Annotated in this window: 99 protein-coding genes, 1 pseudogene and 1 riboswitch (2 of these 101 cut by a window edge); of the genes and pseudogenes, 46 read left to right on the top strand and 54 right to left on the bottom strand. The window is 70.2% G+C overall.

The window, feature by feature from the left end:
* From ACFRKB_RS02185 to ACFRKB_RS02160, 6 genes are all read left to right on the top strand, one after another.
* Positions 1–49, top strand: the final stretch of a protein-coding gene (locus ACFRKB_RS02185; RefSeq protein WP_383102508.1) for a transketolase. 653 nt of this gene lie to the left of the window's left edge; 49 of the gene's 702 nt are visible here — the last part of the coding sequence; its start codon lies beyond the left edge, outside the window; the stop codon is at positions 47–49.
* A 55-nt stretch (positions 50–104) separates the two neighbouring features.
* Positions 105–1,007, top strand: a complete 903-nt coding sequence (locus ACFRKB_RS02180) for a transketolase family protein (protein WP_383102507.1) — start codon at positions 105–107, stop codon at positions 1,005–1,007.
* A gap of 169 nt (positions 1,008–1,176) precedes the next feature.
* Complete coding sequence (locus ACFRKB_RS02175) at positions 1,177–1,689, top strand: mycothiol transferase (protein WP_383102505.1); 513 nt, start codon at positions 1,177–1,179, stop codon at positions 1,687–1,689.
* A 188-nt stretch (positions 1,690–1,877) separates the two neighbouring features.
* Positions 1,878–2,735 carry an aldo/keto reductase gene (locus tag ACFRKB_RS02170; protein ID WP_383102504.1) on the top strand — a complete coding sequence of 286 codons (858 nt, stop codon included), beginning with the start codon at positions 1,878–1,880 and terminating at the stop codon, positions 2,733–2,735.
* Positions 2,736–3,239: 504 nt separating this feature from the next.
* Positions 3,240–6,815, top strand: a complete 3,576-nt coding sequence (locus ACFRKB_RS02165) for a ThuA domain-containing protein (protein WP_383102503.1) — start codon at positions 3,240–3,242, stop codon at positions 6,813–6,815.
* Positions 6,816–6,834: 19 nt separating this feature from the next.
* Complete coding sequence (locus ACFRKB_RS02160; RefSeq protein ID WP_383102501.1) at positions 6,835–7,707, top strand: sugar phosphate isomerase/epimerase family protein; 873 nt, start codon at positions 6,835–6,837, stop codon at positions 7,705–7,707.
* A 103-nt stretch (positions 7,708–7,810) separates the two neighbouring features.
* Here the strand turns inward: ACFRKB_RS02160 and ACFRKB_RS02155 are convergent, their stop codons facing one another.
* The 3 genes from ACFRKB_RS02155 to ACFRKB_RS02145 all read right to left on the bottom strand — a co-directional run bounded on the left by ACFRKB_RS02155 (position 7,811) and on the right by ACFRKB_RS02145 (position 10,608).
* Complete coding sequence (locus ACFRKB_RS02155; protein WP_383102500.1) at positions 7,811–8,677, bottom strand: ABC transporter ATP-binding protein; 867 nt, start codon at positions 8,675–8,677, stop codon at positions 7,811–7,813.
* Entirely contained in the window at positions 8,674–9,693 is a 1,020-nt protein-coding gene (locus ACFRKB_RS02150) for an ABC transporter substrate-binding protein (RefSeq protein WP_383102498.1), read from the bottom strand. Before ACFRKB_RS02150 ends, ACFRKB_RS02155 begins: the two co-directional genes overlap by 4 nt.
* Positions 9,694–9,780: 87 nt before the next feature.
* A complete protein-coding gene (locus ACFRKB_RS02145) occupies positions 9,781–10,608 on the bottom strand; it encodes an ABC transporter permease (RefSeq protein WP_383102574.1) in 828 nt (275 codons plus the stop codon).
* A 282-nt stretch (positions 10,609–10,890) separates the two neighbouring features.
* Here ACFRKB_RS02145 and ACFRKB_RS02140 point away from each other — a divergent pair, with 282 nt between their 5' ends.
* Positions 10,891–11,940, top strand: coding sequence for a LacI family DNA-binding transcriptional regulator (locus ACFRKB_RS02140; protein ID WP_383102573.1), 1,050 nt, complete (start codon positions 10,891–10,893; stop codon positions 11,938–11,940).
* Positions 11,941–11,961: 21 nt separating this feature from the next.
* Here ACFRKB_RS02140 and ACFRKB_RS02135 read toward each other — a convergent pair whose 3' ends face one another.
* The 6 genes from ACFRKB_RS02135 to ACFRKB_RS02110 all read right to left on the bottom strand — a co-directional run bounded on the left by ACFRKB_RS02135 (position 11,962) and on the right by ACFRKB_RS02110 (position 17,139).
* Positions 11,962–12,492, bottom strand: a complete 531-nt coding sequence (locus ACFRKB_RS02135) for a GAF domain-containing protein (RefSeq protein ID WP_376585597.1) — start codon at positions 12,490–12,492, stop codon at positions 11,962–11,964.
* A 13-nt stretch (positions 12,493–12,505) separates the two neighbouring features.
* Entirely contained in the window at positions 12,506–13,138 is a 633-nt protein-coding gene (locus tag ACFRKB_RS02130; protein ID WP_383102496.1) for a GTP-binding protein, read from the bottom strand.
* Positions 13,116–13,487 (bottom strand): DUF742 domain-containing protein, encoded by a 372-nt coding sequence (locus ACFRKB_RS02125; protein WP_383102495.1) that lies wholly within the window; start codon positions 13,485–13,487, stop codon positions 13,116–13,118. The genes ACFRKB_RS02130 and ACFRKB_RS02125 overlap by 23 nt, the downstream gene beginning before the upstream one ends.
* Positions 13,488–13,489: 2 nt before the next feature.
* Entirely contained in the window at positions 13,490–13,927 is a 438-nt protein-coding gene (locus tag ACFRKB_RS02120; RefSeq protein WP_383102493.1) for a roadblock/LC7 domain-containing protein, read from the bottom strand.
* A 7-nt stretch (positions 13,928–13,934) separates the two neighbouring features.
* On the bottom strand, positions 13,935–15,905 hold the full coding sequence (locus tag ACFRKB_RS02115; RefSeq protein WP_383102492.1) for a sensor histidine kinase: 1,971 nt from the start codon (positions 15,903–15,905) through the stop codon (positions 13,935–13,937).
* A gap of 346 nt (positions 15,906–16,251) precedes the next feature.
* Entirely contained in the window at positions 16,252–17,139 is an 888-nt protein-coding gene (locus ACFRKB_RS02110; RefSeq protein ID WP_383102490.1) for an SIS domain-containing protein, read from the bottom strand.
* Positions 17,140–17,310: 171 nt separating this feature from the next.
* Here ACFRKB_RS02110 and ACFRKB_RS02105 point away from each other — a divergent pair, with 171 nt between their 5' ends.
* A complete protein-coding gene (locus ACFRKB_RS02105; RefSeq protein ID WP_383102488.1) occupies positions 17,311–18,108 on the top strand; it encodes a DeoR/GlpR family DNA-binding transcription regulator in 798 nt (265 codons plus the stop codon).
* Positions 18,109–18,195: 87 nt separating this feature from the next.
* On the opposite strand, the gene ACFRKB_RS02100 is transcribed toward ACFRKB_RS02105, so the two are convergent.
* A complete protein-coding gene (locus ACFRKB_RS02100; protein ID WP_383102486.1) occupies positions 18,196–19,458 on the bottom strand; it encodes an MBL fold metallo-hydrolase in 1,263 nt (420 codons plus the stop codon).
* 221 nt (positions 19,459–19,679) lie between these two features.
* On the opposite strand from ACFRKB_RS02100, the gene ACFRKB_RS02095 reads away from it, so the two are divergent.
* Positions 19,680–20,360: a TetR/AcrR family transcriptional regulator gene (locus tag ACFRKB_RS02095; RefSeq protein ID WP_383102484.1), complete on the top strand. Its 681-nt coding sequence runs from the start codon at positions 19,680–19,682 to the stop codon at positions 20,358–20,360.
* A complete protein-coding gene (locus tag ACFRKB_RS02090; protein WP_383102483.1) occupies positions 20,326–21,237 on the top strand; it encodes a carbohydrate kinase family protein in 912 nt (303 codons plus the stop codon). Before ACFRKB_RS02095 ends, ACFRKB_RS02090 begins: the two co-directional genes overlap by 35 nt.
* A 98-nt stretch (positions 21,238–21,335) precedes the next feature.
* Here the strand turns inward: ACFRKB_RS02090 and ACFRKB_RS02085 are convergent, their stop codons facing one another.
* Both ACFRKB_RS02085 and ACFRKB_RS02080 read right to left on the bottom strand, forming a co-directional pair.
* Positions 21,336–22,355, bottom strand: a complete 1,020-nt coding sequence (locus tag ACFRKB_RS02085) for a DUF6745 domain-containing protein (protein WP_383102481.1) — start codon at positions 22,353–22,355, stop codon at positions 21,336–21,338.
* A gap of 123 nt (positions 22,356–22,478) precedes the next feature.
* Entirely contained in the window at positions 22,479–22,817 is a 339-nt protein-coding gene (locus tag ACFRKB_RS02080) for a hypothetical protein (RefSeq protein ID WP_383102479.1), read from the bottom strand.
* Between the two features lie 158 nt (positions 22,818–22,975).
* On the opposite strand from ACFRKB_RS02080, the gene ACFRKB_RS02075 reads away from it, so the two are divergent.
* The 5 genes from ACFRKB_RS02075 to ACFRKB_RS02055 are packed head-to-tail and all read left to right on the top strand — an operon-like array spanning position 22,976 to position 28,187.
* On the top strand, positions 22,976–23,929 hold the full coding sequence (locus tag ACFRKB_RS02075) for an STM4015 family protein (RefSeq protein ID WP_383102477.1): 954 nt from the start codon (positions 22,976–22,978) through the stop codon (positions 23,927–23,929).
* Between the two features lie 3 nt (positions 23,930–23,932).
* Positions 23,933–25,126: an STM4014 family protein gene (locus tag ACFRKB_RS02070; protein WP_383102475.1), complete on the top strand. Its 1,194-nt coding sequence runs from the start codon at positions 23,933–23,935 to the stop codon at positions 25,124–25,126.
* Positions 25,123–25,935, top strand: a complete 813-nt coding sequence (locus ACFRKB_RS02065; RefSeq protein WP_383102571.1) for an STM4013/SEN3800 family hydrolase — start codon at positions 25,123–25,125, stop codon at positions 25,933–25,935. Before ACFRKB_RS02070 ends, ACFRKB_RS02065 begins: the two co-directional genes overlap by 4 nt.
* Complete coding sequence (locus tag ACFRKB_RS02060; RefSeq protein WP_383102473.1) at positions 25,932–27,302, top strand: STM4012 family radical SAM protein; 1,371 nt, start codon at positions 25,932–25,934, stop codon at positions 27,300–27,302. The genes ACFRKB_RS02065 and ACFRKB_RS02060 overlap by 4 nt, the downstream gene beginning before the upstream one ends.
* A 6-nt stretch (positions 27,303–27,308) precedes the next feature.
* Positions 27,309–28,187: an STM4011 family radical SAM protein gene (locus ACFRKB_RS02055; RefSeq protein WP_383102471.1), complete on the top strand. Its 879-nt coding sequence runs from the start codon at positions 27,309–27,311 to the stop codon at positions 28,185–28,187.
* Here ACFRKB_RS02055 and ACFRKB_RS02050 read toward each other — a convergent pair.
* Together ACFRKB_RS02050 and ACFRKB_RS02045 are read right to left on the bottom strand one after the other, a co-directional pair.
* Entirely contained in the window at positions 28,177–29,010 is an 834-nt protein-coding gene (locus ACFRKB_RS02050) for an SGNH/GDSL hydrolase family protein (RefSeq protein ID WP_383102469.1), read from the bottom strand. The genes ACFRKB_RS02055 and ACFRKB_RS02050 overlap by 11 nt on opposite strands.
* A 171-nt stretch (positions 29,011–29,181) precedes the next feature.
* Positions 29,182–30,141 carry a M23 family metallopeptidase gene (locus tag ACFRKB_RS02045; RefSeq protein WP_383102467.1) on the bottom strand — a complete coding sequence of 320 codons (960 nt, stop codon included), beginning with the start codon at positions 30,139–30,141 and terminating at the stop codon, positions 29,182–29,184.
* A 4-nt stretch (positions 30,142–30,145) separates the two neighbouring features.
* Positions 30,146–30,306: riboswitch (cyclic di-AMP (ydaO/yuaA leader) on the bottom strand.
* Positions 30,307–30,756: 450 nt separating this feature from the next.
* Between ACFRKB_RS02045 and ACFRKB_RS02040 the strand changes: the two genes are divergently transcribed.
* Entirely contained in the window at positions 30,757–31,569 is an 813-nt protein-coding gene (locus tag ACFRKB_RS02040; RefSeq protein ID WP_383102466.1) for a tyrosine-protein phosphatase, read from the top strand.
* Between the two features lie 9 nt (positions 31,570–31,578).
* On the opposite strand, the gene ACFRKB_RS02035 is transcribed toward ACFRKB_RS02040, so the two are convergent.
* The 19 genes from ACFRKB_RS02035 to ACFRKB_RS01945 form a co-directional block, all read right to left on the bottom strand.
* Positions 31,579–31,698: a DUF6126 family protein gene (locus ACFRKB_RS02035; RefSeq protein ID WP_383102465.1), complete on the bottom strand. Its 120-nt coding sequence runs from the start codon at positions 31,696–31,698 to the stop codon at positions 31,579–31,581.
* A 134-nt stretch (positions 31,699–31,832) separates the two neighbouring features.
* On the bottom strand, positions 31,833–32,456 hold the full coding sequence (locus tag ACFRKB_RS02030) for a helix-turn-helix domain-containing protein (protein ID WP_383102464.1): 624 nt from the start codon (positions 32,454–32,456) through the stop codon (positions 31,833–31,835).
* Positions 32,457–32,568: 112 nt separating this feature from the next.
* On the bottom strand, positions 32,569–33,960 hold the full coding sequence (locus ACFRKB_RS02025) for an aspartate aminotransferase family protein (protein WP_383102463.1): 1,392 nt from the start codon (positions 33,958–33,960) through the stop codon (positions 32,569–32,571).
* Positions 33,957–35,909: a 1-deoxy-D-xylulose-5-phosphate synthase gene (gene dxs, locus ACFRKB_RS02020; RefSeq protein WP_383102462.1), complete on the bottom strand. Its 1,953-nt coding sequence runs from the start codon at positions 35,907–35,909 to the stop codon at positions 33,957–33,959. Before dxs ends, ACFRKB_RS02025 begins: the two co-directional genes overlap by 4 nt.
* A 27-nt stretch (positions 35,910–35,936) precedes the next feature.
* On the bottom strand, positions 35,937–37,103 hold the full coding sequence (gene ispG, locus ACFRKB_RS02015; RefSeq protein WP_383102461.1) for a flavodoxin-dependent (E)-4-hydroxy-3-methylbut-2-enyl-diphosphate synthase: 1,167 nt from the start codon (positions 37,101–37,103) through the stop codon (positions 35,937–35,939).
* Between the two features lie 4 nt (positions 37,104–37,107).
* The gene (gene hpnH / locus ACFRKB_RS02010) at positions 37,108–38,127 is read right to left on the bottom strand and encodes an adenosyl-hopene transferase HpnH (RefSeq protein ID WP_383102459.1); all 1,020 of its coding nucleotides are present in this window, start codon (positions 38,125–38,127) and stop codon (positions 37,108–37,110) included.
* A 5-nt stretch (positions 38,128–38,132) separates the two neighbouring features.
* Complete coding sequence (locus ACFRKB_RS02005) at positions 38,133–38,822, bottom strand: phosphorylase family protein (protein ID WP_383102458.1); 690 nt, start codon at positions 38,820–38,822, stop codon at positions 38,133–38,135.
* A complete protein-coding gene (gene shc, locus ACFRKB_RS02000; protein WP_383102456.1) occupies positions 38,822–40,834 on the bottom strand; it encodes a squalene--hopene cyclase in 2,013 nt (670 codons plus the stop codon). The genes ACFRKB_RS02005 and shc overlap by 1 nt, the downstream gene beginning before the upstream one ends.
* A 133-nt stretch (positions 40,835–40,967) precedes the next feature.
* Positions 40,968–42,026: a polyprenyl synthetase family protein gene (locus tag ACFRKB_RS01995; RefSeq protein ID WP_383102569.1), complete on the bottom strand. Its 1,059-nt coding sequence runs from the start codon at positions 42,024–42,026 to the stop codon at positions 40,968–40,970.
* A 53-nt stretch (positions 42,027–42,079) separates the two neighbouring features.
* Positions 42,080–43,465: a hydroxysqualene dehydroxylase HpnE gene (gene hpnE / locus ACFRKB_RS01990; RefSeq protein ID WP_383102454.1), complete on the bottom strand. Its 1,386-nt coding sequence runs from the start codon at positions 43,463–43,465 to the stop codon at positions 42,080–42,082.
* 181 nt (positions 43,466–43,646) lie between these two features.
* Complete coding sequence (gene hpnD / locus ACFRKB_RS01985; protein WP_383102452.1) at positions 43,647–44,585, bottom strand: presqualene diphosphate synthase HpnD; 939 nt, start codon at positions 44,583–44,585, stop codon at positions 43,647–43,649.
* A gap of 8 nt (positions 44,586–44,593) precedes the next feature.
* On the bottom strand, positions 44,594–45,514 hold the full coding sequence (gene hpnC / locus ACFRKB_RS01980; protein ID WP_383102451.1) for a squalene synthase HpnC: 921 nt from the start codon (positions 45,512–45,514) through the stop codon (positions 44,594–44,596).
* A gap of 380 nt (positions 45,515–45,894) precedes the next feature.
* Positions 45,895–46,680, bottom strand: a complete 786-nt coding sequence (locus tag ACFRKB_RS01975) for an ABC transporter ATP-binding protein (RefSeq protein WP_383102449.1) — start codon at positions 46,678–46,680, stop codon at positions 45,895–45,897.
* The gene (locus ACFRKB_RS01970; RefSeq protein WP_383102447.1) at positions 46,673–47,602 is read right to left on the bottom strand and encodes an ABC transporter permease; all 930 of its coding nucleotides are present in this window, start codon (positions 47,600–47,602) and stop codon (positions 46,673–46,675) included. The genes ACFRKB_RS01975 and ACFRKB_RS01970 overlap by 8 nt, the downstream gene beginning before the upstream one ends.
* A 116-nt stretch (positions 47,603–47,718) precedes the next feature.
* Positions 47,719–48,591 (bottom strand): glycosyltransferase family 2 protein, encoded by an 873-nt coding sequence (locus ACFRKB_RS01965; RefSeq protein WP_383102568.1) that lies wholly within the window; start codon positions 48,589–48,591, stop codon positions 47,719–47,721.
* 5 nt (positions 48,592–48,596) lie between these two features.
* The gene (locus ACFRKB_RS01960) at positions 48,597–49,376 is read right to left on the bottom strand and encodes a CDP-alcohol phosphatidyltransferase family protein (RefSeq protein ID WP_383102445.1); all 780 of its coding nucleotides are present in this window, start codon (positions 49,374–49,376) and stop codon (positions 48,597–48,599) included.
* The gene (locus ACFRKB_RS01955; RefSeq protein ID WP_365971868.1) at positions 49,354–50,415 is read right to left on the bottom strand and encodes an iron-containing alcohol dehydrogenase family protein; all 1,062 of its coding nucleotides are present in this window, start codon (positions 50,413–50,415) and stop codon (positions 49,354–49,356) included. Before ACFRKB_RS01955 ends, ACFRKB_RS01960 begins: the two co-directional genes overlap by 23 nt.
* On the bottom strand, positions 50,403–51,152 hold the full coding sequence (locus ACFRKB_RS01950) for a phosphocholine cytidylyltransferase family protein (protein ID WP_365971869.1): 750 nt from the start codon (positions 51,150–51,152) through the stop codon (positions 50,403–50,405). Before ACFRKB_RS01950 ends, ACFRKB_RS01955 begins: the two co-directional genes overlap by 13 nt.
* Positions 51,149–53,032, bottom strand: coding sequence for a DUF5941 domain-containing protein (locus ACFRKB_RS01945; protein ID WP_383102566.1), 1,884 nt, complete (start codon positions 53,030–53,032; stop codon positions 51,149–51,151). Before ACFRKB_RS01945 ends, ACFRKB_RS01950 begins: the two co-directional genes overlap by 4 nt.
* 275 nt (positions 53,033–53,307) lie before the next feature.
* Here ACFRKB_RS01945 and galE point away from each other — a divergent pair, with 275 nt between their 5' ends.
* From galE to idi, 3 genes are all read left to right on the top strand, one after another.
* Complete coding sequence (gene galE, locus ACFRKB_RS01940; protein WP_383102443.1) at positions 53,308–54,291, top strand: UDP-glucose 4-epimerase GalE; 984 nt, start codon at positions 53,308–53,310, stop codon at positions 54,289–54,291.
* A 142-nt stretch (positions 54,292–54,433) separates the two neighbouring features.
* Complete coding sequence (locus ACFRKB_RS01935) at positions 54,434–55,372, top strand: cation diffusion facilitator family transporter (protein WP_383102441.1); 939 nt, start codon at positions 54,434–54,436, stop codon at positions 55,370–55,372.
* A 100-nt stretch (positions 55,373–55,472) separates the two neighbouring features.
* Complete coding sequence (idi, locus tag ACFRKB_RS01930; RefSeq protein WP_383102439.1) at positions 55,473–56,066, top strand: isopentenyl-diphosphate Delta-isomerase; 594 nt, start codon at positions 55,473–55,475, stop codon at positions 56,064–56,066.
* Here the strand turns inward: idi and ACFRKB_RS01925 are convergent.
* The gene (locus ACFRKB_RS01925; protein WP_383102438.1) at positions 56,041–56,547 is read right to left on the bottom strand and encodes an ATP-binding protein; all 507 of its coding nucleotides are present in this window, start codon (positions 56,545–56,547) and stop codon (positions 56,041–56,043) included. The genes idi and ACFRKB_RS01925 overlap by 26 nt on opposite strands.
* Positions 56,548–56,766: 219 nt before the next feature.
* Between ACFRKB_RS01925 and ACFRKB_RS01920 the strand changes: the two genes are divergently transcribed.
* On the top strand, positions 56,767–57,546 hold the full coding sequence (locus ACFRKB_RS01920; protein WP_383102436.1) for an enoyl-CoA hydratase/isomerase family protein: 780 nt from the start codon (positions 56,767–56,769) through the stop codon (positions 57,544–57,546).
* A 9-nt stretch (positions 57,547–57,555) separates the two neighbouring features.
* Here the strand turns inward: ACFRKB_RS01920 and ACFRKB_RS01915 are convergent, their stop codons facing one another.
* Both ACFRKB_RS01915 and ACFRKB_RS01910 read right to left on the bottom strand, forming a co-directional pair.
* The gene (locus tag ACFRKB_RS01915; RefSeq protein ID WP_383102435.1) at positions 57,556–58,191 is read right to left on the bottom strand and encodes a DJ-1/PfpI family protein; all 636 of its coding nucleotides are present in this window, start codon (positions 58,189–58,191) and stop codon (positions 57,556–57,558) included.
* 49 nt (positions 58,192–58,240) lie between these two features.
* Positions 58,241–59,221, bottom strand: coding sequence for a GlxA family transcriptional regulator (locus ACFRKB_RS01910; protein ID WP_383102433.1), 981 nt, complete (start codon positions 59,219–59,221; stop codon positions 58,241–58,243).
* Positions 59,222–59,343: 122 nt separating this feature from the next.
* Here ACFRKB_RS01910 and ACFRKB_RS01905 point away from each other — a divergent pair, with 122 nt between their 5' ends.
* From ACFRKB_RS01905 to ACFRKB_RS01895, 3 genes are all read left to right on the top strand, one after another.
* Positions 59,344–60,207, top strand: coding sequence for an SCO6745 family protein (locus tag ACFRKB_RS01905; protein ID WP_383102431.1), 864 nt, complete (start codon positions 59,344–59,346; stop codon positions 60,205–60,207).
* Between the two features lie 202 nt (positions 60,208–60,409).
* Positions 60,410–60,523 (top strand): LPFR motif small protein, encoded by a 114-nt coding sequence (locus tag ACFRKB_RS01900; RefSeq protein ID WP_383102429.1) that lies wholly within the window; start codon positions 60,410–60,412, stop codon positions 60,521–60,523.
* Positions 60,524–60,712: 189 nt separating this feature from the next.
* The gene (locus tag ACFRKB_RS01895) at positions 60,713–63,085 is read left to right on the top strand and encodes a Tex family protein (RefSeq protein ID WP_383102427.1); all 2,373 of its coding nucleotides are present in this window, start codon (positions 60,713–60,715) and stop codon (positions 63,083–63,085) included.
* Positions 63,086–63,163: 78 nt separating this feature from the next.
* On the opposite strand, the gene ACFRKB_RS01890 is transcribed toward ACFRKB_RS01895, so the two are convergent.
* Positions 63,164–64,801: an ABC-F family ATP-binding cassette domain-containing protein gene (locus tag ACFRKB_RS01890; protein WP_383102425.1), complete on the bottom strand. Its 1,638-nt coding sequence runs from the start codon at positions 64,799–64,801 to the stop codon at positions 63,164–63,166.
* A 44-nt stretch (positions 64,802–64,845) separates the two neighbouring features.
* On the opposite strand from ACFRKB_RS01890, the gene ACFRKB_RS01885 reads away from it, so the two are divergent.
* Positions 64,846–65,814: an FAD-dependent oxidoreductase gene (locus ACFRKB_RS01885; RefSeq protein WP_383102424.1), complete on the top strand. Its 969-nt coding sequence runs from the start codon at positions 64,846–64,848 to the stop codon at positions 65,812–65,814.
* Between the two features lie 9 nt (positions 65,815–65,823).
* Here the strand turns inward: ACFRKB_RS01885 and ACFRKB_RS01880 are convergent, their stop codons facing one another.
* Positions 65,824–67,116, bottom strand: a complete 1,293-nt coding sequence (locus ACFRKB_RS01880) for a M14 family metallopeptidase (RefSeq protein ID WP_383102422.1) — start codon at positions 67,114–67,116, stop codon at positions 65,824–65,826.
* On the bottom strand, positions 67,116–69,143 hold the full coding sequence (locus ACFRKB_RS01875; RefSeq protein ID WP_383102421.1) for a Xaa-Pro dipeptidyl-peptidase: 2,028 nt from the start codon (positions 69,141–69,143) through the stop codon (positions 67,116–67,118). The genes ACFRKB_RS01880 and ACFRKB_RS01875 overlap by 1 nt, the downstream gene beginning before the upstream one ends.
* A 162-nt stretch (positions 69,144–69,305) precedes the next feature.
* Between ACFRKB_RS01875 and ACFRKB_RS01870 the strand changes: the two genes are divergently transcribed.
* Positions 69,306–70,346 (top strand): LacI family DNA-binding transcriptional regulator, encoded by a 1,041-nt coding sequence (locus tag ACFRKB_RS01870; protein ID WP_383102419.1) that lies wholly within the window; start codon positions 69,306–69,308, stop codon positions 70,344–70,346.
* A gap of 117 nt (positions 70,347–70,463) precedes the next feature.
* Here the strand turns inward: ACFRKB_RS01870 and ACFRKB_RS01865 are convergent, their stop codons facing one another.
* The gene (locus tag ACFRKB_RS01865) at positions 70,464–72,719 is read right to left on the bottom strand and encodes a glycosyl hydrolase (RefSeq protein ID WP_383102417.1); all 2,256 of its coding nucleotides are present in this window, start codon (positions 72,717–72,719) and stop codon (positions 70,464–70,466) included.
* Between the two features lie 266 nt (positions 72,720–72,985).
* Between ACFRKB_RS01865 and ACFRKB_RS01860 the strand changes: the two genes are divergently transcribed.
* From ACFRKB_RS01860 to ACFRKB_RS01840, 5 genes are all read left to right on the top strand, one after another.
* Positions 72,986–74,290 (top strand): ABC transporter substrate-binding protein, encoded by a 1,305-nt coding sequence (locus tag ACFRKB_RS01860; protein ID WP_365971886.1) that lies wholly within the window; start codon positions 72,986–72,988, stop codon positions 74,288–74,290.
* A gap of 151 nt (positions 74,291–74,441) precedes the next feature.
* Complete coding sequence (locus ACFRKB_RS01855) at positions 74,442–75,410, top strand: carbohydrate ABC transporter permease (protein ID WP_365971887.1); 969 nt, start codon at positions 74,442–74,444, stop codon at positions 75,408–75,410.
* Positions 75,407–76,312 carry a carbohydrate ABC transporter permease gene (locus ACFRKB_RS01850; RefSeq protein ID WP_383102415.1) on the top strand — a complete coding sequence of 302 codons (906 nt, stop codon included), beginning with the start codon at positions 75,407–75,409 and terminating at the stop codon, positions 76,310–76,312. Before ACFRKB_RS01855 ends, ACFRKB_RS01850 begins: the two co-directional genes overlap by 4 nt.
* A 94-nt stretch (positions 76,313–76,406) precedes the next feature.
* Positions 76,407–77,804, top strand: a complete 1,398-nt coding sequence (locus ACFRKB_RS01845; protein WP_383102413.1) for a GH1 family beta-glucosidase — start codon at positions 76,407–76,409, stop codon at positions 77,802–77,804.
* Between the two features lie 185 nt (positions 77,805–77,989).
* Positions 77,990–78,721, top strand: a complete 732-nt coding sequence (locus ACFRKB_RS01840) for a MerR family transcriptional regulator (RefSeq protein ID WP_383102411.1) — start codon at positions 77,990–77,992, stop codon at positions 78,719–78,721.
* 82 nt (positions 78,722–78,803) lie between these two features.
* On the opposite strand, the gene ACFRKB_RS01835 is transcribed toward ACFRKB_RS01840, so the two are convergent.
* The 4 genes from ACFRKB_RS01835 to ACFRKB_RS01820 form a co-directional block, all read right to left on the bottom strand.
* Entirely contained in the window at positions 78,804–81,005 is a 2,202-nt protein-coding gene (locus ACFRKB_RS01835) for a 3-hydroxyacyl-CoA dehydrogenase NAD-binding domain-containing protein (RefSeq protein WP_383102409.1), read from the bottom strand.
* 71 nt (positions 81,006–81,076) lie between these two features.
* Complete coding sequence (locus tag ACFRKB_RS01830) at positions 81,077–82,291, bottom strand: acetyl-CoA C-acetyltransferase (RefSeq protein WP_383102407.1); 1,215 nt, start codon at positions 82,289–82,291, stop codon at positions 81,077–81,079.
* Positions 82,292–82,337: 46 nt separating this feature from the next.
* Complete coding sequence (locus ACFRKB_RS01825) at positions 82,338–83,495, bottom strand: acyl-CoA dehydrogenase family protein (RefSeq protein ID WP_383102406.1); 1,158 nt, start codon at positions 83,493–83,495, stop codon at positions 82,338–82,340.
* Between the two features lies 1 nt (position 83,496).
* The gene (locus tag ACFRKB_RS01820) at positions 83,497–84,687 is read right to left on the bottom strand and encodes a CaiB/BaiF CoA transferase family protein (RefSeq protein ID WP_383102405.1); all 1,191 of its coding nucleotides are present in this window, start codon (positions 84,685–84,687) and stop codon (positions 83,497–83,499) included.
* 250 nt (positions 84,688–84,937) lie between these two features.
* On the opposite strand from ACFRKB_RS01820, the gene ACFRKB_RS01815 reads away from it, so the two are divergent.
* Positions 84,938–86,146 (top strand): saccharopine dehydrogenase family protein, encoded by a 1,209-nt coding sequence (locus ACFRKB_RS01815; RefSeq protein WP_383102403.1) that lies wholly within the window; start codon positions 84,938–84,940, stop codon positions 86,144–86,146.
* Between the two features lie 93 nt (positions 86,147–86,239).
* Here ACFRKB_RS01815 and ACFRKB_RS01810 read toward each other — a convergent pair whose 3' ends face one another.
* Both ACFRKB_RS01810 and ACFRKB_RS01805 read right to left on the bottom strand, forming a co-directional pair.
* Positions 86,240–86,920, bottom strand: coding sequence for an endonuclease V (locus ACFRKB_RS01810; protein ID WP_383102401.1), 681 nt, complete (start codon positions 86,918–86,920; stop codon positions 86,240–86,242).
* A gap of 46 nt (positions 86,921–86,966) precedes the next feature.
* The gene (locus ACFRKB_RS01805) at positions 86,967–87,332 is read right to left on the bottom strand and encodes a DUF1801 domain-containing protein (RefSeq protein ID WP_383102399.1); all 366 of its coding nucleotides are present in this window, start codon (positions 87,330–87,332) and stop codon (positions 86,967–86,969) included.
* A 164-nt stretch (positions 87,333–87,496) separates the two neighbouring features.
* Here ACFRKB_RS01805 and ssgD point away from each other — a divergent pair, with 164 nt between their 5' ends.
* The 5 genes from ssgD (at position 87,497) to ACFRKB_RS01780 (ending at position 94,176) form a co-directional block, all read left to right on the top strand.
* Entirely contained in the window at positions 87,497–87,913 is a 417-nt protein-coding gene (ssgD, locus tag ACFRKB_RS01800) for a spore wall synthesis regulator SsgD (protein WP_383102397.1), read from the top strand.
* 306 nt (positions 87,914–88,219) lie between these two features.
* Positions 88,220–89,863, top strand: coding sequence for an ABC-F family ATP-binding cassette domain-containing protein (locus ACFRKB_RS01795; RefSeq protein WP_383102395.1), 1,644 nt, complete (start codon positions 88,220–88,222; stop codon positions 89,861–89,863).
* A 66-nt stretch (positions 89,864–89,929) separates the two neighbouring features.
* On the top strand, positions 89,930–92,206 hold the full coding sequence (locus ACFRKB_RS01790; protein WP_383102393.1) for an ATP-binding cassette domain-containing protein: 2,277 nt from the start codon (positions 89,930–89,932) through the stop codon (positions 92,204–92,206).
* Positions 92,207–92,298: 92 nt separating this feature from the next.
* Positions 92,299–93,084, top strand: coding sequence for a dimethylargininase (gene ddaH, locus ACFRKB_RS01785; RefSeq protein ID WP_383102391.1), 786 nt, complete (start codon positions 92,299–92,301; stop codon positions 93,082–93,084).
* 117 nt (positions 93,085–93,201) lie between these two features.
* A complete protein-coding gene (locus ACFRKB_RS01780; protein WP_383102390.1) occupies positions 93,202–94,176 on the top strand; it encodes an acyl-ACP desaturase in 975 nt (324 codons plus the stop codon).
* 88 nt (positions 94,177–94,264) lie between these two features.
* Here ACFRKB_RS01780 and ACFRKB_RS01775 read toward each other — a convergent pair whose 3' ends face one another.
* Together ACFRKB_RS01775 and ACFRKB_RS01770 are read right to left on the bottom strand one after the other, a co-directional pair.
* Complete coding sequence (locus tag ACFRKB_RS01775) at positions 94,265–94,561, bottom strand: WhiB family transcriptional regulator (protein ID WP_383102389.1); 297 nt, start codon at positions 94,559–94,561, stop codon at positions 94,265–94,267.
* Between the two features lie 170 nt (positions 94,562–94,731).
* The gene (locus ACFRKB_RS01770; RefSeq protein WP_383102387.1) at positions 94,732–95,529 is read right to left on the bottom strand and encodes a VOC family protein; all 798 of its coding nucleotides are present in this window, start codon (positions 95,527–95,529) and stop codon (positions 94,732–94,734) included.
* Between the two features lie 192 nt (positions 95,530–95,721).
* On the opposite strand from ACFRKB_RS01770, the pseudogene ACFRKB_RS01765 reads away from it, so the two are divergent.
* Positions 95,722–96,384: pseudogene (locus ACFRKB_RS01765) on the top strand (TetR/AcrR family transcriptional regulator); the annotation flags it as partial.
* A 123-nt stretch (positions 96,385–96,507) separates the two neighbouring features.
* Here the strand turns inward: ACFRKB_RS01765 and ACFRKB_RS01760 are convergent.
* Positions 96,508–97,461: an alpha/beta fold hydrolase gene (locus ACFRKB_RS01760; RefSeq protein WP_383102385.1), complete on the bottom strand. Its 954-nt coding sequence runs from the start codon at positions 97,459–97,461 to the stop codon at positions 96,508–96,510.
* Between the two features lie 346 nt (positions 97,462–97,807).
* On the opposite strand from ACFRKB_RS01760, the gene ACFRKB_RS01755 reads away from it, so the two are divergent.
* Positions 97,808–97,987: a hypothetical protein gene (locus tag ACFRKB_RS01755; RefSeq protein ID WP_383102384.1), complete on the top strand. Its 180-nt coding sequence runs from the start codon at positions 97,808–97,810 to the stop codon at positions 97,985–97,987.
* Between the two features lie 3 nt (positions 97,988–97,990).
* Here the strand turns inward: ACFRKB_RS01755 and ACFRKB_RS01750 are convergent, their stop codons facing one another.
* The 3 genes from ACFRKB_RS01750 to ACFRKB_RS01740 all read right to left on the bottom strand — a co-directional run bounded on the left by ACFRKB_RS01750 (position 97,991) and on the right by ACFRKB_RS01740 (position 100,182).
* Entirely contained in the window at positions 97,991–98,572 is a 582-nt protein-coding gene (locus ACFRKB_RS01750; RefSeq protein WP_383102382.1) for a hypothetical protein, read from the bottom strand.
* A 307-nt stretch (positions 98,573–98,879) separates the two neighbouring features.
* Positions 98,880–99,368 (bottom strand): DUF6082 family protein, encoded by a 489-nt coding sequence (locus tag ACFRKB_RS01745; protein ID WP_383102564.1) that lies wholly within the window; start codon positions 99,366–99,368, stop codon positions 98,880–98,882.
* 610 nt (positions 99,369–99,978) lie between these two features.
* The gene (locus ACFRKB_RS01740; protein WP_383102380.1) at positions 99,979–100,182 is read right to left on the bottom strand and encodes a hypothetical protein; all 204 of its coding nucleotides are present in this window, start codon (positions 100,180–100,182) and stop codon (positions 99,979–99,981) included.
* 434 nt (positions 100,183–100,616) lie between these two features.
* Here ACFRKB_RS01740 and ACFRKB_RS01735 point away from each other — a divergent pair, with 434 nt between their 5' ends.
* On the top strand, positions 100,617–101,951 hold the full coding sequence (locus ACFRKB_RS01735; RefSeq protein ID WP_383102379.1) for a tetratricopeptide repeat protein: 1,335 nt from the start codon (positions 100,617–100,619) through the stop codon (positions 101,949–101,951).
* Positions 101,952–102,222: 271 nt separating this feature from the next.
* Here ACFRKB_RS01735 and ACFRKB_RS01730 read toward each other — a convergent pair whose 3' ends face one another.
* Positions 102,223–103,242, bottom strand: a complete 1,020-nt coding sequence (locus ACFRKB_RS01730; RefSeq protein WP_383102562.1) for a multicopper oxidase domain-containing protein — start codon at positions 103,240–103,242, stop codon at positions 102,223–102,225.
* Positions 103,243–103,445: 203 nt separating this feature from the next.
* Between ACFRKB_RS01730 and ACFRKB_RS01725 the strand changes: the two genes are divergently transcribed.
* Complete coding sequence (locus tag ACFRKB_RS01725) at positions 103,446–105,926, top strand: ThuA domain-containing protein (protein WP_383102377.1); 2,481 nt, start codon at positions 103,446–103,448, stop codon at positions 105,924–105,926.
* The gene (locus tag ACFRKB_RS01720; protein ID WP_383102376.1) at positions 105,923–108,154 is read left to right on the top strand and encodes an OmpL47-type beta-barrel domain-containing protein; all 2,232 of its coding nucleotides are present in this window, start codon (positions 105,923–105,925) and stop codon (positions 108,152–108,154) included. Before ACFRKB_RS01725 ends, ACFRKB_RS01720 begins: the two co-directional genes overlap by 4 nt.
* A 73-nt stretch (positions 108,155–108,227) precedes the next feature.
* On the opposite strand, the gene ligD is transcribed toward ACFRKB_RS01720, so the two are convergent.
* A complete protein-coding gene (gene ligD / locus ACFRKB_RS01715) occupies positions 108,228–109,241 on the bottom strand; it encodes a non-homologous end-joining DNA ligase (protein ID WP_383102375.1) in 1,014 nt (337 codons plus the stop codon).
* Between the two features lie 74 nt (positions 109,242–109,315).
* On the opposite strand from ligD, the gene ACFRKB_RS01710 reads away from it, so the two are divergent.
* From ACFRKB_RS01710 to ACFRKB_RS01690, 5 genes are all read left to right on the top strand, one after another.
* Complete coding sequence (locus ACFRKB_RS01710; RefSeq protein WP_383102373.1) at positions 109,316–110,380, top strand: ATP-dependent DNA ligase; 1,065 nt, start codon at positions 109,316–109,318, stop codon at positions 110,378–110,380.
* 111 nt (positions 110,381–110,491) lie between these two features.
* A complete protein-coding gene (locus ACFRKB_RS01705) occupies positions 110,492–111,553 on the top strand; it encodes an NAD-dependent epimerase/dehydratase family protein (RefSeq protein WP_383102372.1) in 1,062 nt (353 codons plus the stop codon).
* Positions 111,554–111,726: 173 nt separating this feature from the next.
* The gene (locus tag ACFRKB_RS01700; RefSeq protein ID WP_383102371.1) at positions 111,727–112,470 is read left to right on the top strand and encodes a glycosyltransferase family 2 protein; all 744 of its coding nucleotides are present in this window, start codon (positions 111,727–111,729) and stop codon (positions 112,468–112,470) included.
* The gene (locus tag ACFRKB_RS01695) at positions 112,467–113,099 is read left to right on the top strand and encodes a TIGR04282 family arsenosugar biosynthesis glycosyltransferase (RefSeq protein ID WP_383102369.1); all 633 of its coding nucleotides are present in this window, start codon (positions 112,467–112,469) and stop codon (positions 113,097–113,099) included. Before ACFRKB_RS01700 ends, ACFRKB_RS01695 begins: the two co-directional genes overlap by 4 nt.
* Positions 113,096–113,148: the start of a class I SAM-dependent methyltransferase gene (locus ACFRKB_RS01690; protein WP_383102367.1), read on the top strand. The gene runs 718 nt beyond the window's last position; 53 of the gene's 771 nt are visible here — the first part of the coding sequence; the start codon lies at positions 113,096–113,098; the stop codon falls past the right edge of the window. Before ACFRKB_RS01695 ends, ACFRKB_RS01690 begins: the two co-directional genes overlap by 4 nt.

Here is a 113,148-nt window from a genome sequence, read left to right as displayed (position 1 = left end):
CGCGGGCCGGCCCCGGGCGGTCGTGGCCCGCGTCGAGCCCAAGTCCTGACCGCCGCGCCACATTCGACCGCCGACAGGCACCCAGGCAAAGAGGGGTATCTCCCATGGACACCATGCGCGACCGCTTCATCTCCACCACTGCCCAGCTGCTGGACGACGACCCACGGCTCGCGGTCGTCCTCGCCGAGATCAGCCGGGACGGCTTCGACGCGGCGGAGCGGCGCCATCCGGACCGCGTGATCAATGTCGGGATCCGTGAACAGCTGCTGGTCGGCGTGGGCGGCGGGCTCGCCCTCACCGGGCTGCGGCCGATCGTGCACACCTTCGCCAGCTTCCTGGTCGAGCGGCCCTTCGAGCAGGTCAAGCTGGACTTCGGACACCAGGGCGTGGGCGGCGTACTGGTCAGCGCGGGGGCTTCGTACGACTGGCCCGCGGGCGGTTTCACCCATATGGCGCCCGGCGATGTCGCGCTGATGGACACACTCGACGGCTGGGCGGTGCACGTACCCGGACATCCAGACGAGGCCGAGGCCCTGCTGCGGCGTGCCGCCGCCGGGGACGGACGGGATTACGTACGGCTGTCGATGCAGAGCAACGAGCGGGCACGGTCCGTGACCGGCGCCGGGTTCAGCACCGTACGCGAGGGGCGCGCCGGGGTCGTGGTCGCCGTCGGGCCGATGCTGGACAACGTGCTGACGGCGACGGAGGGGCTGGATACGACGGTGCTGTACGCGACGACCGTGCGGCCCTTCGACGGGGCGGCGCTGCGCCGGGCCGTCGCGGGCGGTGACGCGGCGGATGTCGTGCTCGTCGAGCCGTATCTCGCCGGCACCTCCACGGCAGCGGCCAACGACGCGCTGGCCGGTACCCCGCACCGGGTGCTGGGGCTCGGTGTGGCCCGCCGCGAGCTGCGCCGGTACGGACAGCTCGAAGAGCACCTGGCCGGGCAGGGCCTCGACGCACGGTCGCTGCGGGAGCGGATCTCGGGGTTCCTGACGCGTGCGTGAGGCGCTGCCGGGGCCATCCCCTGTCTCCCTTTGTCTCACCAGTCCGGACCGGCTCCTCGGAGCGCACCGGCGGGCGACACGAGGCAACCTGGTATGGGACCGGGACCCTCGACCCACAAACGGCTGGCATCGAAGGTCCCGCGGAAGCCGCACAGAAGTGGAGCCTGCCATGACCGCGAGCGGTGATCTGCTCATCGACGCCTTCGGCCGTATCCGCGACGCCGTCCATGAGGCGGTGGACGGCCTCTCCCCCGATGAGCTGGCCGTACGGCTGGATGACGGGGCGAATTCGATCGCCTGGCTGGTCTGGCATCTCACCCGGATCCAGGACGATCACATCGCGGACGTGGCCGGTACGGAAGAGGTGTGGATCGCGCAGGAGTGGTCGGAGAGGTACGAGCTGCCGTTCTCGCGCCGCTCCACCGGGTACGGCCACTCCCCCAAGGACGTGGCCTCGCTCGGCGGAATCTCCGGCGAGTTGCTGGTCGAGTACCACGACGCCGTTCACGAGCGGACGGTGAAGTACCTCGGCACGCTCAAGGACGCGGACCTCGGCCGGGTCGTCGACAACACCTGGGCCCCGGCCGTCACTCTCGGCGTACGGCTCGTCAGCGTCATCACCGATGATCTCCAGCATGTCGGGCAGGCCGCGTTCATCCGGGGCTGGCTGGAGCGGCCCTGAGTCCGGCCGACCAGGACCTGAGGAAGGTCGGGTACGGAGTTCCGCGCCCCAGCACGCTCAGCGGCCCCGGTGAAGTGGCGCTCTTCCGCGACGGCGGCGAAGTATGGACGTCCCACGGGACGAGCCGGGAAGCTGGAAGACGTCCGCCGGATCCGGCGGACGACGCAGCAGGAAGGGTGCGCCACACCATGAAGACTCGCCGCATCGGAACCGTCGAGGTCAGCGCGATCGGCCTGGGCGGTATGCCGATGTCGATCGAGGGACGGCCCGACGAGGCACGGTCCATCGCCACCATCCACGCGGCGCTGGACGCCGGGGTGACACTGATCGACACGGCGGACGCCTACCACCGGGACGCCCACGACATCGGCCACAACGAGTCCCTGATCGCCAAGGCGCTGGCCTCGCACGGCCGGGGCTCCGAGGTGCTGGTGGCCACCAAGGGCGGCCATCTGCGTCCCGGCGACGGCTCCTGGACGCTGGACGGCTCCCCCGAGCACCTCAGGCTCGCCTGTGAGGCGTCGCTCGGGCGGCTCGGCGTGGAGGCGATCGGGCTCTACCAGTTCCACCGTCCCGACCCCGAGGTTCCCTACGAGGAGTCCATCGGCGCGCTGCGTGATCTGCTCGACGAGGGCAAGATCCTCCAGGCCGGTATCTCCAACGCCGACCCGGAGCAGATCCGGTCGGCCAATGAGATCCTCGGCGGCCGGCTGGTCTCGGTGCAGAACCAGTTCTCTCCGGCCTTCCGCTCCAGCGAACCGGAGCTCGAACTCTGTGCCGAGCTGGGTATCGCGTTCCTGCCGTGGAGCCCGTTCGGCGGCATCAAGCACGCGGGTGAACTCGGTTCCTCGTACGCGCCGTTCGCCCGGATCGCGGAGGCTCATGGCGTGAGCCCGCAGCGGGTGTGCCTGGCGTGGATGCTGGCCAAGTCGCCCACCGTTCTGCCGATTCCGGGCTCCAGCCGTCCGGAGACCATCATCGACTCGGTCGCCGCGGCCGACCTCGTGCTGACCCCCGCCGAGGTGGCGGAGCTGGACGCGGCCTGACGACACCCGCCCGGACAGGCACACGCCGCACCACCGACCCGCCCCGCGCGATGGCCCGGGGCGGGTCAGCCGTATGTCCCGACGGCCTACGTCCCGACGACGTATGACCAGACCCCGTATGCCCGGACGACGTGTGTCCCGACAACACATGACCGGACGACGCATGCCCGGACGACGCATGCCCGGACGACGTATGCCCGGACACCGCATGCCCGGACGACGCATGCCCGGACGACGTATGCCCGGACACCGCATGCCCGGACGCCGCATGCCCGGACGACGTATGCCCGGACGACGTATGCCCGCCCGGCGGGCCGAATCCGCACCGCCGGGCGCCCGTTCGCCTGCCCTCGGCGCCTGTTCATGCGCCCCGACGCCAACTCCCTTATCACAGAGAGCCCTTCCGACCCATTGACCCCCTGTAACAGCTGAACCTACGCTGTGCGACGTACTCCAGAAAGCGCTTTCTAACCCGCAGCTCGGCTCACCAGCACCGGGAGCGCCATGAGAACACCTGTGAGAACGCCCACGAGAACGTCGTCCGTCAGAGCTCTGTCCCTGTCCCCATCATCCCCGTCCTCCTCCCCCCTCCTCATCCTCATCGCCTTACTGGCGCTCGTCCTCGGTCTCGGGATGGCCGCGCCACCCCGTGCCGACGCGGCTCCGTTCCGCGTCCTGGTCTTCTCCAAAACCACCAACTCCGTGCATGACTCGATTTCCACCGGAATCAAGACAATTGAGCAGCTCGGCAGCGAGAACGGGTTCGAGGTGGAGGCCACCGACGACGCCGCGGCCTTCACCGCGGACAATCTCGCCCGCTTCCAGGCGATCGTCTTCAACAACACCAACTCCACCCCGGAGAGCGGCGATCTGCTCGACGCCGACCAGCGCTCCGCCCTCCAGGGCTTCGTACGAGCGGGCGGCGGCTGGGTCGGTCTGCACTCCGCGTCCGCCAGTGAGCGCGACTGGGGCTGGTACGAGGGGCTGGTCGGCGCGATCTTCGACAAGCACCCCGCCATCCAGACCGGCCGGGTGAAGATACTCGACCAGACCCACCCCTCCACCCAGGGCCTTCCTCAGCTCTGGGAGCACACGGAGGAGTGGTACAACTGGCGCACCAACCCCACCGGCAAGGTGCACACGCTCGCGCAGGTCAAGGTGAACGACGGCGTCGACGGGCTGGACGAGGGCGTCGACCAACCGTGGTCGTGGTGCCAGAACTACGACGGCGGACGCTCCTGGTACACCGCCGGCGGGCACAGTTCGTCCACCTTCCAGGAGGACGCGTTCCGTAAGCATCTGCTGGGCGGGATCCAGTGGGCCGCGGGCAACAAGCCCGGCGACTGCACCGCCACCAAGACGGGCGCCTTCCAGCGCACCGCGCTCGCCACCAGCGATCTCGCCGACCCCTTCGAACTGGCCGTCGCCCCGGACCGCAGGGTCTTCTTCATCCAGCGCACCGGCAAGCTCAAGGTGATCGACCAGACGACGCTCCAGGTCTCGACCGCGCTGGACTTCGCGTACACCCCGGAGATGACGAGCCAGTCCGACGGGCTTCTCGGGCTGGCGCTCGATCCGGATTTCGCGGCGAACAACTGGCTCTATCTGCTGCACTCCGACAAGACCGAGAAACGGCTCAATCTCTCGCGCTTCACGGTCACCGGCAACACCGTCGATCCGGCCTCGGAAAAGCGGCTGCTGACCGTCCCGACGCTGCGCGGTGAGGGCCGGGCCAATTCCCATATGGCCGGTTCGATCGCCTTCGACAAGAACGGCGATCTGTATGTCGCGACCGGCGACAACACCGATCCGTTCGCCTCGGACGGCTTCGCCCCGATCGATGAACGCGACGGGCGTCGCGCCTGGGACGCCCAGATGACCGCCGGGAATACGAACGATCTGCGCGGCAAGATTCTGCGGATCACCCCGGAGGACGACGGCACGTATTCCATTCCGGACGGGAATCTCTTCGCGCCGGGCACGGAGAAGACGCGTCCCGAGGTCTACGCGATGGGTCTGCGCAATCCGTTCCGTATCACCACCGATCCGCTGAGCGGCGCCGTGCTCATGGGCGACTACGGGCCGGACGCGCGGGAGGCCGTGGCCGACCGGGGGCCCGAGGGGACCGTCGAGTACAACAGGATCACCGAGCCGGGGAATTACGGCTGGCCGTACTGCACCGGCAACAACACCCCGTTCAATGACTACGATTTCGCGACCGGCACTTCGGGGGCGAAATTCGACTGCGCCAAGCTGGTCAATGACTCGCCGAACAACACCGGTCTGCGGGATCTGCCCGCCGCCAAGCCGGCGACGGTCTGGTACGCGTACTCCGCGTCGGCCGAATTCCCCGAGCTCGGCACGGGCGGCGGCGGGCCGATGAGCGGTCCCGTCTACGACTACGACCCGGCGAACACGTACCCGTCGAAGTTCCCGGAGTACTTCGAGGGCAAATGGCTCACGTATGAGCTGACCAGGACCTGGTTCAAGGCATTCTCGTTCCAGCGGGAGGACCAGACGTTCACGGATCCGCGCTTCGATCCGGTGAAGGCGGGCGATCTCCACTCCATCAACGGTGTCTTCGGCGATCTGAAGTGGAACCAGCCCTTCGACGCCGACTTCGGGCCCGACGGAGCGCTGTACGTCATCGACTTCGGGCTCGGCAGCGGTACGGGCCGGGGCGGCAGCAACGAGGGCTCGGGCATCTACCGCATCGATTACGTCGCGGACGGCCGGCTGCCCGACGCCAAGGCCACGGCGACGCCGGACAGCGGTCCCGCGCCGCTGACGGTGACCTTCTCCAGCGAGGGATCGGGGCTGCCCGCCGGCAAGCCGGTGACCTACGCGTGGGACTTCGACGGCGACGGGACCACCGACTCCACCGAGCCGAATCCCTCCCATGTCTACCGCGACAAGGGCCGGTTCACGGCCCGGCTGACCGTCACCGGGCCCGACGGGCTCACCGCGCTCTCCGTCCAGGAGATCACCGTCGGCAACACCAGACCGGTCGTCACCATCCAACAGCCCCCGAACGGCGGGATGTTCAGTTTCGGAGACACCATCCCGTTCACCGTGAAGGTGACGGACCGGGAGGACGGGAAGACCGGACCGGGCGGCCGCATCGACTGCTCGCGGGTGGTCGTGCAGTCCCAGCTCGGCCATGACAGCCATCTGCATCCGCTGGACAACTACTCCGGCTGTACGGGGGAGATCGTCACCGATGCCGGGGACAGCCACGGCCCCGGGCAGAACCTGTACTACGGCATCACCGCGCAGTACGAGGACAAGGGCGCCGAGGGCGTGCCCGCGCTGACGGGCTCGGCGTCGCTGACACTGCGTACCACCTTCCGGGAGGCGGAGCACCGTACCGCGACCGGCGGCGCGCACGACGGAACCGTGATCGCCGACCGCGCCGACGCTTCGGGCGGCAAGCGGGTGACCGAGATCGAGGACGGCGACTGGATCTCCTTCGACCCGGTGAATCTCAAGGGCATCACTTCGGTGACGGTGGGCGCCGCCTCCGGCGGTCTCGGCGGGGACATCGAGTTCCGTAGCGGCTCACCGACCGGACCACTGCTGGGGAAGGCGACCATCCCCAACACCGGCGGCTTCGGGAATCTGATCTCCCCCACGGTCACGCTGAAGGCCCCCGTCGGCCCGAACGCGGGCGCGGACGCGGACTCCGGCTCCGGCTCCGGCTCCGGCTCGGTGAAGCTGTACGCGGTCTTCACCAACCCGGACTGGTCGGCGGAGAAGCCGGATCTGTTCGCGGTCGACTGGCTGCACTTCAACGGTCCCGGGGTGGAGAAGAAACCGGCCACGAAGGTGTCGGTCAGGGCGACACCCGCCGACGGAAGCGCGCCGCTGGCCGTACAGCTCACCAGCACCGTGAAACCGGTGGCCGGGCGCACCATCGCCTCGTACCACTGGGACTTCGGTGACAACACCAGGGCCACGGGTACGGAAGGGCCGAGCGCGGCCCACACCTACGCACGGCCGGGCGCGTACACGGCGCATCTGACCGTCACCGACGACAAGGGCGACACGACGACCGGCGCGGTCCCGGTCAACGTGCGCTGAGAGGAGACCGAGAGTGACGATGAACGGCACCCGAAGAGCGTTCCTGAGCACGGCGGGCGCGGCGGTCGGGCTGGCGGCGCTGGGCGTGAGCACTCCCACGGCGGTGGCGGCCCACCGGACCGACACCGGCCGTCGGCGGCGGCGCATCCCGCCGTCCGGGATCGGAATGCACCTCTATACGATGCGCACCCCGCTCGCGACGGATTTCCGGGGGACGCTGGAGCGCCTGGCGGAGATCGGTTACGCGACGGTCGGTGTCAGCGGCCGGCACGGCCACAGCGCCGCCGAGATCCGGCGGATGCTGGACGCCACCCGGCTCAAGGCGGTCCTGGAACATGTCGCCTACACCACGGTCACCGGCAGCGGTCTGCCGCAGGCCATCGAGGACGTCCGTACGCTGGGCGGCTCATGGGTGGTCGTGCCGAGCCTGCCGGCGGGGATGCACTCACCGGCCGGATACCGGGAAGCGGCACGGCAGTTCAACGCGGCGGGACGTATCGCCCGGGAGTCCGGGCTCAAGGTGCTCTTCCACAATCACGACGGTGACCACGACGTGGTCGACGGCGAGAGCCTGTACGGCATCCTGCTCAAGGAGACCGATCCGGAGCTGGTGGGCTTCGAGCTGGATGTGTACTGGGCGGCGAAGGGCGGGGACGACCCGCGCCGGCTGTTCGTGACGGACCCCCGGCGGTTCCCCGCGCTGCATGTGAAGGACATGGCCCCGAACGGCGGCTTCGAGGACGTCGGTTCGGGTGTCCTGGACTTCCCGGCGATGTTCGACACGGCGCGCAGCGGCGGAGTACGGCAGTGGCTGGTGGAGCACGACGCACCGGCCGATCCGTTCGCGAGCGCGCTGAACAGCTACCGCTATCTGTCGGCGCTGCGGTACTGAGCGCGGGCGTTCGACCGTAGACGGGTAAGCCCGAAGGCTCCCGGCCGCTGTCACCAGCGGCCGGGAGCCATGGGAACCACGGCCCGGGGATCAGCCGGCCCGGTCAGTCCTGCGCCGAGGCCGCCCCGAGCAGCCCCCGGATATGCCCGGCCGCCTCCCGGAACTCGGGCCGACCGAGCGTCTCCGTGTAGTCCCGCTCGGCCTCCAGGCCCACGTCGATGATCTCGGTGATGGTGCCGGGGCGCGGGCTCATCACCACCACGCGGTCGGCCAGATAGACCGCTTCCGAGATCGAGTGGGTGACCAGCAGCACGGTCGTACCGGTCTCCCGCCAGATGCGGTTCAGCTCCATGTTCATCTGCTCGCGGGTGAGGGCGTCGAGCGCGCCGAACGGTTCGTCCATCAGCAGCACGGGCGGCTCGTGGAGCAATGCCCTGCACAGCGCGACCCGTTGCTGCATCCCACCGGACAGCTCATGCGGATACGCGTCCTCGAATCCGCTGAGACCCGTCATCTCGATCAGCTCGTCCACGCGCCGGCGCGCCGGTTCGGCGGGCATCCGGCGCATCTCCGCCTGGAGGAGGATATTGCGCCGGGCGGTACGCCACTCCAGCAGCGCCGCCCGCTGGAAGACGTATCCGATGTCGTGGCGCGGCCCGTCGACCCGTTCGCCCTGGAGCCGTACGGCGCCCGAGGACGCCTTGAGGAGGCCCGCGACCAGCTTGAGGAGGGTCGACTTGCCGCACCCCGAGGGGCCGACGATGGCGACGAACTCCCCCATCGCGACATCGAGCGAGACCTCGTGGAGGGCCGTGACATCGCGCTTCTTCGTACGGAAGCGGACGGCCACGTCCTCAAGGCCGACCGCCGCCGTCCGCCCTTCCGTCCGCTCCTCCGTCTGCCCTTCCGCCGGGGCGCCGCCCTTCGTGGCGGCCGGCTTCCGGAGCGTGGTGTCCCTGGCCATCGTCATCCCTTCAGCGCCGTGGCGCTGTCCCAGTACTCCGCGACGGCCTTCGGGCTCTTCACCAGACCTGCCTCGGCGAAGACGTCGATGGTCTGCTGCCAGTCGCCCTCGGTGTTGACGCCCGGGGCCTTGCCACGCGTCGCGTCGGTGTGCAGCAGTGTGACGGTCGTCTTGAACTGCTCCAACAGGACGTTCGTGGGCGGAAGTTGCTCCGAGGCGCCGTCCATCTGCGCGACGGCCGCCTCCGGGGCCTTCTCCGCCGCCGCCCATGCCTCGCTGACGGCCCGCACCATGCGCCCGGCCAGCTCGCTCCTGCCGGAGAGGACCTGCTGCCCCGCGATCAGGCCGTTGGAGTAGAAGTTGAGTCCGTGCTCCGAGAAGCGCAGATACGACACGTCCTTCTTGGCCTTGTCCTGCATGGTCGGGCCCTGGTCACTGGCGTAGCCGAGGAGTGCGTCCGTCTTGCCGGAGATCACGGCGGCGATCTTGCCCGCCGGGTCGGTGTTCTGGATCCTGACGTCCGACTCCTTGAGGTCGTTCTTCTTGAGGAAGATCGGGAACGTCTTGGTGAGCGCGTCACCGGCCGTGCCCGCGATGGTCTTTCCCTTGAGATCGGCGGGGGTGGAGACATTCTCGCTCGCGAAGAACTGCACCGAGGAGGGCGTGGTCTGGAGGAAGACACCGAGGCTCTTCACGTTGACGCCCTGGTCCACACCGCTGAGCACGGCGGGTGTGTCGGCCCAGCCGAAGTCGGTCTGGCCCGCGGCGGTCGCCTGCACGGTCTTCTGCGAGCCCTGGCCCGCCCGGATCGTCAGATCGATGCCGTGCTTCTCGAAGATCTTCTGCTGCTTGCCGTAGTAGAACGGCGCGTGTTCGCCGTACGGATACCAGTTGAGGGTCAGCGTCACCTTGTCGAGCTTCTTGCCGGAGTCGCTGGTGGTGGTCCCCGAGCCGTCCTCGCCACAGGCCGTGGCGACCAGGAGCAGCGGTACGAGGCCGATCAGGAGTCTGCGCGCGTGCATGGCTGGCCCTTCCCTGTACGGGATCGAGTCGAGTCGAGTTGATCGAGTCGATCAACTCGGCAGACTCGGTCGAGTCTGTCGAGTCGGTCAGTACGAGGTGGTGACGTTGGTGTCCCGGCGGCTGGCGTGCCAGGGCAGCAGCAGCTTCTCGGCGATCTCGACCAGGACGAAGAGGACGACGCCGATCAGCGACATGACGAGCAGCCCCGCGAAGAGCATCGGGGTGTCGAGGTTGCCGTTCGCCTGGAGGATCACATAACCGAGCCCCTCATTAGCGCCGACGAACTCACCGACGACCGCGCCGGTCACCGCGAGGGTCACGGCGACCTTCAGCCCGGAGAAGAGATGCGGCAGTGACGCCGGGAAGCGGATCTTGGTGAAGGTCTGCCAGGGCTTCGCGCCCATGGTCGCGGAGAGTTGGAGCATCTCCGGATCGACCGCCTTCAGGCCGGTGACCATGGAGATCACCACCGGGAAGAAGGCGATGAGCACGGCGATCAGGATCTTCGGTGTGATGCCGAAGCCGAGCCAGACCACGAACAGCGGCGCGATGGCGATCTTGGGCACGACCTGGGCGAAGAGCAGGATGGGGTAGAGCGTCTTCTCGACGGTCGAGGAGTAGACCATGACGACCGCCGCGAGCACCCCGACCACCACCGCGATCACAAAGCCGAGCAGCGTCTCATACGTCGTCACCCATGTGTGCTGCCAGAGGTAGTCGGCCTTGCCGGTGAGCACATCGAGGGTCGCGCCGGGCGAGGGGACGAGATACGGCTCCACCAGTTCGGCCGCCGCGATGATCCACCAGATGACGAAACAGCCCGCCAGCAGGGCGACGGGCCGCCAGCCGGCCTCGACGGCACGGGCCAGCCGCTCCCCCGTCCCGGGACCCTTCCGTTCGGCGACCCCGGACACTTCCCTGTCCTGTGCGGGCGCGGGTGCGGATTCCGGCGGCGGCGCTGATGCCGGTGCGACGCTCTGGCTCACTGTGAACTCCTCGGGAAAACCGGGCAGTTATAAGTGCGCTGTTCGTCTACAAGCGCTTTCAGAAAGCGCTTTCTGATAAGGTGATCGCCACGCTAATGACTGCCCGTCCGTACGGTCAATAGGTCGTCCCGAAGTTTCGGGGTCCGCCACGGGCTCCGCCGCCACCGCGACCCGGGGGTCGAGTTGAGTGAACGGGAAGCACAGGCCCATGTGACGCTGGACGCCGTCGCCCGCCGCGCGGGTGTCTCCCTGGCGACGGCCTCCAGAGCGCTGAACGGCACGACGAGAGTCCGTGAGGAGCTGCGCCAGCGGGTGCACGCGGCGGCCGATCTGCTCGGCTATATCCCCAACGCCCATGCCCAGGCGCTCGCCAGCGCCTCCAGCAATACGGTGGGGCTCATCTGCCACGATGTGGGCGACCCGTATTTCGCCGCGATCGCGGGCGGGGTGATGCGGGCGGCGGCCGAACAGGACGTCCTGGTCATGCTGGCCAGTACGTTCCGCGAGCCGGCCAGGGAGATCGCGTATGTCTCGATGCTCCGCGCCCAGCGCGCCCGCGCCATTCTGCTGATCGGCTCGGGCTTCCAGGACCCCTCCTGGGAGCGGAAGCTGGCCGCCGAGGTGACCCCGTACATCCGCGCGGGCGGGCGGGTTGCCGTGGTGAGCCGGCACCGAAGTCTGCGCGCCGACGCCGTACTTCCCGAGAATCGCGCCGGGGCCGCGGCGCTCGCCCGTGCCCTGCTGGCCCTGGGACACCGGGAGTTCGGGGTGCTCAGCGGGCCGCGCGAACTCACCACGGTCTCCGACCGGCTGGCCGGGTTCCGGGAAGGGCTCGGCGAGGCCGGGGTCACCCTCCGGCCCGGGTCCGTCGTACACGGCGCGTTCACCCGCGACGGCGGCTACGCGGCGGCCCGCGAACTGCTCGACGGGCCCGCTCGTCCCCGTCCCACCTGCGTCTTCGCGGTGACGGACGTGATGGCCGTGGGCGCGCTCGCCGCCTTCCGCGAGGCGGGCGTACGGGTCCCGGAGGATCTGTCGCTGGCCGGCTTCGACGACATCCCGCTCGTACGGGAGCTGACTCCCCCGCTCACGACCGTCGCCCTGCCGCTGACCGCCATGGGGGAGAGCGTGATCTCGCTCGCGCTGCGTGAGCCGCGTGGAGCGCGCTCGCGGGTGCTGCGGGTCGGCGGCGAGGTCGTGCTGCGCGCGAGCACCGGACGGCCGTCTCCCGCCAGCACTCCTCTCTGGGACTCATGCTGACGCACAGTCAGATGTGAGCGGTCAGATCAGACCGTCCTCCCTGCGGTGGATCTGTGCCATCAGCTCGGCGGCGAAGGACTTGATGGTGTCGAGACCGGTCCGCCCCCAACGCCTCGGCTCGGTGTCGGCCACACAGACGGTGCCGAGCGCCATCCCCGTACGGTCGATGAGCGGCGCCCCGAGATAGGAGCGGATACCGGTCTCGTCGACCAGCGCGTTCCCGGCGAACCGGGGAAAGTCCCGTACGTCCTCCAGGACCAGCGCCTTGTGGCGTACCACCACATGGGGGCAGTAGCCATGGTCACGGGCCATGAACCGTTCCCTGCCCACGCCCGGCGGAGTGTGCAGTCCGGCGAAGAACTGCCGCTCCTCGTCGATGAAGTTGACCATCGCGTACGGCGCGCCCGTCAGCTGGGCCAACTGCTGGGCGACGGCGTCGAAGGCGGGTTCGGCGCGCTCCCCCAGCCCGAGCCCGCGCAGCCGGACCACACGGTCGGGCGCCTCCCGGTCGACGGGGGTGAGCAGCAGACGGCCGATCGGGTCGTACCTCATGCGCGTAGCTCCGTCACTCCGAGAGGGCCGTGGGCGCGGCCGGGGCCGCGGTGAGCAGATGCTGTACGAGCGTGACCAGCGTCTGGATACCGGAACTGGCGATGCGGGCGTCGCAGAGCACGATCGGCACCTCCGGCCTGAGATCGATCGCGGCCCGCACCTCCTCCGGGTCATAGCGGTACGAGCCGTCGAACTCATTGACGGCGACGACGAATCCGATCCCGCGCTGCTCGAAGAAGTCCACCGCGGAGAACGAGTAGTCCAGCCGCCGGGTGTCGGCCAGCACGATCGCGCCGAGTGCGCCGCGGGACAGCTCGTCCCACATGAACCAGAAGCGCTCCTGCCCCGGGGTCCCGAACAGATACAGCACATGGCGATCGTCGAGCGTCAGTCTGCCGAAGTCCATGGCGACCGTCGTCGATGTCTTGGCCTCGACGCCCGTCAGATCGTCGGTCGTGGCGCTGACCTGGGTGAGCAGCTCCTCCGTACTCAGCGGCGCGATCTCGCTGACGGCGCCCACGAACGTCGTCTTGCCGACCCCGAAACCACCCGCGACCAGCACCTTCAGCGCGGTGGGAAAGGGCTCGGGCACGACGGGGGCGGCAAGGGCGGCGGCGGGGACGTCAGAGCTGTCGTCGTAGACCATCGAGGACTGCCTCCAGCAGGAATCGATCGGTGGGGTGGTCGAAGCTGAGGGGCGGGCGCGCGGTGATCGCCCCGCAGTCCACGAGATCGGAAAGCAGCACCTTGGTGACCGTCACGGGGAGCCGCAGATGCGCCGCGACCTCCGCGACCGAGGTCGGCCCCTGGCAGAGGTCCATGGCGTGGGCGTGCTCCGGCCCGAGATGCGCCTGAGGATCCGAACCCGTGGACATGACCAGTGTCAGCAGGTCCAGGGCCGTCGTCGGCCGGGTCCGGCCCCCGCTCACGGCGTACGGGCGGATGAGCCGGCCGGCCGCGTCGTCGAGCCACGGCCCCTCCGTCGGACGCGGCACCGTCAGTGCCCCGCGGCGCTCGGGGAGAAGCCGGCCCCTTGCCTGAGCGGGGTGATCAGATAGGGCCGTACGCTCTTGACCAGCATCGCCATCTCGTAGCCGAGGACGGCGGCGTCCGCCTCGCGGCCCGCCAGCACGGCGAGACAGGTGCCCGAGCCCGCGGTGGAGACGAAGAGCAGGGTCGAGTCGAGTTCCACGACGACCTGGCGGACCTCCCCGCCGTCACCGAACCGCACTCCGGCGCTGCGGCCCAGGGAGTACAGGCCGGAGGCGAGCGCCGCCATGTGGTCGGCGCTGTCGGGATCCAGGCCGTGCACGGACCTCACCAGGCCGTCGGAGGAGAGCAGCACCGCGCTGCGGGTGTACGGGACTCGCTGGACCAGACCGCTCAACAGCCAGTCGAGGTCGGAGACATGGGCGGTCGGCGCATCGCTCGCCATGGTGCATCTACTCCTTGGGGGTGGTGTCGTGGCGCTGCGGTTCCGACGGTTCCGCGAGGGTCCCGGACAGTGAGTCGGTCAACGGACCGGTCAACGGACCGGTCAACGGACCGGTCAATGGGTCGGTCAACGGACCGGTCAATGGGTCGGTCAACGGGTCGGTGTCGGTCAACGGGTCGTGCGGAGGAGCCGATTGGCGGGCGGGCTGGGATTCCGCGAGGCCGATGCCCCGCTGGAAGGCGGCCATCAGGCCGGGGTCGTGCAGCACGGCCTCCTGGGCGGGAGGGTGCGCGGGCGGGGCCTCGCGCAGTTGCGGGACCATGTGCTCCTGGCCTCGGCGTCTGGGCAGTTGGGGCCGGCTCGCGGTGGCGTGGATCGTACCGTCGCCAAGGGGCTCGGCCCGCGGACGGGCCGGATCGGGTGCGGCGACCGGTCGCCGCCGGTCGGGATGGACGGCGCCGGGGCGCGCGGCGGCGGGGGTGGGACGGTCGGCGCCCGTGTCACGTACGGGGAGCGGGGCGGGGGCGCCATGGGGTGGCGTCGGCCCGGACCCGGACGGAGGCTGGGGCGGTGACTGGGGCTGGGGCGGTGACTGGGGCTGGTGCGGGACCGGTGGCGTTTGCTGCTGTGGCGTGAGCTGTGCCTCGTACATCTGCGGCTGCGGTTGCGGTTGCGGCTGTGGTGGGAGCTGGGGCTGCGGCTGAGTCCCGTACGTCTGGTGCTCGCTGTTCCGCTCGTCCGCCTGGTCGGAGCCGAGCAGCGCCTGCGGCAGGACCAGTACGGCCTGGATCCCGCCGTAGATATTGGACTGGAGGCGTACGGCGATGCCGTGCCTTCGCGCCAGTGCCGACACCACGAAGAGCCCGATCCGCCCGTCCTGGAGCAGATGCGCGACATTGACCTGGTCGGGGTCGGTGAGCAACCCGTTCATCTTCTTCTGCTCGTTGAACGGCATCCCGAGGCCCCTGTCCTCCACCTCGATGGCCAGACCGGCCGTCACATACTGCGCTCGCAGCAGCACTTGGGTGTGCGGCGAGGAGAAGAGCGTGGCGTTCTCGACCAGTTCGGCCAGCAGATGGATGACATCGGCCACGGCATGGCCGCGCAGAGTGCCGTCGATCGGCGGCACGAGCTTGATCCGCGGGTACTGCTCGACCTCGGCGATGGCCGAGCGCAGGACCTCCGTCATGGTGACCGGCCTGCTCCACTGACGCCGCGAGATCGCCCCGCCGAGGACGGCGAGGTTCTCGGCGTGCCTGCGGATACGGGTCGCCAGATGGTCGACGTGGAAGAGACCCTTCAGCAGCTCCGGGTCCTCGACCTCGTTCTCCAGCTCGTCGAGCAGCTGGATCTCCCGGTGGACGAGGGACTGGAGCCGACGGGCCAGATTGACGAACACCTCCACCTTCTGTTCGTCCCCGACGCTGCTTGACAGCCGGGACGCCTGCACCACGGCGGCGACGGCGGCATCCCGTGAGCGGCCCAATTCCTGGGCCAGCAGGTCGAATTCGTCACCGCCGGGAACGGCCGACGGGGCCGGTGCCGGGCGCACGGGCACCCGCTCGCCCCGTCGGAGTTGCTCGACGACAGCGCGGAGTTCGGCCTGCCCGCGCGCGCTGGAGCGGCGCATCGCGTTGCAGCGGTCCAGGACGGACTTCGCGGTGCGTTCCGCGCCGAGGGCGGCCGCCGCGATGGCGGCGAAGGCGAGCAGCGCCATGCCGAACAGGGCCGTCCAGAGCACGGCGGTCGGTTCCGCCGCGGTGGACCGCAGGATGAGTACGACGGCGGCGGCGCCGCAGAGCGCGGCGACTATCGCCGGAAGGACGGCGGTGCGCAGGAGTTGAGGCCGTATGCGGGCGTCGGGCGGCGTCGGCGTCTCCGCCCTGGCCGGGGACGAGAACGAGCGGGAGCCCGGCCTGCCGTGCCGCCCGCCCTCGCGGCGCTCCGGCCGCGCGACGGGTGCGCGAAGTTGAGACATCAGTGTCCTCGGTACGTGGGGCCCCAGGAAGCGGCGTCGTGCGGGTGTTCCGGTTCCGGCGGCAGCGGCAGGACCTGCGCGTATCGCGACGCCCTCCGTTGATCACCGAGCACACACGGTAGTCGCCGAACGTTCCTTCACGGTGGGCAGTTGACGAAGTTCCCCACAGAGCATCCCGCTCCGGTATGAGGCATCGCACATCAGCACGAAATATACGTTCGGCCCGGTGCGGGGCACCGGGCCGAACTCCCCTACGAGGACGGGAGAGACAGAAGCGACGAGAGGGAGGGACAAGAGAGAGGGGAAGGATGGGAGGGACGGTAGGAACGAGAGAGGCAGGGCCGGTTCAGGAGGACGGCGACAGAACCACGGAGCGGCTGAGATGGCGGGGGTTGTCCGGGTCGAGACCGCGCCCCTCCGCCAGCGCGAGGGCGAGCCGCTGGATCCGTACCAGCTCGGCCAGCGGGTCCAGCGTCCCCGGCACCCACAGCCCGCCGGTCGCCCGCACCTCCTCCCCCAGCCCCTCGGGGGCCGGACCGAGCGCCCACGTGGCCGTCCCCTGGGTCGTGATGCTGATGGGACCGTGGCGGTACTCCATCGCCGGATACGCCTCGGTCCAGGCCAGCGCCGCCTCCCGCATCTTGAGCGCGCCCTCCTCCGCGAGCCCCACCGTCCAGCCCCGGCCGAGGAATGTGAACTGCGTGCACTCGGTCACCCCCGCGGGCAGCGGCTCCGCGAGCGCCGTCTCCGCGTCCGTGACCGCAGCGTCCGGGTGCAGACCGAGATGCGCGCGGAGCAGCGTGAGCGCGGTGGTGGCGAAGCGCGTCTGGACGACGGACCGCTCGTCGGCGAAGTCCAGTACGACCAGATCATCGGCGGCCGTTCGCACCGGCGTCTCGGGGTCCGCAGTGATCGCGGTCGTACGGGCGGTGCCGCGGACGTCCGCGAGCAGGGACAGCACCTCGGTGGTCGTCCCCGACCGGGTCAGCGCCACGATCCGGTCGTAGCGGCGGCCGGTGGGGAACTCGGAGGCGGCGAACGCGTCCGTCTCACCCAGCCCCGCCCCCTCCCGCAGCCCGGCGTAGGCGCGGGCCATGAACAGCGAGGTGCCGCAGCCGACGACGGCCGTGCGCTCACCGGGCTCGGGCAGCTTGTCGCGCGCCCCCTCGGCCAGGCCCGCCGCCCGGCGCCAGCACTCGGGCTGACTGGCCAGTTCCGTCTCCACATGCGTCATGTGCGTCTCCACTCCCCTGAGCCGTATGACTCCGAACCGTATGATTGTTTCTGCATGCTAGACGACAGTTTCAATCACTAACAAGCATTTCCAGCAATCCGGACTGAGGTCACCAGCACATAGGATCAAGGGTCCACGGGATCAGGGGTCCACGCGATCGAGGGGGTTACGGTGAATCGCCATGAGCGGCATACGACCTTGCTTGAGCTGCTGACCGAGCGGCATCAGCTGGAGGTCGAGGCCGTCGCCGCGGAGCTGGGGGTGTCCGTGGCGACCATCCGCCGCGACCTCGATCACCTCGCCGAGCAGCAGTTGGTGACGCGTACCCGGGGCGGGGCGGTGGCACACTCCGTCGCGTACGAACTGCCGCTGCGGTACAAGGCGGTACGGCACGCCGGGGCCAAGGAGCGCATCGCTCGCGCGGCGGCGGCGATGACCGAACGCGGCATGGTGGTCGGACTCAACGGCGGCACGACCACCTCGGAGGTGGCCAGGGCCCTCGCCACCCGTGGTGAGCTGCGGGGAACGGCCGAGGAGCGGATGGCCGAGGAGCCCGCGCTCACGATCGTCACCAACGCGCTGAACATCGCCCACGAGCTGGCGGTGCGACCGCACATCAAGGTGGTGACGACGGGCGGGGTCGCGATGCCCCAGTCGTACGAGCTCGTCGGGCCGCTGGCCCGGCACATCATCGGCGAGGTCAGCCTCGACATCGCGTTCATCGGCGCGGACTCCGTCGATACGGAGTCGGGCGCCGCTGCCCACAGCGAGCACGAGGCGAGCATCAACGCGCTGCTCGCCGAGCGGGCGCGGACGCTGGTCGTGGTGGCGGACAGCTCCAAGCTGGGCGCCCGCGCGTTCGCCCGGATCTGTCCGGTGGAGGACATCGGAACGCTCATCACGGACTCCGGCGCGCCGGAGTGGGCGCGCCGGTTCGAGGAGCACGGGGTACGCGTCATCCAGGTCTGAACACGCCCGTACGCACGTGTCCCCCGGCACACGCTGTACGGTCCGGGGGCGCGAGGCCGATGTTCCCGCGCCCCCGCCCCGGCGTGCTTACGCGGAGGACGCGCTCTCGGCCGTCTCCTCCGTCTTCCCGCTGTCGCCGCCCGTGCCGGTGGCGTCGCCCGCCGCCCCCACCTTCGCGGCCGGAGCCCCGGCGGCGGAGCGCGCGGTCACGGCCGGCCAGCCCTCGGCCGGCACGGCGGCCACGGACCGCCACCACGGAGCGTCGGGGACCTCGTCCCCGGTGGGTTCGAAGGGCTGCCCGGGGCGCGGCAGCGCGATCCCGGCGCCCGCTTCGGTGGCGGCGCCGACCGTACCCTCACCGGGCTCGGCCCACGGGTGCGGGGCCAGATTGAACGTACCCCAGTGGATCGGCAGCATCACGCCGGACGGATGTCCGCCCTGGAGATCGAGATGGGCGCGCATGCCCTCGGCCGGGGTCATATGAATATCGGGCCAGTACTCGCTGTACGCGCCGATCTGGATCATGGTGGCGTCGAACGGGCCGTGCTCGGCGCCGATATCACGGAAACCGGGGAAGTAGCCGGTGTCCCCGCTGTGGTAGATCCGGTGCTCGGGACCGGCCACGGCCCAGGACGCCCAGAGGGTGTGCTGCTGGTTACGCAGCCCGCGACCGCAGAAGTGCCGCGCGGGGGTGGCGGTCAGCCGGATTCCGGCGACCTCGGTGGACTCGTTCCAGTCCAGCTCACGCAGCCGGGACGCGTCCACGCCCCACCTCTCCAGATGGGCGCCGACGCCGAGCGGGACGGCGAATACCGTGTCCGTGGAGGCGAGCGCCCGGATCGTGGGCAGATCCAGGTGGTCGTAGTGATCGTGCGAGATCACGACGACATCGACCGGACCGAGCGAGGCGAGCGGCACGGGTACGGGGTGCAGCCGCTTCGGCCCCGCGAAGGCGAACGGTGAACATCGCTCGCCCCAGACGGGGTCGAAGAGCACGCGTCGCCCGTCGATCTCGGCGAGCACACTCGAATGCCCCATCCAGGTGAGGCGGAGGCCGGAGACCGGGGGCGCGGCGAGGTCCGCGAGGGTGGTCGGGTACACGGGAATGGTGCCGAGCGGCGACCGCCGGGCCCGCGCCTCCTTCTGGAAGTAGATCTTCGCGAACTCCAGTCCCGAGGCGCCGGACGGTCTGGTCCTGGCACCCACCGGGTTCTGGAACACCCCGTCGACGAAGTTCGGCGAGCGGTGGATCCGCTCCAGCCGCTCGCCCGCCGAATCGGCCCCGAAGGCCGCGGGTCGCAGCGAGCGCAGCCGGGAGCGCAACGAAAGGGGGGAACCAGCGCCTGTCACAGCACCTCCTGGAGGTTCGGTGTCGTCCCATTATGTCCGGGTGCGTACATCGGTGCGGGTCGAGTCGGCCGTAATCGACCGGGGCCCCACCCGGGCCGGCGTACGCACGTCCAACGTCGTCACTGCCCCCGGGATTCCCGCCTACGCCCCCGAGTCGGTGTTGGCGCACAGCGGTACGACCGGTACCGATGAGGCCTGTCGGTCTCGGTAGGGTGAGCGCTGTGGCGAGAGTGCGGCTGAATGTGGCGGAACGGCGCGAGGACCTGCTGCGCGCCGCCGTCGGGCAGATCGAGGCGCGGGGAGTGGCAGCCGTGCGGATCTCCGATGTCGCCGCCGTGCTCGGTGTCAGCAACGCGCTGGTGCTCTACCACTTCTCCACGAAGGAGAAGCTGGTCGCCGCCGCCTTCGCCCATGCCGCGCAGGGCGATCTCGACCAGTTGCGCACGCTGCTCGGCCGGCCCGACAGCGCGCTGGCCCGGCTGCATGACGCGGTCCGCTGGTACGCGCCGGCCGGGGAGGCCAAGGGGTGGCGGCTGTGGATCGAGAGCTGGGCGGCGGCGCTGCGCGATCCCGCGCTGCGCGAGCTGGCGCGCGCTCTCGACCAGCGGTGGAAGGCGGCCCTCGCCGAGGTCATCGCGGAAGGCTCGGCGGCGGGTGAATTCCACTGCGCGGACCCGGTGTCGGCGGCCTGGCGGCTGACCGCCATGCTGGACGGCCTCGCGGTTCAGATGACGTCGTACGAGGGTTCACTGCCCCGCGCCACCATGCTGGAGTGGGCCGACGAAGCCCTCGCCCGCGAACTGGGCCTGGACAGCGCGGACTTCACACGGACACACGGACAGAACTCGGACAGCGGAAAGGGAGATCGTGGCGCAGCAGGAGACCGACCGGCTCCATCATGATGTGCTGGTCGTCGGGGGCAGCGGGGTGGATACCGTCGTCCGGGTCGACTCGCTGCCGGTGCCGCTCGCCGACTCGGTCTCGGTGGGGCCGATCCTCGAATGGCCCGGACACACCGGCGGCAATGTGGCGCTCGGCTGCCGGAATCTCGGCCTGAACGTCAAGTTCCTCGACTACCTGGGAGACGACTGGACCGGCCAGCAGGTCCGTGAGCGGCTGGCACGGGGCGGTGTGGACTTCGAGGCCCTGATCTCCCCGGCGGGCACCCGGCGCGCGGTCAATCTCGTGGAGAAGACGGGCCGCCGGATGTCCTTCCACGACGCCAGGGACCCGGACGATCTGCGGATGCCGCGCGACTTCTATCTCCCCCATCTCGAACGCAGCCGTCATGTCCATCTGTCGATCACGAACTTCGCCCGTTTCCTCTATGACGACATCGAGGCGCTGGGCGTCCCGGTCTCGACCGACCTGCACGACTGGGACGGTCTCGCCGACTACCACAAGGACTTCGCCCTCCGCTCCGACCTGGTGTTCCTCAGCGCCGCCGGGGCGAGCGAGCGGATCGCCTCGGTGATGCGGGAGATCCTGCGCGAGGGCCGGGCCGAGGCGGTCGTCGCGACGGCGGGCGCGGGCGGCTCCTACGTCATGAGCCGCGAGGGAAGCCGTACGCCCCGCCCGGTCAGGGCGACGGTCCCGCCCGCGCCGGTGGTGGACTCCAACGGCGCGGGCGACGCGTACGTCTGCGGCTTCCTGTACGGGCGGCTGGCCGGACGCGACGTGGAGGAGTGCGCGCGGCTGGGCGCCGTGGCGGGTGCCCATGCCTGTACGGGCAAGGGCAACGAGGCGCTGATCGGCCCGGACGAACTGCTCGCGGCCTGAACGGCGCGCCCGGACGCGAGCCCCGGAGCGCACCCCGGCGACAACTCGCGCACGCCCACCGGCCCCAGCCGAGAGGCCGCCCCGGACAACGGCCCCCGTCACGTCTGCCGCACCGGCGCGTACACCTCCTCCTCCACCCCGAACGTCCACGCGACCCCCGCCTTGGCCGTGGACACCGTCGGCGGCACACGCAGCCAGTACGTACGGTGCGTACCGTCCGGCTCCGGCGTCGAGTTGACGACCTCGACCATCGCGACATCCTCGTCGCCGTCCAGCGCGATCCGCCACAGCACACCGGTCTCGTCGCGGTGGACGGGCCGCGCTCCCGACTCGTTCAGATAGCGGTCGTAGCCGTAGTACTCCAGCATCACGCGCCGCAACTCCGCGTTGGCCTCGGTGCGGATGCGCTCGGGGGTCAGGTCCGGCAGCCCGGCGAGGAACTCGGCGGGGACGGGCATCCCGCGCCAGGCGTACAGGGCGAAGCCGTCCGGATAGGCGAGCGCGGGGCCGTCCCCGCGGTCCAGCCGGCCCGCCTCGTCGCGGTACAGCGCGACGGGACGCTCGCAGATGACCACGGCGCGTTCGTACGGCCACCACCAGCCGGCGTGCCGGGCCACCTCGGCGAGCCCTTCGAGGCGTTCGCCGAGGCCGTCGAACGCGGCGAGCCAGGCCGCGTCGTGCTGGCCGAGGACCGCGTCGAGCAGCACCGCACGGATCCCGGCCGCCTCGGCGGCCCGGTCGTCGAAGCTCTCCACTATTCCGGTGCGTATCCGCTCGGCGAGCGCCCGGGTGGTGTCCCAGAGCCGGGCGCCGGTGGCGTTCCAGTGATCGGCCCACCCCGCCGGCCCCAACGCGTCGTGCATCCTGCGCCGTTCCGCGGCCCACGGGTGCGTACGCACCTCGTCCCGCACGGACCGTCCCGCATCACCCAGCGCCTTCGCGGCCCGTGCCCCGGCCAGCGGCGAGCCGGCCCAGATGATCCGCTCCGGTTCGGCGAGACCCGCCCTGCGGTAGGCGAGGCGCACCCCGCGCTCGGCGGCGGCCCGGTCCGCTTCCCCGTTCTCCCCCTGCGCCCCCGTCGCCGCCGCGACCGCCCGCCACGTATCCACGTCACTCATGCCCGAAGCCCCGTCCCACGTCATTCCCGTCCCCTGTCATGCCCGTCCCCCACTCTCGTCCGCCGTCTCCGTACGGCTGTTGCCCCCGAGGCCCACCACCCGGGCCGGTCTGGGCCGCCATGCTCAGTCCGCGACCATGCGCACCGCGCCCGGCAGGTACTCGCGCTGGCGCACCACCCGGAACCACCCCTTGGGCAGCGGTATCGCCGCGTGCTCCTCGTGCACCACCCGTCCGCCCTCCGGGAGATGGAGGAACATCGGTCCGAGGGCGTCCCCCGGCTCACGGACCAGCCGGCCGGGCCCGGTCACCGCGTGGGCGTGGCCGGTGACCTCGCCGAGGGCCAGGACCAGCCGCCCCCGCGCGTCCCTCGGCTCGCCGGGGGCGCTCTCGGCGTCCGTCACGCGCGTTGGCACCGTCTCTTCCGCGACGGGCACGATCAGGACGTCTCCCTGCCGGAACATGGCTCTCCCCTCGACCGGCGGCGCCGAGTGCGCCGACCTGTGAACGACGCTAGGGGGAGGGTCTGACAATCGGCCCCGGAGCGGGGAGTTGTCAGTGGCCGCTGGTAGAACTGCTGCACATCAGCCGATCACATGTCACCGGTGTCTGGAGCGTCGTCATGGCCATTTCGGAAAAAATGCGGGAGTTCGACGGCCTGCCCGCATTCGACTTCCCCGAGGCGGAAACGAAGGCGGAGCTCCCCGACGCGGCCTCCGTGGCCTGGCGCATCTCGGTCGAGTCCTACGAGTCCGAGGAGGCGTGGGAGGCATCGTTCGCGCGCTTCGCCGAGTCCGTGGACACCACCGAGGTCCGGGCGCTGATCGTCGGTGACTGGAGCGACGCCTACGACACCGGCCCCGACGAGGTGATCTCGGCGCTCGTCGCCGCCCGCGACCGGCTGCCCGCGCTGCGTGCGCTGTTCCTCGGTGACATCACGTTCATGGAGTGCGAGATCTCCTGGATCAACCAGGGGCTGGTGACCCCGCTCCTCGACGCCTTCCCGGAGCTGCGCGCGTTCGGGGTCCGCGGCGGCCAGGACCTGTGTTTCCCCGCTGTCCGGCACGAGCGGCTGCGCTCCCTCACCATCGAGACGGGCGGCCTGGACGCCGAAGTGGTGCGGTCCGTCGCGGCGAGCGACTTCCCCGAGTTGGAGCATCTCGATCTCTGGCTCGGCACGTCGTGGTACGGCGCGAACGCGCAAGTGGCCGATCTGGCGCCGATCCTGGCCGGGTCGCGGCTGCCCCGGCTGCGGTCACTGGCGCTGCGCAACAGCGAGATACAGGACGAGATCGCCGTGGCACTGGCGGGCGCCCCCGTCGTGGCCGGGCTGGAGACGCTCGATCTCTCGATGGGCACGCTCGGCGACGAAGGCGCGGAAGCCCTTCTCGGCGGCCAGCCGCTCACCCATCTCAAGAAGCTCGATCTGCACCACAACTACCTCGGCGAGGCGATGCGGAAGCGTCTCCTCGACACGCTGGGCGCGGTGGGTGTCGAGATCGACCTCTCGGAGAGCACGGAGCCGGACCGCGAGTCCGACGGCGTCGAGCACCGCTACACCGCGGTGGCGGAGTAACGGATGACCCCGGACCCGAGCGCCACACCCCCGCCCCCGAGCGCGCCCCAAGGGGACGCCGATCCGAAACTGGTCGTGGTCGGGATCCCCGGCCACCGCCGCGTGTCCCTGTTCCAGGACGCCGTGCGGGCCGCCGGGCTGTCCCCCGCCCGCGTGGTGTCCTGGCGCGAGGTGCTGGGCGGCCGGGCGGAGTTCGCTGCCGGTGAGACGGTACGGATCGACTCCCCCGGCGAGGACCCGGAGGTGGACCGGCTGCTGCGCGACGTGGACGATCCGACCCGCGTCGAGGGCACGGGCCGCTGGTACGAACGGTTCACGGCGGCCGCAGGGGGCCTCGGCCGGGCGGCGTCCGCCGCCGGAGCCGATCTGCTCGACGATCCAGGGGAGTTGGCGGTCCTCTTCGACAAGCGGCTCTGCCACGGCCTGCTGGACGCGGCGGGGGTCCGCGTTCCCGTATCCCCCACATCGGGCGCCGGCTGGCCGGCCGTGTCCGGCTGGGACGACGTACGCGCCCTGATGGGCGGGGCCGGGCTCCGCCGCGCGTTCGTCAAGATCGCCCACGGCTCGTCGGCCTCCGGTGTCCTCGCCGTCGAGAGGGCGGGCCCCGGCCGGGTGCGCGCCCTCACCTCCGTCGAACGGGACGACACCGGCCGTCTCTTCAACTCGCTGCGGGTCCGCGACTACACCGGCGAGCGCGACGTGGCCGCGATCATCGACGCCCTCGCGCCCGACGGACTGCATATCGAGCAGTGGGTGCCGAAGGGGGTCCTGGACGGCAGGTCGGCGGATCTGCGGGTGGTGGTCGTCGCGGGCCGCGCCACGCATGTGGTCGTACGGACCAGCCGGTCGCCCATGACCAATCTCCATCTGGGCGGGAAGCGCGGGGATCTCGACGCGGCCCGCGCCGTGATCGAGGCGTCCGGAGGCAGCTTCTTCACGGCTCTCACCCTCAGTGAATGGGCGGCCGACTGCTTTCCCGGGACCCACTGCGTGGGTGTCGATCTGCTGCCCGCCCCGAGCTGGCGGCGGTACGCCGTCGCCGAGGTCAACGCCTTCGGCGATCTGCTGCCGGGTCTCACGGGACTGCCGGGCCGCGGCGCCGAGGGCCTGGACACGTACGGTGCGCAACTCGCCGCCCTGCCGAGGCGTGCCACCCGCCGGACGACCGAGGAGCCGGTGTGCGGACACCTGACATGAACGAGATCGTCGGGCGGGACGATCTCCTGCTCGTCACGCTCGACACACTGCGCTTCGATGTCGCGCAGGAACTGGCCGCCGCCGGCCGCATCCCGCATCTCGCCCGGCATCTCCCGGACGGCCGCTGGGAGAAGCGGCACGCCCCGGGCAGCTTCACCTACGCCTCGCACCAGGCGATCTTCGCCGGGTTTCTGCCCACCCCCGCCGTGCCGGGTCCGCATCCACGGCTGTTCGCCGCGCGCTTCGGAGGCAGCGAGACCACGGCCGACCGCACCTTTGTCTATGACACACCGGATCTGGTCTCGGGCCTCGCGGCGGCCGGTTATCGCACGGTGTGCCTGGGCGGGGTCGGCTTCTTCAACCGGCGGGGCGCGCTCGGCTCCGTACTGCCCGGAATGTTCCAGGAGAGCCACTGGGAGCCGGAGTTCGGCGTGGCCTCGGCCACCTCTTTCGAGGCGCAGGTCGAGCGGGCGGAGAAGGTCGTCGCCGGTCTGGCGCCCGGCCGACGGCTGTTCCTGTTCGTCAATGTGGCGGCGCTGCACCAGCCCAACTGGTTCCATCTGCCCGGCGCCACCCGGGAGGCGGGGGACTCGCGGGCCACACACGCCGCCGCGCTGGAGTATGTCGACCGCCATATCGGCCGGCTCTTCGCCGCCGCGAGCAGCCGCCGGCGCTGCTTCACGATCGTCTGCTCCGACCATGGCACGGCCTACGGCGACGACGGCTGGACCGGCCACCGCCTGGGCCACGAGGTGGTCTGGACCGTGCCGTACGCCCATTTCTTCCTGGAGAGCGGGAGAGCCCGATGAGCACCACCCTCGCGCCCCGTCCGTACGAGGCACCTCGTCCGTACGAGAGTTATGTCTACGCCTATCCGCACAAGACCGCCTACCGCCCGCTGGAGGACCGCCCGGCCCTGCGGGGGGTGTGGGCCGGTGAACGCAAGGACGCGCTCTCCCTCTATCTGCACATACCGTTCTGCGAGGTCCGCTGCGGCTTCTGCAATCTCTTCACCCGGATCGGCGCCCCGGATGAACTGACGACGCGTTATCTCGACGCGCTCGACCGGCAGGCGACCGCCGTCCGGGACGCCCTGGCGGAGGCGGAAGGCGGCGCGGACACCGTACGGTTCGCCGCGGCGGCCTTCGGCGGCGGCACCCCCACCTATCTGGACGCCGACGAGCTGGACCGGCTGTGCGACATCGCCGAGAAGCGGATGGGGGCCGATCTGCGGGCCGTCCCGCTCTCCGTGGAGACCTCCCCCGCGACGGCCACCGTCGACCGGCTGGCGGTGCTCGCCGAGCGGGGTGCCACGCGTCTGAGCATCGGCGTGCAGAGCTTTGTCGACGCCGAGGCGAAGGCGGCCGTACGCCCACAGCGCCGCGCCGAGGTCGAGGCCGCGCTCGGCCGCATACGGGACGCCCGGATCCCTGTCCTGAACATCGATCTGATCTACGGCATCGACGGCCAGACGGAGGCGAGCTGGCGCCACTCCCTGGACGCCGCGCTCGCCTGGCGGCCCGAAGAGCTGTATCTCTATCCCCTGTACGTACGGCCGCTCACCGGCCTCGGCCGGCTCGGCACCGGCGGCGACGCCGCCTGGGACGACCAGCGGCTGCGGCTCTACCGGCAGGGCCGCGACCAGCTGCTCGCCCACGGCTACGAGCAGATGTCCATGCGCATGTTCCGCCGCCCGGACGTCCCGTTCCAGGACGCCGGCCCGGACGACTACGCGTGCCAGACCGACGGGATGATCGGTCTGGGCTGCGGGGCCCGCTCGTACACGTCCACTCTTCACTACTCCTTCGACTACGCGGTCGACATGCGCGAGATACGCACCCTCATCGACACCTACACGGCGACGGAGGACTTCTCCCGCGCGGAGGTGGGCCGCCGGATCGACGGTGACGAGGCGCGCCGCCGCCATCTCCTCCAGTCCCTTCTCCAGGCCGAGGGGATGGCGGAGGCGGACTACCGCGAGCGGTTCGGCTCAGGACCCGCCGAGGACTTCCCCGCCGAGCTGGCCCGGTTCGCGGCCTCCGGCTGGCTCGACGAGAGCGCGCCGGCCGGGACGCTGCGCCTCTCCCCCGAGGGGCTCGCGTACTCGGACGCGCTGGGCCCCGCGCTCTTCTCCCCCGCCGTACGGGCCTCGATGGCCGCGTACGAGACGAAGTGAGACCCCGTGGACCTGACGATCCTCTACCGAGGCCCGCTCGCCTCCTGCGACTACGACTGCCCCTACTGCCCGTTCGCCAAGCGCCGCGACAGCCGGGACCAACTGCGCGCCGACCGGGCCGCCCTGGAGCGTTTCACCGCCTGGGCGTCGGAGCAGCGGGAGGACAGGCTGTCGGTGCTGTTCACCCCCTGGGGCGAAGGGCTCGTCCGTTCCTGGTACCGGCGCGCCCTCACCGAGCTGTCATTGCTGCCGCATATCGGCCGCGTGGCGATCCAGACGAATCTGAGCTGCCGCACCGACTGGCTGGCGGACGCCGATCCCGCGAAGCTCGCCCTGTGGTGTACGTACCACCCCGGCCAGACGCCGTACGACCGCTTCCTCGCGAAGACCCATGAGCTGGCGGCGCGGTCGGTCCGGTTCAGTGTGGGGGTCGTCGGTCTGCCGGACCATCTGGAGCACGCCCGGCGGCTCCGCGCCGACCTGCCCGAGCAGGTCTATCTCTGGGTCAACGCGGCCGAGGGGCACAGCTATACGGACGAGGAGGCCGACCGCTGGACGGCCCTCGATCCGCTCTTCCCCTACAGCCGCAGCCCGCACCGCTCGGCCGGTCTGCCCTGCCGGACGGGCGAGTCGGTGATCTCGGTGGACGGCGAGGGTACGGTCCGGCGCTGCCACTTCGTCCGCGCCGAGCTGGGCAATCTCTACGACGGGTCCTACCGGCGGGCGCTCGCTCCGCGGGCGTGCCCGCTGGCGGTGTGCGACTGCCATATCGGATATGTGCATCTGGAGACGCTGCCGTTGTACGACGTGTTCGCCGGAGGGGTCCTGGAGCGGGTCCCGGCGGGGATCCGACCGGCGCCGGATCCGCCCCTGGTCAGTGCTTGAGGGGCAGGAGGGGCAGGAGGTCGGGGCGCTTCGCCTCGACATGGTCGCCGGAGGATTCGCCGCGCAGCCGTCGCCCGATCCACGGCACCAGATACTCGCGCGCCCAGTGGATGTCGTCGCGCCGCACCTCCAGCGTCCCTCGCGGCGGCTGCGGCGGCCACGGCTGGTCCGGGTCGGCGGGCACATCGAGGCCGAGGACCTGCGCGGCGCGCAGCGCGACACGGGTGTGCCCCTCGGGTGACAGATGCAGCCGGTCGCCGTCCCAGGCCCGCCTGTCCTGGACGGACTTGAGCGACCAGAGGTCGAGCACCGGGCAGTCGTAGCGGTCCGCGATGGCCCGTACATGCGCGGTGTACGTGGCGATCTTGCCGCGCAGATGGCGCAGCACGGGCACGCCCCGGGTGTCGAAGCCGGTGGTCACCATGACCATGCCGACGGCGCCGGAGAGATCGGCGACGGCCCGCTCGAAACGCTCGGCGACATCGTCGGGGTCGGTGCCGGGCCGGATGATGTCGTTGCCGCCGGCGCAGAACGTCACGAGATCCGGGGCGAGTTCCTTCGCGCGGGGAATCTGTTCGTCGACGATCTGGTCGAGGAGCCGGCCGCGTACGGCGAGATTGGCATACCGGAAATCGCCATGGGCGGTGTCCGCCGTCGCACCCGCGACCGGCAGTTGGTCGGCGAGCAGGACCGCGAGCCGGTCCGCCCAGCCGACATACATCCCGTCGGGGCCCGGATCTCCCACACCCTCGGTGAAGCTGTCGCCGATCGCCGCGTACGACCCGAGTACGCCATTTCTTCTTGATCTCGAATCGTCTGCCACAGCACCACATCATTCACCGGCAGATGTGACCTACGCGACCGTAAGGAGGGGTTGACGCCGGGTGAGATATGCCATCGGTCAAGTTTCGGCCAAGCGGGAATAGGCGATAAACGGGTGCTGCCCGGCACGGAAAGTGCCGGGCAGCGCAATGAGCTGACGTGATCTGACGAATCAGATGTTCACGCCGTTGTCCCGGAGGTAGGCCACCGGGTCGACGTCAGAGCCGTACTCGGGGCCGGTGCGGATCTCGAAGTGCAGGTGCGGTCCGGTGGAATTGCCGGTGGAACCGGAGAGTCCGATCTGCTGGCCCGCGCTGACGGTCTGGCCCTCGGAGACATCCAGGGACGACAGGTGGGCGTACTGCGAGTACATGCCGTCGCTGTGCTGGATGACGACCTGGTTGCCGTACGAGCCGCCCCAGCCGGCCGTCACGACCGTACCGTCGCCGACCGCCTTCACGGAGGTGCCCGAGGACGCCGAGAAGTCGACACCGGTGTGGTAGCCGCTGGCCCAGCTGGAGCCGGAGGCGCGGTACGGCGTGGAGGTCGGCCCGTCGACCGGCGCGGTGAAGCCGGAACCGGTGCTCGGCGCCGCGGTGTCGGCGGGGGCCTGCTCGGGGGTCGAGGCGGCGGACTCGTCGGTCGAACCGCTCGACGCGGAGTCACTCGACGCGGAATCGGCGGAGTCGGCCGAGGAGCTGGAGTCGTCGGACGACGAGCTGGAGGGCTGCGCCGGAGCCTCCGACGGGCGGTGCTCCCCGCCGCGCCCGCCGAGAGTGAGCTTCAGGCCGGGGTGGATCAGCGACGGGTTGTCGCCGACGGCCTCGCGGTTGTCCTTGTACAGCCGCTGCCAGCCGCCCCGGACATGGTGCTCGACGGCGATCTTGGAGAGATAGTCCCCGGCGACCACGGTGTAGGTCCTCGCGACCCTGGTGGCGGCCTCGGTGGCGGTGGTGTGCGCCGAGGCGGAGACGGCCTGTGGAGCGGCGGCGGGGGCGGCGTTCTCCGCGGCGTGCGCGCCGGTGGCACCGATGAGGGGAAGCGCGATGGCTGCGCCACCCGTGCCGGCGGCGATGAATCCGCGCGAGATCGGGTTGTTCTTGGGACGGCGGTGCTTACCCTTCGCGGGCATGGCGAATTCCTCTCCGGCGCCTGCGAGGTGAGCTGTCGGGTTCGGGCTGGAGCTGCCCGGCCGCGCGTGGTGCGCGACTTCACCCCAAGCCGTCCCGGAGTTCCGGACCGGCGTTCCACCTGGTTCCCCCGCTCCTGCCACGCGTTGATTGGGTGGATGCGAATTCCGAGCGGCGGCAGGATTCGGCGGTCCGCTCGGATTGAGGCTGAACGTAAGCGAGTCGGACGGCCGGAACAAGATGCTGTTTTCGGGCGGTGGCGACCGTTCCGGATATCGCCCGGGTAATTCGGTCACCCTGCGTGGATTCCGGTCTCCAATTACCTTGCAGAGCAGCAATTGCCCTTCCCGATACCACCACGCAACGTCACGGATATGATCCTGCTCACTGGCCCGAGCCCATCTCCCCCGCGACCGGGGCAGGTTATGCGGAACCACCCATTCCGGACAGATGGGCGTTTAGGCGATATTCATCGGCACAGGGTGTCCGAATAATGCGCTTCTGGCCCCTCCGAGGCCGGGCCGATTGCCACAGGTTGCCTGAGGAACAAATGTCGTAGGGTCGGAGGTCGACATCGTCGGCGAGCCGCGCCGACGGCAGACACGGAGGAGCACGCCGTGACGCAGCAGCTGCCGCAGGTCCCGTCGACAGAGCCCGAGTTGTCCGGCGTGCGCAACTTCCGCGATGTGGGCGGACTGCCGACCACGGACGGCCGGCGGGTGGCCCACGGCAGGCTCTTCCGCAGCGGACATCTCGCCAACGCCACCCCGGACGACGCCGCCTTCCTCTCCTCCCTCGGCCTGCACACGATCTTCGACTTCCGCAATGCGGCCGATCTGAAGCTCGACGGCGCGGACGTGGAGCTGACCGGCGTACGCAATGTGAACCTGCCGCTCACCGATCCGGCGGACGGTGCCGAGTTCTGGCTCATGGTGCGGGACGGCGATCTCGACCAGCTGCGCTCGCTTCTTTCGAACGGCCAAGCGGCGACCAGGATGATCGACTCGTACCGGACGATCATCACGACACGCACCGCCGAACACAGCCGCGTCCTGCACTCCCTCGCCGAGGACAGCGTCCCCGCGCTCATGCACTGCGCGGCGGGCAAGGACCGGGCGGGGCTCTCCATCGCGGTGTCCCTGCTCGCGGTCGGGGTGGAGCCCGAGGCGATCGAGGCCGACTATCTCAAGTCGAACGACCCGCACCGCCGCTACCCGATCCGCCGCTCCGACAACTCCCCCGCCGGAATGTCCTCCGAGGTGATGGAGCTGCTCAGCCCGCTCTTCGACGCCCGCGCCGAATACCTCGCGGCGGCCTTCGAGACCATCGAGAAGACCTGGGGCACCACCGACCGCTATCTGACCGAGGGGCTCGGGCTCGCCCCCGAGACCCGCGAGCGGCTCCGCGCCCGTCTCCTCGACCAGAGCTGAGGGGCGCCGTTACCCCCGGGCGCCCATCTCGAAGAGCAGATAGAGGAAGGCCGCGAAGAGATGGCCGGCGATCAGATAGGCGAAGAGCCGGATGACCAGCCCGCGGGGGAACTTCCCCTCTTGCTTCATGGCATGACCGGACGCGGCATTCCCCGGTACGCGGTTCTCCGGCGCGGCGCTCTCCGGCACAGGGCTCTTCGACACGGGACTCTCCGACACGGGGTTCTCTGACTCGGGCATAGTGGCAGACCTTTCCCAGCAGGTCAGCGGCGATGGGCCCCGCCGCCGAGGCACAGCTCGGCGGCGGGGCTCTGCAGCAGGGTATGGACGAAGAGCAGCTCGGTCCCCTCGGGTCCGGCCGCGGCGATCCGGTGCGGGGTGAGCGAGTCGAAGTGCGCGCTGTCCCCGGGGTCGAGTACGTGTACGGCGTCCCCGAGGGTCAGCCGCAGCCGCCCTTCGAGGACATAGAGCCACTCCTCACCCGGGTGTACGCGGACGAGGTCGCCCTGCGCCCCGTACGGGACCTGGAGCCGCAGCGGCTGCATGGCCCGTCCCGGGCCGCCCGCCTGGTGGTAGGTCCAGCCGTCGGCCTCGACCGGCTCCATCCGGCCGGCCCGGACGATGGGATCGCGCTCCGGCGGCATCTCCCCGAGCAGCTCGGAGACCGTCGTACCGTAGATACGGGCGAGGCTGAGCAGCATCGGGAGCGACGGCTGTCTGCGGCCGGTCTCCAGCCGGGAGAGATGGGCGGGGGAGAGCCCGGCCCGCGCGGCGGCGGTCTCCAGGGTGAGCCGTCGGTGGCGGCGCAGCTCACGCAGCCGGGGTGCGACATCGGGCAGCTCGTCGGGGTGTTCTCCGGCGGCCTCTCCGGCGGGAGGTGTGCTCATATCTCCATTGCGCCAGGAACTTTCCTCTGAGGCAAATTTCTTACCTCAGAGGCAAAAGTCCTCGTTCCCCGCCCGTCAGCGTCCTCGCGCCTCGCCCGTCCGCGTCCTCGCGCTATCGGTTGGCCACGGCCTGCTTCACCAGGGTCCTGCCGAAGTCCCACATCAGTCCGCCACCCCCGTGGGCATCGTCCATGACCGCCGTGAACGCGTCCACGAAACGTTCGACCTCCCGCTCGCCGATGGTCAGCGGCGGGATCAGCTTGATCACCTCCAGATGGTCGCCGGAGACCTGGGTGAGGATCCGGTGCTTCTGGAGCAGCGGTACGACCACCATCTGCGCGAAGAGACCCTTGCGGGCCGCCTGGAGCATGGTCCAGCGACCGCGCAGCTTGATCGAGTTCGGCCGGCCGAACTCGATGCCGATCATCAGGCCGCGGCCGCGTACCTCGTACAGCAGCTCATAACGGTCGACGAGCGCGGCCAGCCGTGACCGGAGCAGATCGCCGGTGGCCCGCGCGTTGGCGACGACGTTCTCGTCCTCCATCACGGACAGCACGGCCAGGCCCGCGGCCATGGCCTGGGCGTTGGAACCGAAGCTCGCGGAGTGGACCAGCACCCGGTCCATCGAGGAGTAGACCTTCTTGAAGATCCAGTCCTTGCCGAGGGTCGCGCCGACGGGCACATAGCCGCCGGAGAGCGCCTTGGCCACACAGACGAGATCGGGCTCCACTCCGTCCTCGTGCTGGTACGCGTAGAAGTCCCCGGTCCTGCCGAGGCCGGTCTGCACCTCGTCGACGATGAGCAGCGCCTTGTGCCTGTGCAGCAGTTCCTGGGCGGCGCGCAGAAAACCGGGCGGGGTCCCGTGGACGCCCTTGCCCTGGATCGGCTCGACGACGAAGGCCGCCACATCGCCGCGCTTGAGTTCCCTCTCCAGCGCGTCGAGATCGCCGAGCGCGAGAGCGGTATCGGGCAGCAGCGGTGCGAAGCCGTCCCGGAAGCCGTCCTCGCCGTTGACCGACAGCGAGCCCGTGGTGAGCCCGTGGAAGGCGTGCGCGCAGTACAGGATCCTGGGCTTGCCGGTCGCGTACCGGGCGAACTTCAGCGCCGTCTCCACCGCTTCCGTACCGCTGTTGCCGAAGAACACCCGGTCCAGATGCGGGGAGTGGGCGAGCAGCTTCTCGGCGAGCAGTCCGGGCAGCGGCTGGCAGTCGAAGCGGGTGAGGTCGGCGAGCGAGGCGTCGAGGACGTCATGGAGCGCCTTGCGTACGACGGGGTGGTGCCGACCGAGGCCCATGACGCCGAAGCCGGCGAGCATGTCGAGATAGTCGTTGCCGTCCTCGTCCCAGAAGTAGGCTCCCTCGGCCCGCTCGTAGAACCGGTCGAAGCCGATGGTGTGCAGCATGCGCGGGAGCTGGTGGTTGAGATGCCTCGTGTACAGCTCGTAGCGCTCGGCGCCGCGCTCCGCGAGCAGCCGCGACAGGTCGAAGCCCGTGGGCTCGGTCATTCCGCTCTCTCCTTGCCTGCCGGGCTCTGCTCGCGCGCCCGGTTCACCTCGCGCGCCGGCTTCCCCACGCGTGCCGGGCTCTCCTTGCGTGTCAGGGCGGCGCTGATCCGTCCCGCGATGTCCACCGGGGTGAGACCGATGTCGGCCAGCACCTCGCTCCGTTTGGCGTGGGCGAGGAACTCCTCGGGGATGCCGAAGGTCCGCAGGGGTACGTCCACCCCCGCGTCGCGCAGCGACTGTCCGACGGCCGAACCCACCCCGCCGCTGCGGCTGTTGTCCTCGACGACCGCGACCAGCCGGTGCCGTTCGGCCAGCGGGGCGAGCTGTTCGTCGACGGGCTTGACCCACCGGGGGTCGATGACCGTGCAGCCGATACCGCGCTCCGCGAGCAGCTCCGCCGCCCGGAGACATACGGGCGCCAGCACCCCCACCGATACGAGCAGCACGTCGGCGTCCGGCGCACGGCGCAGGACGTCCATCCCGCCCACGCGTCCCACGGCCGGGATCTCCGCCCCCGCGGGCTCCTTGGCGAACCGCACCACGGTCGGGGCGTCGTCCACCGCCACCGCCTCGCGCAGCTGCGCACGCAACTGCCCGGCGTCGCGCGGCGCCGCGATCCGCAGTCCGGGGACGCACTGGAGGATCGACATGTCCCACATGCCGTTGTGCGAGGCCCCGTCGACCCCGGTGACCCCGGCCCGGTCGAGTACGAACGTGACGCCGCACCGGTGCAGGGCGACATCCATCAGCAACTGGTCGAAGGCCCGGTTGAGGAAGGTGGCGTAGACGGCGACGACCGGATGCAGCCCGCCGGTGGCGAGCCCGGCCGCGGAGACCGCCGCGTGCTGCTCGGCGATCCCCACGTCCCAGACCCGGTCCGGGAATCGCTCGGCGAACTTCGTCAGCCCCACGGGGTGCAGCATGGCCGCCGTGATCGCCACCACGTCCGGCCGCTCCTCGCCGATCGCGACGATCTCGTCGCGGAACACCGAGGTCCACGACGGGCCGCTGGGCGGTGCCAGCGGCTCGCAGGTCAGCGGATCCATCACGCCGACCGTATGGAAGCGGTCCGCCTCGTCCTCCAGCGCCGGCGCGTAGCCGCGCCCCTTCTCCGTCAGACAGTGCACCAGCACCGGTCCGTGGAAGCGTTTCGCGCGCCGCAGCGCGGACTCCAGGGCGGCGATGTCATGGCCGTCGACCGGGCCGACGTACTTCAGGCCGAGGTCCTCGAACATGCCCTGCGGGGCGAAGGCGTCCTTGAACCCCTTCTTCGCGCCGTGCAGCGACTCGTACAGCGGCTTGCCCACCACGGGGGTGCGCTGGAGTACGTCCTTGCCCCAGGCCAGGACGCTCTCGTAGCCGTCGGTGGTACGGAGCGTGGCGAGGTGATCGGCGAGTCCCCCTATCGTCGGCCCGTAGGACCGTTCATTGTCGTTGACCACGATGATGAGGGGCCGGTCCTTGGCCGCGGCGATATTGTTCAGCGCCTCCCAGGCCATTCCGCCGGTGAGCGCCCCGTCCCCGATGACGGCGACGACATGGTCCTCGCCGCCCAGCACCTCACGGGCCTTGGCGAGTCCGTCGGCCCAGCCGAGCACGGTCGAGGCATGCGAGTTCTCGATGACATCGTGTGCGGACTCGGCGCGGGAGGGATAGCCGGAAAGGCCGCCCTTGCCGCGCAGTTTGGAGAAGTCCTGCCTGCCGGTGAGGAGTTTATGGACATAGCTCTGGTGGCCGGTGTCCCACAGAATGCGGTCGACGGGCGAATCGAAGACCCGGTGCAGGGCGATGGTCAGCTCCACCACCCCGAGATTGGGCCCGAGATGGCCGCCGGTTCTGGCGACCGCCTGAATCAGGAACTGTCTGATGTCCTCGGCCAGTTCGCCGATGTCACTTTCACTCAGCGCCTTGAGATCGCGCGGCCCCCGGATATTCTCCAAGACTGACACGCTCGGGCCCCCTCTCGGAATGCTTCTTCAGCTCACGGTGACGGCGGGAGTCCCCGAGGGAACGCCCGCGTTCTCCATGGATTCGGCGATTTTCATCGCCTCGTCGATCAAGGTCTCCACGATCTTCGATTCCGGTACGGTCTTGATGACTTCGCCCTTGACGAAAATCTGGCCCTTGCCATTGCCGGACGCGACACCGAGGTCGGCCTCACGGGCCTCGCCGGGACCGTTCACGACACAGCCCATGACGGCCACGCGCAGCGGGACCTCCATGCCCTCAAGACCGGCCGTCACCTCGTCCGCCAGCCTGTAGACATCGACCTGGGCCCGGCCGCAGGACGGACAGGAGACGATCTCCAGCCGGCGCTGCCGCAGGTTCAGCGACTCCAGGATCTGGATGCCGACCTTGACCTCCTCCACCGGCGGCGCCGACAGAGAGACCCGGATCGTGTCGCCGATGCCCTCCGACAACAGCGCCCCGAAGGCCACCGCGGACTTGATGGTGCCCTGGAACGCGGGACCCGCCTCCGTCACACCGAGGTGCAGGGGATAGTCGCACCGCTCCGCCAACTGCCGGTAGGCGTTGACCATCACGACAGGATCGTTGTGCTTCACCGAGATCTTGATGTCCCGGAAACCGTGCTCCTCGAACAGCGACGCTTCCCACAGCGCCGACTCGACAAGCGCCTCCGGCGTGGCCTTGCCGTACTTCGCCAGCAGACGCGCGTCCAGCGAACCGGCGTTCACCCCGATCCGGATCGGAGTCCCGGACTCCCCCGCCGCCTTCGCGATCTCCTTGACCTTGTCGTCGAACTGCTTGATGTTGCCCGGGTTCACCCGCACCGCCGCACAGCCCGCGTCGATCGCCGCGAACACGTACTTCGGCTGGAAATGGATATCCGCGATCACCGGGATCTGCGACTTCCGCGCGATGGTCGCCAGCGCGTCCGCGTCGTCCTGCGTCGGGCACGCCACCCGCACGATCTGGCACCCGGCCGCGGTCAGCTCCGCGATCTGCTGCAACGTCGCACCGATGTCCGACGTACGCGTCGTCGTCATCGACTGCACCGACACCGGCGCGTCCCCGCCGACCGCCACCGACCCCACCTCGATACGCCGCGAGTGGCGGCGTATCGCGATCGGCCGGGCCGGCAGCGCGGGGAGCCCCAGCGAGACTGGCTCTCCTGCGGTCATGTCGTCACCGCGTCCCGGCGACCGTCTCACGGACCGCCCGCAGGGACTCCTTGAGCGAGCCCATGGTGGCCAGGACGGCGGTCGGCTCATAGCCGCAGTGCGCCATGCAGTTGGCGCAGCGCGCGTCCTTGCCGCGGCCGTACTTGTCCCAGTCCGTCTCCTCGATGAGCTGGCGGTACGTCGGCACATACCCGTCGCTCATCAGATAGCAGGGGCGCTGCCAGCCGAAGAGCGAGTAGTTCGGGATGGCCCACGCCGTGCACGGGAAGTCGGCCTTGCCTTCGAGGAAGTCCAGGAACAGCGGCGAGTGGTTGAGACGCCAGCGCGCCCGGTTACCACCGGCGAACGACTTCCTGAACAGCTCACGGGTCTGCTCCACCCCCAGGAAGTGCTCCTGATCGGGGGCCTTCTCGTAGGCATAGGCGGGCGAGATCATCATCTCGTCGACCTTGAGATCGTCGTTGAGGTAATTGAGTACCTCGACGATGGTCTGCGGGGTATCGGTGTTGAAGAACGTGGAGTTGGTGGTCACCCGGAAGCCTCGGCGCTTGGCCTCCTTGATGGCCGCCACGGCCTCGTCGAACACGCCCTCCTTCGCCACGGACTCGTCGTGCCGCTCACGCAGCCCGTCGATATGCACCGCGAAGGCGAAATACGGTGAGGGGGTGAATTTCTCGATCTTCTTGCGCAGCAGCATCGCGTTGGTGCACAGGAAGACGTATTTCCTCTTCGCCACCAGCTGCCGGACGATCTCATCGATCTGCGGGTGCATCAGCGGCTCGCCACCGGCGATGGAGACCATGGGCGCTCCGGACTCCAGCACCGCCCCGACGGCCTGGGCAACGGGCATACGCTGCTTCAGGATGCCGGCCGGGTGCTGGATCTTGCCACAGCCCTCACATTTCAGATTGCAGGCGAAGAGGGGTTCCAACTCGACGATGAGCGGAAACTTCTCACGCCTGCGGAGCTTCTGTTCAAAGAGGTACGTCCCGACCCTGATGGTCTGACGGAGCGGCATGGCCATCTAGCTCACCTCCTGGGGAGCAGCAAAGAACGGTGCCATTCATGGAAAGCCGGAAGGACGGCACGGAGAACGCGGAAGGCTGATATTCCACCGCGCACTGTGCCAATACGGACGAGCTCATGCTCTGGAGCGTCCACGACCACCCGGACGGCCGCAACCGGGCGGGACCCGGCGCTCAGAGCACTTCGGAGTGTGGCGGCGGATTCCATGTCCGCCGCGACCGCCCCCGTGGCGCGCAGTTCGGCCCGCTCCTGACCGCGCACCACATGGTCGGAGCCGGTCAGCGGGCCGGTGTGGACCGTACGCCCCGGCACGGCCCTGGCCAGCGCGTCCACCAGCAGTGCGGTGCCCGTACAGGGCGTGGAGCCGTCCGGGTCCCGGGTCTCGTCGGCGACGATCAGATCCCCCGGGTTCATCCCCGGGACGAGTCCGGCGCAGAACCCGGACGCGATGACGACCGCGCTCCTGTTCTGGCTCTCGCCGAGCGCGCGTGCCACGGCGCGCTCGGCGTTCCTGGGCCCCATGCCCGTACGCAGGACGGTCACCGGCCCCGCGGCGCCGGCCCGGCCCGCGCGCAGGGCGAACCGTTCGATGCCGAGCGCGCAGGCGATCAGCAGCGGTGCGGCGGGACCGGGCGCGGCCCCCGCCGACGAACCCGGGGACGGAGCCGAGGACCGGCCGGAGGGCCGTTCCATCAGCTCCCCTTGCGGACGCCCGCATGGACCGCGAGCGGCTTGGGCTCGCCGTGGAGGTACCGGCCGAGCGCGGTGAGCGGGAAGACCTGCCGGTAGAGGTGGTAGTTGATGGAGAAGTCCCAGGGAAAGCCGGTACCGGTGAAGAACGGCTCGTCCCAGGAGCCGTCCTCCCGCTGGGCCCCGGCGAGCCAGGCGATCCCCCGTTCGACGGCCTCGCTCTCCCGCTCGCCGGCCGCGAGGAGCGCGAGCAGCGCCCACGCGGTCTGGGAGGCGGTCGTGGCACCGCGTCCGATCCACGCCTCGTCGTCGTACGAGCGCAGATCCTCGCCCCAGCCGCCGTCCTCGTTCTGTACGGATTCGAGCCAGGCGACCGCGCGGCGGATCGCGGGGTGGGAGGCCGGCAGTCCCGCGGCGGTCAGCGCGGGCACCACGGAGCCGGTCCCGTATACGTAGTTGACGCCCCAGCGGCCGAACCAGGCGCCGTTGGTCTCCTGTTCGGCGAGGAGCCACTCGATTCCGCGCCGGGTGCCGGGGTGGTGGGACTTGCCCTCGAAGGCGAGCATCTCGACGACATGCGCGGTGACATCCGCGGACGGCGGGTCGATGACCTCGCCGAAGTCACAGAAGGGCAGCCGGTTGGGGAACGGGCTGGTGTTGTCGGCGTCGAAGGCGCCCCAGGCTCCGTTCCTCGACTGCATGCCCAGATTCCACCGGGCGCCGCGCTCGATGGCCGCGTCGATCCGCTCGGCGTCCGGGTGTCTGACGCGGCGCAGCGCGAGGATGACCTCGGCGGTGTCGTCGATGTCGGGATAGTTGTCGTTGTGGAACTCGAACGCCCAGCCGCCCGGGGCGAGTTTTGGCCTGCGTACGGACCAGTCACCGGGGCGGACGATCTGTTCGCCGATCATCCAGTCGGCGGCCTTGACCAGGGCCGGATGGTCCGGGGTCAGCCCGGCGTCGGCGAGGGCGATGGTGGCGAGACAGGTGTCCCAGACCGGGGACTGACAGGCCTCGATCATCCGGGCGCCGTCCTCGCGCCGGACGGCGAACCGGTCGAGCGACTCCAGTCCGGCGCGCATGATGGGGTGGTCGAGGTCGTAGCCGAGCAGATGCAGGGCGATCACGGAGTAGACGGCGGGAGGCTGGATCCCGCCCCAGCAACCGTCGTTCTCCTGCCGCTCGATGATCCAGCGCGCGGCGGCGTTCATCGCGGTACGGCGCAGCCGGCGCGGCGCGAACTTGTGGTAGGCGTGCAGCGCCTTGTCGAGGCGCTGGAACACCCCGTCCCAACTGTTCATGGGCGCCAGGGACTTGCCCGGATTGGGGCGCGCGGGGTCGGCGTGCAGCTCGTCCAGGGCGAAGGGAGCGGGCCGTACGGGCCGCTTCGCGGAGACGATGGTGAGCGGCACGATCGTCTGCCGTGCCCAGCAGCCGAAGTCATAGATGTTGAGCGGGAACCACTTGGGAAAGAAGATCAGTTCGGGCGGCAGCTCGGGCAGGTCGTCCCACTTCCACCAGCCGAAGAGGGCGAGCCAGACCCGGGTGAAGACCCGGGAGCCCGCGATGCCGCCCTGTTCGCGCACCCAGTGGGAGGCGCGCGCCATGTGCGGGTCTTCCGGACTGTCTCCGGCCAGCCGCAGGGCGACATACGCCTCGATGGTGGCGGAGAGATCGGCGGGGCCTCCGTAGAAGGTGGCCCACGTACCGTCCGCGCGCTGCTCACCGCGGATGAAGAGGGCGGACGCCTCCGTGGTGCGCGCGTCCTGGACTCCGAGGAACTGGCGGAGCAGCAGATCCTCGGCGTCCATCGTCACATTGGTCGCCAGGTCGCCCTTCCACCAGCCCTGGGCGTCCTGCCTGCCGAGCAGATGCTCGACGGATCGTGCGGTGGCCCGCTCGGCGGCGACCCGAAGGTCACCGCCCGCCGCGGGGGTGGTGGTTTCGGTCGGTCCGCTTGCCGAGGCTGCGCGGGGTCCCACGGCCCCGGTGCTTCCGTCGGTCGTCGCTGTCATGGCTTCCCCTTCGTGCAGTGGTGTGCTTCTGCTGTGCTGGGGTCTCCGTCGTCCGGCGCCCTACGGGCTGTGGACGGCGACTGCTCGGGGTATGAGGGTCATCCCCCAGAAGGAACGCATAGGGGAATAGTGATCATCTCTTTCGTACGACGACGAAGTCCGCGAGCGCGATGAGTTGCGCCCGGACCTGTTCCGGCATGTCGACTCCATCCAGGGCCTCGATGGCGATGGCGTGCTGCCGGCGGGCCTCCTGCGAGGTCCACTCCCGGCCGCCCGCCTCCTCGATCAACGCCGCCCTGGTGGCGAACTCTTCCTCCGAGAAGGTCTCGAAATCATTGCTTTTGGCGTCGGCGGCGAGCAGTTCGCCGAGCCGTTCGGAAGCCGGACCGCCCGCGGCGAGCGCGGCGACGACCGGCAGGGACTTCTTGCGCTGACGCAGATCGCTCCAGGTCTGCTTGCCGGTGGCCTCCGGGTCTCCCCAGATGCCGAGCAGATCGTCAACGGCCTGGAACGCGAGGCCGAGATGGTGGCCGTACGCCTCCAGCGTGTCGGCCGTACGGTCGTCGGCGCCGCCGAGGACCGCGCCGATGGAGACGGCGCAGGCGAGCAGGGCGCCGGTCTTGTTGCCCTCCATCTCCAGGCACTCCTCGACGGTGACCCGCTCGCGGTGCTCGTAGGAGATGTCCTGCGCCTGACCGTCGATCAGTTTGCGGCTCGCGGTGGTCAGCCGGCGTGTCGCGCGGCCGGCCTCGACCGTGCCGATCTCCAGCAGCACCTCATTGGCGAGCGCGAAGAGGGCGTCGCCGACGAGGATCGCCTGGGCGGGACCGTGCACCTTCCATACGGTGTCGCGGTGCCGGCGCTGCTCGTCGCCGTCCATCAGATCGTCGTGCAGCAGCGAGAAGTTGTGGACCAGCTCCACCGCGACCGCGCCGGGGACGCCCTTCTCGGCGGGGGCACCGGCCGCCTCCGCGGAGAGCAGGGCGAGCGCGGGGCGCACCGCCTTCCCGCCGTCTCCGTCGGCGGGCCGGCCCTCGGCGTCGATCCAGCCGAAGTGGTAGGCCGCGACGGTGTCCATGGGCGCGGCGAGCCGCTCAACAGCGGCGCGCAGCACCGGCGTTGACAGGCTCCGCCCACGCTCCAGCAGCGCGTGGACGTCCGCGGTGTCGACAGCCGGATTCGCCGGGGGCACAGTCGGCACGGTCTCTCCTCTTGTTCCAGTACTCGTTGGTGCGGTGCTCGGGCTCATGCCGCCTCCCGCAAGGGATGTTCGTGGCGGTGCCCCAGCTCGGAGAGGGCCGCGCCGGCGGCGCTGAAGCCGCTGCGCACCGCCCCCTCCATGGTCGCGGGCCAACCGGTGGCGGTCCATGCGCCGGCCAGGAAGAGGCCGGGGGCGCGGGTGTGGGCCGTCGGCCGCAGCCTGCCCACACCCGGTGCGGGCGCGAACGTCGCGGTGCGCTCGCGGGTCACGAAGAAGTCCCGCACCTCCGCGCCCCGCGTGGCCGGAAGGAGTCGTTCCAGTTCGGGCAGATAGCGCGCCCGCAGCTCCGACACGGGCGTGTCGATCTCGTCCTGGGCCGCCGACTGGGACACCGCCAGATACTGGCCGTCCTTCAGTCCGGAGGCGTCGGTACGGTCGAAGACCCACTGGACCGGGCTGCCGAGCGCGGCGAAGAACGGCCGCCGCAGCACCTTGCGGCCGTATACGACATGGAGGTTGAGGATCGGCGCGGTACCGATGTCCAGCAGCCGGTCCGGGTCCTCCAGCGCGCCCCCGGGCAGCAGCGAGTGGGCCTCGCGCTGGGGTACGGCGAGGACGACCGTGTCCGCGTCGAGCCGCTCTCCGTCCATGTCGACATGCCAGCCGCCGCTCTCCGCGCGGGAGACGGAGCTGACCCGGGTGCGGGTCTCGGTCCGCACCCCCGCGGAGTCGAGCGCCTTGCGGGCGAGCGTGTCGTGCAGTTCACCGAGCGGGACACGCGCCCAGCCGATGTCGGCGGCCCCGGACTCGGAGAGCAGCCCGGTCTTGAAGACCATCGCGGCGAGCCCCATGGACGCGTACGGCGCGGTGGCGTTGAGGGTCGCCACGCCGACCAGGTCCCAGAGGGCCTCGATGGTGCGCTCCGACTGGCCGTGCCGGCCGAGCCAGGTGGCGAAGTCGATCCCGTCGAGCGCCGGATCGGCGGGATCGAGCCGCTTGAGCGCGAGCGCGGCGCGCCCGACGGAGGCGCGCTCGGCCAGTGAGAGATGCGGATACGTCGCGAGCCCGGCGGCCAGGTGCAGCGGTACGGGCAGCCCGTTGCGGCGGATCCGCCCGAGCCTGGGCCCGCCGGCCGGCGCGACATCGAGCACGGGTACGTCCAGCCGGTCCTGGAGCGGCGCGAGCGCGGCGCCGTCCACCCGGTCCAGGAACCAGCGGTACGCCGTACAGCAGCGCAGATACACATGCTGGCCGTTGTCGACGGTGAGGTCGCCGCGCTGGAAGGAGAAGGCGAGACCACCGAGCCGGGGCCGCCCCTCGACGAGCGTCACCCGCACTCCGGCGTCGGCGAGCTGAAGGGCGGCCGTGATGCCGGCGAGTCCCGCGCCGACCACGACCGCGTGGCGGGACGTGCCCTCGGCCGTTGTCATTCGTGCCCTCCTAGGGCCTGTCCGTGACATTCCGCCAGGACCGTTGGTTCCGTCGCAGTCAGGGACGCGTCAGCACGACGCGGGGTTGAGAACCTCTGGTGCGCGTGCCGCTGGTGCGCGTGTGTCTTCCGGTGGATTCCGCGGGGCGTGGGGAGCGGGCCGAATCGGGCGGTGAGCCGCATCAGCCACGCCTCCTGATGGTCTGCCGGGAGATCTGGCGCGCGTCGAGCCCCGAGAGGCCGCGCACGGCGACATACGCCTTCTCGTGTCCCGGCAGAGAGACCCGGCCGCGCAGCACGGCCTCGGGGTCGCGCGCGATACGGTCGAGCAGCCGGCGGTAGATACCGGCCATGGCGGCGACGCAGGCGCCGCTGCGCCGGTCGAGCATGGGCAGCAGGCGCAGGCCCTCGGCGAAGAGCGCGCGGGCGCGGCGCACCTCGAAGTGCACCAGTCCGGCGAAGTCGGCCCCGGCCGCCGGGGTCGCGCTGTGGAAGCCCGCGGAGCAGCCGAACTTGGCGAGGTCGTCGGAGGGCAGATACGTACGCCCGTTGCCCGCGTCCTCGCGTACGTCGCGCAGGATGTTGGTCAGCTGGAGGGCGAGTCCCAGCGTGTCGGCGTACTCGGCGGCGCGCTCGGCACCGGGCGCGCCGGGGGTGGTGCCGAACACGCCGAGCGACACCCGGCCGATGGCGCCCGCGACACACCGGCAGTACGCCTTGAGGTCGTCCCAGGTCTCGTACGTGTCGCCACGTACGTCCATCACCACACCGTCGATCAGCTCGTCGAGACCGCCGAGCGGGATCGGGAAGCGGCGCGTCGCGTCGGTGAGCGCGACGGCGACGGGGTCGGTGTCGTCCTCGTCCACCGCGCCCTTCCTGACCCGGTCGAGAAGCGCACGCGTGTCATCGAGGCGTGCCTGCTTGGCCTCCGGGGCGAGCGTGCCGTCACCGATGTCGTCCACCCGCCGGGAGAGGGCGTACAGCGCGGACATGGCCTGCCGCTTCTCGGCCGGCAGCAGTCTGATGCCATAGGCGAAATTACGGGCCTGCTGCCCGGTGACGGCCTCGCAGTAGCTGTAGGCCGCCTGTACCGGCGCGGACATGGGCGTCTGTCCCTCCATGTTCCGGCTCACCCCTCTCTGTGCGCACTTCGCAGGACAGCTCCCACTTCGCGCAGCAGACGCGGCTTGGTGGGCTTGGGCGGTCCGGGGAGCACATCGTGCCCGGCGGCCGCGATCGAAGCGAGGGCGGCACGCCCTCCGGCGACGAATCCGGCGAGCAGCAGCCGGAGCCTGCCGTGAACGCTACCCACCAAGGGGGTGCCCTCATTCAGCAGCTGCCCGGCACGTTCGGCCTCGAAGGCCACCAGCGCGCGCACCGACGCGTTCGCGGTGCCCGCGGCCAGGTCCGCCTCGGTGACATGAAACCTCTTCATGTCCTGGGCGGGCAGATAGATACGGTCGCGGCCGAGGTCCTCGGTGACGTCCTGGAGATGTTCGACGATCTGGAGCGCCGTGCAGACGGCGTCGGAGCGGCGGACGCGCTCGGGGCTCGCGGTGCCGGTGATCTCGAGGACGAGCCGGCCGACCGGGTTCGCGGACAGCTCGCAGTAGGCGAGCAGGTCGTCGTAGGTCTCGTAGCGGCGCACCAGCTGGTCCTGGCGGTTGGCCGCGATCAGTCCGAGGAACGGCTCGGGGGTGAGCGAGCGGCGCCGTACGGTCGGGGTCAGGGCGCGCAGCAGCGGATGTGCCGGGGCCGGGCCCTGCGGGTCGAAGACGCGTCGCAGATCGGCCTCGAAGGCGTCCAGCATGACCAGCCGGTCATCGGCCTGAGAGGGGGCGACGCCCAGGTGGCGGGCGTCACCGCCGCCGGGGGCGAGATCGCCGTCGCCGATGTCGTCGACGAGCCGCGCGTAGCCGTACACCGCCATCAGATGCTCTCGCCACGCGCGCGGCAGAAAGAACGGGGCCACGGGAAAGTTCTCGTCCGCGGCCTTGTCCAGGGTGGTGCGCGAGGAAGCGTCGGGGCCTGCCTGTGGGGGGCCCGTCATCGCGTGCTGCCCGGTACGGGGACGGCGGAATCCTCGCGGAGCTGGAGATTTTCCGTCATTGCCGTCACATCTCCCGTTCTACACTGCTGACCCAATACATCCCATTTCGGACACGCCGCCCGCTCCTCCGAGTACAGAAGGCTGTCGGGCGGTCGGGGTGCTCCGTGGGAATGACCCACTTGCCGCGAATCGGCCCAGCACAGCTTACGTTGTACAGCTAAGAGGAACACGTCGGGGTGTTGCGCGCATTACAAGAACGTCGCAATACATGCCAACCTTCCCCCGGCCCACCGGACTTGACCGATCTTTGACGATTGGCTCACCAGGAGGCCCCCGCCGTGGCGATCCGGCGGGGGCCCGTTCGGTCATGGAGGGCCGGGCTACTTGCCGGTCTCCTTCTCGTACGCCTTGATGACCTCGTCGGTCGGACCGTCCATCAGGAGCTCGCCCTTCTCCAGCCACAGCACCCGGTCGCAGGTGTCCCTGATGGACTTGTTGCTGTGGCTGACCAGGAAGACCGTACCCGCCTCCTTGCGCAGCTCACGGATCCGCTGCTCGGAGCGGATCTGGAACTTGCGGTCGCCGGTGGCCAGCGCCTCGTCGATCATCAGGACGTCGTGGTCCTTCGCGGCGGCGATGGAGAACCGGAGCCTGGCGGCCATGCCGGAGGAGTACGTCCGCATGGGGAGGGTGATGAAGTCGCCCTTCTCGTTGATGCCGGAGAAGTCGACGATGCCCTGGTAGCGCTCCCGGATCTGCTCGCGGGTCATGCCCATGGCCAGACCGCCGAGGATGACATTGCGCTCACCGGTCAGATCGTTCATCAGCGCCGCGTTGACCCCCAGCAGGGACGGCTGGCCGTCGGTGTAGACCCTGCCGCTCTCCGCCGGCAGCAGACCGGCGATCGCACGCAGCAGGGTCGACTTGCCGGAGCCGTTCGTGCCGATCAGTCCGATCGCCTCGCCGCGGTACGCGGTGAAGGTGACCCCCCGGACGGCATGGACCTTGCGGACGCCCCGCGACTCCCCCTTGTCGCGGCGGAGTATGCGGCTGAGCGCGGCGGTGGCGCTGCCCTTGCCGCCGCCACCGCCGTTGACGCGGTACACGATGTGCACGTCGTCGGCGATGACCGTGGGGATACGCCCCTGCGTGTTGTCCTCAGCCACGGCCGTAGCGCTCCTCAGCCTTCCAGAAGTAGACGAAGCCGACGGCGCCCAGGAGCACGGCCCACACCAGCGCGACCAGCCAGACATGCGCGGGCAGGTTGTCGGACCCGTAGCCGTCGATCAGCGCGAACCTGACCAGGTCCATGTAGACGGCGGCCGGGTTGTACTGGAGTACGTCGGCGATCCAGGAGGGCTTGTCCTTGAGCATCACCGGGATCGAGAACATCACGCCCGAGGCGTACATCCACGTGCGCATCACGAACGGCATCAGCTGGGCGAGGTCGGGGGTCTTGCTGCCCAGCCTCGCCATGATCAGCGCGAGCCCGGTGTTGAAGACGAACTGGAGCGCCAGCGCGGGCACCACCAGCAGCCAGCTCAGGGCCGGGTAGCTGCCGAAGGCCACCGCGACGACCACCAGCACGATCATCGAGAAGAGCAGCTGCTGGAGCTGCTGGAGGGAGAAGGAGACCGGCAGCGAGGCCCGGGGGAAGTGCAGGGCCCGGACGAGCCCCAGATTGCCGGAGATGGCACGGACACCCGCCATCACCGAACTCTGGGTGAAGGTGAAGACGAAGACCCCGGTGACCAGGAAGGGCACGAAGACATCCTGGGGGATGTCCTTCTTGGTCCCCAGGATGAGGCCGAAGATCAAGTAGTAGACAAAGGCGTTCAGCAGGGGGGTCGCCACCTGCCAGAGCTGGCCCAGCTTCGCCTGGCTGTACTGGGCCGTGAGCTTCGCCTGGGAGAAGGCCAGGATGAAATGACGCCGGCCCCACAGCTGCCGGATGTAGTCGCGCAGCCCTGGCCGGGCACCGCTCACCGACAGACCGTACTTGGCGGCGAGATCCGCCGCGGACAGACCGTCGTCGGGCGACGGGGGGGCGCTCACAGCGATCGCACCCTCTTGGGTTGTGTCACTCACAAGTTGAAACTTTCGTGTTCAAGATGCGCAGCCGGTCGGGCGCGGGCGCGGACGGCCCGGCCCCGGGGGGTAAGAGGCAGGCGGCCTCTTGTCCGATGCTCTCAGAACCGAGCTTGTCAGATGACAGGCGGTCGGCCCAGCCGGGTCAGCCGCCATACCGTACGCCACTTCATCGGACGGCGCGGCCCGCACGGGGTCGCCCAGCCCTCCCGGAACCCGCCGAACCATGCCTTGAGCGCGGTCAGGGAAGGGCGCCGGAGCAGGGTGAGCAGGACCCATACGCCGAGATAGAACGGGACGACGACGGCCGGCAGATTGCGACGGGCGAGCCAGACCCGGTTACGGGCCACCATGCGGTGGTAGACCGCGTGCCGGGACGGCGGCATGGTCGGGTGGTTCAGCACCATGTCGGCGCGGTAGTCGATCATCCAGCCGGCGTCCAGCGCCCGCCAGGCGAGATCGGTCTCCTCATGGGCGTAGAAGAAGCCGCCGGGCAGCGCGCCGACCTCCGCGAGGACCTTCGTCCGTACGGCACTGGCGCCGCCGAGGAAGGTCGTCACGCGGGAGGAGCGCAGCGGGTCCGAGGCGCGCAGCCGCGGGACGTGGCGGCGCTGGGTGAGACCGGTCTCCGGGTCGGTGATCCGGAAGCTGACGATCCCCAGCACGGGATCGGCCGCGAAGGCGTCGCGGATCAGCTCGGCGGTGTCGGTGTGGGGCAGCAGACCGTCGTCGTCCAGGAAGAGCACGGCGTCCACATCCGAGCCGGCGGTCCCGAACGCCTCGATCCCGACATTGCGGCCGCCGGGGATACCGAGGTTCTCGGGCAGCTCGACGGTCCGTACGCCGGCGGGGACGGCGCCCACGGGGGCGCCGTTCCCGACCACGACGATCTCGACCGGGTCGCCGTTCTGGCGGCGGACGGAGTCGATCAGCGCACGCAGTTCGCCGGGGCGGTCACCCATCGTGATGATCACCGCGCCGAGCCGCATGTCGCTCACCGCAGCCTGCTGGACGCCAGGATGGAGACCAGGTGCAGCAGGGTCTGTACGACGGCGATCCCGGCCAGGACCGCGATCCCGAGGCGGGTGAAGAACAGGTCGCCCCTGACCGAGTCCAGGATCGCCAGGAGAAGGATCAGCAGGGACGCCTCGATCCCGAGGATGAGCCGGTGGAACTTCAGCGCCCCGGCGGCCCTGCGGGCCAGCGCCATACCGGACGAGCGCGGCTCGGAGGCCGCCTCCTTGACCGGAGCCAGCCCCTGCTGATGACGGGCGACGCCGACCAGGTCGGTCTCGGCCTTGACCATGATGGCGCCGAGGGCGGCGAGCGTACCGAGGAAGGCCCACAGCCAGTCGATCCGTCCGGTGCCCCACAGGTCGGCGCCACGCAGCCCGAAGCCGAGCAGCACGGCGGCGTCGCACAGATAGGCGGCGACCCGGTCCAGGTACACCCCGGTCATCGAGTACTGCTTCTTCCAGCGGGCGATCTCACCGTCGACGCAGTCCAGCAGCAGATAGAGCTGGACCGCCAGCACGCCGAGCACCGCTCCCGGGATTCCCGGCACCAGGAGGGCGGGGGCGGCGAGGGCACCGGCGACGGTCATCACGTACGTCAGCTGGTTGGGCGTGACCCGCGTGTTCACCAGATAGCGGTCGACGCGCAGCGAGATCTCCCGCATGTACAGGCGCCCGGCCCAGTGCTCACCGCTGCGCCGGTCCTTGACCCCCGCCGGATGTACGACCGGTCGGAGTTCAGCTACTGATGGTCTTGGCATAGTCGGCGTACGCGTCCCTGATCTGGTCGGTGGACAGGTCGAGGTGCTCAAGGATGGTGAAGCGGCCAGGACGGGTCTGCGGCGCGTAGGCGACGGCCCGTACGAACTCCCCTACGGAGAAGCCGATCTCCTCGGGCAGCACGGGCAGCCCGTGCCGGTGCAGCACCTCCGTGAACAGGTGTGACTCCTCATGGGCGCCGCGCAGATGCATCGCGAAGGCGGCGCCGATGCCGACCTGTTCGCCATGGAGCGCGGCGCGCTTGGGGTAGAGCAGGTCGAAGGCGTGACTGATCTCATGACAGGCACCGGACGACGGGCGGGTGTCCCCGCTGATCGACATGGCGATACCGGTGAGCACCAGCGCCTCGGCCAGCACGGTCAGGAACTCGTCGTCGCCGATCCCGCCGGGGTGGCGCAGCACGGCCTCGCCGGCGGTACGGGCCATGGCGGCGGCCAGTCCGTCCACCTGCTCACCGTTGGTGCGGTGCGACAGCTCCCAGTCGGCGATGGCCGAGAGGTTCGAGATGGCGTCGCCGATGCCGGACCGGACGAAGCGGACCGGTGCGTCCCTGATCACATCGAGGTCGATGACGACGGCGATGGGGGTGGGGACGCCGTACGAGCCGCGGCCGTTGTCGTTGTCGAGCGTCGCGACCGGTGAACACAGGCCGTCGTGCGAGAGGTTGGTGGCGACGGCCACCATCGGCAGGCCCACCCGGGCCGCCGCGTACTTCGTCACGTCGATGATCTTGCCGCCGCCGAGGCCGACCACGGCGTCGTACCGCTTGCCCTTGATGTCGTCCGCGAGCCTGACCGCGGAGTCGATCGTGCCGTCCGCGACGGAGAACCAGTCCGCGCCCGGCAGATCCGGCGCGAGCCGCTCGCGCAGCACCTGTCCCGAGCCGCCGCTTATGGCCACGGCGAGCCGGCCCGAGCTGGAGATCCGCTGGTCGGCCAGGAGGCCGGCGAGATCGTCCAGGGCACCGCAGCTGATGTCGACGACGACCGGGGACGGGATGAGCCGGGTCAGTACTGGCACGCGATCTCACGGCCCTTCGCGAGGTCGTCGTGGTTGTCGATCTCGACCCAGGGGATGTCGCCGATCGGCGCCACGTCGAGGGTGAAGCCGCGGTTCACCAGCTCCTGGTAACCGTCCTCGTAGTAGAGGTCGGGGTCGCGCTCGAAGGTGGCCTTCAGGGCGTCGGCGAGGTCCGCGGCGGCCTCGGGCTCGATCAGGGTGACCCCGATGTACTCGCCGGTGGCGGTGGCCGGGTCCATCAGCTTGGTGATCCGGCGTACGCCCTTGGCGCCGTCCGTGATGACCTTCATCTCCTCGTCGGCCAGCCGCTTGACCGTATCGAGGGCCAGGATGATCCTGCGGCCCTCACCGCGGGCGGCGAGGAGGGTCTTCTCGACGGAGACCGGGTGGACGGTGTCGCCGTTGGCGAGGATCACCCCGCGCGCCAGCACATCGCGCGCGCACCAGAGCGAGTAGGCGTTGTTCCACTCCTCGGCCTTGTCGTTGTCGACGAGGGTGAGCTTCAGCCCGTACGTCTTCTCCAGGGCGGCCTTGCGCTCGTACACGGCCTCCTTGCGGTAGCCGACGACGATCGCGGCCTCGGTGAGGCCGACCTCGGCGAAGTTGCCGAGCGTCAGGTCGAGAACCGTGGTGGTTCCCTCCCCCGCCGGGTCCACCGGCACGAGGGCCTTCGGCAGTGTGTCGGTGTAGGGGCGCAGACGCCTGCCGGCACCGGCGGCGAGTACGAGGCCGATCATGCGGGTTCTCCTTCGTCGTGTACGGCGGGGGCTCCGGAGGACACCCAGAACCGGATGGACTCCGTGAGCGCGACCAGCGCCACGGCGACGGCCAGCACCGTCAGTTCCAGCGGGAAGTCGAACGCGCGCGTCGAGAAGGCGGCGGCCGCGGTGACCAGCAACGTACGGCCCTCATGTCCGCCGAGGGCCCGGACGAGGCGGCGGGGCGGGGCGCCGGCGCCACCGCGGATGCGGTACACCGTGTCGTAGTGATGGTAGGCGACCGCCGCCACCAGCCCGAATGCCGCGGGCAGCGCACCGGGCACATCGGCGCGGGCCGCGAGCACCAGGATGGTGGTGTATTCGGCCGCCCGGAAGACCGGTGGGATAAGCCAGTCGAGGGCGCCGCCCATCCGGCGCGCTACGGCGAACCCCGAGGTCAGGACGTACACGAGACCGCCGAGAATGAGCACGGGGCTGTCGAAGGGCGCGAAGGCCGCCGTGGCGACGACCACGACGCCGCCCGCCAGCGCGATCAGGAACGGCAGCACACCGGGGAGGACCCGCGCGGGGCGCCGCAGCACCCGTGCGACGAGCTCGGCGAGCGGTCCGGAGTCGGCGAGGTCCGCGAGGGCCTGGGCGGCCCGGTCGGTACGGGTGGCCCTGCGGGTCACCGAGCGCAGAACGCGGCCGGCCGTGGTGTAGCAGGCGGCGAAGGCGCAGCCGATGAGCAGCGCGTAGAAAACGATCCGGGGCGTGGCGACGGCCGTCAGGACTGCGATCATCGCCCAGCGCTCGCCGATCGGCAGCACGATCATCCGGCGCACCCAGACCGTCCAGCCGACGCTGTCGAGCCTGCTGGAGAGGGCGGCGGTGGGGGTGCCGACGACGGCCTTGCCCCCGGCGTTCGCGGCCGTGGCATCGACATTCGCCTCGTTGAACGAGAAGTCGACGACATGGCGGCAGGTCTGGAGGACCATCGCGCCGAGGGCGAGCGCCCATACGTCATCGCCGGCCCGCGCGGCGCCGAGCGCCAGGCCCGCGTAGAAGGCGTACTCCTTGGCGCGGTCGAACGTCGCGTCCAGCCAGGCGCCCATCGTGGAGTACTGGAGCGAGTAGCGGGCGAGCTGCCCGTCGGTGCAGTCCAGGACGAAGGAGAAGAGCAGCAGCGCGCCGGCCGCGGCATAGCCGCCGCGGGTGCCGGTGGCCGCGCAGGCCGCCGCGATCAGCGCGGTGATCAGCGACGCGGTGGTGACCTGGTTCGGGGTCAGACCGCGGCGGGCGCACCAGCGGGCGAGATGGCGGGAGTACGGGCTGATGCAGAAGGTGGTGAAGAAGCCGTCGCGGGCCTTCACGGCGGAGCGCAGCCGTACGGCCTCCTCGTCCACGGCGGCGACGGCGGTCCCGGCCTGCTCCCGGGCGGCGGCGTCGGCCGGTACGGCGGCGACGAGCGAGCCGAGTGCGGGGCGGGTGACGGCGGTGCCGCCGGCGTCGAGCGCGGTGGCGACCCGGTCGGCGAGCGGTTCACACGGAGCCACCGTCGTGCCGGCCGTCCGCGGTGTTTCCGCCGGGGAGCCGAGCGGCTGGGGGCCGTCCTCGTCCCCGTCCAGGGCCGTCATGGCGCGCAGCAGCGCGGCACGGGCTCCGGGCTGGGCGGTGAGCGCGCCGGGCACCGCGGCGGCCGGGAAGCGGGGATCGGTCAGGGCCAGCCGCAGGGCGTGGACATGACCGACGAAGCGGGCGTCGACCAGGGCGACACGCTCGGACGCGGGGGCGGCGGCGACCAGCCCCCGGGCCTCTTCCACGCCCGGCGCGGTACGCACGTCGAAACCCAGCGACCGCAGATCGCCTTCGAGCGACGATCCGGGGACCGGAGGGCCGGTGAGGATGGCGGTCGACAGACGAACTCACTCCTTGGCACTGACAGGGCTTGGTGCGCGGCGAACGCCCCGGGATCCGGGCTGCGGCACGTCGGCAGAGGCTATCGGATGAACGGAAGACCTAGTTCACCGACCGTTTACGCCCCGGACGCCATCATCTGGGCCGGGAGCGGCCCGCGTGGAGATCATCATTGTCGATCGACGGCCCGCCCCACAAACCGCGGGCGCCGGGGACCGGGCCATGACGTGAACAGGACATGAGCGGGGGTGCCGGAAAGGGCGTCTAGGGTGACGGCATGACATGGCTGATCACAGGTGGAGCGGGTTATATCGGGGCACATGTCGCGCGGTCCATGGCAGCGGCGGGCGAGCGGGTCGTCGTACTCGACGATCTGTCGACCGGTGTCGCCGGCCGGCTGCCCGCGGAGATCCCGCTCGTGCGGGGCTCGTTGCTGGACAGGGAACTCGTCGACCGTACGCTCGCCGGGCACGGGATCACCGGAGTCGTGCATCTGGCGGCGAAGAAGCAGGTCGGGGAGTCCGTCGAGCAGCCGCTGAGGTACTACCGGGAGAATGTGCACGGGCTCACGGTGCTGCTGGAGGCCGTGGTGGCGGCGCGGGTGCGGCGCTTCCTGTTCTCCTCCTCGGCGGCCGTGTACGGGGTGCCGGATGTGGAGTTGATCACGGAGCGGACGCCCGCCGTGCCGATCAATCCGTACGGCGAGACCAAGCTCGCGGGCGAGTGGCTGGTCCGGGCGACCGGACGGGCGCACTCGATCGCCACCGGCTGTCTGCGCTACTTCAATGTGGCGGGCGCCGCGCACCCCGAGCTCGCGGACACCGGGGTGTTCAACATCATCCCGATGTTCTTCGACCGGATCAGCCGGGGCGAGGCGCCGCGGATCTTCGGCGCCGACTATCCGACACCTGACGGCACCTGCATCCGGGACTACATCCATGTCTCCGATCTCGCCGAGGCCCATCTCGCCACCGCGCGGTGGCTGGCGGGCCAGGAGGGCGCCCGGGATCTCACGGTCAATATCGGCCGCGGCGAGGGCGTCTCGGTCCGCGAGCTGGCCGGTCTGGTGGCGGAGGTGACCGGTGACCGTACGGAACCGGTGGTCGAGGCGCGCCGTCCCGGCGATGCCGCGCGGGCCGTCGCCTCGGTCGCGCTGATCAACGAGGAGCTGGGCTGGACGGCGAGCCGCGGTGTGCGCGAGATGGTCGAGTCGGCCTGGGAGGGCTGGCGGCTGCACCGTCCCACGGCCTCGGTCGGGTGATCGTGCGGCGCTCTGACCTGCGGCCATTTCCGCAGGTCAGAGCATATGACAACGGTGTTCAGTGCCGTGTTGCCGGATACCCCCCTCCCGTAGTTCACTGACCTCGTCGGCAGTTCGTCCAGACGACCGGGAGGCGTCCGCGATGGGGGCAGGGCACAACCACGGGCACACGCACGGAGGACCACCGGCGGGCACCACGACCGCCGCGTACCGGGGGCGGCTGCGGATCGCTCTGTCGATCACCCTGTCCGTGATGGTGGTGGAGATCATCGGCGGGATCGCCTCCGACTCCCTCGCCCTGATCGCGGACGCGGCGCACATGGCGACGGACGCGGTGGGGCTCGGGATGGCCCTGCTGGCGATCCACTTCGCCGCCCGGCCCGCGGACGAGACCCGCACCTTCGGTTTCGCGCGGGCCGAGATCCTCGCCGCGCTGGCCAACTGTGTGCTGCTGCTCGGGGTCGGCGGCTACCTGCTGTACGAGGCGATCGAGCGCTTCCTCGTACCGCCCGAGACCCGGGGCGGGCTCACGATCATCTTCGCCCTGGTGGGCATGGCCGCCAATATGGTCTCCCTCTCGCTGCTGATGCGGGGGCAGAAGGAGAGCCTCAATGTGCGCGGGGCGTATCTGGAGGTCCTCGCGGACACCCTGGGCTCGCTCGCGGTGCTGGTCTCCGCCGTCGTGATCCTCACCACGGGCTGGCAGACGGCCGACCCGATCGCGGGCCTGCTGATCGGGCTCATGATCGTCCCGCGTACGGTGAAGCTGCTGCGGGAGACGTTGAACGTTCTGCTGGAAGCGGCGCCCAAGAACGTGGACATGAATGAGGTACGCGCACATATGCTCGCACTGCCCGGAGTAGCGGACGTACACGATCTCCATGTCTGGACGATCACGTCCGGGATGCCGGTGCTCTCCGCACATGTGGTGGTGGACCAGGACGCGCTGGACACGGTGGGCCACGAGAAGATGCTCCATGACCTGCAGGGATGTCTGGGCCATCACTTCGATGTCGAGCACTGCACGTTCCAGCTGGAGCCCCAGGGCCACGCGGAGCACGAGGCGAAGCTCTGCCACTGACGCTCCCCGAGCCGAACGGACATGCCCACACTTCCGAAGTGCGAACACGAGGCTTCTGTACGGCAGACTTGGGCCCCGAGGCCCGATGCGAAGGATGGTTATGCCGACCACACCAGTCACTGCGGCGAACAGCTCGTCGAACGGCACACAAGAAACGATCATGCTGGAGCTGGTCGACGAGCAGGGCAATACCATCGGCACCGCCGAGAAGCTCTCGGCCCATCAGGCGCCGGGCAGACTGCACCGCGCGTTCTCGGTCTTCCTCTTCGACGAGCAGGGCCGGCTGCTGATCCAGCGCCGCGCGCTCGGCAAGTACCACTCCCCCGGCGTCTGGTCGAACACCTGCTGCGGGCATCCGTACCCGGGCGAGGCGCCGTTCGCCGCCGCCGCCCGCCGTACCCACGAGGAGCTGGGCATCTCGCCCTCGCTGCTCGCCGAGGCGGGCACGGTGCGCTACAACCACCCCGACCCGGCCTCGGGGCTGGTGGAGCAGGAGTACAACCATCTCTTCGTCGGGCTCGCGCAGTCCGCGCCGCGGCCGGACCCCGAGGAGGTCGGCGAGACCGCGTTCGTCACCCCGGCGGAGCTGACCGAGCGGCACGGCGAGGCCGCGTTCTCCGCGTGGTTCATGACCGTCCTGGACGCGGCGCGCCCTGCCATCAGAGAGCTCACCGGGCCCGCCGGGGGCTGGTGACACTTCCTCGCGGCGGCTCATCGGGCACGGCCGGCGACGGGAAGGGCAGCACCGCCCAGACGATCTTCCCGCCGCCGGCGGTGTGCTCCACACCACAGCCGCCGCCGGCCTCACGCGAGGTCTCCTGTACGAGCAGCAGCCCGCGCCCGCCTGTCCTGGCGTGATCCGTCTCCAGCGCCGTGGGCCGGTACGGATGGTTGTCCTCGACCGACACCCGGATCCACGCCGCGCCGATGGCGACCTCGACGGCGATCTCCGGCGAGAGCAGGGCCGCGTGCTGTACGGCGTTGGTGACCAGCTCGGAGACGATGAGCAGCACTCCCTGGACCACCCCGTCCCTGACCGGTACGCGCAGACGTTTCAGCAGGTCGCGTACGGCGTGTCTGGTCTGAGGCACGGAGCTGTCGATGGCGGGTGCGGTGAACCGCCAGACCCCCTCGTACGACAGCGGCCGGGCCGGAACACTTCCGCGGCTCTCCATCGTGCGGCACCCACCCTTGTGTCGAACGGTGTCGTCCATCGGTACCGAGTCTTGGGACCGGGGCCGTCCGTACCGGAGTACTGAACAGAAGTCAGCCGGAATTGGCGCGTCGCGACCGCATTCGAGCGGCACGACCGGGGACACGATCGCGTCTGCTCATCCGCTGGCGGTTTCGGAGCGGTTGCCGGGGTCACACAGCGCGGGGATAGCATCCGGCGCATGGAGCCCCAGCTGCTGCACACCGTCGCGGACGGCATCGCGACCGTGGTGATCCACCATCCCGCCAAACGCAACGCGATGACCGCGCGGATGTGGCGGCGGCTGCCACCGCTGCTCGGGGCGCTGGCGGAGGACCCGGCCGTACGGGTGCTGGTCCTGACCGGTGAGGGCGCCACCTTCTGCGCGGGCGCCGATATCTCCTCGCTGCGCGAGCCCGGCCAGGATCCGCCGTCGCTGGCGGTGGCCGCGGAAGAGGCGCTGGCCGCCTTCCCCAAGCCGACGCTCGCGGCCGTACGCGGCTACTGCGTGGGCGGCGGCTGCCAGCTGGCCGCGGCCTGCGATCTGCGGTTCGCCGAGGAGGGGGCGCGGTTCGGGATCACTCCGGCGCGGCTCGGGATCGTCTACCCGGAGTCGTCCACCCGCCGGCTGGCCTCACTGGTGGGTCCCGCCACGGCCAAATACCTGTTGTTCTCCGCCGAGTTGATCGAGACGGAACGGGCGCTGCGCACCGGACTCGTCGACGAGGTGCTGCCGGAGGGCGAGCTGGGCAAGCGGGTGGCGGAGTTCGCGCGGGTGCTGGTCTCGCGTTCGCGGCTGACCCAGGCGGCGGCCAAGGAGTTCGCCTCGGGCCGTACGGACCGTGCGGCCTACTGGGCGGAGCAGGCGCGCGGCAGCGGCGACGCCGCGGAGGGCGTCGCCGCTTTCCTGGAGCGCCGTGAGCCGCGCTTCAGCTGGACCTACGGCTCCGAGGGCGCGGGCGGAGCTGTCGCCGAAGGATGAGCGGGGCCGTCACTGAAGGAGGAAACGGCTCCCGTCCCGCATCTCCGCGACGAGATCGGCCGGTGCCTTGTCCGCCGAGCCCGCGTCGTAGGGCGGCCGCGGGTCGTACTCCGTCAGCAGCTGCACGGTCTGGGCGAACCGGTCGCCGGCCAGCCGTCCCGCGAGGGTGAGCCCCATGTCGATGCCCGAGGAGACCCCGGCGGCCGTGACGTACTTGCCGTCGGTGACGACGCGTTCGCCGGTGGGCTCGGCTCCGTACGTACGCAGTGTCTCCACGGCCAGCCAGTGGGAGGTGGCCCGGCGGCCCCTGAGCAGGCCGGCGGCGGCGAGCAGCAGGGATCCGGTACAGACGGAGGTGGTCCAGGTGGAGGTGGCGTCGGCCGCGCGCAGCCAGCCGAGAAGCGCCTCGTTCTCCATCTGCCCCTCCTGACCGGGCCCGCCGGGCACCACCAGGACGTCCGGCGAGGGGACCTCGGCGAGCGTCTTCCCGGCGACGAGCGTGAGAGCGCCGGCGTCGTCGGTCACGGGCCCGGCCTGCTCGGCGACGAAGAACGTCTCGGCGCCGGGGGTGTAACAGAGCATCTGGTACGGGCCGACGGCGTCGAGCGCGGTGAAGCCTTCGAAGAGGACGATCGCGATCTTCATGACGAACCTTTCGGTGAGAGAGAGTGCGCTGGTCACTTCGCGACGGGAGTCACTTCGCGGCGGGAGCGAGGGCAGGGGACGGACGGAAGCGGCGGCGGTACTCCGCGGGCGCCGTGCCGAGTGCTCTGGTGAACGCGCGGCGCATGGCCTCGGGCGTGCCGTAGCCGCACGCGCGGGAGATCTCCTCGACCCCGTCGGCGCTCTCCTCCAGCAGTCTTCTCGCGTGCTCGACCCGTACGCGCTCCACGTAGCGGCCCGGGGTCATACCGGTCTCCGCCCGGAAGGCGCGCGCGAAGTGCCGCGGCGAGAGCCTGGCCCGCGCCGCCAGGGACTCGACCGAGAGATCTCCGCCGGGGTGGTCGCTGATCCAGCTCTGTACGTCACGCAGCGGCTCGCGCCGGGCGGTCTGGGCGGCGAGCTGGGCGCTGAACTGCGCCTGGTTGCCGGGGCGGCGCAGAAAGACGACGAGGTGCCGGGCCACGGTGAGCGCCACCTCGCGGCCGAGGTCCTCCTCGACGAGGGCGAGGGCGAGATCGATGCCCGAGGTGACGCCGGCGGAGGTGGCGATGTCCCCGTCCCGTACGTAGATCGGGTCCGGGTCGACGTCGACGGCGGGGAAGTGCGTGGCCAGCAGGCCGGCGGCGCTCCAGTGGGTGGTCGCGCGGCGCCCGTCGAGCAGTCCGGCCGCGGCGAGCAGCAGGGCTCCGGTACAGATCGAGACGAGCCGTTCGGCGCGGGGCGCCCGTTCCCGCAGCCATGCGATCAGCAGCGGGTCGGGGCGGCGGGTGCCGTTTCCGCCGGGCACGACGAGGGTGTGCGGGTCGGGGGCGTCGGTGAGCGCGAGGTCCGGGACGAGCGTCAGCCCGCTGGAGGTCCGTACGGGCGCGCCGTCGAGAGAGGCCGTCCGGATGCGGTACGCGTCGCGGTCGCCGGCGGCGAGCCCGGCGCCGTGGAACACCTCCACGGGGCCGGTCGCGTCGAGGCTCTGCACGTTGTCGAAGAGGACGACGAGTACGGATCGCTCTGTCATGGTTCTCATCCTTGGCCCGGCGGATGACGGCCGCAATGACGAGCACCCCACCTTTCCTGCCATCCCCTGCCCGCCGCCCACCCGCCCTACCGGGCGTACCGACCAGTCGGTAACGTACGGGCATGACCTCTCTGCCCGAGCGTGCCGCGCGGCGCTGCCACGCCGTCGTCAACCCGTTCCACTCGGCCCTCTACTTCTCGCCCGATCTCGGACGCGAGTTCGCGCGCGCCGGTCTGGACGACGCGCGCGCCACCTACTTCGCGGCCCGCGCCGCGCCCCTGGGCCGGGCCGGCGCGGGGACCGTCACCGCGGCCTTCTACAACTTCCGGCACGATCTCGTCGCCCGGCACATCCCGCGCGCCTGGGACTCCGTCTCCCCCGAGGACGCGCTCGACGCGCGGCTGCGGGCGGCCGACTCGCTGCTGCGCCGGCTGCTCGGCGAAGAGGTCCTGGCCTCGAAGGAGCTGGCCGAGGCGGCGGAGCTGGCGCTGCGGGCCGCCGAGGCGTGCACGCGCCCCGCGCGTCCGCTGTACGCCGCCAACGCCGATCTGCCGGTGCCCGAGGCGCCGCATCTGGCGTACTGGCACGCGGCCACGCTGCTGCGGGAGTACCGAGGTGACGGTCATCTGGCCGCTCTGCTGCGCGCCGGACTCGACCCGCTGGAGGCGCTGGCCAGCCACACCGCCAGCGGCCGGGGCATGTCACCGAAGTGGGTCCTGGCCAGCCGGGGCTGGAGCCAGGAGGAGTGGGAGGCGGCCAAGGAGCGGCTGCGCGGGCGGGGGCTGCTGGACGGCGACGGTGAACTGACCGCGTCCGGTACGGAGCTGCGCACGGCCCTGGAGGACGAGACCGACCGGCTGGACCGGGCACCGTACGAGCATCTCGGGGCGGCGGGCGTGGCCCGCCTGACCGAGCTGGGCGGGGCTCTGGCGGGGGCGGCGCAGGCGGCCGGCGCGTTTCCCCCGGACCTCATCGGGAAGCGCTGAGGGCCGTGCCGCGGAGCACGCACGCGGCCGGTGTTTACCCGCGCCTCGAACGGACACTCGCATAGGTAGGTGGTAGGCCGTGGTTCACCCCGTTCGAGGGTGCTCACAGCGTGTGCCCCGTACGCAGGCACCGGCCCGTACGCCGTGTGCGCGAAGCACCCGACGCGGCCGACGACTCGACAGCCACCCGGAGGAGGCCCGCGTGTTCCGTGCCCTCGCCGATGTCCTTCGTGCCATCGGCTCCACGATCGCTTCCGTGGTGACGCTCCCCTTCCGCGCGCTCGCCCGTCTCCTCGGCGGCGCCGCACACGGTTGAGGGCCGTCCGCCGCGGGCTCGGTCGGTTTCCCCGGCCCGGTCCCTGTTCGTTTCGGGACCGGGCCGGGGCCGGCCCGGGGTCCGCCGTACGGCATCTCGCACCGGCACGTCACCGCCGGTCGTGCCCGCCGATGTCGGTGCCACCTGCCACAATGCAGACGGCGGACCACTGAACAGCGGAGCGTGATCGTGACGACGTCCATCGAAGGCAGGATCGCCGGGGAACTCGGCGTACGGGAGCGGCAGGTGAAGGCGGCCGTCGAGCTGCTCGACGGCGGGTCGACCGTGCCGTTCATCGCGCGCTATCGCAAAGAAGCGACCGAGATGCTCGACGACGCGCAGCTGCGCACCCTTGAGGAGCGGCTGCGTTATCTGCGCGAACTGGAAGAGCGGCGGGGGGCGATCCTGGAATCCGTGCGCGAGCAGGGCAAGCTCGACGACGCCCTGGAGGCGCGGATCCGGGCCGCCGACACCAAGGCGCGGCTGGAGGACATCTATCTGCCGTTCAAGCCCAAGCGGCGTACGAAGGCGCAGATCGCCCGGGAGGCCGGTCTGGAGCCGCTCGCCGAGGGGCTGTTGACCGACCCGTCGGTGGAACCGCTCGCGGCGGCCACCGCGTTCGTGGACGCGGACAAGGGCGTCGCCGACCCCGCGGCGGCGCTGGAGGGCGCCCGCGCCATCCTCACCGAGCGGTTCTCCGAGGACGCCGATCTCATCGGCGAGCTGCGTGAGCGGATGTGGACCCGGGGCCGGCTCGTGGCGAAGGTGCGGGACGGCAAGGAGGAGGCCGGCGCCAAGTTCGCGGACTACTTCGACTTCGCGGAGGGCTTCTCCCAGCTGCCCTCGCACCGCGTGCTCGCGATGCTCCGGGGCGAGAAGGAGGATGTCCTCGATCTGGTCCTGGAGCCCGAGGAACCGTCGGAGCAGCCGGGCCCGAGCATGTACGAGAACATGGTCGCGCGCCGCTTCGGCGTGGCCGATCGCGGCCGGCCCGCCGACAAGTGGCTCGGCGACACGGTGCGCTGGGCGTGGCGTACCCGCATTCTGGTGCATCTCGGGATCGACCTCCGGCTCCGGCTGCGGACCGCCGCCGAGGACGAGGCCGTACGGGTGTTCGCCGCCAACCTCCGCGATCTGCTGCTGGCGGCCCCGGCCGGTACCCGCGCCACGCTCGGGCTCGACCCCGGGTTCCGTACGGGCGTGAAGGTGGCCGTGGTCGACGCGACCGGCAAGGTCGTCGCCATCGACACGATCTACCCCCATGTGCCCGCGAACAAGTGGGACGAGTCGCTCGCGAAGCTGGCGCGGCTCGCGAAGGAGCACTCCGTCGATCTGATCGCCATCGGCAACGGCACGGCGTCCCGGGAGACCGACAAGCTCGCCGGTGAGCTCTGTGCCAAGCACCCCGAGCTGAAGCTCACGAAGGTGATGGTCTCGGAGGCGGGCGCTTCCGTGTACTCCGCCTCCGCGTTCGCCTCGCAGGAGCTGCCCGATCTGGATGTGTCGATCCGTGGCGCGGTCTCCATCGCGCGCCGGCTCCAGGACCCGCTGGCGGAGCTGGTGAAGATCGACCCCAAGTCGATCGGCGTCGGGCAGTACCAGCACGATCTGTCCGAGGTGAAGCTGTCCCGCTCGCTGGACGCGGTCGTCGAGGACTGTGTGAACGGTGTCGGTGTCGACGTCAACACCGCCTCCGCGCCGCTGCTTTCGCGGGTGTCGGGCATCGGGGCGGGGCTCGCCGAGAACATCGTGGCCCACCGCGATGCCAACGGGCCGTTCCGTTCGCGGCGCGCGCTGAAGGATGTGGCGCGGCTCGGTCCGAAGGCGTACGAGCAGTGCGCGGGCTTCCTCCGTATCCGCGGCGGTGACGACCCGCTGGACGCGTCGAGCGTGCACCCCGAGGCGTATCCGGTGGTGCGGTCGATGGTGAAGAAGACGGGCAGCGAGGTCGCCTCGCTGATCGGGAACGCGTCGGTGCTGCGCACGCTGCGGCCCGGTGATTTCGTGAACGAGTCCTTCGGTCTGCCGACCGTCACCGACATCCTGCGCGAGCTGGAGAAGCCGGGGCGTGACCCGAGGCCGGCGTTCAAGACGGCCACGTTCAAGGACGGCGTCGAGAAGCTCGGCGATCTGGCGTCCGGGATGGTGCTGGAGGGGGTCGTGACGAACGTCGCCGCGTTCGGCGCGTTCGTCGACATCGGGGTGCACCAGGACGGTCTGGTCCATGTCTCCGCCATGTCCCGGACCTTTGTGAAGGACCCCCGGGAGGTGGTGAAGCCGGGTGATGTGGTCAAGGTGAAGGTGATGGACGTCGACATTCCGCGCAAGCGGATCTCCCTGACGCTGCGGCTGGACGACGAGGCGCAGCCGGCCAAGCAGGACCGGGAGCGGTCCGGGGGCGGCGGCGGGCGGCCTCCGCAGCAGCGGCAAGGGGGGCGCGGCGGTCGCGGCGGCGGTGGCGGACGCCAGGCGTCGGCCCCGCCTCCGGCGAACAGCGCGATGGCGGATGCCTTGCGGCGGGCGGGTCTGACGGATCCGAACGGCGGCGGCAAGCGGCGCTGAGGCGTCGCGGCGCCATCCATGATGGCGCGGTGCGGGGGCTCCGGAGACGACCGGAAGCCCCCGCGCCCGGCCCAGGGCTCAGATCTCGATGACCTTGCCGTCCGACACATCGAGACGGCGGGTCGTACGGACCGCGTTCAGCATCCTGCGGTCATGGGTGACCAGCAGCAGCGTGCCGTCGTAGGAGTCGAGCGCCGACTCCAGCTGTTCGATGGCCGGCAGGTCGAGGTGGTTGGTCGGCTCGTCCAGGACCAGGAGATTGACGCCCCGGCCCTGGAGCAGCGCGAGCGCGGAGCGGGTGCGCTCGCCCGGCGAGAGCGTGGTCGCGGGGCGCAGCAGATGGCCGGACTTGAGGCCGAACTTCGCGAGCAGCGTACGGATGTCGGCCGGTTCGGTGTCGGGGACCGCCTGACGGAACGCGTCCAGCAGGGTCTCGGGACCGTGGAAGAGCGCGCGTGCCTGGTCCACCTCCCCGACGACCACGCCCGAGCCGAGCGTGGCATGGCCCGCGTCCAGCGGGAGGCGGCCCAGCAGGGCGGCCAGAAGCGTGGACTTGCCGCTGCCGTTGGCTCCGGTGATGGCGACCCGGTCGGCCCGGTCGATCTGGAGCGTGACCGGCCCGAAGTGGAAGTCTCCGCGCGCCACTTCGGCCGCGCGGAGCGTCGCGACCACGGCTCCCGACCGGTCGGCGGAGGCGATCTCCATCCGCAGTTCCCACTCCTTGCGGGGCTCCTCGACCACATCGAGGCGTTCGATCAGCCGCTGCGTCTGGCGCGCCTTGGCCGCCTGCTGCTCGCTGGATTCGGAACGGAACTTCCGGCCGAGCTTGTCGTTGTCGGTCGCCTTGCGCCGGGCGTTCTTGACGCCCTTCTCCATCCAGGAGCGCTGGGTGTGGGCCCGTGCCTCCAGGGCGGACTTCTTGTCGGCGTACTCCTCGAACTCCTCACGGGCATGGCGCCGCGCGGTCTCGCGCTCCTCCAGATACGACTCGTAGCCGCCGCCGAAGAGCGTGATCTTCTGCTGGGCCAGGTCGAGTTCGAGCACCTTGGTCACGGTGCGCACCAGGAACTCGCGGTCGTGGCTGACGACGACCGTGCCGGCGCGCAGTCCCGAGACGAAGCCCTCAAGACGGTCGAGGCCGTCGAGATCGAGGTCGTTGGTCGGCTCGTCGAGCAGGAAGATGTCGTAGCGCGAGAGCAGCAGCGAGGCCAGACTCGCGCGGGCGGCCTGGCCGCCGGAGAGCGTGGTCATGGGCTGGTCGAGGCCGACGGTCAGACCGAGCGAGGCGGCGACCTCCTCGGCCCGTTCGTCGAGGTCGGCACCGCCGAGGGCGAGCCAGCGTTCCAGACCGGTCGCGTAGGCGTCATCGGCGCCGGGCGCGCTGTCGACCAGTGCCTGCGTCGCCTCGTCCAGGGCGCTCTGCGCGGCGGTGACGCCGGTGCGGCGGCCCAGGAAGGCCCGTACGGTCTCCCCCTGGCGCCGCTCGGGCTCCTGGGGAAGGTGGCCGACGGCGGCGGTGGGCGGGGACAGCCTCAGCTGTCCGTCCTCGGGTGTGTCCAGTCCGGCGAGCAGCCGGAGCAGGGTGGACTTCCCGGCGCCGTTGGCACCCACGAGTCCGATCACATCGCCGGGCGCGACGACCAGATCGAGACCGGAGAACAGGGAGCGGTCGCCGTGCCCCGCGGCGAGGTCTTTGGCTACGAGCGTGGCAGTCATCAGACCGCTGATCCTACCGGGGCGGATTCCGGTACGGTCCGGGCATGAGCGGCACAGACACTGATGTGATCGTGGTGGGCGGCGGAGTCATAGGGCTGACGACGGCGGTGGTGCTCGCGGAGAGCGGCCACCGCGTCGGACTGTGGACCCGCGATCCGGTGGCGCGTACCACCTCCGCGGTGGCGGGGGCGCTGGTCTGGCCCTATCGCATCGAGCCCGCGCGCCAGGTCGGGGCCTGGCTGGAGGAGTCGCTGCGCCACTACGTACGGCTGGCGCGGATCCCGGACAGGTCCGGGGTGCGGATCGTCGCGGGGCTGATGGCGGACACTCCGCTGACGGGACTGGGCAGTTGGGCCTCCCGGATGCCCGAGCTGCGTGAGGCCCGTACGGACGAGCTGCCCGACGGCGTAGGCCAGGGGCTGCGGGCCGCGGTCCCGCTGATCGACATGCCGGTGTATCTGCGGTATCTGAAGACGCGGCTGCGCACGGCGGGCGGCACGGTCGAGCGACGGCCGGTCACGGACTTCGCCGAACCCGCGGCCGAGTCGTCGGTCGTGATCGACTGCACCGGGCTCGGTGCCCGGGAGCTGGCGGGGGACGCGTCGCTGTATCCGGTGCGCGGTCAGGTGGTGATCGTGGAGAACCCGGGGATCGACGAGTGGTTCGTGGCGGCCGTCCCCGGCTCCTCCGAGACGACGTATCTGATGCCTCAGCCCTACGGGGTACTGCTCGGTGGCACGGCGAGCGATCACCGCTGGGATCTGAGCCCCGACCCGGCCGAGGCGGAGGCCATCGTCGCGCGCTGCGCCCGGATCCGGCCCGAGCTGGCCGGGGCGCGGGTGCTTGAGCACCGGGTGGGGCTGCGGCCCGCCCGACCCCGGGTGCGGCTGGAGGCCGTACCACTGCCCGGCGGCGGGCGGCTGGTGCACAACTACGGACACGGCGGCGCGGGGGTCACCGTGGCCTGGGGCTGCGCGGAGGCCGCCGCCCGGCTGGCGGTGGCCTCCGCGTAGCACGAAGGCTCAGCAGGCGGCGGGCGTCGCGGCCGTCAGGTGGTACTCCGCCCGCTCGTCGAGCAGCAGCGGCACCAGGCTCCGCTGCGACTGCCGCAGCGGTACGAAGGCGCCCTTGCCCAGCGGTACGGACACCACGCCGTGCAGGGCGAGTTCGTCCTTGACGTCCGCGTACTGGGCGGCGTCGAGACGGTAGCCGCACGGCGGGTCCTGGAGGATCTTCCCGGGTGCCGCGGGGTCGTTGTCGGCGCCGCCGAGATAGACCGGGCCGCGGTCCTTGAGTCCGGCCAGCCGGGCGGTGGCCGTGGCGGTCACGATCCGCGCCCTGCGCTCGTCGGTGAAGGTGAACAGGCCCTTCAGGGAGTCGAGTTGGCTGGTCACGCGGCGCCGGTTGTTCAGCGCCTCGTCGGCCTTCTCGGCGTCCGTGAGGGCATCGACCCGGCTCTCGATGAGCAGCCCTATCGAGTGCTTGACGCCCGAGGCGTTGCGCAGGATGCGTTCCTGGCCGTCGCCGGCGGTCTGCTTGATGGGGTCGCCGGTCACCGGGTCGGTCCAGATGCCGTAGGTGCCGATGGAGTGGCCGGCCGCGCGCGCGGCGGGCCGTACGTACCGCTCCGACAGCGTCCGCGCCTCGTCGTGCACCCGCGCGTCGGTGTTGAGGTTGCGCGGCCAGAGGTCGAACAGGTCCTCGTCGTAGTACGGCGGGGTGGCGCCGTACTCGTGCAGGTCGTAGATGATGTCGGGCTGACGGTCGCGGATCACGGCGGCCATCGCGCGGCCCTCGGCCGTCTTCAGCGCGATGTGGTCGCGGTTGATGTCGACGCCGTCGGAGTTGCCGCGGGTGTCGGCGGCGCGGCCGTCCGGGTTGGCTGTCGGGACGACGAGCACGGTCGTACGGGCCAGGAAGCGCTGGGTGGCGCGGTCCTTGGCGTAGGCGAGGTCGCGGACGGTGGTCAGACACGCCTCGCGGCCGGAGGGTTCGTCGCCGTGCTGGCTGCACACCAGCAGCACGGTGGCGGGCGCGCGCCGGGCGCCGAGTTCGACGAGCTGGAGCGGCCGGCCCTGTTCGGTGGTGCCGATGGTGGTGAGGGAGGCACGGTCGCTGCCCTCGTCGACGGCGGCCAGGAACCGCTGCTCCTGCGCCTGGCTGGTCCAGTTCGCGCCGTCGCTGGTCTCGAATTCCGTACGCGGCGGGGCCTCGGGGGACGGAGCGGAGGTCGCCTGAGCGGGGAGGGCCGCGATCGGCAGCACGAGGGCCGCGGCGGTCGCCGCCAGGACGAGGGTACGCAGACGGGGTGTCATCAGGTGCGGTCTCCCGGGATCGGAGGTGTCCGGCGCGGCTCGGCCACGCCGTTCGGACGGGACTCTCGGGGTGCGGTGTGCGGCGGGACAGTTCCGGTCGTGGCGCGGGCGAACGCCCCGGCGCCGCCGACGAACGGCAGCTTCGCGGACGTACGGGCCAGATCGAGGGTCAGGGTCGGGGTGGTGGACGGCGGGTCGATCAGGCCCCGGTCCGTACCGCCGATGATCAGGGCGAGCCGGTGGCCGGCGGGTACGACATGGTCGCTCGCGGCGAGCTGGAGGGTGAGGGTGTAGGGCTTGCCGGGGGTGAGCGGACGGCCGTGGCCGGCCGAGGCGTAGGTGCCGAGATCGGCCCAGCCGCGGCTGAAGACGGTGTGGTCGACGTCCGCCGTCCTGGCCGTGGTCTCCCGGTAGCAGGAGCTGTCGGCGGTGGTGCTCGGGCCCCAGCAGGTGCGTTCGGTGAGGGTGTTGATGCCCTCGCCCGCGTGGCCGTAGTCACGGATGGTGTCGGGGCCGAGGTCCACGAGGACCGCGGACAGATGGGCGGTCGAGGTGGACGGGGTGGCGGTGACGGTCACCGTGGAGGAGCCGGAGAGCCGTAGATCGCGGCTGAGCGGCCGGGTGACGAAGCCGGATTTGGCGGTGGTGGACCGGTCGATGTCGGCGGCCCAGTCGGACTCGCTCAGTCGCGGGTCGTCCGTGAAGGTCTCGGTCGTACCGGGCCGGGCGGGGGTGCGGCCGAGTGTGCCGACGCCGGGGACCGCGCCCGTGGCGGGCCGTACGGTCGTGGCGGCGGTGGTGCGCGGCGGCCATACCGTGTCGGTGGTCCAGCGGTCGGGGGCGCGTTCGATGTCCGCCATGGGCTCGCGGTCGACGCCGTTGTCGTAACCGAGCAGATAGTGGTCGAACCAGCGGTGCAGGGTGGCGACCCATTCGGTGCGGCGGAAGTCGAACGGGTCGACATGGCCGGTCTGGGAGAGCCAGATCTTGCGCTCCACGCCCGCGTCGGCGAGCGCGTCCCACCACTGACCGAGGTGCTTGGTGCGGACGTTGAGGTCCTGCATGCCGTGTACGGCGAAGACGCTGGCCCTGACCTCATCGGCGTCGCGTACGTAGTCGCGCTCGCCCCACAGCCGGGTCCAGTCGCCGGTGCGCGGCGCCTCGTCGATCAGCCGCTGCTGGACGGCCTGGCAACGGGCGCGGGCCTCGGGGCTCTCCACGTAGTCGGAGAGCCACTCGGGACCCGAGTCGTAGAGCGGGGCGCCCTGTTGGAAGTAGTAGTCGTACCAGGAGCTGATCGCGGCGATCGGGACGATGGTCCTGAGCCCCTTGACGCCGGTGGCGGCGACACCGTTGGCGATGGTGCCGTCGTAGCTCTTGCCGATCATGCCGGTGGCGCCGGTGGTCCAGGACGCCCGTACGGGGTCGGTGCCGGTACGGCTGCCGTACGCGCGGGCGCGGCCGTTCAGCCAGTCGACCACGGCCTTGGCCGACAGGACGTCCGAGCGTCCGCCGACATCGGCACAGCCGTCGGAGCGGCTGGTGCCGGTCAGATCGACGGCGACGAAGGCGTAGCCGCGCGGCACGAAGTAGTTGTCGTAGTAGAGCGGGAAACCGGCCGGGTCGCCGTTCGCGTCATAGGTCTTCTTCTGGCTCTCGTTGCCGCGTCCGCAGCAGGAGTAGTAGGGGGAGGCGTCCATGATCACGGGTATCTTCCGGCCCGCCTGCGCGGCCTCGCGGGGCCGTACGACATCGACGGCGACCCGGTCGGTGCTGCCGTTCGCGTCGCCGTCGATCCCGGTGTCCACCCAGACCGACTCCCGGATGGCGTTGTCGTAGGAGTAGACGGGTTCACTCTGGCGCGGGGGCGGGCCGGCCGTCGCCGCCGGCCGCATGCTCGGTGCTCCGTACGCCGGCGGTGCTCCGTACGCTCCCGTCGGGGTGAGCAGCACCCCCAGCAGCGCGGCGGAGGCTGCCGCGACCAGCGTTCTGCATGACCAGCGGGCGCCCCGCGCACGGATCTCCATGGGGCGGAAGGTACCCCTGTCAACTCGCCCGCAAAAGAGGGCAGTCGTGGATGAGGGACCGCGCTTTCCCTGCTGAGGCGGCATGGGAGCGCTCTCAGGCCATCGCCGGGAGCGGCTAGGCTGGGGGTTGTCCTGTCCGTTGTACGACGAGGAGCGCATGTCTTGACCGAGCCGTTCCCTGGGGCCCGCCCCACTCTGGAAGCCGTCGCGGCGCGCGCCGGTGTCTCCCGGGCCACGGCCTCCCGGGTCGTCAACGGCGGTGCGGGGGTGCGACAGCCACTGGTGGAGAAGGTGCAACGGGCGGTCGAGGAGCTGGGATACGTACCGAACCACGCGGCCCGCACGCTGGTCACCCGGCGCACCGGCGCCGTCGCCGTGATCATCGCCGAGCCGGAGATCCGGATCTTCTCCGACCCGTTCTTCTCCCAGCAGATCCGCGGTATCAGCAAGGAACTGACCGCGCACGACTACCAGTTGGTACTGCTGCTGCTCGAAGGCCCCGGCGACTACGACCGGATCGCGCGCTATCTCGCGGGCGGCCATGTCGACGGCGCGCTCGCCTTCTCGCTGCACACGGACGATCCGATCCCCGAGATCACCCGGCGGGCCGGGATGCCGACGGTCTACGGCGGCCGGCCGAGCTGGACCCCGGCGCCGGACCACCGCGCCGTGCCGTATGTGGACGCCGACAACCGCGGTGGCGCCCGGGAGGCCGTGCGGTATCTGCGGGACCTCGGCCGGCGGCGGATCGCGCATATCGCGGGGCCGCGCGATCAGACCTCGGCCATCGACCGGCTCGACGGCTACCGCGATGTGCTGCTGGACGAGGATCCCGCGCTGATCGCCGAGGGCGCGTTCACCGAGGAGAGCGGGGCGCGGGCGATGACCGAACTGCTGGAGCGGTGTCCCGGGCTGGACGCGGTGTTCGCCGCCAACGATCTGATGGCCTCGGGCGCGCTGCGGGTGCTCAAGGAGCGCGGGATCGCGGTGCCCGACGAGGTGGCGCTGGTCGGGTTCGACGACATGGACTCGGTCGCCGCGCTCACCGATCCGCCGCTGACCACCGTCCAGCAGGACATCGAGGGGCAGGGCCGGCTGATGGCGCGGCTGCTGCTGCGCGGGCTCGACCGTGAGCGTGAGGGCGAGCAGGCCCCGGCGTCGGTGATCACCCCGACCACGCTGGTACGGCGGGCCTCGGCCTGAGCCGGGCCCGCCGTCCCGCATCCGCCCATCGGCGGGCGGCGCCCATCTGTGGGGGCGACCCATCGACAGGGAGCGGCCCATCGACGGAGGGCTGCCCATCGGTGGGGAGTGGCCCGCCTACCTCGTGGCCGTCGAGCGGGCCGGTACGTCGAGTGTCGTACCGTCCGAGAAGGTGACGGTCCGCGCCACCGAATCGAAGTTGTGCGCCGCGTAGGTGCGTACGCCGCCCTTGCTGAAGACGGCCGAGGCCGGGACGGACCCGGTCACCGTCGCGTCGGGTGCGCCGAGCGCGTCCAGTGTGGCGATCCAGTGGTAGGTGTGCGCCTTGGACTCCCCGGCCTCGGGGGTGTACCCCGCGTTGCCCGCGTCCCACTTGGCCTTGGCGCCCGCCGGATCAGCGAGGGCCTCGAACTCCCAGAGGATGTCGCGCCATTCGACGGCCGGCCCGCCGTTCTCCCGTTCCAGCTCGGCGAGATTGCGCTGGATCGCGGCCTTCTCCCGGGCCAGATGCAGTGAACCACCGGTCACGGGCAGGACGTTGATGCCGTGGATCTCCTCCGGGTTGGCGGTCCACCACGTGGAGTACGCGGCGCCGCTGCCCCACACCATGCCGGCCGTGTCATGACCGAAGGAGGACGGGTAGACCTGCTCGTCGGCGTCGAACCAGTACTGGGCGATCGCCTCGGACTCGGTGGCCAGCAAGTAGCTTCCCAGATCGCGCAGTTCGGCGTCACCGGTCGCGGATCCCCACAGGACGAGTGCGGCACTGAGGTTCGTGGACTCCGACGACGACTCCTGGTTGTTGCCCGCCGCGAACCCCTGGTGTCCGGAGGCCCAGCTGTGGCCCGCGTACACATCGAAACCGCGCAGGAAGGGGAACGCGCTGTCGGTGCGGCTGGGGTTGGCGGCGTCGCGGATCAGCGTCTTCACCATGCCGCCCCACGCGGAGTCGGCGGCCCACTGCTGGTCGTACTGGGCGACGATCGCCGCCGCGTACACGTAGTAGCTGTAGTGGAAGTGGTGGTCGTTGAGTTCCGTGTCACTGCCGTAGGACGCCGGATAGCCGATCAGCGTCTTCCAGTCCTTGTCGTACGAGAACTCACTCGCGCCGCCCGCCGTGAACCACTCCTCCAGCCGGCCCTTGAGCAGCCCGAGGAGCTTGTCGCGGGTGGCGCTCTCGCCGATCTGGTCGGCCATGGGCACCAGTTGGGCGAGCCTGCCCAGCGCCTTGCCGGTCCAGTACGTGTCGGTCGCGCCGGAGAACGGATCGGCCGCGCCCGCCACCTCGTCCAGATAGCCCTTGAGCCGCGCCTGGTCGACACCACTCGACTTCGGCAGCGCGGGCAGCACGCCGGAGGACGCCTGGGAGGTGGTGAAGGAGGTGGACTCGCGGACCTTCATCGTGCCGCGTGGTGAGACATAGGTGTACGGGGTCAGCGCGTCGGTGGTGTTCAGCCACTGGTGCCGGTAGAGCGCCTGGAGTGTGCCGGTCTCGGTGCCCTCCTGCGGCTCGGTGGTGAGGCTGTAGTTCGCCCTGACCGTGCCGCCCTCGGCGCTCCAGCTCACCTTCGAGCCGGTGACGAAGCTGTACGCGTACTTCCGGTACGTGGCGAGCGCGTCGGTGGACGGCAGGACCGCGAGCGAGAAGTAGTCGGCGCCGCCGAGTCCGGCCGTCACGGTGGATCCCGAGACGGCCCAGTCGCTGCCGGACGGGGCGAACAGGGCGTAGTGGTGGCCCGCGACGGTGATACCGAGGACATTGCCGTCGTCGGCGAAGACCTCGGGCGCGGCGGCGGTGGTGATCCGCGCGTCGCCGCCCGAGCCCTTGGCGTAGACGAAGGGCATCCCGTGGCCGATGGTGGCCCGCAGGGTGCGGGCGCCGTCGGACCAGTACGGCGTGACGGTCCAGTCCGACCAGGCGTCGGCCTTGGTGTCGGGCGAGTTGAGCCCGGTCAGGCCGAGAGTGAGATCGGCCTTGTGGGCGTACTCGTACTGACGCCCGTCGCCCACGATCGCCGGAGTGGTCGGATAGCCGACCTCCAGACCGCCCGCCGTCGCCTGATAGGTGAGCGGATGGCCGTACATGGGGGTGGAGTACGGATTGTCGCCGTACCGCTGGAAGGCCAGCGAGGACCACCAGTCGTTGGTGGGCGGCGGCTGGTTACGCGCGGCCTCGGTCACCTTCGGGGTGACGGGTGTGCCGGTGTTGGTGATGGGGCCGGATGTGCCGGCGGGCCGGCTGTCCGAGTAACTGCCGGAGCCGACGGGCACATTGGCGGCCAGCGCCGGGGAGGCGGCGGGACCCAGGCCGACGGCGGCCAGGGCGGTGGCCAGAATCAGCGCCGAGGCGGGTCTGGCGCGGGAGACGGACATGGACGGCACCTCGAAGACATGGGGGGCAAGGGCGTCCGAGAGCGCTCTCAGATGGCAGGAAACGTAAAACTCCTGAAACAGAAGTGTCAATACGTCTGGCGCGGACGGCAGTTCACGATGAGCCTTGGTCCGGACCGACAGCCGTTATGTGTTCGAGTCTTGACGAAGGGTGGCGGGCCGGGGCACGCTCCACACCATCCTTGAGAGCGCTCTCAAATGCCTCTCGTGGGTACTCCGTTGTATTCCGAAGCCAAGGGAGGCTTCCCATGCCCAACGCCCGAGCCGTCAGGAGGGCCGCAGTCCGTCTCGGTGCGGTCGTGCTCTCCGGAGCACTCCTCGCCGCATGCGGATCCGGTTCCTCGGGCGGAACCTCCGACAGCGCGGGTGGCAAGGTCACGCTGACGGTCGACCTCTTCGGATCGTTCGGCTACAAGGAGGCGGGACTCTACGCGGAGTACCAGAAGCTCCACCCGGACATCACGATCAAGCAGAGCGACACCGAGGACGAGGCCGACTACTGGAAGTCGCTCCAGACCCGGCTGGCCGGCGGGGGCGGGCTCGGCGACGTGCAGGGCGTCGAGGTGGGCCGGATCGCCTCGGTCACCCAGCAGCAGTCCGACAAATTCGAAGACTTGAAGCAGTACGGCGCGGACAAGCTGAAGGACCAGTTCGCCGAAGCCAAGTGGTCCGCCGCCACGACGGAGGACGGCCGGATCCTGGGGCTCGGCACGGACGTCGGGCCCGAGGCGATGTGCTACCGCACGGATCTGTTCAAGCAGGCGGGGCTGCCGACGGACCGTGACGAGCTCAGCCAGAAGTGGTCCACCTGGGACGGCTATCTCGCGCTCGGCAAGGAGTACAAGAAGAAGGCACCCGCGAAGGGCGCCTGGATCGACAGCATCGGCAGCCTCTACTCGATCATGATCGGCCAGGAGAAGGAGCGGTACTACGACGCCTCCGGAAAGCTGATCTACGAGAACAACCCGGCCGTGAAGACCGCCTGGGACACCTCCGTGGAAGCCGCGGACTCCGGACTGAGCGCCAAGCTCGACCAGTGGTCGCCGCAGTGGAACCAGGCGTTCGCGGCCGGCTCGTTCGCCACCATTCCGTGCCCGGCCTGGATGCTCAGCTATATCAAGGGCCAGGCCGGGGAGGCCGGTTCGGGCAAGTGGGACGTCGCGAAGCTGCCCGGTGGCGCGGGCAACTGGGGCGGCTCGTATCTCTCCGTCCCGCGCGCCGCCAAGCACAAGAAGGAGGCGTACGAGCTGATCGAATGGCTGACCGCGCCCGAGCAGCAGGCCAAGCTCTTCCAGAAGCAGGGGCTCTTCCCGTCCGCCACGGGCGCCATCGAGAAGGTCGCGGGCGCCAAGGACCCGTACTTCTCGGACGCGCCGATCGGCCAGATCTTCGGTGACGCGGCCAAGTCCTCCCCCGTACAGGTCCTCGGGGTGCATGACGCCAATGTGGCCCAGCAGATCACCAACGCGCTGAGCGAGGTGGAGCGCAAGGGCACCTCGTCCGACAAGGCGTGGTCCACCGCGAAGAAGGGCGTCGACAACGTCATCGGCTGACACCGGCGTCGTCATCGTCATCGGCTGATCGCAGGGTCGGCCGACGCGGTCCCCGGGGGCGGGTTCCGGGCGGATTCCACATCTCGTCCACGCCCAGGGCCTGTCCCCGGTCTCGTCCTTCCCCCTCGCCCACGCTTCCGAAGGCCGTTCCATGACCCTCACCGCCACCGCGAAGGCCGCGCCCCCGCCGCCGTCAGGACCGGCCGCCGCGCGGCCGTCCGCCGTGCGCCGCGCCTGGCGCGCCTTCTCCCCGTACGCCTATATCGCCCCGTTCTTCACGCTGTTCGCGGCCTTCGGGCTGTTCCCGCTGCTCTACACCGCGTTCGTCTCGCTCTACCGGGTGGAGCTCCAGACACCCGGCGACATGGAGTGGCGCGGGCTCGGCAACTACACCGCGCTCTTCACCGACGAGTTCTTCTGGACCTCGCTGCGCAACACCTTCACCATCGGGGTGCTGTCGACCGTCCCGCAGCTGGCGATGGCCCTGGGCCTGGCGCATCTGCTCAACTACAAGCTGCGCGGCCGGACTTTCATCCGTACGGCGATCCTGCTGCCGTACGCCACCTCCGTCGCCGCCGCGACACTGGTCTTCGCCCAGCTCTTCGGCCGCGACTTCGGTCTGATCAACTACGCGCTGGGGCTGGTCGGTTTCGACCCGGTGGACTGGCAGACCGGTACGGTCGCCTCGCAGATCGCCGTCTCGTCCATCGTCATCTGGCGCTGGACCGGCTACAACGCGCTGATCTATCTGGCCGGGATGCAGTCCATACCCAGCGAGCTGTACGAGGCCGCCGAGGTCGACGGGGCCTCCCGCTGGCGGCAGTTCCTCCATGTCACCCTGCCGGGGCTGCGCCCCACGATCGTCTTCACCGTCGTCGTCTCGACGATCGGCGCGACCCAGCTGTTCGGTGAGCCGCTGCTCTTCGAGGGCTCCATCTCGGGCGGTATCGCGCATCAGTACCAGACCCTCGGCCTCTATATGTACGAGCAGGGCTGGGGCTTCTTCCATCTGGGCCGGGCCGCCGCGATCGCCTGGGTGATGTTCGTCCTGATCCTGCTGCTGGTCGGCGTCAACGCCCTGATCGCCCGCCGCCGTTCCCGTAAGGAGGCCGGCCGATGACCGCGCTCGCCGCACCGCCCACCCCGCCGCCGGGGACCGAGGACCGGCCACGGCGGTCCGTACGACGCGGGAGCCGGGCCGGGCGCACGATGCACGGGGGCAGGCTCTCGTACGCGATCCTGGCCGTCGCGCTGCTCTTCTCGGCGTTCCCGTTCTACTGGACGATCGTCGCGGCCAGCCGCTCCAACGCCGATCTGGCGCAGGTGCCGCCGAGCCTGCTGCCGGGGCCGAACCTCATCCGTAACTTCGAGGCGGTACTGGAGGAGGCCGATATCGGCAAGGCCCTCCTCAACTCCTTCATCGTGTCCGGTTCGATCACCGTGGGTACGGTGCTGTGCTGCACGCTCGCCGGATTCGCCTTCGCCAAACTGCGCTTCCGCGGCCGGGGCGCGCTGCTCGCCGTGACCGTGGGCACGATGATGATCCCGCCGCAGCTCGGCGTGATCCCGCTGTTCATGCTGATCGCCGAACTCCAGTGGGTGAACCAGCTCCAGGCCGTCATCCTGCCCGGACTCGTCTCCGCCTTCGGGGTGTTCTTCATGCGCCAGTATCTGGTGCAGTCGCTGCCCGACGAGCTGATCGAGGCCGCCCGGGTGGACGGCGCCTCCACGGCGCGGATCTTCTGGTCGATCGTGGTGCCCATCGCCCGGCCGGGGATGGCCGTGCTCGGGATGCTGACCTTCATGGCCGCCTGGAACGACTTCTTCTGGCCGATCATCGCGCTCTCCTCACAGAATCCGACCGTGCAGGTGGCGCTGCGGCAGCTCGGCGGCGGCTATGTGCACGACCAGTCCGTGATCATGGCGGGCACCCTGCTCGGCACGCTTCCCGTGCTGCTGGTCTTCGGTCTGCTGGGCCGGCAGATCGTCGGCGGCATCATGCAGGGCGCCGTCAAGGGCTGATCCCCCTCCTGCCGCGCATCCCGCCGCCGCCCTACGAGTTCCCCGCCGTCGCCTCCCCCACCGTTCTGTCTCATCTCACGGGAGTTCCTTCCATATGACCGCTGTCGACACACGTCCCCAGACCACCGCGGAGCCGCGCTTCCCCCGTGGTTTCCGCTGGGGGACGGCCACCGCCGCGTACCAGATCGAGGGTGCCGCCGCCGAGGACGGCCGTACCCCGTCCATCTGGGACACCTTCAGCCGCTCTCCCGGCCGGGTCCGCAACGGCGACACCGGCGACATCGCCGCCGACCACTACCACCGGATGGACGAGGACGTCGCTCTGCTGAAGGAGCTGGGGGTCACGGACTACCGCTTCTCGGTGGCCTGGCCGCGCGTCCAGCCGACCGGCCGCGGCCCCGCCGTACAGCGCGGGCTGGACTTCTACCGGCGGCTGGTGGACGCGTTGCTGGCGGCGGGGATCCGGCCGGTCGCCACGCTCTACCACTGGGATCTGCCCCAGGAGCTGGAGAACGCCGGCGGCTGGCCGCAGCGCGACACGGCCGAGCGGTTCGCGGAGTACGCGCGGATCGTCGCCGAGGCCCTCGGCGACCGGGTGGCGACCTGGACCACGCTCAACGAGCCGTGGTGCGCGGCGTTCCTGGGATACGCCTCCGGTGTCCACGCTCCGGGCCGTACGGATCCGGTCGCCGCGCTGCGCGCCGCGCACCACTTCAATCTCGCCCACGGTCTGGCCACCCGCGCGCTGCGCGACGCGCTGCCGAGGAAGTCCGAGATCTCGCTGACCCTCAATCTGCACGCGGTCCGGCCGCTGACGGACTCGCCGGCCGATCTCGACGCGGTACGCAGGATCGATGCCCTCGGGAACCGGATCTTCCTCGATCCGGTGTTCCACGGGCGGCTGCCCGCCGATCTGGTCGAGGAAACGGCCGCGCTGACGGACTGGTCGTTCGTCCGGGACGGCGATCTGGCGACCGCCTCCACGCCCATCGACTCGCTGGGGATCAACTACTACTCCCCCACGGTCGTCGCGGCAGGCTCCTGCGACACCCCGTCCCCGTGGCCCGGCGCGGAGGAGCGGGTGCGGTTCGTCCCGGCCCCGGGACCGCGCACCGCGATGGACTGGCCGGTGGACGCGGACGGACTCTACGAACTGCTGACGCGGCTGCGGGACGAGCTGCCGGGCACCCCGCTGATGGTCACCGAGAACGGCGCGGCGTACGACGACTACGCGGATCCCTCCGGCGCGGTGCACGACCCCGAGCGGGTGGCCTATCTGCGTGCCCATCTCCACGCCGTCCACCGCGCGATCGCGGACGGGGCGAAGGTGCGCGGCTACTTCCTCTGGTCGCTGCTGGACAACTTCGAGTGGGCGTACGGCTACAGCAAGCGGTTCGGCATCGTCCATGTCGACTTCGCGACCCAGCGCCGCACGGTGAAGGACAGCGCGCGCTGGTACGCGGGGGTGATCGGCCGGGGCGGTCTGGACTAGGTCCTCTCGTTGGGACCGTGCCGCGGCCATACGTTCAGGCCCTGACCGGCCTCCGCCGGGCGCCACCCCGGGGCGCGCCGCCCGGGGCGGCGCCCCATTCACAGCGCCGGTGGCACAGCAATACTGTTGCACCGAGTCGACCTGTCGATCTGTCGGCCCACAGCAGCGGAAGGCGAGGCGCGGACATGGCCACAGGCAACGGGGAGCCGACCCTCACCGTCGATGAGCTGGCGGCCCGCGCCGGGGTCACCGTACGCACCATCCGCTTCTACAGCACCCGCGGGCTGCTGCCGCCGCCGGTGATCGGGCCGCGCCGGGTCGGCCACTACGGACAGGACCATCTCTCCCGGCTGGCCCTCATCGAGGAGCTTCAGCACCTGGGCATGACGCTCGCCGCGATCGAACGCTATCTGGAGCGGCTGCCGCCCGATCTGAGCGCGCGGGACCTGGCCTTCCACCGGGCGCTGGTGGCCTCGTGGGCGCCCGACACCGCCGAGGACGCGACCCGGGCCGAGCTGGAGCGCAGGGCCGGCCGGGCGCTGTCCGAGGAGGACATCGACCGGCTGGCCGCGATGGGCGTCCTGGTACGCGCCGAGGGCCCGGACGGCGGCTACCGCCTCGATCTCGGGCTGCTGCGGCTCGGCGTCGAGCTGCTGGACGTGCCGATCCCGCACGAGACGATCCTCGCCGCCCGCACGGTCCTGCTGGAGCACACGCGCGAGGCGGCGTACGAGCTGACCCGGCTGTTCCGGGACGAGGTGTGGACCCCGTACCGGAACCAGGGGTCCGACCCCGAGCATGTCGCGGCGATGAAGTCGCTCTCGGCCCATATGCGGCCGCTGGTGGTGCAGGCGCTGGTGACGGCGTTCCAGCGGTCGCTGAAGGAGGAGCTGCGGGCCGCGTTCCGGGCGGAGTGAGTACTCCGCGGCAGGCGTACGTACGTCATCGACGCGACCCGCGCGCACCACGTCCCACGCGTGACGTCTCACCCGTCATGTCTCACGCGTCGCCGAACGTCTCGCCCCTCTCCGCCTTCCGCACCAGCAGCGCGGGCGGCTCGAACCGGGCGCCGTACCGCTCCGCCAGCTCCCGGGCGCGCGCCACGAAGCCGGGCAGGCCGCCCTCGTACCCGTTGATGTACTGGAGCACTCCGCCCGTCCAGGCCGGGAAGCCGATGCCCATGACGGAGCCGATATTGGCGTCGGCGACCGAGGTGAGGACGTTCTCCTCCAGGCAGCGGACGGAGTCCAGCGCCTCGGAGAAGAGCATGCGCTCCTTCATGTCGAGGAACGGGACCTCCGCACGGGCCTCTCCGGCGGGCGGGCCGAAGTGCTCGCGCAGGCCCGGCCAGAGGCGGGTCCGCTTGCCGTCCTCGTCGTACTCGTAGAAGCCCGCGCCCCCGCTGCGTCCCGGCCGGCCGAACTCGTCCACCATCCGGTCGATGACCGCGTCCGCGGGGTGCGCGGTCCAGGTGCCGCCGGCCTCCTCGGCCGCGCGCCTCGCCTCGTTCCGGATCTTCCTGGGCAGGGTGAGCGTCAGCTCGTCCATCAGTGAGAGGACCTTGGCGGGGTAACCGGCCTGCGCGGCGGCCTGTTCGACCGAGGCGGGCTCGACGCCCTCACCGACCAGCGCCACGCCCTCGTTGATGAACTGCCCGATCACGCGCGAGGTGAAGAAGCCGCGCGAGTCGTTGACCACGATCGGGGTCTTCCTGATCGCGCGCACCAGATCGAACGCGCGGGCCAGTGCCTCGTCCCCGGTCCGCTCGCCCTTGATGATCTCCACGAGCGGCATCTTGTCGACCGGTGAGAAGAAGTGCAGCCCGATGAAGTCGGCGGGCCGGGAGACGCCCTCGGCGAGCACCGTGATGGGCAGGGTGGAGGTGTTGGAGCAGAGCAGCGCGTCGGGCTCGACGATGTCCTGGATCTCCTGGAACACCTTGTGCTTGAGCGCGGTGTCCTCGAAGACCGCCTCGATCACCGCGTCGCATCCCGCGAGGTCGGCGGGGTCGGCGGTCGGGGTGATCCGGGCGAGCAGCGCGTCCCGCTCGGCCTCGGTCGTACGGCCCCGGGAGAGCGCTTTGGCGAGCAGCTTCCCGGAGTACGCCTTCCCCTTCTCGGCGGCCTCCCCGGACACGTCCTTCAGGACGACGTCGATTCCGGCCCGCGCACAGGAGTACGCGATGCCCGCGCCCATCATTCCGGCGCCGAGGACGGCGACCTTCCGTACGGTGCGCGGCGCGATGTCCTGGGGGCGGCCGGCGCCCGAGTTGACGGCCTGGAGGTCGAAGAAGAACGCCTGCATCATGTTCTTCGCGGTCTGGCCGGTGACCAGTTCGGCGAAGTAGCGGGCCTCGATGGTCTGCGCGGTCTCGAAGTCGACCTGGGACCCCTCGACGGCCGCCGCGAGGATATTGCGCGGCGCCGGATAGGGGGCGCCCGCCGTCTGCTTCTTCAGGGTGGCGGGGAACGCGGGCAGATTCGCGGCGAAGCGGGGACTGGACGGCGTACCGCCGGGGATCTTGTAGCCCTTGACGTCCCACGGCTGGGACGACTCGGGGTGGGCGTCGATGAAGGCGCGGGCGCGCGCCAGCATCTCGTCCCCGGTGGCGGCGAGTTCGTGGACCAGCCCGTTGTCGAGGGCGCGCCTCGGGGTGTACTGGGTGCCCTGGAGCAGTACCTTGAGCAGCGCGTCGGCGACGCCCATCAGCCGTACGGTACGGGTGACCCCGCCGCCCGCGGGCAGCAGTCCGAGCGTCACCTCGGGCAGCCCGATCCTGGAGCCGGGCGCGTCCAGCGCGATCCGGTGGTGGCAGGCCAGCGCGATCTCGTAACCGCCGCCCAGGGCCGTGCCGTTGAGGGCCGCGACGACGGGCTTGCCGAGGGTCTCGATACGGCGCAGGGCGCGCTTCATGGCCATGCTGCTCTCGAAGACCTGCCCGGCGTCGGCCGGACCGAGCTTGATCATGTCCTTGAGGTCGCCGCCCGCGAAGAAGGTCTTCTTCGCGGAGGTGACGATGATGCCGCGGATGCTGTCCTTCTCGGCCTCCGCGCGGTCGGCGATCGCCGCGATGGACTGCCGGAACGCCTGGTTCATGGTGTTGGCGGACTGGACGGGGTCGTCGAGGACGAGGGTGACGACGCCGGTCGCGTCCTGCTCCCAGCGAATCGCCGGGGAGGCCGGGGTGGTGGACTCGCTCATACTGCTGCTCCGTATCGGGGGAATCCGGACGGGGTCCGGGCGGGGTCCGGGCGGGCGGGGAGTACGGGCCGTCAGAGGCGTTCCACGATGGTGGCGACCCCCATTCCGCCGCCGACGCAGAGCGTGGCGAGGCCGTACCGCTTGTCCTGGCGCTCCAGTTCGTCCACGAGGGTGCCGAGGATCATCGCGCCGGTGGCCCCGAGCGGATGGCCGAGCGCGATGGCGCCGCCGTTGACATTGACCTTGTCCAGCGAGAGGCCCATCTCGCCGACGAAGCGCAGGACGACCGCCGCGAAGGCTTCATTGATCTCGACGAGATCGATGTCGTCGATGGTCAGCCCGGCCTTGGCGAGTGCCTTGCGGCTGGCGGGGGCGGGACCGGTCAGCATGATGGTCGGCTCGGAGCCGGAGACGGCCGCGGAGACGATCCGGGCGCGGGGCGTGAGGCCGTAGCGCTCGCCGGTCTCGCGGGAGCCGATGGCGACCAGCGCGGCGCCGTCCACGATGCCGGACGAGTTGCCCGCGTGGTGGACGTGGTCGATCGTCTCGACCCAGTGGTACTTCTGGAGGACGACGGCGTCGAATCCGCCCGCCTCGCCGATCGCGGCGAACGACGGCTTCAGGGCGGCGAGCGAGTCGGCGGTGGTGCCGGGGCGCATGTGCTCGTCGTGGTCGAGGACGGTGAGCCCGTTGCGGTCGAGGACGGGCACGACCGAGCGCTCGAAGCGGCCCTCCTTCCACGCGGTGGCCGCCCGCTCCTGGGACAGCGCGGCGTACTCGTCCACGTCGCGCCTGCTGAAGCCGCCGAGGGTGGCGATCAGGTCGGCGCCGATGCCCTGCGGGGCGAAGCCCGTCGCGAAGCTGGTCATCGGGTCCATCGCCCAGGCGCCGCCGTCGGAGCCCATCGGCACCCGCGACATCGACTCGACGCCGCCCGCGAGGATCAGATCCTCCCAGCCGGAGCGGATCTTGGCGGCGGCCAGATTGACGGCCTCCAGACCGGAGGCGCAGAAGCGGTTCTCCTGTACGCCGGCGACGGAGTCGGGCAGCCCGGCGGCGACGGCCGCGATCCGGGCGATGTCCGAGCCCTGGTCACCGAGCGGGCTCACCACTCCCAGCACGATGTCATCGATCGCCGCCGGGTCGAGCCCGGGGAAGCGGCGGCGCAGCTCATGGATCAGTCCGACGACGAGATCGATCGGCTTCGTGCCGTGCAGGGCGCCATGGGCCTTGCCCCGGCCCCGCGGGGTGCGGATCGCGTCGTAGACGAACGCTTCGGTACTCACGGCGACTGCCTTTCGGGTAGGGGAGGCGAACAGAACGGTGGGGGGGTCAGGTGTGCGGATCCGGAGAGAGGAGCGAGCGGCCGATGATCTCCTTCATGATCTCGGTCGTACCGCCGTAGATCGTCTGTATCCGGCTGTCGGTGAAGGCCCTGGCGACCGGATACTCCGTCATATAGCCGTAGCCGCCGTGCAGTTGAACACAGCGGTCGGCGATCCGCTTCTGGAGTTCGGTGGCCCACCACTTGGCCATCGAGGCGTGGACGGCGTCGAGTTCGCCGACCGAGTGATCGGTGATGCAGCGGTCGAGGAAGGAGCGGGTGACGGCGCACTCGGTGGCCATCTCCGCGATCTCGAAGCGTATGTGCTGGAGTTGGGCGAGCGGCCGTCCGAACGCCTCCCGCTCCTTCACATAACGCGTGGTGATCTCCAGCAGATGCTCGGCGCCCGCGGTCGCGGCCATCGCGATATGCAGCCGCTCCTGGGCCAGATGGGTCATCAGATGGCCGAAGGCGCCGTGGAGTTCGCCGAGCAGGTTCTCCTTGGGGACCCGGACGTCGTGGAAGAACAGTTCGGCGGTGTCCTGGGACTTCTGGCCGATCTTGTCGAGGTTCCGGCCGCGTCCGAACCCGTCCGTGCCACGCTCGACGACCAGCAGGGACAGCCCCTTCGCACCGCCCTCGGGGGTCGTCCGCGCGACCACGATCACCAGATCGGCGAGGATGCCGTTGGAGATGAAGGTCTTCGAGCCGTTGAGCAGCCAGTGGTCGCCGCGGTCCTCGGCGGCGGTGCGGATGCCCTGAAGATCGGAGCCCGCGCCCGGTTCCGTCATCGCGATGGCGGTGATGGTCTCGCCGGAGCAGAAGCCGGGCAGCCAGCGCCGCTTCTGCTCCTCCGTGCCCAGGGTGGTGAGGTAGGGGCCGATCATGTCGTTGTGCAGGCCGATCGCCAGCCCGGCGGCGCCCGCGCGGGTGAACTCCTCGGCGAGGACGGCGCTGTAGCGGAAGTCGGTGGTGCCGCCGCCTCCGTACTCCTCGGGGACGGCGAGCCCCAGCAGCCCCTGCCGGCCCGCCGCGAGCCATGCCTCACGGCTCACGATCCCGTCCTTCTCCCACTGTCCGTAGTGCGGCAGTACCTCCTTGGCCAGGAAGGTACGGACGGTCGCGCGGAACGCCTCGTGCTCGGCGGCGAAGATCTGGCGCTTCAACTCAGCTGCCCTCCTTGGTGCGTTCGGGCTCGGCGTGGCCGGGAGTGGCGCGTAGGGCCTCGGGGCGTACGGCCTCGGGGCGTACGGGCAGATCCCAGTCGCGGGTCACCTCGGCGGTGTCCGCGCCGGGCCGCGCGGGCGGGCGGCGCACCGACCCGGGAGTGACGGAGAACCTCGGCGCGGGGGCGGGCTGGGTGAGCCCCGCGTGGTCGGTGAAGGTGCCGCGGGCCGCCAGATGGGGGTGGGCCGGGGCCTCGCGCAGGGAGAGCACCGGCGCGACACAGGCGTCGGAACCCTCGAAGACCGCCGTCCACTCCTCGCGGGTCTTCGTCCTGAACCGGGCCGCGACCGCCTCGCGCAGCTCGTCCCAGCGCCCGAAGTCCTTGCGCGGCGGAAGCTCTTCGGCGATGCCCAGCAGTTCCACGAACTCGTTGTAGAACCGCTGCTCCAGCGCGCCGACCGCCATGTACTCACCGTCGGCGGTCTCGTACGACCCGTAGAACGGACTGCCTCCGTCGAGCAGATTGGCACCCCGGCGGTCCTGCCAGCCGCCCGCGCCCATCATGGCGTGGATCATGGTGGTGAGATGGGTGGTGCCGTCCACGATCGCCGCGTCCACCACCTGTCCCGTGCCGTCGGGCGTACGCGCGTGCTGGAGCGCGGCGAGGATCCCGATGACCAGATAGAGCGAGCCGCCCGCGTAGTCGCCGAGGAGGTTCGCCGGGAGCGCGGGGGGCTCCCCGGCCGTGCCGATCATGGAGAGCGCGCCGGTGACGGCGATATAGCCGATGTCGTGCCCGGCACGCTCGGCGAGCGGGCCGTCCTGGCCCCAGCCGGTCATGCGCCCGTACACCAGCCGCGGGTTGCGGTCCAGGCACTCCCGGGGGCCGACGCCGAGCCGCTCGGCGACCCCCGGCCGGTAGCCCTCGATGAGTACGTCGGCGCGCTCGGCCAGATCGAGGACGCGGGCCGCGCCGTCCTCGGACTTGAGATCGATCAGAACGGAGCGCTTGTTGCGGTTGGTCAGGTCGTACGCCGGATCGATACCGAGCCCCGCGCCGCCGGGACGGTCGACCCGTACGACATCGGCGCCGAGATCGGCGAGGGTCATCGCGGCGAAGGGGCCGGGGCCGATACCGGCCAGCTCGACCACCCGCACACCCGTCAGCGGACCGTTTCCTGCGGCTGCCATATAAGGGCCTCTCCCGGCTCCCGGCACTGTGTGACACAACTGATGTAACAGCAGTGATGCTAAGAACGTGTTCCACTCCGCACAACCCCTCGGGCCGAGCAAGCGCTTAGTTCTCTGTCGAGCCTATGCCGACCCGGACCGGTTCGCGATGAGCGTTCCCGCCGGGCTGCCGTCCGATCTCACGCTAGCGTCGGGCGGGGCACTAGTCTCGGCCACCGGCAATGGCGCGGGGCGAACGGCGGAGGAGCCAATGACCAGGAGGCACGGGACGGAGCGCCCGTACGACATCGTGCTCTTCGGAGCGACCGGCTTCGTGGGGACGCTGACCGCGGAGTATCTCGCGGCCCACGCGCCGGAGAACTGCCGCTGGGCCATCGCGGGCCGCGACCGCGCCCGGCTGGAGCGGCTGCGGGAACGGCTCACCGCGCTCAATCCGGGCTGCGCCGTGCTCCCCGTACTCCAGGCCGACTCGGCGGACCCCGAGTCGCTGCGGGCCCTCGCCGAGTCCGCGCGGGTCGTCGCGTCGACCGTCGGGCCGTATCTCTGGTACGGGGAGGGGCTCGTCGCGGCGTGTGCGGAGGCGGGGACGGACTACGCGGACCTGTGCGGCGAGGCGGAGTTCCTGGACCGGATGTACCCGCGGTACGACGTCCGCGCCCGGGAGACCGGGGCGCGGCTCGTGCACGCCTGCGGCTTCGACGCGGTACCCAGCGATCTGGGCACGTACCTCACCGTCCAGCGGCTGCCGGAGGACGTACCGCTGCGCGTGGACGCGTTCGTACGCTCCAACGCCCTCTTCTCCGGCGGAACGCTCGCTTCCGTGATGACGGTCATGAGCCGCGGCCGGCAGTCGCTGCACGCCGCGCGGGAGCGGCGGCTGTACGAGCCGAGGCAGCTCGACCGCCGCGTGCGGGGGTCCCTCGGCGCACCGCACTTCAGCCGGGAGACCGGGTACTGGGCGCTGCCGCTGCCGACGCTCGACGCACAGGTGGTGGCGCGCTCGGCAGCCGCGCTGCCGCGCTACGGCCCCGATTTCCGCTACCGCTACTTCGCCGGGGTGAAGACGCTGCCGGTGGCGCTGGGCGGGACCGCGGCGGCCGGGGTGGGCGTCGCGCTGGCCCAACTGCCCCCGGTCCGGAGCTGGTTGAGGCGACGGTTCGAGTCGGGCACCGGCCCCGGCCCGGAACGCAGGCAGGCGAGCAGCTTCACGCTGCGCCTGGTGGGCACGGGCGGCGGCCACCGGGTCTTCACCGAGGTCTCGGGCGGCGACCCCGGCTATGACGAGTCGGCGAAGATGCTGGCCGAGTCGGCGCTCTCGCTCGCCCTGGACGAACTGCCCGACACCTCGGGCCAGGTGACCCCGGCGGTGGCGATGGGCGACGCGCTGCTGGGACGGCTGCGGGCGGCGGGGATGGGGTTCAGGATCGTGGACGCGCACGAGCTGGACGCGTCGGCCTGATCCGCGAAGACCGGCCGGGCGGGACCTGGACGAGTAAGTCCGAAGTCCCGTCTGCCCGGAGGGGGCGGACGACGCCACTTCGGACCTACTCGGCTAGCCGGTCGCCTCGCGCAGCGCGCGGCGGCAGAGCGCGTCGGCCCGCCGGGTGGACTCGGGAAGGCGGTAGTCGCGCGCCAGTCGCAGTGTGTGCGCGCAGGCGTTGGCGAGGTCGACGCGATGGCCGACCGAGACGAACACCGGCTTGACGCCCTCCTGCGTCCGCAGCGCGCGCCCCACCTCCTCGCCGTCGTCGGCCAGCAGCGGCGAGGAGTCCCCGCGCCGGCCGCCGGGCTGCTCGTACGAGAACGTGAACGGGTTCTTCGCCACGCCGATCACCGGCAGACCGGTGATCACCCCGAGGTGCGCGGCGAGCCCGAAGCGCCGCGGATGGGCCCGGCCGTAGCCGTCGCAGACGACGAGACCCGGGTCCGAGGTGAGCGCTTCGAGGGCGGCCAGGACGGTGGGGATCTCGCGGAAGGCCAGCAGTCCGGGTACGTACGGGAAGGCGACCGTACCGACGGCCGTGGCCTCCTCGACAACGGCGAGGGTGGCGGCGTCGAGCACGACGGCCGCGGCGGCGACGACATCCCGCGCGTCGTCGTACGCCACGTCCACCCCCGTCACCAGCCCGGTACCGGGCGGCGGTCCCGGCTCGTCCCGTACGACCAGACCGCGCAGCTCGTCCTGGATGGCGCGGGCCTCGGCCTCGTCCTCGGGTGTTCTGATCATCCGCATGGTGATCACACCTTAGGCCGTGCCCGGCCCCGGGCAGGGGCCGTCGTCAGCAGATCTCGCCCGGCCGCGCCGCCGTCGCTCTGAGCAGGTCCCGCACCAGGTCGAAGTCGATGTTCTCCGGTCTGCGGAACCGCAGGCAGCCCTTGCCCATGTCCTGCCCGGCCAGCCGTTCCCCGAACGCCTCGCGGACATCGCCGCGCATGAGGTAGAAGGAGATGTACTGCTTCTGGCTGGCGAACGCGATCTCGGCGGCGCCGTTCCGCTCGTACGCGGGCATCCCGTACGCCATGACCTCGTCGAAGCCCTCCAGCTCCGCCCGGCACAGCCGTCGCAGCCTGGCCAGAGCGTCCCTGCGCTCCTCGGGCACCTCCGCCAGATAGCCGGCCACATCGTTCGCCTCGCTCCGCACCATTCCAGAAGGCTATGCCGGATTCGAAGCCCCGTACGCACAGCGCGGGAGACCGGCCGCCGCACGGTGACACAGCTCACTCCCGTTTTGGAGCACGTATCGCGGCGCTCCGCCGTCTTTCTCCTTAGAAGGAGACCTCATCCAGGTCCGGCGAAGGGGAGCAGACCATGACGCTCGTCATTGAACAGGCCGTACAGGCCCGGCTGGTCGCGACCGTTCCCCGGCTGGAGACCGTGCCCGCGACCCTGCGCTACGACCGGGCGGACCCCTTCGCCGTACGCATGGCGTTCCCGCCCCCGGCGACACTGGAGGGCACCGAGGTGACCTGGGAATTCTCCCGTGAGCTGCTGGTGACGGGCATGACCGAGCCGGTCGGGGTCGGGGACGTACGGGTGCGGCCCTTCGGGTACGGCCGTACGGTGCTGGAGTTCCACGCTCCCGAGGGCACCGCGATGGTCCATCTGCGCACCTCGGAGCTGCGGCGTTTCCTGGAGCGCGCGGAGGATGTCGTCCCGGCCGGTCACGAGCATCTCTATCTGGATCTCGACCACGACCTGACCGAGCTGCTGCGCGACGCCTGCTGAGCCCACGCCCGCGCCCGCGCCTACGTATCCGTACCCCCGCGGCCTTAATCGCGTTGACGACCCCGAGCCCCCTCCCTACGGTGGGGGCCGTTGTCCTGTTGTCGCCGATTGGAGTAGGACGTTGCTCTTCTGAGGTCCTGAGACACCGCTGCCGCACAGCCTCCGCCGGTTCTTCCGGCCGTTGTGCGCCTCGTGTGTGACCTCGGCTGCCGAGCTGTCCTGCCCGCCCGTCCGGGATCCTCCCTCTCGCGGTGTCTCCATCCGTTGCCCTGCACACCATGACCCCCCGCGGCGACCGGAGACCTTATGTCTACTTCCCCCACCTTCATCACCTGCACCGCTCTCTCGTTCACCTGGCCCGACGGGACCGGTGTGTTCGATGGCTTCCAACTGGCCGTCGGCCCAGGCAGAACGGGCCTGATCGGACTCAACGGGGCAGGAAAGTCAACGCTGTTGCGGCTGATCGCGGGCGAACTGGCCCCGGCCGACGGCACGATCAAGGTCGCCGGCGAGATCGGTTATCTGCCGCAGACCGTGGTACTCGACACCGCACTGCGGGTGGACGAGGCCCTCGGGATCGCCGCGGCGCGTACCGCGCTGCACGCCATCGAGGCGGGCGACGCGAGCGAGGAGCACTTCACCGCCGTCGGCGACGACTGGGACGTCGAGGAGCGGGCCCATGCCGCCCTCGCCCAGCTCGGCCTCGGGCATCTCGGTCTCGACCGGACCATCGGCGAGATGTCCGGCGGCGAGTGCGTGCTGCTCCGGCTGGCCGCGCTCCTGCTGGCAGCCCCCGCGGTGCTGCTGCTCGACGAGCCGACGAACAACCTCGATCTGCACGCGCGGCGGCGGCTGTACGACGCGGTCGACAGCTGGTCCGGTGTGATGGTCGTGGTCAGCCATGACCGTGAACTCCTCGAACGCGTCGACCAGATCGCCGATCTGCGGGACGGCGAGGTGCGGTGGTACGGCGGCAACTACACGGCGTACGAGGAGACGCTCGCCCAGGAACAGGAGGCGGCCGAACGCATGGTGCGGGTCGCGGAGGCCGACGTACAGCGGCAGAAGCGCGAACTGGCCGACGCGCAGCAGAAGTTGGCCAAGCGTGTGAGGTACGGACAGAAGATGTACGACAGCAAGCGGGAGCCCCGGGCGGTGATGAGAATGCGCAAGCGCACCGCCCAGGAGTCCGCGGGCAAGCACCGCATCCTGCACACCGAGCGGCTGGCCGAGGCGAGGGAGCGCCTGGACGAAGCGGTGGACGCGGTACGGGACGACGACGAGATCCGTATCGAACTGCCGCGCACCACGGTCCATCCCGGCAGCGACGTGCTCACCCTGCGCGAGCTGCGACTGCGGTACGGGGCCGAGGCCAGGGGCCAGTTCGAGATCCGCGGCCCCGAGCGGATCGCGCTCGTCGGCCGCAACGGCTCGGGCAAGACCACCCTGCTGCGTACGGTCGCCGGGGAGCTGGCGCCGGCCTCCGGTGAGGCGCTGGCGCACGTTCCGCTGCGCTTTCTGCCGCAGCGGCTGGATGTCCTCGACGACACGCTGAGTGTGGTGGAGAATGTCGCGCGGTTCGCGCCCGGGGCGACGAACAACATGATCAGGGCGCGGCTGGCGCGTTTCCTGTTCCGGGGCGCGCGCGCCGACCAGCCGGCCGGGACCCTCTCCGGCGGGGAGCGTTTCCGGGCCTCGCTCGCCGCGCTGCTGCTCGCGGAGCCGGCGCCGCGGCTGCTGATGCTGGACGAGCCGACGAACAATCTCGACATGGCCGGGGTGCGCCGGCTCACGGCCGCCCTGGAGTCCTACGAGGGCGCGCTGATCGTGGCGAGCCATGATGTGCCGTTCCTGGAGTCGCTCGGCATCACCCGCTGGCTGCTGCTCGACGGAGAACTGCGCGACACCACCGCCGAGGAGGTACGGGAGGGGGCGCCGCCGAAGCCGTAGGCCCAGCCGGACGCCGACCGGGAAAACCCGACGGAAGATGTCGGGATTCCCCGTTAGCGTCGGGGCATGCCACAGAACATCACCATCACGGGTGCCCGTGAGAACAACCTCCGGGACGTGTCCCTCACCATTCCGAAGGGCAAGATCACCGTCTTCACCGGGGTGTCGGGATCGGGCAAGTCCTCGATCGTCTTCGACACCGTCGCGGTGGAGTCGCAGCGCCAACTGAACGAGACCTTCAGCTCGTTCATCAGAAGTTACCTGCCGAAGTACGAGCGCCCGCACGTCGACGGGATCGACGATCTCTCGGTGGCGATCGTCGTCGACCAGAAACCGATCGGCGGCAATGTCCGGTCCACGGTCGGCACGATGACGGACATCTACTCGGTGATCCGGGTGCTGTTCTCACGCCATGGCGTCCCGAGCGCGGGGGCGGCGACCGCGTACTCCTTCAACGACCCGTCGGGGATGTGCCCGGCCTGTGACGGGGTGGGCCGGGTGGTGGCGCTCGACATCGACCGGGCGATCGACTGGTCCAAGTCGCTGGACGAGGGCGCGCTGCTGCTGCCGGGACTCTCGGTGAACAGCTGGGAGTGGAGTCTGTACGCGGATTCCGGCCGCTTCGACCGTACGAAGCCGCTCGGCGAGTACACCGACGAGGAGCGTGAAATGCTCCTGCACGGCGGAGACTTCAAGGTACGGATCGAGGTGAAGTCGGGCTCGGTCGATATGCGGTTCGAGGGAATCGTCTCCCGCTTCACCCGGCTCTTCCTCAAGCGTGACACCGCCAACCTCTCCGAGAAGCGCAAGGAGGCGGCGGCGCGCTTCACGGTGGAGCGGCTGTGCGAGGCGTGCGGCGGGGCGCGCCTCAACGAGGCCGCGCTCGCCTCCCGGATCGACGGGCTGAGCATCGCCGATCACACGCGTATGGAGGTCGCCGATCTGGTCGAGGTGCTCGGCCGGATAGACGATCCGGTGGCGACCCCGATCGCGGCTGCCGCCCGTGAACGGCTGGAGCGGCTGGTCGGGATCGGGCTCGGCTATCTCAGTCTGGACCGGGAGACCACCACACTGTCCGGCGGTGAGGGCCAGCGGCTCAAGATGGTGCGCCATCTGGGGAGTTCACTGACCGGCCTCACCTTCATCTTCGACGAGCCGAGTGTGGGCCTGCATCCGCGCGATGTCGGCCGGCTGAACGATCTGCTGGTACGGCTGCGCGACAAGGGCAATACGGTGCTGGTGGTGGAGCACGACCCGGATGTGATGGCGATCGCGGACCATGTCGTCGACATGGGTCCGAAGGCCGGGACGGACGGCGGCCAGGTCGTCTACGAGGGCCCGGTGGACGCGCTCCGGGAGGCCGATACGCTCACCGGCCGCTGTCTGCGCCGCCGTACGCCCGTCAAGGAGTCGTTCCGCTCCCCCGCCGGCTGGCTTCCGGTGACCGGCGCGGCGCTGCACAACCTCAAGGGCATCGACGTACGGTTCCCGACCGGTGTGCTCACGGCGGTGACCGGGGTCGCGGGGTCCGGAAAGTCGACACTGATCTCGGAGGTGTTCACGGCGGCGTACCCGGAGGCGATCGTCATCGACCAGGGCGCCATCACCGCCTCGTCCCGCTCCACGCCCGCCTCGTACCTCGGCATCATGGACACCGTGCGCAAGATCTTCGCCAAGGAGAACGGGGTCGCGCCGGGGCTGTTCAGCTTCAACTCCTCGGGGGCGTGCGGGGAGTGCTCGGGACGCGGGCTGATCTACACCGATCTCGCGTTCATGGACCCGGTGACCACGACCTGCCAGGCGTGCGAGGGACGGCGCTTCCACGACGAGGTGCTGCGGCACACCGTACGGGGCCGCTCCATCGTCGACGTACTGGACATGACGGCGGCGGTGGCCATGGAGTTCATCGAGGACAGGGCGCTGCTGCGGAAGCTGCGTACGCTCAATGACGTCGGGCTGACCTATCTCACCCTCGGCCGGCCGCTCAGCTCGCTCTCCGGCGGCGAGCGCCAGCGCATCAAGCTGGCCACCCAACTGCACCGCACGGGCAGTGTGTACGTACTCGACGAGCCGACCACCGGGCTGCACATGGCGGACGTGGACACACTGGTGGCGCTGCTGGACCGGCTGGTCGACGCCGGGAACTCGGTGATCTGCGTCGAACACAACATGGATGTGGTCAAACGCGCGGACTGGGTGATCGATCTCGGTCCCGACGGCGGCAAGCACGGCGGTGAGATCGTCTTCGAGGGCACTCCGCGGCAACTGCTGGAGCACCCCAAGTCCTTCACCGCCGAATATCTGCGCCGCGAGCTGGAGGGGACCCCGCTTCCGGGCGCCTGAGCCGGGAGGTGCGGATCCCGCACGCCGTACCTGCCCTTCGCGCTGTACCTGTCCCTCACCCCATTACCCCTCACCGATCCGGAGACTCGCCCGTGCCCAGCAGGAAAGCCCTGATCCGACGCCCGAGCCCGCGCCTCGCCGAGGGGCTGGTCACCCATATCGCACGCACCCCCGTCGATACGGAACTCGCGCTGCACCAGTGGGAGCGGTACACCGAAACGCTGCGCGCGCACGGCTGGGAGACCGTGGAGGTGGCCCCGGCGGACGACTGCCCGGACGGGGTGTTCGTCGAGGACACCGTCGTGATGTTCCGGAACGTCGCGCTCATCAACCGGCCGGGCGCCCTCTCCCGCCGACCCGAAACACCCGGTGTGGAGGTGGAGTTGGCCCGGCTCGGCTGCTCGGTGCGGCACGTACGGGAGCCGGGCACGCTCGACGGCGGGGATGTCCTGAAGACCGGCGACACGGTGTACGTGGGGCAGGGCGGCCGGACGAACGCGGCGGGCATCCAGCAACTGCGCGCGGCCTTCGAGCCGCTGGGGGCGCGGGTCGTCGCCGTACCCCTGCGTACCGTGCTGCATCTCAAGTCGGCCGTGACGGCTCTGCCGGACTCCACCGTCATCGGTTACGAGCCGCTGGTGGACACCCCGTCCGTCTTCCCGCGCTTTCTGCCCGTGCCCGAGGAGCCGGGCGCTCATGTGGTGCTGCTCGGCGGCGGAAAACTGCTGATGGCCGCGAGCGCCCCGAGGAGCGCGGAGCTGTTCGCGCGGCTCGGTTATGAGCCGGTACCGGTCGATATCAGCGAGTACGAGAAGCTCGAAGGGTGCGTGACCTGTCTCTCTGTGCGCCTTCGCGACCTGTCTGACCTGCGCGCATGACCGAGCGTAGGGATGTTCGACGCTCCCGGGCTTGGCCTTCGCCTTACCGCGGCCTTAACCTACGGTGTCGTAACCTACGAACCCGTAGGTAAATCTCCCGTCCCCCCTGGAGCACCCGTGTCGATCACCTCTCCCCACCTCGGCAGTTCGGACGCGTGGACCGACGCCCGACTGCTGTACGCGCTGGAAGAGGTGGTGGAGAAGGAACTCAACCGCCATCTCAAGGTCGCCAAGGACTGGATGCCGCACGAGTACGTGCCGTGGGCCGACGGCCGCAACTTCCCGGGCGTCTTCGAGGACGGCGAGGCCTGGGACCCCGAGCAGTCGAAGGTCACCGACATAGGCAAGATCGCGCTCGTGGTCAATCTGCTGACCGAGGACAACCTCCCCAGCTACCACCACGAGATCGCCAGCCTCTTCGGCCGCGACGGCGCCTGGGGCACCTGGGTGCACCGCTGGACCGCGGAGGAGGGCCGGCACGGCATCGTGATGCGGGACTATCTGCTCACCTCGCGGGCCGTCGACCCGGACAAGCTGGAGCGGTTCCGGATGGCGCACATGTCGGAGGGCTTCGAGTCCGACAACCGCCATTCCATGCTGCACTCCGTCGCGTATGTCGCCTTCCAGGAGCTGGCGACCCGGGTCTCGCACCGCAACACCGGCCACCAGTCGGGCGACCCGGTCTGTGACCGGATGCTGGCGCGGATCGCCACGGACGAGAACCTGCACATGGTCTTCTACCGGAATCTGCTGGGCGCGGCCTTCGAGATCGCCCCGGATCTGACCATGCAGTCCGTCCGCGATGTCGTCGTGAACTTCCGGATGCCCGGACACGGCATGCCCGGCTTCGAGCGCGCCGCCGCGCAGATGGCCATAGGCGAGATCTACAACATGCGGATCCACCACGACGACGTGCTCCAGCCGGTGCTGCGCTACCTGAAGGTCCTGGAGATCGACGGGCTGGGCCCGGAGGGGCTGAAGGCGCAGGAGGAGCTGGGTATGTACATGGGCGGTCTGGACAGCGAGGCGAGCAAGTTCGACGAGAAGCTCGCCGCGCGCAAGGCGCGGATGGCGGCACGCGCCGCGGGCTGATGCGGCCGGCGGCCTCCGTACCGGCTGCCCAAATCGTCGCCGTCGCCGTGATCTCCGGCGGCGGCGACGATGCGTGTACGCGCCCCGTTCAGCTGCTGTGAAGGCCGGCCGCGTCGCGCCGGAGGTTCTGTCGTTCCTTCTCCGAGAGGCCGCCCCAGACCCCGAATCGCTCGTCATTGGCGAGTGCGTACTGGAGGCAGGCCACCCGGCCCTCGCAGGCGCCGCAGAGCCGCTTGGCCTCGCGGGTGGAGGAGCCGGGAGCGGGGAAGAAGAATTCCGGCCCGGTCTGTGCGCACAACGCGCTCTCCTGCCAGGAGAGTTCGTGCTCGCTGCGGTCCGTCGTGACGGTCGTGACGGTCGTGCTGGTGGTGCTGTTGATCGGCATGCCGGACAGGTTGCCCGGCCGCGATAAACAGGTGATTGACGAACGGTCAACGCGACGGGCCGGTGCGGACCGGGCGTCTTCAGCGCCGGTGCCGGACCGGACGTCTCCCACGCCGGTGCGGTACGGGCGTCTCCCGCGCCGGTGCGGTACGGGCGTCTCCCGCGCCGCCGTCAGCCGGTCTGGTCCACGCCCTGCATCAGCGCGAACCGCGTCCCGGACGGATCGGCGAGCTTCGCGAACCGCCCGACGCCCTCGATATCGGTCGGCGCCACCCGGACCTTACCGCCCAGCTTCCGCGCGGCCGTTACTGAAGCGTCGCAGTCCGTGACCGCAAAGTACAGGAGCCAGTGCGGTCCCGTGTCGGACTCCGCGGGGTCGGTGCCGATCGGCACGAAGCCACCGAACATGCCCTGGGCGCCCTGACCTGCGGGGCTCACCATCCGATAGCTGCCGTTTCCGTCCGGCATCGGCATGCTCGTGGTCTCCCAGCCGAAGACCGAGTTGTAGAAGCGGTACGCGGCGTCCTCGTCCGGGGTGTACAGCTCGCCCCAGCAGATACTGCCCGGCTCGTTGACGGCGTCCAGGCCCTTGTTCTTGCCCGGCTGCCAGACCGAGAAGCCCGCGCCCGACGGATCGGTGAAGACCGCCATCCTGCCGAGGTCCATGACGTCCATCGGCTCGAAGATCACGAAACCGCCGCCCTGTTGAACGGACTTGGCCGTGGCATCGGCGTCGGGCGTCTGGAAGTACAAGGACCAGGACGGCGGAGCCTGACCCGGCTCCACGGGCATGACGCCGGCTGCCGTCCTGCCGTTCAGCTGGAACAGGCCGTAGCCGCCCGCGTCCGGGCCGGCGGACACGAAATCCCAGCCGAAAATGCCTTTGTAGAAGGCGGTCGCGCCCTCGATATCGGGGGTGCCGAGGTCGATCCACACCGGGGAACCAGTGACAAAGGGGGTGCTGACCATGGCGCGCTCCTTCATGGGATCCCATAGCTCTCTCTCCTGTCCGAGTCTCCTCCGCGCACGACGCCCTCGCATGTGCTGCCGGGCGGCCCCGGGCAGGAGGCCGCACGATCGTGCGTTCAGTAGAGTGGGACGATGAGCGGCACACGTGGCGACGGCGACGGACACGCGCGGGTCCGTGCGGGGAGGCGCGGTATCGACGGGCGCGGTACTGACGGGCGCGGTGCCGACGGACGCGGTACTGACGGGCGCGTCGAGCGTGGCAATCAGACCCGGCGGCTGGTGCTCGACCGCACGATGGACATCGCGTCGGTCGAGGGGCTGGAAGGGCTCTCCCTCGGTCGTATCGCCACCGAGCTGAAGCTGAGCAAGAGCGGTGTCTTCGCCCTCTTCGGCTCGAAGGAGGAGCTTCAGCTGGCGACGGTACGGGCGGCCACCGATGTCTACGCCACGCATGTCGTCCGGCCGACGCGCGAACTTCCCCCGGGCGCCGGGCGGGTGTGGGCGCTGTGCCACAACTGGCTGACGTACTCCTCGAACCGGGTCTTCACCGGTGGCTGCTTCTTCTACGCCGTCTCCGCCGAGTTCGACGCCCGCAGCGGCCCGGTGCACGACGCGATCGCCACTTCCCTGGACGACTGGGTGAGTTATGTGGAGCGCACCATCGAGAAGGCGCGGCTCGCGGGTGGCTTCGGGGCTGAACTGGACGTGCCACAGCTGGCGTTCGAGATCATCGCGCTGATGGAGGCGGCCAACGCCAAGTCCGTACTGCACGACGACGAGAGTGCGTACGAGAGGGCGGCCCGGGGCATTCTGACCCGGCTGCGCGCCGCCGCGACCGACCCGGCCGCCCTCCCGGAAGCCCCCGGCTTCGGGCGGGACGTCCGGGCGTCAGGGGCGAAGACGTCGTGGCCGAAGGCATCGGGGCCGGAGACGTCGGGAGCCAAGACGTCGGGGGCCAAGACGTCGGGCGCGAGGGCATCAGAGGACAGCTGATCCGGGGCGCGGGGCGGCGTCCCGTACGACCGGCTCGTCCGATGGCTCTGACGAGGCGGCGTGCTGCCTCGCCTGGCGTACGAAGTCCACGGCGGCGGCGACCACTTCGGGGTCGCCGAGGATCCGCCGGTGGCCGAGCCCCCGGGTGACGACCAGCCGTGCGCCCTCCCCGTACGCGCGGGAGAGGGCCCGGGACTGGCCGACCGGCACCAGTTCGTCATGCTCGTCGTGGAAGAGCAGCACAGGGACGCCGATCTCCTCAGGGCGGTACGAGGCGTTGAGGCGCCGCCAGATGTCCGGGTCCCCAGGGAACATGACCCGCTCGACATAACCACGCATGTCGCGGGCTATGCGCTCGCGCAGACCGAGCAGCGTACGGAACGCGTCGATGATCCAGCTGAATTCGGCGACTCCGCCGATCCCGACCACCCGGCGCGCCCGCACGCCGCCACGCAGGGCGAAGAACGTCGCGAGCACGCCGAACGAGTGGGCGATGACGGCCTCGAACCTGCCGTGCTCGGCGTGCAACTGCCGGATGATCTCCCGGTATTCGACGATCGAGGTGTTACGCCCCGAGGAGGCGCCGTGCGCCGGGGCGTCGAACGCGATCGGACTGTACCCCTGCTCGCGCAACGCCGTGACGAATGCCCCGAACCGCGCGGCGCGCGACTTCCAGCCGTGCACGAGCAGCACGGGGCGCGTGCCGTCGCCCCACTGGTAGGTCACGACGGACTTGCCGTTCACGGTGAGCTGTCCGGTACGGGCGTCGGCGAGCGGATCGCTCTCCCCCGGGCGGAGGGGACTGCGACCTGCGGGATGGAGGGAGATGGCGAACGCGGCACGTCCGGCCAGCCGAGGGGCGAGGAACGAGGTGGTGTTGAGGGAGGTGCGCAGGACGGGACGGAAGACGGTCTGGACGAGCGCGGTCATGGGTGACATGGCCCGGATCTCCTTGATCGGCCGGCGAATGGAGAGATGCTAGCACGATCGTTCGTTTAGTTTCGCCTGGGTGACGGAGCGGGTAGCGGGGCCCACCGTCTGTGGTCGCTATGGTCGCCTTATGACTGCGGCTTTCGTTCCCAGTGACGTTCACCATCTCGCGTGCGGCATCTGCCCCTCGCGGGCGCTCCCTGTAGGGCAGTTCGATGTCTACGAGCGGCCAACGAAAGAGTGCCCTTTCAATCCCGATGACGGGCACCGGTACGCCGCGGACGGGACTCCGGTGTGTGTCCACCCGGATAAGGTCGGGCTCCCGCCAGGGCTGTACAAGAGCGAGAACGTCCCTGTGGCGATCGAACTTGAATTGCCGGTCGATGTGGCGGAGTTGGTGCCGTACTTGCGTGACGTGTTGCACGGCGCAGCGCCGGTGTTGCTTGAAGACTTGATTGAGCAGGCTTCGGCGAAGATTCGATGCCAGTTCCCCGCGGTTGACCCGCTCACGACGCTGCGCCGCGCTCTCAACTAGCCGCTACGTGGTGGCGAAGTCGATCGTGTGTGCCTTGCCGGACCGGAGGAACCCCGCGGCGGCGTACTTGCCGTCGAGGATGTCCAGTCGTCGCGCCGCTTCGGTGTGGTCCACCCAGTAGCGTCCGGGCGGTGTGCCCCATGCGTGGACGTACGCGGTGTGCGTGTAGTCGCCGGTGGTGTAGTCGTGGTGCTCTTTGTCGGTCTGGTGGATGACCGCGATACCGATACGCGCCGCGATGCGTGCGAGCAACTGGGGTTGCGCGATCATGGCGTGCATCATCTCGTCCACCGGTACGGCGATCGGGATTTCAGTCATGGCCTCATCCTGACCGCCGAGTTCATAGACAGCGGCTTTGAGGGCGAGTGCCCGAAGTCCCTCGGTCAGTAGCGGTCGCTTGTCGGCGTCCAGGTCCCAGTTACTGATGACCGGGAATCCGGTAAAGCACGTCCATGCCTCGTCGTACTTGAGCGCGGCGGCGCTGAACGCGCTGAACTCCGGGTCCCGCGAAAGGGCCGTCATGATCTCTCGGGCTCGCTCCGCCACCCTCGCGGGGGCAGGACGGTTATCGGTGGTGGTGTTCACGTTGCACTCTCCTTTTTGGGGTTGTGTGCTGTGATGACCCGCCCTGGTGGTTGGCGACTGTCCGAGGGCGCTATGCGTCGTGCTCCACCAGTGCGGGGGTTTCACCCGTCCCCGCCGGGGGTTGGTGGCGGCACCCCGGCAGAGACGGAGCTTGGTCGGGGCTGGCCCGGTCCTGAATCCAGGCCAGCCCCGCGCGGTCGGCCGGAAGCGGGGGACGTCCGGCCGTTCTCCTCGGAGATGAACCCGCCCGTGATGCGGGCCGTTTCTCCGGGTCCTCTTGGGGCGACCGCATCGCGCCCGAGAGGGGTCATGAGGGCGGCGTATCAGGTGCCAACGCCGACCAGGTCAAAGGGCTCGTCCGGGTCATGGGGCCTCGCCCCGTACGCCGCGTCGAAAATCTCGATAATCGGCGGTCAGTCTTGTCCCGGATTTCACGGGTCCATGTGTCGCGTGCCCGGCCCCAAAACTCGGCGTTCTGCGGGTGCTGCATGAAGTCGTCCGCCACGTGCCGGAGTGCAGCGGAGGGCACCACTCCGAGACGGTGTTGCAGCGTCCAGAGCACAAACCAGCGGTTGCAGTGCAGCCCACGGACCCGCTGCTCTTCCGTCATAGTCCCCTGCGATGCCCACATGGCAGTGCGAGACGGGCGGGATTCCTGGTCCGCCATGAGCCGTGCATGCATGTCAGCCGTGGCCAGCGCGCACTGGTCGCGGTGCTGCCGTACGCCGATGACGACGTGGGCGGCCCCGACTGCCGCAGCAGTGAGGATCGCACCGGATAACACCAGGGGCTTCATCATGGCCTTTCATTGCGCAGTGTGTTTGTTGTGTTCGTCCCGGTCGCCGTCGACGGTCGCCGCACTGCTTACGACCAGGGCGGAAGCCGTACCGGTCTGCCGGTACGGAGTTCGGGGGTGCCCAGTGCGGGAAGCACCGGGTAAGGGTTGGACGTTCGAGAAAATGGGCGGAGCCAACCGCCATTAATCGGCACCATCCGGTGACCAGCAGGGGCGGGCGGAGGCTCCGCGGGCCGTGCGGGCACGGTCACCGGTAGCACCGTGAACGTGTACCGCCCCAAAGCGTCGGCTGTAACGAGCCTGAACCGCTCACCCGCTGCGAGTCGGACCCGCGCCGTCTGCTGTTCCTCGTCGTCGCCCACCCAGAAACGCAGCTCGGCTGGAACGTCATTCGGTTGTGGGCCCCTTACCTGTACGAGCACGCCTGTTGGTGCCCATGCCGACCACGGCTCGGGGTCCAGCCGATCAGCGATCCGACGGGCTTCCTTTCGGAGCCAGCGAAGCGCACGGTCCGGTGAATCGGTCTGCCGGGTGCCGAGCACAATCCGGCGCCATGTGCCGCTCGCCGGCCCCTCGCCCATGACGGTGCCGAAGTAGGTCCGTGCGCTGATCACGTCGGCTCCACAGGGATGAGCTGCGTCCGGTAATGCTTCGCCAGCGCCTTGAGTTGGTTCTTCTCGTACTCGGTCGCCGGTCGGATCGAAACGCGCCGTGATTCCCAGGTGAAGCCTGCGGGGCGGGTCAGCTTGACGACTGCGCCGTAGAAAGCATCGACCACGGCGACCAGTTCAGACCTTGAGTCGTACACAGCCATGCCGACCACAAGGTCATCAAGACTCGGGGAGGCTGCGGGAAGTCGGCGGACCTGGTACCGCTGCGGAGCAACGGGGACGCGCCTCATTTGAAGTCGCCCGACCGTCGGTGCGGGTGCGCCCGAAGCTCACGGTTGCACTCCCACACTTTCAGCGGTCCGCGACCGCCCCGGGCTTCCGCTCGCTGCTTGACCAGCGCGGCACACACAGGACAACCGGGATTCGGGGCAGGCTCGGGGGGCAGGACCTGTGCGACCAACTCCGCAACAGGGAGACATAGTTGAAGTGCCGGGTCCGCCATCGTTGCCCTTCCTATACGGCCCTACGGTTGCTGTGCTCGCACTAGGCAACCGCTCCGTCACTCACGGCGGTACCGTGGGGAAGCGACCAGGATTTAAGAGTTTTAAGAGTGCTAGGCGGGGAGTTGGCGGCGACCGTGAACACATCAGAACCAAACAGGGACCTTGCACGGCTGTACCGCGAGACAGGGTGGACGCTGCGACAGTTCGCCCAGGCCGTAAACCGCCTTGGAACTGAGAGGGGGAGTCCACTCAAGTACCGAGAACCGTCGGTTCATCAGTGGCTGAACGGCGGGCTTCCTCGCCAGGAGACTCGCGCATTGGTCCTTGAGGCGCTGGCCAGGAAGCTAGGACGGCCGGTCACCCACTCTGAAGTCGGCTTTCCGGCTCTGCCCACTACATCGGAGGGGGCTACAGGGACCGTCGATGGAATCATTGATCTTGGCACGCAGGATATGAACCGCAGAAACTTGATGGGCGCGGCATTGTTCACGGTGGCGCTATCCGTACCCAACTGGCCAGATGTAGTTGGTCGAATGGAGCGAACCCGCACTTCCGCAACACAGAGCATCGGCATGTCAGATGTCCAAATGGTCATAGACATGACCGAGCGTGTTTCGGACCTCGACGACGAGTTTGGCGGACGCACGGCCCGCCCGATGGCGGCCACCTTTCTCGTGAATCACGTTGCCCCCTACCTCCGGGCCGACGGGCCAACGGAAGCCAGAAAAGCAATGATGGCAGCAGCATCCGATCTCTGTTACCTCACCGGATACATGGCGGTTGATGAGGGATTGCACGGACTTGCTCAACAGTACTACCGAAAGGCTCTTGAACTCGCTGGCGCCGCCGAAGATCACTTGACGTACTGCACCACTCTGCGCGGAATGAGTGTGCAAGCCGTTGACTTGCGCCACGGAAATTCTGCCATGAATCTCGCGAATGCTGCTGCCGCCGCCTCACCAAATGCGGGTCCCCGGATGCGGGCATTTCTCGCTGGCCAACAAGCGCATGCCGCAGCGCTGACGGGGGACCGCTCAAAAGCCCTTCGGCACATCCGGGAGGCCGAAGCAGCTATGGAACAGGCAGAAAACCGAGGCAAGCCGTTCGGTTCCTATGACCCTTCGTCGCTCAACTATCATATTTCTCAGGTACGTTACGAACTCGGCGATCTAGTCGGATCCGTTGAAGCAATGGAGCAATCCGACCAATTGCGTTTCGGGGTGTACCGAAGGGCGAGGGTTCGGCACCGCGCAACGTTGGCCGAACGTCAACTAGCCCTTGGCCACCTTGAAGCCGCTTGCCACACCTGGACCACCGCCTTGGAAGAATGGCCCTTGATCAAATCGGGGCGTGCGGATGACCGAATGCGGACAATGGTCAAGATGATTCGCCCGTACACAAAGAACGCGTACGCGGGCTCGCTATACGAACGCGCACGTACTGTACTGCCTTCGGACATGTACGTCTGACGAGGGCCCCGCCACCCTTCCCCAAGAGTGGCAGGGCTCGGTCATGAGTCAGGCAGCGAGCCCGAGCGGGGCATGAGCCCCAACTACCCACCCACAGCAGCCCGCTAAGCCGGTGCCGGGGCCGCCCCACTCCACTGCCGCGCAGCCCACAGGGCCCACCGGCCCGAGGCCGGCAAAGGACCGCCCCCATGCACGGATCCCCTCCGGGGACCCCTCCCCGAGGCCGCCCCCCGGCCCGCACCCGCACCCGCAGACAAAGTCGAACCCGTCCCTAATGCCCCGAGTGCTCCGACCCCTTCGCCTCCCCCGCCCCCATCGGGTGATCCGGATGGTGCGGCTCGTATCCCGGGATCGTGCCGTCCGGCTTCGCCACCAGGAGCAGGCCGGCCATCCCCATGTCCGAGTGGCTCTGGACATGGCAGTGGTACATCCAGGCGCCCGCGCCCACGTGTTCGCCCGCGATGATCTGGAAGCCGAAGGAGTCCGCCGGTCCTGTGATCTTGTTGTCGATCACACGGCTGGAGTCCTCCGGGCCGGTGAGCAGGCCCGTCCTGTTGTCCGCCCAGCGGTGACCGTGGATATGGAACGTGTGGTAGAACTCGCCGTGCGTGATCATGATGATCTCGACACGATCCCCCACCGTCGCCTCGAAGTTGGGGCTCTCCGCCCCCGGCTTGTTGTTGATCGTCATGTCGTTGAAGACGATCGTGAACTGCTTGTCCGGGAGGATGTCACCCTTCCTGCGGACAATCACCGGCCCGTACAGGCCCTTCCGGATGCCGCCCGTGCCATGGTCCGTGCCGACGACATGGTCGTGGTAGTGCCAGTACCCCGCGCTGCCCGGCCGGTAGGTGCCGTCCGCGCGCTTGCCGGGCGTGTGGGTGCGCCAGGTGTACGTACGCGTACCGCCGGGCTCCACATGGCTCTTGCTCATCCTGGTGCCGTCGCTGGCGATGTCGTAGTCCACGCCGTGGACATGGAGGCTGACGGCCACGTCCGTGGTGTTCTCGAACTCGATATGGAGGGTGTCCCCCTCCGTGATCTCGATCAGCGGGCCCGGGATGCTCGCCTTGCCCTTCTCCAGGCCGTAGCCCATCTGACCGTTCGGCAAGGTCTCGGCGTACAGCTTGAGATGACGTACCTGACCGCCCGCCGGTGCGGTTCTGGGCGGGGTCACCTCCGAGGTGGCCGACGTGGCCGCCGGGGCCGAGGCAACCGACAACGATGTCACCCCCGTAGCGGCGACCGCGCCTCCCGCCAGCAGGCGTCGATTGAAGCTCCGTCTGTCCATGGCCATACCGAACTCCCCAGTGCCGTACGGAGATTTACGGGGCACATGAGGCCCCGGGGACGGCCACACGGTAGACCAGGGATCTTCGTTTATCCACACTCAGGACAAAGTTGGTGGGATTGCGGTCGTACCTATTGGCGTACTGGCGAAAGAGGTCTAGTTTCAGGCGCTGTTGCTGTGACCAAAGAGGGGTGGGTGAACACATGCAGCGCGCACCACATCACCGGTCGAGATCCAGGCGCGGAATGGCCGCGGCCCTGGTGGCCGGCACCATGGCGGCGTCCCTGCTCGGCGGCACCGCCGCCACGGCCAAGCCGTACCCGGAGCCGCCGTCGACAACGTTGTCTCTTCCATCGCCGCCCGGTGGCGAGAACGTCAAGGTCCTGGTCTTCCACGCCTCGGCCACCGAGGAGTCGCCGGTCGTCAACGCCGGTATCGAGGCGATCGAGACGATCGGTCTGACGGGACCCGCCGCCGGACGCTTCAAGACCGAGGCCACGGACGACGCTTCGGTCTTCACCAACGCCACCAGGCTCGGCAGGTTCAACGCGGTCGTGTTCCTGACGGGCGGCGGCGATGTGCTCGACCCCGAGCAGGAGGCGGGCCTCGAAGCCTATGTGGAGGCCGGTGGCGGCTTCCTCGGCATTCATGACGCGGCCCGTACGGAGCCGTACTCCGACTGGTTCACCGGGCTGATCGGGGCGCGTCCCACGACCAGCCCCGCTACGGTCCAGCGCGCGACGGTCGAGATCGGCGACCGTATCAACCCGGCCACCAAGAATCTGCCGCTGGAGTGGAAGCGGCCGGACAAGTGGCTCAACTGGGCCACCAATCCGACCGGCAAGGTGCATACGGTCGCCCGCGTCAGGGAGGCCAGTTACAAGCCCGGCACGGGCGCCAACGGCGCCGACCACCCGATCTCCTGGTGCCGTGACTACGACGGCGGCCGGTCCTTCTACACCGGGATGGGCGGTACGGCGGACTCGTACGCCGAGACCGACTTCCGCACCCATCTGCGCGGCGCGCTCCAGTGGACCACCCGTATCTCCGCCGCCGACTGCAAGGCGACGATCGACTCCAACTACAAGGCGGAGCGCGTCACTCAGCCGAACCAGGCGGGCCAGCAGGACCAGATCGGCGAGCCGCACGGCATGGTCGTCGCGCCCGACGGCCGCGTGTTCTACATCGGCCGCGGCGGTGGCGACAACAGCGCCCCCGTGGTGACCGACTGGGCCGACCCGAACATCGGCAAGGGTCTGGGACAGATCCATGTCTATGACCCGAAGACGAAGAAGGTGACCCTCGCGGGCGCGCTGACGATCTTCGGCAACAAGGGCGGCGGCGATGAGCTGATCAAGGTCGAGGAGGGGCTGCTCGGCATCGAGCTGGACCCCGCCTTCGAGACCAACGGCTGGGTGTATCTGCACTACACCCCGCACTCCCAGCTCAACCGTGACACCCGGATGGCGGAACGCCGCGTCTCCCGCTTCACGCTGGACCTGGCGACCAACAAGCTGGACCTGGCCTCCGAGAAGGTCCTGCTGAAGTGGCCGGTCCAGGTGAACAGCTGCTGCCACGCCGGCGGCGGCATGGCCTGGGACTCGAAGGGCAACCTCTACATCGCGACCGGCGACAACAACTCGTCCGGATTCAGCGACGGTTACTCGGGCAACAACCCGCAGCCGAACTACAAGGGTGTCTCCTTCGCGGACGCGCGCCGCACCGCGGGCAACACCAACAACCTGAACGGCAAGATCCTCCGGATCCACCCGGAGCCGGACGGTACGTACACCCTCCCCGAGGGGAACCTCTTCACGGGCGAGGAGCAGGCCGAGGGCGGCGGCAAGACCCGCGGCGAGATCTATGTGATGGGCGTGCGCAACCCGGCGCGTATCTCGATCGACAAGAAGACCGACATTCTGTACGCGGGCTGGGTCGGCCCTGACGCCGGTTCGCCGTCCACCGTCTGGGGCCCGGCGAAGTACGACACCTTCTCCGCGATCACCAAGGCGGGCAACCACGGCTGGCCGTTCTGCATGGGCAACAACCAGCCCTACCGGGACCGTAATCTGCCCGACCCGTCCAAGCCGCTCGGCTGGTACAACTGTGCCGCGCCGAAGAACGAGTCGCCCAACAACGACGGTCTGGTGAACCTGCCTCCCGTCACGGGCAACACCATCTGGTACTCGCCGCAGGGCGGTGCCCCGGACTACCCGCGCGACGCGAACGGCGTGCCCAGCTACAAGCCGGAGGAGGCCAAGTACCTCCTGCCGTGGCTCAAGGGCGGCGGCCAGGCCACCATGGACGGACCGGTCTACCGGTACGACGCGCAGAGCGCCAGCACCGAGAAGTGGCCGGAGTACTGGGACGGCAAGTGGTTCGTGGGTGACTTCTACGACGCCACCGAGAGCCCGCGCCACGCGGTGGTGACGGACCCGAAGACCGTCGGCAAGGGCGGTCTGCCGGTGCACGCCGAGTCGCTGAAGAAGATCATTCCGGTCGGTCAGGGCGGTATCCGCAACCTCATGGACTGGAAGTTCGCCCCGGACGGCTCGCTCTATGTCCTCGACTACGGGCGGGGCTTCTTCACCTCGGACAACCAGTCCGCGCTGTGGCGCGTGACGTACAAGGGCGGCGCGCCGACACCGGCCGCCAACAACCTGGTCAGGAAGGCGGCGCAGTGAGACACCGATCTCTCCTGAGGCATCGGCCTCTACGCCTGTGGACGGCCCTGGTGGGCGCGTTCCTGATGGTGCTGGGGCTGACCTCGACAGCGGCGTACGGGCGTACCGATGACCGTACGGACGGCGGGAAGGCGGCCGCGGCCCAGGTGCTGACCTGGACGGCCGGCGACCCCATCGACAAGTACCTCTCCTTCCCGACCACCGCGCTGGCCGGGCCGACCACGATCGTCTTCGAGAACAGCGCGGCGACCGGCAACACCACCGGGATGCCGCACACGCTGACGTTCGACGTGTCCGATCCCGAGTACAACAACGACGTTCAGCTGAACATCCTGGCCAACCCCAGCGACGCCAACGGCGGCAAGTACACCGCCCAGGTCAATCTGACCCCGGGCAAGTACCGCTTCCACTGCTCCATCCCGGGGCACGGCCAGATGACCGGTGTGCTCACCGTGACCGAGGTCGGTCCGGGGGACACCACGGCTCCCGAGACCGCCGCCAAGGTGGAGGGGCAGCAGAACGGCGACGGCGCGTACGTCGGTTCCGCCACGGTCTCCGTGACGGCGACCGACTCGGGCTCCGGGGTGGCGACGACGGAGTACGCGGTCGGCGCCGACGGACCGTGGCAGCCGTACACCGCTCCGGTGGTGGTCGACCAGGTCGGTGACCACACGATCAGATACCGGGCCACCGATCAGTCGGGGAACGTGGCGGCGGAGAAGTCCGTCTCGTTCAAGGTCGTCGCCCCGCCGACCGACGACACGACCCCGCCGGAGACCTCGGCGACCGTGAGCGGCGAGAAGGACGAGGCGGGCAACTATCTGACGATGGCCACGGTCACCGTCACCGCCTCGGACACCGGCTCGGGCGTCAACACCATCGAGTACGCGCTCGGGGCCGGCGGCGCCTGGCAGCCGTACACCGCGCCGGTGATGGTGCACCAGACCGGCACCCACAAGGTCCGCTACCGGGCGACCGACAAGGCGGGCAACGCGGCGGCCGAGAAGTCCGTCGATTTCACGGTCGTGGAGGCGCCGGCGAAGGACACCACCGCGCCGGTGACCGGTGCGGTGGTGACCGGTGACAAGAACTCCAACGGCGCGTTCATCACCAGCGCCAAGGCGACCGTCACCGCGACCGACTCCGAATCCGGCGTGGACAAGATCGAGTACTCCCTCGACGGCGGCCCGTATCTCGCGTACACGACGCCCGTGATCGTCGACCAGGTCGGCTATCACGTCCTCGCGTACCGGGCGACGGACAAGGCGGGCAACACCGCGCAGGCCAAGCAGGTGTCGTTCACCATCGCGCAGGGCGGCGGCGTTCCGGCGCCCAACTGTCCCGAGTTCGATGAGCGGTTGACCGTCATCGTCGGTACGGTCGACACGGGTGTGCCGAACCGGCTGACCCGTAACCGCTGCACGATCAACGAGCTGATCGAGGACGAGAAGGACTGGAGCTCGCACGCCCTCTTCCTCAAGCACGTCGACTCGGTGCTCGACAAGCTGCTGGCCGACAATGTCATCGACCAGCGTGAGTTCAACAAGATCACCAGGGCCGCCAAGCAGTCCGCGATCGGCAAGCCCGGCCAGACCGAGGGCTACCGCGATCTCTTCGACGGCACGGCGGCGTCCCTCGCCAGGTGGCAGCAGGTCGGCGGCGGTAAGTTCGCGCTCTCCGGCGACGGAGCCATCACCAGCAGCACCACGGTCGAGGGCATGGGCATGCTGTGGTTCCCGGAGCGCAAGTACGGCGACTTCTCGCTGAAGCTCCAGTTCCGCGACGACGCCCCGGGCAACGGCAACGCCAACGGCGGTGTCTTCGTCCGCTTCCCGAACGTCCATGACCACCCGGAGGAGTCACGTCCGGAGTGGGTCGCCATCAACTACGGCCATGAGATCCAGATCCTCGACAGGCCCGACGGCGACATGTACAAGACCGGCTCGATCTACGGCTTCGACCGCGTGGGTCTGGGCGGCGCGGGGGTCACTCCGAAGGGCACCTGGAACGACTACGAGATCCGCGTGGTCGACCAGCACTTCACGATCCTGCGCAACGGTGTCGTGATCAATGAGTTCGACAATGTGGGCGGGCAGACCTTCTACCCGGAGCGCGCCGGCGACCCCGGCACGGACGGCCGGCGGTACGCCACCGGTTATGTCGGGCTCCAGGTCCACGGCACGACGGACGTGATCTCGTACCGCGGCATCCGCATCAAGGAGCTGTAGAGCACGCGTTCGCAGAGCGAGTGACCATCCCCACGGTGTGCCCCTTCTCGGCGGAGGAGGGGCACATCCGCGTTCACGGTCGCTCTTTCCTGGCCCGGCTCGGCTGGACCCGCTTGGGCTCCCCCGGCATCTTCGGGTAGTCCGGCGGGTACGGCATGTCCCCGAGTCCATCGTCCCGTTCGTACCGGTCGGCCAGTTCCAGCAGCCCTTCCAGGCTGTCCGGCCGCTCCCCCATCTCGGCGTGCAGATCGCCCGCTTCGGTGAAGCGCACCGGCATCGTCGCCAGATCGAAGTCCTGCGGGGCGACCTCGTCCAGCTCGGCCCAGCGCAGCGGCGCGGAGACCGGGGCGTGCGGCTTGGGTCGTACGGAGTAGGCGGAGGCGATGGTGCGGTCGCGGGCGGTCTGGTTGTAGTCGACGAAGATGCGTGTGCCGCGCTCCTCCTTCCACCAGGCGGTGGTGACCCGGCCCGGCATCCGCCGCTCCAGTTCATGGCCGACGGTGATGGCGCAGCGGCGTACCTCGGTGAAGGTCCAGCGCGGTTCGATCGGTACGAACACATGGAGGCCGCGTCCTCCGGAGGTCTTGGGCCAGCCGTGCAACCCCTGTTCGTCCAGGAACGCGTGCAGTTCATGGGCGGCTCTGACCGCGTCCTTGAAGTCCGTCCCGGGCTGCGGGTCGAGGTCGATGCGCAGCTCGTCGGGGTGGTCGGTGCGGCCCTTGCGCACCGGCCAGGGGTGGAAGGTGAGACAGCCGAGGTTCGCCGCCCAGAGGACGGCGGCGACCTCCGTCGGGCAGATCTCGTCGGCCGAACGGCCGCTGGGGAAGTCGATACGGGCGGTGGGGATCCAGTCGGGCAGGTTCTTGGGAGCGCGCTTCTGGAAGAAGGACTCGCCGTCGACACCTTCGGGGAAGCGCTCCAGGGTGGTGGGCCGGTCGCGCAGGGCGCGCAGGATGCCCGGTCCGACCGCGAGGAAGTAGCGCGCGACATCCAGCTTGGTGAAACCGCGCTCGGGAAAGTAGATCTTGTCCGGGCTGGACAGCCGTACGGTCCTGCCGCCCGCCTCCAGCTCCACCGCTGCACCCATGTGCGCCACCGTAGGCCGGGCCCGCGCGGAGCGCATATCGGGCGGGGGCGGCTGTTCCCGAGCACAATCGGGGCATGGATCTGCCGGTGATGCCACCCGTGAAACCCATGCTCGCCAAGTCCGTGGCGCGTATCCCGCCCGGGATGCAGTACGAGGCCAAGTGGGACGGCTTCCGCGCGATCGTCCACCGCGACGGTGACGAGGTGGTGATCGGCAGCAGGACCGGGAAGCCGCTGACCCGGTACTTCCCCGAGCTGGTCACGTCCCTGCGTGCCGAGCTGCCCGGACGCTGTGTGGTGGACGGCGAGATCGTGATCGTCCATGGGGACCGGCTGGACTTCGACCGGCTGACCGAACGTATCCATCCGGCGAAGTCCCGGGTGGACCTGCTCGCCGAGCAGACCCCGGCGAGCTTCGTGATCTTCGATCTGCTGGCCCTCGGGGACGCCTCGCTGCTCACCGTCGCCCAGGCGCGGCGCAGGGAGGCGCTGGAGGCCGCCTTCGCGGCGCTGCACCCGCCGGTGTATCTCGCGCCCGCCACGGGCGATATCGAGGTGGCCCGGGAGTGGTTCGAGCGGTACGAGGGCGCGGGTCTTGACGGGGTGATCGCCAAACCTCTCGATCTGCCGTACCGCCCGGACACCCGGTCCATGTACAAGATCAAGCACGAGCGGACGGCGGATGTGGTCGTCGCCGGATACCGCCACCACAAGAGCGGTCCCATCGTGGGCTCGCTGCTCCTGGGGCTGTACGACACGGCGGGCGCGCTTCAGCATGTCGGGGTGTGCGCCGCGTTCCCGATGAAGCGCCGGGCGGAGCTGATCGAGGAACTGGCGCCGCTGCGCATGGAGTCGGCGGAGGGCCATCCCTGGGCGGCGTGGACGGAGGAGTCGGCGCACGAGAGCGCCCGGCTGCCGGGCGCGCCGAGCCGCTGGTCGGGTACGAAGGATCTGTCGTGGCTTCCGCTGCGGCCGGAGCGGGTGTGCGAGGTCGCGTACGACCATATGGAGGGCGACCGGTTCCGGCACACCGCGCAGTTCCGCCGCTGGCGGCCCGACCGTACGCCCGCGAGCTGTACGTACGCGCAGTTGGAGGAGCCGGTGCGGTACGACCTGGCGGAGGTGCTGCGTTCGCCCTGACCCTGGACGAGTTGGTCCGGCGGGGCCGTACGAGCGCCGCGATCTTACGGACCTGTGACGCCCCGGCGCGTGACCGCGCGTGGCGGCCGGGCGCCGCATAGCGTCCCCGTCATGCGTGTACTCGTCACCGGAGGCGCGGGCTTCATCGGCTCGCACATCGTCAGCGCTCTCGGCTCCCTCGGCCATCAGCCCGTCGTCCTGGACGCCCTGCTGCCCTCGGCGCACCCCGCCCCACCGCCGCCGCCCCCCGAGGCGGAGTGGATCCAGGCCGACGTACGGGACCGGACGGCCCTCGCGGGCGCCCTGCGCGGGGTGGACGTGGTCTGCCACCAGGCGGCGATGGTCGGGCTCGGCAAGGACTTCGCGGACGCCCCCGACTATGTGAGCTGCAACGATCTGGGTACGTCCGTACTGCTCGCGGCCATGACGGAGGCGGGGGTTCCTGATCTGGTGCTCGCCGGGTCGATGGTCGTCTACGGCGAGGGCCGCTACGACTGCCCCCGGCACGGCCGGGTCGCACCGGGGCCGCGGACCGTGGCAGACCTGGACGCCGGACGCTTCGAGCCCGGCTGCCCGTCCTGCGGCGCGGAGTTGACGCCGGGGCTGATCGGGGAGGACGCGGCGGCGGACCCGCGCAATGTGTACGCGGCGACGAAGCTGGCCCAGGAGCATCTGGCGGCGGCCTGGGCCCGTGCCACCGGCGGCCGGGCCGTCTCGCTGCGCTACCACAATGTGTACGGGCCGGGGATGCCGCGCGACACCCCGTACGCGGGGGTCGCCTCGTTCTTCCGCTCCTCGCTCGCGCGGGGCGAGGCGCCGCGGGTCTTCGAGGACGGCCGGCAGCGGCGGGACTTCGTCCACGTACGGGACGTGGCGGCGGCGAACGCGCTGGCGCTGAGTGCCGTACGGATCCGGGAGCCCGGCCTGCTGAGCGCGTTCAACACCGGCAGCGGTGAGCCGCACACCGTCGGCGAGATGGCCGGGGCGCTGGCGGCGGCGCACGGCGGCCCAGGACCGGTGATCACCGGGGAGTACCGGCTCGGCGACGTCCGGCACATCACGGCGTCGTCGGCACGGCTCAGGGACGAGCTCGGCTGGCGGCCCTCGGTCGGATTCGCCGAGGGCATGGCGGAGTTCGCCGCGGCGGACCAGCGCGCGGCCGCGGTCCTCTGACCGCCGCGTGCGCGCGGCCCGGGCAAGAGGCGCCCCGGGCCGGTCCCCCATGTCCCGGCGCGGTCCGCGCCGGTGCTGTGACCCGAACGGCCCGGGGCCGGTCGCCGCCCCGCGCATGTCCGTGTTTCGTAAGGCCTCACATCCCTTTTTTCGGCTCCCGAATTCATACGGTGATGGACGTGACCCCCTCCGAACCCACGACGGTTGACGTCGTACTTCCCTGTCTTGACGAGGCCCTCGCCCTCCCCTGGGTGCTGGGGCGCATGCCGGACGGCTGGCGCGCGATCGTCGTCGACAACGGCTCGGCCGACGACTCGGCGCGGATCGCCGCCGGGCTCGGCGCGACGGTGGTGCAGGAACCGCGGCGCGGGTTCGGCGCCGCCTGCCATGCCGGACTGCTCGCGGCCGAGGCGGAGTTCGTCTGCTTCTGCGACTGTGACGCCTCCCTGGACCCCGGGCTGCTGCCCGCCTTCGTGGCGGAGATCGCGGCGGGCCGGGCCGATCTGGTGCTGGGCCGCCGCCGGCCGCAGACGCGCGGGGCCTGGCCGGCGCACGCGCGCGCCGGGAATCTGGCGCTGGCGCGGATGCTGCGCCGCAGAACCGGTCTGCGGGTGCGCGATCTCGGACCCCTGCGTGCGGCGCGCCGCGAGGCGCTGCTCGGACTCGGCCTCACGGACCGCCGCAGCGGCTATCCGCTCCAGATGGTCGTACGGGCGGCCGACGCGGGCTGGCGGGTGGCGGAACGCGACGTGCCGTATCTGCCGCGTACCGGCAGGTCGAAGGTGACCGGCACCTGGCGCGGCACCTGGCAGGCGGTGCACGACATGCGCGGAGTGCTGGCGGAGCCGCCGGCCGGGGCCGGGACGGACGGCTCGCGCGCCGGGCGGGACGGGACGAGCCGGGCAGGTGCCCGATGACGACTCTCCTGGTGCTGGCGAAGGCGCCCGTGGCCGGGCGCGTCAAGACGCGGCTCACTCCCCCCTTCCGGCCGGGGGAGGCCGCCCTGCTCGCGGAGGCGGCGCTGTGCGACACCCTCGCGGCGGTCCTGGCCGCGCCCGCGGGACGGTGGGTACTCGTCCTCGACGGTGTCCCCGGCGACTGGCTGCCGGCGGGGATCGAGGTCATACCGCAGTCGGGCGGCGGGCTGGACGAGCGGCTGGCCGCCGCCTTCGGACTCTGTACGGGGCCGGCCCTGCTCGTCGGGATGGACACCCCGCAGCTCACCCCGGAGTTGCTGGCCCCCGCGCTCGCGCCCGATGCCTGGCAGGGGTGCGACGCGTGGTTCGGGCCCGCTCTGGACGGCGGGTTCTGGGCGCTGGGCCTCGCCGCGCCGGACCCCGCGCTGCTGCTGGGCGTACCGATGTCGGTGCCCGAGACCGGGGCCGTACAGCGCGCGCGGCTGCTGGACGCGGGGCTGGCCGTACGGGATCTGCCGCCGTTGCGCGATGTCGACACCGCACGGGACGCCACGCTGGTCGCGGCCGAGGCACCGGACAGCCGGTTCGCCGCGGCGCTCGGCCGGCTCGCCGGGGCCGGGGTGCGATGACCACCGCCAGGACCACCCCCAAGACCGCCACCCAGGCCCAGGCCCACAC

The sequence above is a fragment of the Streptomyces scopuliridis genome, from assembly GCF_042790125.1.
Classification (GTDB): domain Bacteria; phylum Actinomycetota; class Actinomycetes; order Streptomycetales; family Streptomycetaceae; genus Streptomyces; species Streptomyces scopuliridis_A.
This window is presented reverse-complemented; position numbering and strand designations above follow the sequence as displayed.

What these genes read in the sequence shown, in the direction of transcription:
- ACFRKB_RS02180 (WP_383102507.1), top strand. Translation starts at nt 105, where the DNA reads ATGGACACCATGCGCGACCGCTTCATCTCCACCACTGCCCAGCTGCTG.
- ACFRKB_RS02175 (WP_383102505.1), top strand. Translation starts at nt 1,177, where the DNA reads ATGACCGCGAGCGGTGATCTGCTCATCGACGCCTTCGGCCGTATCCGC.
- ACFRKB_RS02170 (WP_383102504.1), top strand. Translation starts at nt 1,878, where the DNA reads ATGAAGACTCGCCGCATCGGAACCGTCGAGGTCAGCGCGATCGGCCTG.
- ACFRKB_RS02165 (WP_383102503.1), top strand. Translation starts at nt 3,240, where the DNA reads ATGAGAACACCTGTGAGAACGCCCACGAGAACGTCGTCCGTCAGAGCT.
- ACFRKB_RS02160 (WP_383102501.1), top strand. Translation starts at nt 6,835, where the DNA reads ATGAACGGCACCCGAAGAGCGTTCCTGAGCACGGCGGGCGCGGCGGTC.
- ACFRKB_RS02155 (WP_383102500.1), bottom strand. Translation starts at nt 8,677, where the DNA reads ATGACGATGGCCAGGGACACCACGCTCCGGAAGCCGGCCGCCACGAAG.
- ACFRKB_RS02150 (WP_383102498.1), bottom strand. Translation starts at nt 9,693, where the DNA reads ATGCACGCGCGCAGACTCCTGATCGGCCTCGTACCGCTGCTCCTGGTC.
- ACFRKB_RS02135 (WP_376585597.1), bottom strand. Translation starts at nt 12,492, where the DNA reads ATGAGGTACGACCCGATCGGCCGTCTGCTGCTCACCCCCGTCGACCGG.
- ACFRKB_RS02130 (WP_383102496.1), bottom strand. Translation starts at nt 13,138, where the DNA reads ATGGTCTACGACGACAGCTCTGACGTCCCCGCCGCCGCCCTTGCCGCC.
- ACFRKB_RS02120 (WP_383102493.1), bottom strand. Translation starts at nt 13,927, where the DNA reads ATGGCGAGCGATGCGCCGACCGCCCATGTCTCCGACCTCGACTGGCTG.
- ACFRKB_RS02115 (WP_383102492.1), bottom strand. Translation starts at nt 15,905, where the DNA reads ATGTCTCAACTTCGCGCACCCGTCGCGCGGCCGGAGCGCCGCGAGGGC.
- ACFRKB_RS02110 (WP_383102490.1), bottom strand. Translation starts at nt 17,139, where the DNA reads ATGACGCATGTGGAGACGGAACTGGCCAGTCAGCCCGAGTGCTGGCGC.
- ACFRKB_RS02085 (WP_383102481.1), bottom strand. Translation starts at nt 22,355, where the DNA reads ATGAGTGACGTGGATACGTGGCGGGCGGTCGCGGCGGCGACGGGGGCG.
- ACFRKB_RS02080 (WP_383102479.1), bottom strand. Translation starts at nt 22,817, where the DNA reads ATGTTCCGGCAGGGAGACGTCCTGATCGTGCCCGTCGCGGAAGAGACG.
- ACFRKB_RS02075 (WP_383102477.1), top strand. Translation starts at nt 22,976, where the DNA reads ATGGCCATTTCGGAAAAAATGCGGGAGTTCGACGGCCTGCCCGCATTC.
- ACFRKB_RS02070 (WP_383102475.1), top strand. Translation starts at nt 23,933, where the DNA reads ATGACCCCGGACCCGAGCGCCACACCCCCGCCCCCGAGCGCGCCCCAA.
- ACFRKB_RS02065 (WP_383102571.1), top strand. Translation starts at nt 25,123, where the DNA reads ATGAACGAGATCGTCGGGCGGGACGATCTCCTGCTCGTCACGCTCGAC.
- ACFRKB_RS02060 (WP_383102473.1), top strand. Translation starts at nt 25,932, where the DNA reads ATGAGCACCACCCTCGCGCCCCGTCCGTACGAGGCACCTCGTCCGTAC.
- ACFRKB_RS02045 (WP_383102467.1), bottom strand. Translation starts at nt 30,141, where the DNA reads ATGCCCGCGAAGGGTAAGCACCGCCGTCCCAAGAACAACCCGATCTCG.
- ACFRKB_RS02035 (WP_383102465.1), bottom strand. Translation starts at nt 31,698, where the DNA reads ATGAAGCAAGAGGGGAAGTTCCCCCGCGGGCTGGTCATCCGGCTCTTC.
- ACFRKB_RS02030 (WP_383102464.1), bottom strand. Translation starts at nt 32,456, where the DNA reads ATGAGCACACCTCCCGCCGGAGAGGCCGCCGGAGAACACCCCGACGAG.
- ACFRKB_RS02025 (WP_383102463.1), bottom strand. Translation starts at nt 33,960, where the DNA reads ATGACCGAGCCCACGGGCTTCGACCTGTCGCGGCTGCTCGCGGAGCGC.
- ispG (WP_383102461.1), bottom strand. Translation starts at nt 37,103, where the DNA reads ATGACCGCAGGAGAGCCAGTCTCGCTGGGGCTCCCCGCGCTGCCGGCC.
- hpnH (WP_383102459.1), bottom strand. Translation starts at nt 38,127, where the DNA reads ATGGCCATGCCGCTCCGTCAGACCATCAGGGTCGGGACGTACCTCTTT.
- ACFRKB_RS02005 (WP_383102458.1), bottom strand. Translation starts at nt 38,822, where the DNA reads ATGGAACGGCCCTCCGGCCGGTCCTCGGCTCCGTCCCCGGGTTCGTCG.
- shc (WP_383102456.1), bottom strand. Translation starts at nt 40,834, where the DNA reads ATGACAGCGACGACCGACGGAAGCACCGGGGCCGTGGGACCCCGCGCA.
- hpnE (WP_383102454.1), bottom strand. Translation starts at nt 43,465, where the DNA reads ATGACAACGGCCGAGGGCACGTCCCGCCACGCGGTCGTGGTCGGCGCG.
- hpnD (WP_383102452.1), bottom strand. Translation starts at nt 44,585, where the DNA reads ATGGAGGGACAGACGCCCATGTCCGCGCCGGTACAGGCGGCCTACAGC.
- hpnC (WP_383102451.1), bottom strand. Translation starts at nt 45,514, where the DNA reads ATGACGGGCCCCCCACAGGCAGGCCCCGACGCTTCCTCGCGCACCACC.
- ACFRKB_RS01965 (WP_383102568.1), bottom strand. Translation starts at nt 48,591, where the DNA reads ATGCGGCTCGGCGCGGTGATCATCACGATGGGTGACCGCCCCGGCGAA.
- ACFRKB_RS01960 (WP_383102445.1), bottom strand. Translation starts at nt 49,376, where the DNA reads ATGCCAAGACCATCAGTAGCTGAACTCCGACCGGTCGTACATCCGGCG.
- ACFRKB_RS01950 (WP_365971869.1), bottom strand. Translation starts at nt 51,152, where the DNA reads ATGATCGGCCTCGTACTCGCCGCCGGTGCCGGCAGGCGTCTGCGCCCC.
- galE (WP_383102443.1), top strand. Translation starts at nt 53,308, where the DNA reads ATGACATGGCTGATCACAGGTGGAGCGGGTTATATCGGGGCACATGTC.
- ACFRKB_RS01935 (WP_383102441.1), top strand. Translation starts at nt 54,434, where the DNA reads ATGGGGGCAGGGCACAACCACGGGCACACGCACGGAGGACCACCGGCG.
- idi (WP_383102439.1), top strand. Translation starts at nt 55,473, where the DNA reads ATGCCGACCACACCAGTCACTGCGGCGAACAGCTCGTCGAACGGCACA.
- ACFRKB_RS01925 (WP_383102438.1), bottom strand. Translation starts at nt 56,547, where the DNA reads ATGGAGAGCCGCGGAAGTGTTCCGGCCCGGCCGCTGTCGTACGAGGGG.
- ACFRKB_RS01920 (WP_383102436.1), top strand. Translation starts at nt 56,767, where the DNA reads ATGGAGCCCCAGCTGCTGCACACCGTCGCGGACGGCATCGCGACCGTG.
- ACFRKB_RS01915 (WP_383102435.1), bottom strand. Translation starts at nt 58,191, where the DNA reads ATGAAGATCGCGATCGTCCTCTTCGAAGGCTTCACCGCGCTCGACGCC.
- ACFRKB_RS01910 (WP_383102433.1), bottom strand. Translation starts at nt 59,221, where the DNA reads ATGACAGAGCGATCCGTACTCGTCGTCCTCTTCGACAACGTGCAGAGC.
- ACFRKB_RS01905 (WP_383102431.1), top strand. Translation starts at nt 59,344, where the DNA reads ATGACCTCTCTGCCCGAGCGTGCCGCGCGGCGCTGCCACGCCGTCGTC.
- ACFRKB_RS01890 (WP_383102425.1), bottom strand. Translation starts at nt 64,801, where the DNA reads ATGACTGCCACGCTCGTAGCCAAAGACCTCGCCGCGGGGCACGGCGAC.
- ACFRKB_RS01885 (WP_383102424.1), top strand. Translation starts at nt 64,846, where the DNA reads ATGAGCGGCACAGACACTGATGTGATCGTGGTGGGCGGCGGAGTCATA.
- ACFRKB_RS01880 (WP_383102422.1), bottom strand. Translation starts at nt 67,116, where the DNA reads ATGACACCCCGTCTGCGTACCCTCGTCCTGGCGGCGACCGCCGCGGCC.
- ACFRKB_RS01875 (WP_383102421.1), bottom strand. Translation starts at nt 69,143, where the DNA reads ATGGAGATCCGTGCGCGGGGCGCCCGCTGGTCATGCAGAACGCTGGTC.
- ACFRKB_RS01865 (WP_383102417.1), bottom strand. Translation starts at nt 72,719, where the DNA reads ATGTCCGTCTCCCGCGCCAGACCCGCCTCGGCGCTGATTCTGGCCACC.
- ACFRKB_RS01860 (WP_365971886.1), top strand. Translation starts at nt 72,986, where the DNA reads ATGCCCAACGCCCGAGCCGTCAGGAGGGCCGCAGTCCGTCTCGGTGCG.
- ACFRKB_RS01855 (WP_365971887.1), top strand. Translation starts at nt 74,442, where the DNA reads ATGACCCTCACCGCCACCGCGAAGGCCGCGCCCCCGCCGCCGTCAGGA.
- ACFRKB_RS01850 (WP_383102415.1), top strand. Translation starts at nt 75,407, where the DNA reads ATGACCGCGCTCGCCGCACCGCCCACCCCGCCGCCGGGGACCGAGGAC.
- ACFRKB_RS01845 (WP_383102413.1), top strand. Translation starts at nt 76,407, where the DNA reads ATGACCGCTGTCGACACACGTCCCCAGACCACCGCGGAGCCGCGCTTC.
- ACFRKB_RS01840 (WP_383102411.1), top strand. Translation starts at nt 77,990, where the DNA reads ATGGCCACAGGCAACGGGGAGCCGACCCTCACCGTCGATGAGCTGGCG.
- ACFRKB_RS01835 (WP_383102409.1), bottom strand. Translation starts at nt 81,005, where the DNA reads ATGAGCGAGTCCACCACCCCGGCCTCCCCGGCGATTCGCTGGGAGCAG.
- ACFRKB_RS01820 (WP_383102405.1), bottom strand. Translation starts at nt 84,687, where the DNA reads ATGGCAGCCGCAGGAAACGGTCCGCTGACGGGTGTGCGGGTGGTCGAG.
- ACFRKB_RS01815 (WP_383102403.1), top strand. Translation starts at nt 84,938, where the DNA reads ATGACCAGGAGGCACGGGACGGAGCGCCCGTACGACATCGTGCTCTTC.
- ACFRKB_RS01810 (WP_383102401.1), bottom strand. Translation starts at nt 86,920, where the DNA reads ATGCGGATGATCAGAACACCCGAGGACGAGGCCGAGGCCCGCGCCATC.
- ACFRKB_RS01805 (WP_383102399.1), bottom strand. Translation starts at nt 87,332, where the DNA reads ATGGTGCGGAGCGAGGCGAACGATGTGGCCGGCTATCTGGCGGAGGTG.
- ssgD (WP_383102397.1), top strand. Translation starts at nt 87,497, where the DNA reads ATGACGCTCGTCATTGAACAGGCCGTACAGGCCCGGCTGGTCGCGACC.
- ACFRKB_RS01795 (WP_383102395.1), top strand. Translation starts at nt 88,220, where the DNA reads ATGTCTACTTCCCCCACCTTCATCACCTGCACCGCTCTCTCGTTCACC.
- ACFRKB_RS01790 (WP_383102393.1), top strand. Translation starts at nt 89,930, where the DNA reads ATGCCACAGAACATCACCATCACGGGTGCCCGTGAGAACAACCTCCGG.
- ACFRKB_RS01775 (WP_383102389.1), bottom strand. Translation starts at nt 94,561, where the DNA reads ATGCCGATCAACAGCACCACCAGCACGACCGTCACGACCGTCACGACG.
- ACFRKB_RS01770 (WP_383102387.1), bottom strand. Translation starts at nt 95,529, where the DNA reads ATGGTCAGCACCCCCTTTGTCACTGGTTCCCCGGTGTGGATCGACCTC.
- ACFRKB_RS01760 (WP_383102385.1), bottom strand. Translation starts at nt 97,461, where the DNA reads ATGTCACCCATGACCGCGCTCGTCCAGACCGTCTTCCGTCCCGTCCTG.
- ACFRKB_RS01745 (WP_383102564.1), bottom strand. Translation starts at nt 99,368, where the DNA reads ATGAAGCCCCTGGTGTTATCCGGTGCGATCCTCACTGCTGCGGCAGTC.
- ACFRKB_RS01740 (WP_383102380.1), bottom strand. Translation starts at nt 100,182, where the DNA reads ATGGCTGTGTACGACTCAAGGTCTGAACTGGTCGCCGTGGTCGATGCT.
- ACFRKB_RS01730 (WP_383102562.1), bottom strand. Translation starts at nt 103,242, where the DNA reads ATGGACAGACGGAGCTTCAATCGACGCCTGCTGGCGGGAGGCGCGGTC.
- ACFRKB_RS01725 (WP_383102377.1), top strand. Translation starts at nt 103,446, where the DNA reads ATGCAGCGCGCACCACATCACCGGTCGAGATCCAGGCGCGGAATGGCC.
- ligD (WP_383102375.1), bottom strand. Translation starts at nt 109,241, where the DNA reads ATGGGTGCAGCGGTGGAGCTGGAGGCGGGCGGCAGGACCGTACGGCTG.
- ACFRKB_RS01710 (WP_383102373.1), top strand. Translation starts at nt 109,316, where the DNA reads ATGGATCTGCCGGTGATGCCACCCGTGAAACCCATGCTCGCCAAGTCC.
- ACFRKB_RS01705 (WP_383102372.1), top strand. Translation starts at nt 110,492, where the DNA reads ATGCGTGTACTCGTCACCGGAGGCGCGGGCTTCATCGGCTCGCACATC.
- ACFRKB_RS01700 (WP_383102371.1), top strand. Translation starts at nt 111,727, where the DNA reads ATGGACGTGACCCCCTCCGAACCCACGACGGTTGACGTCGTACTTCCC.
- ACFRKB_RS01695 (WP_383102369.1), top strand. Translation starts at nt 112,467, where the DNA reads ATGACGACTCTCCTGGTGCTGGCGAAGGCGCCCGTGGCCGGGCGCGTC.